This window comes from Arthrobacter sp. efr-133-TYG-118 (assembly GCF_030209755.1).
In the GTDB taxonomy this organism is placed as follows: Bacteria; Actinomycetota; Actinomycetes; order Actinomycetales; family Micrococcaceae; genus Arthrobacter.
Window position 1 is genome coordinate 57672 of record NZ_JARVRH010000013.1, and the last position, 114659, is coordinate 172330.

General features: G+C 63.3%; 107 protein-coding genes and 1 pseudogene (1 of these 108 only partly in view). 60 read left to right on the plus strand and 48 right to left on the minus strand.

The window, feature by feature from the left end:
- Positions 1–33 precede the first annotated feature (33 nt).
- Genes ctaC through QRN59_RS12865 form a run of 3 tightly spaced genes read left to right on the plus strand, consistent with a single transcriptional unit; the run spans position 34 to position 3033 of the window.
- The gene (gene ctaC, locus QRN59_RS12855) at positions 34–906 is read left to right on the plus strand and encodes an aa3-type cytochrome oxidase subunit II (protein WP_284982894.1); all 873 of its coding nucleotides are present in this window, start codon (positions 34–36) and stop codon (positions 904–906) included.
- Between the two features lie 10 nt (positions 907–916).
- Positions 917–2635, plus strand: a complete 1719-nt coding sequence (gene ctaD / locus QRN59_RS12860) for an aa3-type cytochrome oxidase subunit I (protein WP_059390002.1) — start codon at positions 917–919, stop codon at positions 2633–2635.
- A complete protein-coding gene (locus tag QRN59_RS12865; protein WP_284982895.1) occupies positions 2632–3033 on the plus strand; it encodes a cytochrome c oxidase subunit 4 in 402 nt (133 codons plus the stop codon). The genes ctaD and QRN59_RS12865 overlap by 4 nt, the downstream gene beginning before the upstream one ends.
- A gap of 110 nt (positions 3034–3143) precedes the next feature.
- Here QRN59_RS12865 and QRN59_RS12870 read toward each other — a convergent pair whose 3' ends face one another.
- Complete coding sequence (locus QRN59_RS12870) at positions 3144–3437, minus strand: HPr family phosphocarrier protein (protein ID WP_284982896.1); 294 nt, start codon at positions 3435–3437, stop codon at positions 3144–3146.
- Positions 3438–3602: 165 nt separating this feature from the next.
- On the opposite strand from QRN59_RS12870, the gene QRN59_RS12875 reads away from it, so the two are divergent.
- On the plus strand, positions 3603–4394 hold the full coding sequence (locus QRN59_RS12875; protein WP_284982897.1) for a GntR family transcriptional regulator: 792 nt from the start codon (positions 3603–3605) through the stop codon (positions 4392–4394).
- 94 nt (positions 4395–4488) lie between these two features.
- Here the strand turns inward: QRN59_RS12875 and qcrB are convergent, their stop codons facing one another.
- The 4 genes from qcrB to ctaE all read right to left on the minus strand — a co-directional run bounded on the left by qcrB (position 4489) and on the right by ctaE (position 8825).
- Positions 4489–6162: a cytochrome bc1 complex cytochrome b subunit gene (gene qcrB / locus QRN59_RS12880; RefSeq protein ID WP_284982898.1), complete on the minus strand. Its 1674-nt coding sequence runs from the start codon at positions 6160–6162 to the stop codon at positions 4489–4491.
- Entirely contained in the window at positions 6140–7210 is a 1071-nt protein-coding gene (gene qcrA / locus QRN59_RS12885) for a cytochrome bc1 complex Rieske iron-sulfur subunit (protein ID WP_284752219.1), read from the minus strand. Before qcrA ends, qcrB begins: the two co-directional genes overlap by 23 nt.
- A gap of 99 nt (positions 7211–7309) precedes the next feature.
- The gene (gene qcrC / locus QRN59_RS12890) at positions 7310–8098 is read right to left on the minus strand and encodes a cytochrome bc1 complex diheme cytochrome c subunit (protein ID WP_284982899.1); all 789 of its coding nucleotides are present in this window, start codon (positions 8096–8098) and stop codon (positions 7310–7312) included.
- A gap of 88 nt (positions 8099–8186) precedes the next feature.
- A complete protein-coding gene (gene ctaE / locus QRN59_RS12895) occupies positions 8187–8825 on the minus strand; it encodes an aa3-type cytochrome oxidase subunit III (protein WP_084784675.1) in 639 nt (212 codons plus the stop codon).
- Between the two features lie 148 nt (positions 8826–8973).
- Here ctaE and trpD point away from each other — a divergent pair, with 148 nt between their 5' ends.
- Positions 8974–10032: an anthranilate phosphoribosyltransferase gene (gene trpD / locus QRN59_RS12900; RefSeq protein WP_284982900.1), complete on the plus strand. Its 1059-nt coding sequence runs from the start codon at positions 8974–8976 to the stop codon at positions 10030–10032.
- A gap of 23 nt (positions 10033–10055) precedes the next feature.
- Here trpD and QRN59_RS12905 read toward each other — a convergent pair whose 3' ends face one another.
- Complete coding sequence (locus tag QRN59_RS12905) at positions 10056–10337, minus strand: Lrp/AsnC family transcriptional regulator (protein WP_078108932.1); 282 nt, start codon at positions 10335–10337, stop codon at positions 10056–10058.
- A 61-nt stretch (positions 10338–10398) separates the two neighbouring features.
- On the minus strand, positions 10399–10797 hold the full coding sequence (locus tag QRN59_RS12910) for a DUF3054 domain-containing protein (RefSeq protein ID WP_284982901.1): 399 nt from the start codon (positions 10795–10797) through the stop codon (positions 10399–10401).
- 137 nt (positions 10798–10934) lie between these two features.
- Here QRN59_RS12910 and QRN59_RS12915 point away from each other — a divergent pair, with 137 nt between their 5' ends.
- A complete protein-coding gene (locus tag QRN59_RS12915; RefSeq protein WP_284982902.1) occupies positions 10935–11309 on the plus strand; it encodes a VOC family protein in 375 nt (124 codons plus the stop codon).
- A 119-nt stretch (positions 11310–11428) separates the two neighbouring features.
- Positions 11429–11848, plus strand: a complete 420-nt coding sequence (locus QRN59_RS12920; protein WP_284982903.1) for a VOC family protein — start codon at positions 11429–11431, stop codon at positions 11846–11848.
- Positions 11849–11909: 61 nt separating this feature from the next.
- On the opposite strand, the gene QRN59_RS12925 is transcribed toward QRN59_RS12920, so the two are convergent.
- Positions 11910–13436 (minus strand): LCP family protein, encoded by a 1527-nt coding sequence (locus tag QRN59_RS12925; protein ID WP_284982904.1) that lies wholly within the window; start codon positions 13434–13436, stop codon positions 11910–11912.
- 119 nt (positions 13437–13555) lie between these two features.
- Here QRN59_RS12925 and QRN59_RS12930 point away from each other — a divergent pair, with 119 nt between their 5' ends.
- From QRN59_RS12930 to QRN59_RS12940, 3 genes are all read left to right on the plus strand, one after another.
- Positions 13556–14188, plus strand: coding sequence for a LysE family translocator (locus QRN59_RS12930; RefSeq protein ID WP_284982905.1), 633 nt, complete (start codon positions 13556–13558; stop codon positions 14186–14188).
- An 80-nt stretch (positions 14189–14268) separates the two neighbouring features.
- Positions 14269–16344: an Ig-like domain-containing protein gene (locus tag QRN59_RS12935; protein ID WP_284982906.1), complete on the plus strand. Its 2076-nt coding sequence runs from the start codon at positions 14269–14271 to the stop codon at positions 16342–16344.
- Positions 16345–16373: 29 nt separating this feature from the next.
- Complete coding sequence (locus QRN59_RS12940) at positions 16374–19187, plus strand: helix-turn-helix transcriptional regulator (protein ID WP_284982907.1); 2814 nt, start codon at positions 16374–16376, stop codon at positions 19185–19187.
- An 84-nt stretch (positions 19188–19271) separates the two neighbouring features.
- Here QRN59_RS12940 and QRN59_RS12945 read toward each other — a convergent pair whose 3' ends face one another.
- The 6 genes from QRN59_RS12945 to QRN59_RS12970 form a co-directional block, all read right to left on the minus strand.
- Entirely contained in the window at positions 19272–19955 is a 684-nt protein-coding gene (locus QRN59_RS12945; RefSeq protein ID WP_284982908.1) for an alpha/beta fold hydrolase, read from the minus strand.
- A gap of 78 nt (positions 19956–20033) precedes the next feature.
- Positions 20034–22766: a helix-turn-helix transcriptional regulator gene (locus tag QRN59_RS12950; protein ID WP_284982909.1), complete on the minus strand. Its 2733-nt coding sequence runs from the start codon at positions 22764–22766 to the stop codon at positions 20034–20036.
- 126 nt (positions 22767–22892) lie between these two features.
- A complete protein-coding gene (locus QRN59_RS12955) occupies positions 22893–24371 on the minus strand; it encodes an MFS transporter (protein ID WP_284982910.1) in 1479 nt (492 codons plus the stop codon).
- A complete protein-coding gene (locus tag QRN59_RS12960) occupies positions 24368–24934 on the minus strand; it encodes a cysteine hydrolase family protein (RefSeq protein ID WP_284982911.1) in 567 nt (188 codons plus the stop codon). Before QRN59_RS12960 ends, QRN59_RS12955 begins: the two co-directional genes overlap by 4 nt.
- Before the next feature lie 5 nt (positions 24935–24939).
- A complete protein-coding gene (locus tag QRN59_RS12965) occupies positions 24940–25389 on the minus strand; it encodes a MarR family winged helix-turn-helix transcriptional regulator (RefSeq protein ID WP_284982912.1) in 450 nt (149 codons plus the stop codon).
- 85 nt (positions 25390–25474) lie between these two features.
- Positions 25475–26341, minus strand: a complete 867-nt coding sequence (locus tag QRN59_RS12970; protein ID WP_284982913.1) for a PhzF family phenazine biosynthesis protein — start codon at positions 26339–26341, stop codon at positions 25475–25477.
- A gap of 164 nt (positions 26342–26505) precedes the next feature.
- On the opposite strand from QRN59_RS12970, the gene QRN59_RS12975 reads away from it, so the two are divergent.
- From QRN59_RS12975 to QRN59_RS12990, 4 genes are all read left to right on the plus strand, one after another.
- Positions 26506–27138 carry a dihydrofolate reductase family protein gene (locus QRN59_RS12975; RefSeq protein WP_284982914.1) on the plus strand — a complete coding sequence of 211 codons (633 nt, stop codon included), beginning with the start codon at positions 26506–26508 and terminating at the stop codon, positions 27136–27138.
- A 275-nt stretch (positions 27139–27413) separates the two neighbouring features.
- Positions 27414–28538, plus strand: a complete 1125-nt coding sequence (locus tag QRN59_RS12980) for a tyrosine-type recombinase/integrase (RefSeq protein WP_284982915.1) — start codon at positions 27414–27416, stop codon at positions 28536–28538.
- Positions 28531–28884: a helix-turn-helix domain-containing protein gene (locus QRN59_RS12985; protein ID WP_284982916.1), complete on the plus strand. Its 354-nt coding sequence runs from the start codon at positions 28531–28533 to the stop codon at positions 28882–28884. The genes QRN59_RS12980 and QRN59_RS12985 overlap by 8 nt, the downstream gene beginning before the upstream one ends.
- Entirely contained in the window at positions 28877–29716 is an 840-nt protein-coding gene (locus QRN59_RS12990; protein ID WP_284982917.1) for a hypothetical protein, read from the plus strand. The genes QRN59_RS12985 and QRN59_RS12990 overlap by 8 nt, the downstream gene beginning before the upstream one ends.
- A 317-nt stretch (positions 29717–30033) precedes the next feature.
- Here QRN59_RS12990 and QRN59_RS12995 read toward each other — a convergent pair whose 3' ends face one another.
- Positions 30034–31128, minus strand: a complete 1095-nt coding sequence (locus tag QRN59_RS12995; protein WP_241707169.1) for an IS110 family RNA-guided transposase — start codon at positions 31126–31128, stop codon at positions 30034–30036.
- Positions 31129–31350: 222 nt separating this feature from the next.
- Here QRN59_RS12995 and QRN59_RS13000 point away from each other — a divergent pair, with 222 nt between their 5' ends.
- Positions 31351–32097, plus strand: a complete 747-nt coding sequence (locus QRN59_RS13000; RefSeq protein ID WP_284982918.1) for a site-specific integrase — start codon at positions 31351–31353, stop codon at positions 32095–32097.
- Between the two features lie 912 nt (positions 32098–33009).
- Here QRN59_RS13000 and QRN59_RS13005 read toward each other — a convergent pair.
- Positions 33010–33318, minus strand: a complete 309-nt coding sequence (locus tag QRN59_RS13005) for a hypothetical protein (protein WP_284982919.1) — start codon at positions 33316–33318, stop codon at positions 33010–33012.
- An 886-nt stretch (positions 33319–34204) separates the two neighbouring features.
- On the opposite strand from QRN59_RS13005, the gene QRN59_RS13010 reads away from it, so the two are divergent.
- Both QRN59_RS13010 and QRN59_RS13015 read left to right on the plus strand, forming a co-directional pair.
- Positions 34205–36523: a hypothetical protein gene (locus QRN59_RS13010; protein ID WP_284982920.1), complete on the plus strand. Its 2319-nt coding sequence runs from the start codon at positions 34205–34207 to the stop codon at positions 36521–36523.
- 98 nt (positions 36524–36621) lie between these two features.
- Positions 36622–37281, plus strand: a complete 660-nt coding sequence (locus QRN59_RS13015; RefSeq protein WP_284982921.1) for a class F sortase — start codon at positions 36622–36624, stop codon at positions 37279–37281.
- A 33-nt stretch (positions 37282–37314) separates the two neighbouring features.
- Here QRN59_RS13015 and QRN59_RS13020 read toward each other — a convergent pair whose 3' ends face one another.
- Positions 37315–38037, minus strand: a complete 723-nt coding sequence (locus QRN59_RS13020; protein ID WP_284982922.1) for a hypothetical protein — start codon at positions 38035–38037, stop codon at positions 37315–37317.
- A 137-nt stretch (positions 38038–38174) separates the two neighbouring features.
- Entirely contained in the window at positions 38175–38906 is a 732-nt protein-coding gene (locus tag QRN59_RS13025; RefSeq protein ID WP_284982923.1) for a hypothetical protein, read from the minus strand.
- A gap of 243 nt (positions 38907–39149) precedes the next feature.
- Between QRN59_RS13025 and QRN59_RS13030 the strand changes: the two genes are divergently transcribed.
- The 4 genes from QRN59_RS13030 to QRN59_RS13045 all read left to right on the plus strand — a co-directional run bounded on the left by QRN59_RS13030 (position 39150) and on the right by QRN59_RS13045 (position 42939).
- Complete coding sequence (locus tag QRN59_RS13030; RefSeq protein ID WP_284982924.1) at positions 39150–40286, plus strand: type III polyketide synthase; 1137 nt, start codon at positions 39150–39152, stop codon at positions 40284–40286.
- 13 nt (positions 40287–40299) lie between these two features.
- Positions 40300–41028 (plus strand): class I SAM-dependent methyltransferase, encoded by a 729-nt coding sequence (locus QRN59_RS13035; RefSeq protein ID WP_284982925.1) that lies wholly within the window; start codon positions 40300–40302, stop codon positions 41026–41028.
- Complete coding sequence (locus tag QRN59_RS13040) at positions 41021–42163, plus strand: FAD-dependent oxidoreductase (protein WP_284982926.1); 1143 nt, start codon at positions 41021–41023, stop codon at positions 42161–42163. The genes QRN59_RS13035 and QRN59_RS13040 overlap by 8 nt, the downstream gene beginning before the upstream one ends.
- A gap of 98 nt (positions 42164–42261) precedes the next feature.
- Entirely contained in the window at positions 42262–42939 is a 678-nt protein-coding gene (locus QRN59_RS13045; protein WP_284982927.1) for a peptide deformylase, read from the plus strand.
- Here QRN59_RS13045 and QRN59_RS13050 read toward each other — a convergent pair.
- Positions 42929–44956 carry a S9 family peptidase gene (locus QRN59_RS13050; RefSeq protein ID WP_284982928.1) on the minus strand — a complete coding sequence of 676 codons (2028 nt, stop codon included), beginning with the start codon at positions 44954–44956 and terminating at the stop codon, positions 42929–42931. The two genes, QRN59_RS13045 and QRN59_RS13050, sit on opposite strands and share 11 nt — an antisense overlap.
- Before the next feature lie 68 nt (positions 44957–45024).
- Here QRN59_RS13050 and QRN59_RS13055 point away from each other — a divergent pair, with 68 nt between their 5' ends.
- From QRN59_RS13055 to QRN59_RS13070, 4 genes are all read left to right on the plus strand, one after another.
- Positions 45025–45879, plus strand: a complete 855-nt coding sequence (locus tag QRN59_RS13055) for a methyltransferase domain-containing protein (protein WP_284982929.1) — start codon at positions 45025–45027, stop codon at positions 45877–45879.
- A 109-nt stretch (positions 45880–45988) separates the two neighbouring features.
- Complete coding sequence (locus QRN59_RS13060; protein WP_284982930.1) at positions 45989–46450, plus strand: NfeD family protein; 462 nt, start codon at positions 45989–45991, stop codon at positions 46448–46450.
- A 104-nt stretch (positions 46451–46554) separates the two neighbouring features.
- Positions 46555–47574, plus strand: coding sequence for an SPFH domain-containing protein (locus tag QRN59_RS13065; protein ID WP_284982931.1), 1020 nt, complete (start codon positions 46555–46557; stop codon positions 47572–47574).
- 243 nt (positions 47575–47817) lie between these two features.
- Positions 47818–48165: an RNA polymerase-binding protein RbpA gene (locus QRN59_RS13070; protein WP_059389983.1), complete on the plus strand. Its 348-nt coding sequence runs from the start codon at positions 47818–47820 to the stop codon at positions 48163–48165.
- An 83-nt stretch (positions 48166–48248) separates the two neighbouring features.
- Here the strand turns inward: QRN59_RS13070 and QRN59_RS13075 are convergent, their stop codons facing one another.
- The 4 genes and pseudogenes from QRN59_RS13075 to QRN59_RS13085 all read right to left on the minus strand — a co-directional run bounded on the left by QRN59_RS13075 (position 48249) and on the right by QRN59_RS13085 (position 50626).
- Positions 48249–48398 (minus strand): IS3 family transposase, encoded by a 150-nt coding sequence (locus tag QRN59_RS13075; RefSeq protein WP_502871051.1) that lies wholly within the window; start codon positions 48396–48398, stop codon positions 48249–48251.
- Positions 48364–48549, minus strand: a pseudogene (locus QRN59_RS24555) (helix-turn-helix domain-containing protein); the annotation flags it as partial. The pseudogene QRN59_RS24555 and the gene QRN59_RS13075, both read right to left, overlap by 35 nt.
- Before the next feature lie 269 nt (positions 48550–48818).
- Positions 48819–49313 (minus strand): cytidine/deoxycytidylate deaminase family protein, encoded by a 495-nt coding sequence (locus QRN59_RS13080; protein WP_284982932.1) that lies wholly within the window; start codon positions 49311–49313, stop codon positions 48819–48821.
- An 8-nt stretch (positions 49314–49321) separates the two neighbouring features.
- The gene (locus QRN59_RS13085) at positions 49322–50626 is read right to left on the minus strand and encodes an MFS transporter (RefSeq protein ID WP_284982933.1); all 1305 of its coding nucleotides are present in this window, start codon (positions 50624–50626) and stop codon (positions 49322–49324) included.
- Between the two features lie 551 nt (positions 50627–51177).
- Here QRN59_RS13085 and QRN59_RS13090 point away from each other — a divergent pair.
- The 8 genes from QRN59_RS13090 (at position 51178) to fdxA (ending at position 59082) form a co-directional block, all read left to right on the plus strand.
- Positions 51178–51786, plus strand: a complete 609-nt coding sequence (locus QRN59_RS13090; protein WP_284982934.1) for a helix-turn-helix domain-containing protein — start codon at positions 51178–51180, stop codon at positions 51784–51786.
- A gap of 227 nt (positions 51787–52013) precedes the next feature.
- On the plus strand, positions 52014–53396 hold the full coding sequence (locus QRN59_RS13095; RefSeq protein WP_284982935.1) for an FAD-dependent oxidoreductase: 1383 nt from the start codon (positions 52014–52016) through the stop codon (positions 53394–53396).
- Complete coding sequence (locus tag QRN59_RS13100) at positions 53393–54652, plus strand: CaiB/BaiF CoA transferase family protein (RefSeq protein WP_284982936.1); 1260 nt, start codon at positions 53393–53395, stop codon at positions 54650–54652. Before QRN59_RS13095 ends, QRN59_RS13100 begins: the two co-directional genes overlap by 4 nt.
- Positions 54653–54660: 8 nt before the next feature.
- Positions 54661–55461, plus strand: coding sequence for an enoyl-CoA hydratase-related protein (locus tag QRN59_RS13105; RefSeq protein WP_502871052.1), 801 nt, complete (start codon positions 54661–54663; stop codon positions 55459–55461).
- A gap of 57 nt (positions 55462–55518) precedes the next feature.
- Positions 55519–56451: a dihydrodipicolinate synthase family protein gene (locus tag QRN59_RS13110; protein ID WP_284982938.1), complete on the plus strand. Its 933-nt coding sequence runs from the start codon at positions 55519–55521 to the stop codon at positions 56449–56451.
- The gene (locus QRN59_RS13115; protein ID WP_284982939.1) at positions 56451–57236 is read left to right on the plus strand and encodes an SDR family oxidoreductase; all 786 of its coding nucleotides are present in this window, start codon (positions 56451–56453) and stop codon (positions 57234–57236) included. The genes QRN59_RS13110 and QRN59_RS13115 overlap by 1 nt, the downstream gene beginning before the upstream one ends.
- 58 nt (positions 57237–57294) lie before the next feature.
- Positions 57295–58770 (plus strand): aldehyde dehydrogenase family protein, encoded by a 1476-nt coding sequence (locus tag QRN59_RS13120; protein ID WP_284982940.1) that lies wholly within the window; start codon positions 57295–57297, stop codon positions 58768–58770.
- A 6-nt stretch (positions 58771–58776) separates the two neighbouring features.
- On the plus strand, positions 58777–59082 hold the full coding sequence (gene fdxA / locus QRN59_RS13125; RefSeq protein ID WP_284982941.1) for a ferredoxin: 306 nt from the start codon (positions 58777–58779) through the stop codon (positions 59080–59082).
- A 14-nt stretch (positions 59083–59096) separates the two neighbouring features.
- Here fdxA and QRN59_RS13130 read toward each other — a convergent pair whose 3' ends face one another.
- The 5 genes from QRN59_RS13130 to QRN59_RS13150 form a co-directional block, all read right to left on the minus strand.
- Positions 59097–59408: a hypothetical protein gene (locus tag QRN59_RS13130; protein ID WP_284982942.1), complete on the minus strand. Its 312-nt coding sequence runs from the start codon at positions 59406–59408 to the stop codon at positions 59097–59099.
- 31 nt (positions 59409–59439) lie between these two features.
- Positions 59440–60447, minus strand: a complete 1008-nt coding sequence (locus tag QRN59_RS13135; protein ID WP_284982943.1) for an isopenicillin N synthase family dioxygenase — start codon at positions 60445–60447, stop codon at positions 59440–59442.
- A 54-nt stretch (positions 60448–60501) separates the two neighbouring features.
- Positions 60502–60849: a VOC family protein gene (locus tag QRN59_RS13140; protein WP_284982944.1), complete on the minus strand. Its 348-nt coding sequence runs from the start codon at positions 60847–60849 to the stop codon at positions 60502–60504.
- A 79-nt stretch (positions 60850–60928) separates the two neighbouring features.
- Positions 60929–61225 (minus strand): hypothetical protein, encoded by a 297-nt coding sequence (locus tag QRN59_RS13145; RefSeq protein WP_284982945.1) that lies wholly within the window; start codon positions 61223–61225, stop codon positions 60929–60931.
- Positions 61226–61327: 102 nt separating this feature from the next.
- Positions 61328–61720: a nuclear transport factor 2 family protein gene (locus QRN59_RS13150; protein ID WP_284982946.1), complete on the minus strand. Its 393-nt coding sequence runs from the start codon at positions 61718–61720 to the stop codon at positions 61328–61330.
- Positions 61721–61893: 173 nt separating this feature from the next.
- On the opposite strand from QRN59_RS13150, the gene QRN59_RS13155 reads away from it, so the two are divergent.
- The gene (locus QRN59_RS13155; RefSeq protein WP_284982947.1) at positions 61894–62745 is read left to right on the plus strand and encodes an alpha/beta hydrolase; all 852 of its coding nucleotides are present in this window, start codon (positions 61894–61896) and stop codon (positions 62743–62745) included.
- Here the strand turns inward: QRN59_RS13155 and QRN59_RS13160 are convergent.
- Positions 62742–63203, minus strand: coding sequence for a group II truncated hemoglobin (locus QRN59_RS13160; protein WP_284982948.1), 462 nt, complete (start codon positions 63201–63203; stop codon positions 62742–62744). The two genes, QRN59_RS13155 and QRN59_RS13160, sit on opposite strands and share 4 nt — an antisense overlap.
- A 143-nt stretch (positions 63204–63346) precedes the next feature.
- Between QRN59_RS13160 and QRN59_RS13165 the strand changes: the two genes are divergently transcribed.
- Together QRN59_RS13165 and QRN59_RS13170 are read left to right on the plus strand one after the other, a co-directional pair.
- Entirely contained in the window at positions 63347–64030 is a 684-nt protein-coding gene (locus tag QRN59_RS13165) for a hypothetical protein (RefSeq protein WP_284982949.1), read from the plus strand.
- Positions 64031–64486: 456 nt separating this feature from the next.
- A complete protein-coding gene (locus QRN59_RS13170) occupies positions 64487–64939 on the plus strand; it encodes an Hsp20/alpha crystallin family protein (protein ID WP_284982950.1) in 453 nt (150 codons plus the stop codon).
- Between the two features lie 32 nt (positions 64940–64971).
- On the opposite strand, the gene QRN59_RS13175 is transcribed toward QRN59_RS13170, so the two are convergent.
- Positions 64972–66456: an MFS transporter gene (locus tag QRN59_RS13175; protein WP_284982951.1), complete on the minus strand. Its 1485-nt coding sequence runs from the start codon at positions 66454–66456 to the stop codon at positions 64972–64974.
- Between the two features lie 103 nt (positions 66457–66559).
- Between QRN59_RS13175 and QRN59_RS13180 the strand changes: the two genes are divergently transcribed.
- Positions 66560–66787 carry a hypothetical protein gene (locus QRN59_RS13180; protein WP_284982952.1) on the plus strand — a complete coding sequence of 76 codons (228 nt, stop codon included), beginning with the start codon at positions 66560–66562 and terminating at the stop codon, positions 66785–66787.
- Positions 66788–66796: 9 nt separating this feature from the next.
- On the opposite strand, the gene QRN59_RS13185 is transcribed toward QRN59_RS13180, so the two are convergent.
- From QRN59_RS13185 to rhaI, 4 genes are all read right to left on the minus strand, one after another.
- Positions 66797–67210, minus strand: a complete 414-nt coding sequence (locus QRN59_RS13185) for a hypothetical protein (protein WP_284982953.1) — start codon at positions 67208–67210, stop codon at positions 66797–66799.
- Positions 67211–67308: 98 nt separating this feature from the next.
- Positions 67309–68763, minus strand: coding sequence for a rhamnulokinase (locus tag QRN59_RS13190; protein ID WP_284982954.1), 1455 nt, complete (start codon positions 68761–68763; stop codon positions 67309–67311).
- Entirely contained in the window at positions 68760–70805 is a 2046-nt protein-coding gene (locus QRN59_RS13195) for a bifunctional aldolase/short-chain dehydrogenase (RefSeq protein WP_284982955.1), read from the minus strand. The genes QRN59_RS13190 and QRN59_RS13195 overlap by 4 nt, the downstream gene beginning before the upstream one ends.
- A 23-nt stretch (positions 70806–70828) precedes the next feature.
- Positions 70829–71995 carry an L-rhamnose isomerase gene (rhaI, locus tag QRN59_RS13200; protein ID WP_284982956.1) on the minus strand — a complete coding sequence of 389 codons (1167 nt, stop codon included), beginning with the start codon at positions 71993–71995 and terminating at the stop codon, positions 70829–70831.
- 196 nt (positions 71996–72191) lie between these two features.
- On the opposite strand from rhaI, the gene QRN59_RS13205 reads away from it, so the two are divergent.
- A complete protein-coding gene (locus QRN59_RS13205; protein ID WP_284982957.1) occupies positions 72192–73208 on the plus strand; it encodes a LacI family DNA-binding transcriptional regulator in 1017 nt (338 codons plus the stop codon).
- Here the strand turns inward: QRN59_RS13205 and QRN59_RS13210 are convergent.
- Positions 73205–73840, minus strand: coding sequence for a TetR/AcrR family transcriptional regulator (locus QRN59_RS13210; protein ID WP_284982958.1), 636 nt, complete (start codon positions 73838–73840; stop codon positions 73205–73207). The genes QRN59_RS13205 and QRN59_RS13210 overlap by 4 nt on opposite strands.
- Before the next feature lie 134 nt (positions 73841–73974).
- Between QRN59_RS13210 and QRN59_RS13215 the strand changes: the two genes are divergently transcribed.
- From QRN59_RS13215 to QRN59_RS13230, 4 genes are read left to right on the plus strand one after another with little or no spacing between them, the layout of a single operon-like run.
- The gene (locus QRN59_RS13215; protein ID WP_502871053.1) at positions 73975–75891 is read left to right on the plus strand and encodes a primary-amine oxidase; all 1917 of its coding nucleotides are present in this window, start codon (positions 73975–73977) and stop codon (positions 75889–75891) included.
- The gene (locus tag QRN59_RS13220) at positions 75888–77402 is read left to right on the plus strand and encodes an APC family permease (protein WP_284982960.1); all 1515 of its coding nucleotides are present in this window, start codon (positions 75888–75890) and stop codon (positions 77400–77402) included. Before QRN59_RS13215 ends, QRN59_RS13220 begins: the two co-directional genes overlap by 4 nt.
- 26 nt (positions 77403–77428) lie before the next feature.
- Complete coding sequence (locus QRN59_RS13225) at positions 77429–77956, plus strand: hypothetical protein (RefSeq protein WP_284982961.1); 528 nt, start codon at positions 77429–77431, stop codon at positions 77954–77956.
- A gap of 53 nt (positions 77957–78009) precedes the next feature.
- The gene (locus tag QRN59_RS13230) at positions 78010–79419 is read left to right on the plus strand and encodes an aldehyde dehydrogenase family protein (RefSeq protein ID WP_284982962.1); all 1410 of its coding nucleotides are present in this window, start codon (positions 78010–78012) and stop codon (positions 79417–79419) included.
- Positions 79420–79495: 76 nt separating this feature from the next.
- On the opposite strand, the gene QRN59_RS13235 is transcribed toward QRN59_RS13230, so the two are convergent.
- Complete coding sequence (locus QRN59_RS13235; RefSeq protein WP_284982963.1) at positions 79496–80677, minus strand: low temperature requirement protein A; 1182 nt, start codon at positions 80675–80677, stop codon at positions 79496–79498.
- Positions 80678–80877: 200 nt separating this feature from the next.
- Here QRN59_RS13235 and QRN59_RS13240 point away from each other — a divergent pair, with 200 nt between their 5' ends.
- Positions 80878–81102 (plus strand): hypothetical protein, encoded by a 225-nt coding sequence (locus tag QRN59_RS13240; protein ID WP_284982964.1) that lies wholly within the window; start codon positions 80878–80880, stop codon positions 81100–81102.
- A gap of 31 nt (positions 81103–81133) precedes the next feature.
- On the opposite strand, the gene QRN59_RS13245 is transcribed toward QRN59_RS13240, so the two are convergent.
- The gene (locus QRN59_RS13245) at positions 81134–81511 is read right to left on the minus strand and encodes a low affinity iron permease family protein (protein WP_284982965.1); all 378 of its coding nucleotides are present in this window, start codon (positions 81509–81511) and stop codon (positions 81134–81136) included.
- A 97-nt stretch (positions 81512–81608) separates the two neighbouring features.
- On the opposite strand from QRN59_RS13245, the gene QRN59_RS13250 reads away from it, so the two are divergent.
- The 6 genes from QRN59_RS13250 (at position 81609) to QRN59_RS13275 (ending at position 88033) form a co-directional block, all read left to right on the plus strand.
- The gene (locus QRN59_RS13250; RefSeq protein WP_284982966.1) at positions 81609–82640 is read left to right on the plus strand and encodes a LacI family DNA-binding transcriptional regulator; all 1032 of its coding nucleotides are present in this window, start codon (positions 81609–81611) and stop codon (positions 82638–82640) included.
- 202 nt (positions 82641–82842) lie between these two features.
- The gene (locus QRN59_RS13255) at positions 82843–84195 is read left to right on the plus strand and encodes an ABC transporter substrate-binding protein (protein ID WP_284982967.1); all 1353 of its coding nucleotides are present in this window, start codon (positions 82843–82845) and stop codon (positions 84193–84195) included.
- A 78-nt stretch (positions 84196–84273) separates the two neighbouring features.
- The gene (locus QRN59_RS13260; protein WP_284982968.1) at positions 84274–85260 is read left to right on the plus strand and encodes a carbohydrate ABC transporter permease; all 987 of its coding nucleotides are present in this window, start codon (positions 84274–84276) and stop codon (positions 85258–85260) included.
- Positions 85257–86156, plus strand: a complete 900-nt coding sequence (locus QRN59_RS13265; RefSeq protein WP_284982969.1) for a carbohydrate ABC transporter permease — start codon at positions 85257–85259, stop codon at positions 86154–86156. Before QRN59_RS13260 ends, QRN59_RS13265 begins: the two co-directional genes overlap by 4 nt.
- 48 nt (positions 86157–86204) lie before the next feature.
- Entirely contained in the window at positions 86205–87716 is a 1512-nt protein-coding gene (gene arfA, locus QRN59_RS13270; protein ID WP_284982970.1) for an arabinosylfuranosidase ArfA, read from the plus strand.
- Between the two features lie 122 nt (positions 87717–87838).
- Positions 87839–88033, plus strand: a complete 195-nt coding sequence (locus QRN59_RS13275; RefSeq protein WP_284982971.1) for a hypothetical protein — start codon at positions 87839–87841, stop codon at positions 88031–88033.
- A gap of 536 nt (positions 88034–88569) precedes the next feature.
- Here QRN59_RS13275 and QRN59_RS13280 read toward each other — a convergent pair.
- The 5 genes from QRN59_RS13280 to QRN59_RS13300 all read right to left on the minus strand — a co-directional run bounded on the left by QRN59_RS13280 (position 88570) and on the right by QRN59_RS13300 (position 94608).
- Complete coding sequence (locus QRN59_RS13280) at positions 88570–89469, minus strand: aldose 1-epimerase family protein (RefSeq protein ID WP_284982972.1); 900 nt, start codon at positions 89467–89469, stop codon at positions 88570–88572.
- Positions 89466–91004, minus strand: coding sequence for an L-arabinose isomerase (araA, locus tag QRN59_RS13285; RefSeq protein WP_284982973.1), 1539 nt, complete (start codon positions 91002–91004; stop codon positions 89466–89468). The genes QRN59_RS13280 and araA overlap by 4 nt, the downstream gene beginning before the upstream one ends.
- A 31-nt stretch (positions 91005–91035) precedes the next feature.
- Positions 91036–91743, minus strand: coding sequence for an L-ribulose-5-phosphate 4-epimerase (locus tag QRN59_RS13290; RefSeq protein WP_284982974.1), 708 nt, complete (start codon positions 91741–91743; stop codon positions 91036–91038).
- The gene (gene araB / locus QRN59_RS13295) at positions 91740–93464 is read right to left on the minus strand and encodes a ribulokinase (RefSeq protein WP_284982975.1); all 1725 of its coding nucleotides are present in this window, start codon (positions 93462–93464) and stop codon (positions 91740–91742) included. Before araB ends, QRN59_RS13290 begins: the two co-directional genes overlap by 4 nt.
- A 133-nt stretch (positions 93465–93597) precedes the next feature.
- A complete protein-coding gene (locus tag QRN59_RS13300) occupies positions 93598–94608 on the minus strand; it encodes a LacI family DNA-binding transcriptional regulator (RefSeq protein ID WP_284982976.1) in 1011 nt (336 codons plus the stop codon).
- 140 nt (positions 94609–94748) lie between these two features.
- On the opposite strand from QRN59_RS13300, the gene QRN59_RS13305 reads away from it, so the two are divergent.
- The 3 genes from QRN59_RS13305 (at position 94749) to QRN59_RS13315 (ending at position 97426) form a co-directional block, all read left to right on the plus strand.
- Positions 94749–95804, plus strand: coding sequence for a zinc-dependent alcohol dehydrogenase family protein (locus QRN59_RS13305; protein WP_284982977.1), 1056 nt, complete (start codon positions 94749–94751; stop codon positions 95802–95804).
- Between the two features lie 113 nt (positions 95805–95917).
- Positions 95918–96412 carry a trehalase-like domain-containing protein gene (locus QRN59_RS13310; RefSeq protein ID WP_284982978.1) on the plus strand — a complete coding sequence of 165 codons (495 nt, stop codon included), beginning with the start codon at positions 95918–95920 and terminating at the stop codon, positions 96410–96412.
- A 15-nt stretch (positions 96413–96427) separates the two neighbouring features.
- Complete coding sequence (locus QRN59_RS13315) at positions 96428–97426, plus strand: zinc-dependent alcohol dehydrogenase family protein (protein WP_284982979.1); 999 nt, start codon at positions 96428–96430, stop codon at positions 97424–97426.
- A gap of 125 nt (positions 97427–97551) precedes the next feature.
- On the opposite strand, the gene QRN59_RS13320 is transcribed toward QRN59_RS13315, so the two are convergent.
- On the minus strand, positions 97552–97914 hold the full coding sequence (locus tag QRN59_RS13320) for an SPW repeat protein (protein WP_284982980.1): 363 nt from the start codon (positions 97912–97914) through the stop codon (positions 97552–97554).
- A gap of 413 nt (positions 97915–98327) precedes the next feature.
- On the opposite strand from QRN59_RS13320, the gene QRN59_RS13325 reads away from it, so the two are divergent.
- The 4 genes from QRN59_RS13325 to QRN59_RS13340 all read left to right on the plus strand — a co-directional run bounded on the left by QRN59_RS13325 (position 98328) and on the right by QRN59_RS13340 (position 103158).
- Positions 98328–99548 (plus strand): sugar ABC transporter substrate-binding protein, encoded by a 1221-nt coding sequence (locus QRN59_RS13325; RefSeq protein WP_284982981.1) that lies wholly within the window; start codon positions 98328–98330, stop codon positions 99546–99548.
- An 8-nt stretch (positions 99549–99556) separates the two neighbouring features.
- Positions 99557–101671 carry an ABC transporter permease subunit gene (locus tag QRN59_RS13330; RefSeq protein ID WP_284982982.1) on the plus strand — a complete coding sequence of 705 codons (2115 nt, stop codon included), beginning with the start codon at positions 99557–99559 and terminating at the stop codon, positions 101669–101671.
- Between the two features lie 158 nt (positions 101672–101829).
- On the plus strand, positions 101830–102282 hold the full coding sequence (locus QRN59_RS13335; protein ID WP_284982983.1) for an SRPBCC family protein: 453 nt from the start codon (positions 101830–101832) through the stop codon (positions 102280–102282).
- On the plus strand, positions 102283–103158 hold the full coding sequence (locus QRN59_RS13340) for an SDR family oxidoreductase (protein WP_284982984.1): 876 nt from the start codon (positions 102283–102285) through the stop codon (positions 103156–103158).
- A gap of 55 nt (positions 103159–103213) precedes the next feature.
- Here the strand turns inward: QRN59_RS13340 and QRN59_RS13345 are convergent, their stop codons facing one another.
- On the minus strand, positions 103214–105709 hold the full coding sequence (locus QRN59_RS13345) for an ATP-dependent Clp protease ATP-binding subunit (RefSeq protein WP_284982985.1): 2496 nt from the start codon (positions 105707–105709) through the stop codon (positions 103214–103216).
- 170 nt (positions 105710–105879) lie between these two features.
- On the opposite strand from QRN59_RS13345, the gene QRN59_RS13350 reads away from it, so the two are divergent.
- From QRN59_RS13350 to QRN59_RS13360, 3 genes are all read left to right on the plus strand, one after another.
- A complete protein-coding gene (locus QRN59_RS13350) occupies positions 105880–106344 on the plus strand; it encodes a GatB/YqeY domain-containing protein (protein ID WP_284982986.1) in 465 nt (154 codons plus the stop codon).
- A 28-nt stretch (positions 106345–106372) separates the two neighbouring features.
- On the plus strand, positions 106373–107236 hold the full coding sequence (locus tag QRN59_RS13355) for an HNH endonuclease (protein ID WP_284982987.1): 864 nt from the start codon (positions 106373–106375) through the stop codon (positions 107234–107236).
- A 197-nt stretch (positions 107237–107433) separates the two neighbouring features.
- Positions 107434–107805, plus strand: coding sequence for a YegP family protein (locus tag QRN59_RS13360; protein WP_284982988.1), 372 nt, complete (start codon positions 107434–107436; stop codon positions 107803–107805).
- Between the two features lie 56 nt (positions 107806–107861).
- Here the strand turns inward: QRN59_RS13360 and QRN59_RS13365 are convergent, their stop codons facing one another.
- Positions 107862–110018: a bifunctional polysaccharide deacetylase/glycosyltransferase family 2 protein gene (locus tag QRN59_RS13365; protein WP_284982989.1), complete on the minus strand. Its 2157-nt coding sequence runs from the start codon at positions 110016–110018 to the stop codon at positions 107862–107864.
- Positions 110019–110677: 659 nt separating this feature from the next.
- On the opposite strand from QRN59_RS13365, the gene QRN59_RS13370 reads away from it, so the two are divergent.
- Complete coding sequence (locus tag QRN59_RS13370; RefSeq protein WP_284982990.1) at positions 110678–112270, plus strand: AMP-binding protein; 1593 nt, start codon at positions 110678–110680, stop codon at positions 112268–112270.
- Between the two features lie 47 nt (positions 112271–112317).
- Here QRN59_RS13370 and QRN59_RS13375 read toward each other — a convergent pair whose 3' ends face one another.
- The 3 genes in view from QRN59_RS13375 to QRN59_RS13385 are tightly spaced (each overlapping or abutting the next) and all read right to left on the minus strand, a layout consistent with a single transcriptional unit that may run on beyond the window.
- The gene (locus tag QRN59_RS13375; protein WP_284982991.1) at positions 112318–114216 is read right to left on the minus strand and encodes a bifunctional polysaccharide deacetylase/glycosyltransferase family 2 protein; all 1899 of its coding nucleotides are present in this window, start codon (positions 114214–114216) and stop codon (positions 112318–112320) included.
- Positions 114102–114473: a hypothetical protein gene (locus QRN59_RS13380; protein WP_284982995.1), complete on the minus strand. Its 372-nt coding sequence runs from the start codon at positions 114471–114473 to the stop codon at positions 114102–114104. Before QRN59_RS13380 ends, QRN59_RS13375 begins: the two co-directional genes overlap by 115 nt.
- A protein-coding gene (locus QRN59_RS13385) for a hypothetical protein (protein WP_284982992.1) crosses the window boundary here: on the minus strand, positions 114470–114659 show its 3' end. It continues 350 nt past the right edge of the window; 190 of the gene's 540 nt are visible here — the last part of the coding sequence; the start codon falls outside the window, past its right edge; it ends in the stop codon at positions 114470–114472. Before QRN59_RS13385 ends, QRN59_RS13380 begins: the two co-directional genes overlap by 4 nt.

Here is a 114659-nt window from a genome sequence, read left to right on the forward strand (position 1 = left end):
GCCGGGCTGCAGCAACAAGAGGAAGGGCCGTCTGTGAGTTCGCAGAACCGAACCGGCAGCCGACGCATAAAGATCACCTCGATCACTGGCTTGGCACTAGCCGGCGCGTTGGTTTTGACCGGATGTTCACCAGAGGTAGAAAAAGGCTGGTTGCCCACGGAACGTGGCACCACCAGCAACACCGATCGGATCATGGACCTCTGGGTCAACTCATGGATCGCCGCCCTCGCCGTCGGCATTATTACTTGGGGCCTGCTGGTCTGGTGCATCATCGCCTACCGCCGCCGCAAGGGCACCACGGGTTTCCCGAAGCAGCTTAGCTATAACCTCCCTCTGGAGGTCTTTTATTTGACCATTCCGCTGTTCATGGTGCTGGTGTTCTTCTACTTCACCGATCAGGACCAGCGTGCAATCGATGACCGCTCCCAGCCGGCCGATGTCACGATTGACGTCCGCGGCAAGCAGTGGGCATGGGACTTCAACTATGTGAAGGGCTCGGTCATCACCGAAGACCTTCACGAAGCCGGCGTCCAGGCGCACCTCACGGGCAACAACGTGGACAAGGACAAGCTCCCCACCTTGTACCTGCCGGTCAACAAGTCGGTTGACCTGGAATTGAACTCCCGCGACGTCATTCACTCTTTCTGGGTACCCGCCTTCCTTCAGAAGCGCGACATGATTCCCGGCAAGACCAACTACATCAGGTTGACCCCCACCAAGGAGGGAACCTATGACGGCAAGTGCGCCGAACTTTGCGGTGAATACCACTCAGAGATGCTGTTCCGCGTGAAGGTCGTTTCGGAGGCTGAGTTCCAGGCTCACATGGACCAGCTTCGCCAGAGCGGCAACACCGGTCTTCTCGATTCGAAGTACGACCGCAACCCGAACCTGAACGCAAAGAATTAAGGGAAGCGACGTGGCTACTTATACTCAATCCGCCGGAGTCCTTGACGCTCCGGTAGTACCGAAGTCCAAGGGACGCATCGTCGTCAACTGGATCACCTCCACTGACCACAAGACCATCGGGTACATGTACCTGATCGCGTCCTTCGTGTTCTTCTGCCTGGGCGGTGTCATGGCGCTGCTGATCCGCGCCGAGCTCTTCGAGCCCGGCATGCAGATCCTGCAGACCAAGGAACAGTACAACCAGCTCTTTACGATGCACGGCACCGTGATGCTGCTGATGTTCGCAACGCCGCTCTTCGCAGGCTTCGCGAACGTCATCATGCCGCTTCAGATCGGTGCACCCGACGTCGCCTTCCCGCGACTGAACGCGCTGGCGTTCTGGTTCTTCCTCTTCGGCTCCACCATCGCGGTGTCCGGCTTCATCACCCCGCAGGGTGCTGCCTCCTTCGGCTGGTTCGCCTATGCGCCCTTGTCGGACACGACGTTCACCCCGGGCGTGGGCGGAGACCTTTGGGTCTTCGGCCTGGCATTGTCCGGTTTCGGAACCATCCTGGGTGCCGTGAACTTCATTACCACCATCATCTGCATGCGCGCTCCCGGCATGACGATGTGGCGCATGCCGATCTTCACCTGGAACACCCTCGTGACGGCGATCCTGGTTCTCATGGCCTTCCCGCCGCTCGCCGCCGCGCTCTTCGCGCTTGGTGCTGACCGCCGCTTCGGAGCCCACATCTTCGACCCTGAGAACGGCGGAGCTGTCTTGTGGCAGCACCTGTTCTGGTTCTTCGGCCACCCCGAGGTTTACATCATTGCGCTGCCGTTCTTTGGCATCGTGTCTGAGATCTTCCCGGTATTCAGCCGCAAACCGATCTTCGGCTACAAGGGCCTGGTCTACGCGACAATCGCCATTGCCGCACTGTCGGTTACCGTCTGGGCGCACCACATGTACGTCACCGGATCGGTGCTGTTGCCGTTCTTCTCCTTCATGACGATGCTGATCGCGGTACCCACCGGCGTGAAGTTCTTCAACTGGATCGGCACGCTGTGGCAGGGCTCGATTACCTTCGAGACGCCCATGCTCTGGAGCATCGGCTTCCTGGTCACCTTCCTCTTCGGCGGCCTGACCGGCATCATCCTGGCCTCCCCGCCGCTTGACTTCCACGTTTCAGACTCCTACTTCGTCGTGGCTCACTTCCACTACGTGGTCTTCGGAACTGTCGTGTTCGCCATGTTCGCAGGCTTCTACTTCTGGTGGCCCAAGTGGACCGGCAAGATGCTCAACGAACGCCTCGGCAAGATCCACTTCTGGCTCCTGTTCCTGGGCTTCCACGGCACCTTCCTGATCCAGCACTGGCTCGGCGTCGAGGGCATGCCCCGCCGCTACGCTGACTACATGCCGCAGGACGGCTTCACCTGGATGAACCAGTTCTCCACCATTTCATCCTTCGTGCTCGGCGCTTCGCTCCTGCCGTTCTTCTGGAACGTCTACATCACCTGGCGCAGCAACAAGAAGGTAGAAGTGGACGATCCCTGGGGCTTCGGTGCTTCGCTCGAATGGGCCACATCCTGCCCGCCGCCGCGACACAACTTCACCTCGCTGCCCCGCATTCGTTCCGAACGTCCTGCCCTGGACCTCCACCACCCGGAACTCGCCCAGCACCACACTGCACAGAGCCCCGAGCCGGCAGCAAAGGTGCTCGGCAACGCTGATCAGAAGGACGCCAAGTGAAAATCGAATCATGGATTTTTGGAGCCGGGGCCTTTTTCTTCGTCCCCGTCGCAGTGGCCTACGGTTTCCTGACCCACTGGTCTGAGTGGGTTGGAACCCTCGGCATTCTCCTGGTCGGTGGCCTGGCCGGCATGATCGGCGGCTACCTCGGCTTCACCGGCAAGCGAGTCGGCATGCGCCCGGAAGACCGTCCGGATGCCGAGATCCACGAAGGCGCCGGCGAGCAAGGACACTTCAGCCCCTGGAGCTGGTGGCCGCTGGTCCTCGGTTTGGCCTGTGCCGGTGGCTTCCTTGGCCTCGCCGTGGGCTTCTGGATCACGTTTGTCGCCGCTGGCCTGGCCCTCGTAGCCTTGGTCGGTTGGGTCTTCGAATACAGCCGCGGAGACCACGCGCACTAGAAGTACTTGGACAAGGACGGCGGGCCCCACCAATTGGTGGGGCCCGCCGTCGTCGTATCCGGGTTGCATTTCGGTGAGACACCAGGTGTGTCAACAGGGCGCTTGCCCGTTCACTGGCCTTCTACGGCCTCCAGGACGGCCGAAAGCGCGGCCAAGGCATCGTCGACCTCATCAAGCGTGCGGCCGGCTTGCAGCGCTTCTCCGGAGACCGACAGCACCACCTCGCACCCGTGGCCGAAATCCTCGGTCATCACCTCGAGCAAAGACCGGGCATCCACCGCTTGCTGGCCAGGCTTGCGGATCGTCACAGGAAGGCCAGTGGCCGTCACGGCCCGCACGAAGACGGCAGCAGCCCGTGCATGGAGGCCGATCTCTGCGGCGACGATGGCTTTGTGCTCGGACAAACCGGCTCCTTTGACTCGGACGGCCAGATGCCGACTGCGATTTTGATCCCCTACAAGCGTAGCGCCGCCACACGACGGCACCGTTCGCAGTGCTTAGCTGGTCTAGACCTGCCGGTGGATTGGCCTACGCTTATTTCATGAAAGATTTCGTGGCCGGAGACCGTCGTGCCCGCTGAGGCAGCACGTATCGCGGGGGAGATCGACCGCAAGAGCGGCACTCCTATCTACGTTCAATTGCGCGAGATCCTGCGCAGCTATATCTCCGAGTCCTGCAAGCCCGGTGCGGCGTTGCCTTCGGAGCGGGATCTCTCCGAACGATTCGGGCTTGCCAGGATGACGGTACGGCAGGCCATAGATGCCCTCGTCGGCGAGGAAGTCATTGAACGCGTGGTTGGATTGGGAACTTTCGTCCGCAAACCGAAGCTGGACCTTCAGGTGAAGCTCACGTCGTACAGCGAAGAAATGCAACGTCGCGGCATGGTTCCGGCAGCCAAGGTCCTGAGCTTTGAACAAATCGCGGCCAGCGCCTTCCTGGCGAGGGAACTCCAGCTGGAGGAAGGGACGCCGCTGGTCCGCTTCAGGCGGCTCCTCCTCGCTGACAACGAGCCCATGAGCGTGGACGAAAACTTCATCCCTGCGCATCGCGTGCCAGGCCTCTTGGACGATGCGCCTCCCACTTCCCTGTACAACGTGCTGAGTGAGAAGTACGGACTGGTCATGGAGTGGGGTGAGGACATGATCGAAGCAACGGCGGCTTCGCCATCAACAGCGCGGCTATTGAACGTAGATGTCGGTACTCCCTTGCTCAAGATTCAGCGCCACGCTTTCGTTGCCCGCGCCATGGTGGACTATTCCGTGTCGTACTACCGTGCCGACCGGTACAAGTTGTGGGTCCCGTTGCAGCGTCCAGGCGTCCGGTCCACCCGAAGCCAATCCACGGGGTACCGCACCCACTAGTTCAAAGCCGGCGAAACGACCGCTTGAAAGCCCGAAGAAACGAGAGAAGGCCTCGTCCATATGGACGGGGCCTTCTCTGTGCTACCTGCGGGACCTAGTGGCTAAGGCTCTTGTGCTCTTCGCCGGACTCGATGGCCTCATGGTGGCCGTGTCCGTGCGCAGCTTCAAGCTCGGCCGGAGTTGCCGGAGCAACTCGGTCTTCGAAGAACCACTTGGACAACGCCGCGCGGCGCTTCTCCTTGGGGGTGACGACGCCATGCTCGTTCGGCTCGGCCGGCAACGGTGAAGGCGACTCGAAGCCCACAAGCTTGTAGTGCTTGTAGTCGTCCAGTGGCGCGTGTACCTCGATGAACTCGCCATGCGGCAGGCGCACGATGCGACCCGTTTCACGGCCGTGCAGGGCGATCTCGCGGTCCTTGCGCTGCAGCGCAAGGGCTACGCGCTTCGTCACCATGAATGCAAGGATCGGGCCGATGAAGAACAGCGTACGCAGCCAGTACGTGACGTCGTTCAGGGCAACGTGGAAGTGCGTTGCGATGAGGTCCGAACCGGCAGCCGCCCACATGACGCAGTACCAGGTAAAGCCGGCGACACCAATGGCAGTACGGGTAGGAGCGTTGCGGGGACGGTCCAGGACGTGGTGCTCACGGTTGTCCTTGGTGATCCAGCGTTCGATCCACGGGTACATGAACAGCACCGTGAAAATGATGCCTGCGGGAACCAATGCGGGCAGCAGCACATTCAACGTCAGCACATGGCCGAAGATGATGTATTCGAAGTGGAAGTCGTTGACAACGCCAGGCATGAGTCGCAGGGCACCATCGACGAAGCCGATGTACCAGTCAGGCTGGGTACCTGCCGACACAGGGGAGGGGTCGTACGGCCCGTAGTTCCAAATCGGGTTGATAGTGAACATCGCAGCCATGAGGGCGACGACACCGAACACGATGAAGAAGAAGCCGCCGGCCTTTGCAGCGTAAACCGGTCCCAGGGGGTAACCGACGACGTTGCCGTCGTTGCGACCCGGGCCGGGGTACTGCGTGTGCTTGTGCACAACCACCATGAAGAGGTGGATGACGATCATCAGCAGAATCATGGCCGGGACGAGCAGGATGTGCAGCACGTACAGACGGCCGATGATGGCTGTTCCCGGGAACTCGCCTCCGAAGAGGAAGAACGAGATGTACGTTCCGATCACGGGGATGGACTTGATGACACCGTCGATGATTCGCAGGCCGTTACCGGAGAGCAGGTCATCGGGGAGCGAATATCCCGTGAAGCCTTCGGCCATGGCCAGGATGAGCAGGACGCCGCCCACTACCCAGTTCATTTCACGCGGCTTGCGGAAAGCACCCGTGAAGAAAACGCGCAGCATGTGCACACCAAGCGATGCCACGAACAGCAAGGCCGCCCAGTGGTGTACCTGGCGGAAGAACAAGCCGCCGCGAATGTCGAAGGAAATGTTCAGCGACGAGTTGTACGCGACGGACATTTCGACATTGGTCAGCGGCGTGTACGAACCCGCATAGTGGGTCTCAGCCATGGACGGGTCAAAGAAGAACGTCAGGAAGGTACCCGACATGAGGAGAATGACGAAGGAATACAGCGCCACCTCACCGAACATGAAGGACCAGTGGTCGGGGAAGACCTTCCGGCCGAATTCACGCAGGATTCCGGATCCGCCGACGCGCTCGTCAACGAAGTCCGTGATCCGGCCAACCTTGGTTTCGGGTACGAAGGGGACTTCAGCTGTTGATGAGGCGCTCATGCTCGTCACGCTCCCAGTAACTCGGTCCTACAGGTTCTTTGAAATCGCTCGTCGCTACGAGGTAGCCCTCAGCATCTACCGCGATGGGCAGTTGGGGGAGCGGACGGCTGGCGGGGCCGAAGATAACCTTGCATTCCTTGGTGAGGTCGAAGGTTGACTGGTGGCACGGGCACAGCAGGTGGTGCGTTTGCTGCTCATAAAGAGCAACGGGGCAACCGACGTGGGTGCAGATCTTGGAATAGGCAACGATTCCGTTGTAGCTCCAGGTTTCGCGGCCCTTGGAAATCGTCAAGTCATCCGGGTTGAGGCGCATGAGCAAAACGACGGCCTTGGCCTTCGCGTTGAGCTTGCCCTCCTGGAGTTCGTTGAGGCCTTCCGGGATCACGTGGAATGCAGAACCGATGGTCACGTCCGATGCCTTGATCGGAGTTCCGTCGGGGTCTCGGGTGAGGCGCTTGAGCTTGCCGTCCTGGGGAGCCCACATCGTGTGTGCAAGCGTGTTGTCCGGGCGGGGACCCAGGTCACCGAAGACTGCCAAGGCCGGGAGGGGCGCCAGTGCCACAGCACCCAAAAGGGTGTTGCGGATCAGCGGGCGGCGCTTGATGCCGGTTTCCTCGACGATGTCCTCGACGATTCGAACGGCTGCCTGGCGGTCTTCCTCGGTGCGGATGGCGTGGCGCTCTTCCGACACCTCGTGATCCGGCATAAGGGCCTTGGCCCAGTGCACGATGCCGGTGCCGATGCCGAGCATCGCAAATGCGGTGCCAAGGCCAAGCAACAGGTTTTGGGTGCGGATCGTTGCGATCGTGGAGTCTTGCCCAAGATCGATGGCAAAGTACGACACCAGGAAGATCACCGTGCCGATGACGGAAATGCCAAACAGTATGGCCACCTGTCGCTCGGCTCGCTTAGCGGCTCTCGGGTCCGTGTCAGCCAGGCGCAAACGGTGCGGAGGAAGCCCAGGATCCTGGAACTTCTCCACAACATTCTGACCAGCCGTAGCTACGGTGCCCGAGTGGTTCGGACTGCCGTCACTATGGTTGCCCATAATTCGCCTCATCCTTCTCTCGTTGTCCCGGCCGTAACCGGGTTAATGTTCAATTCAAAACTGCTGTGGGGACAGCAGAAGTTTTCGTAGTGCGCTGGCCTAGGACGTACGCGACGTCAGCCAGATGGTGAAGGCGATGATGACGCCGAGGCCTGCAACCCAGACGAAGAGACCTTCGGAAACCGGACCCAGCGCTCCGAGGTCGGCGCCACCCGGCGAACCGTTGGCTTCGATCGTCTTCAGGAAGGTGATGATGTCGCGCTTGCCCTCAGGAGAGATATTGGCGTCGTTGAAGACGGGCATGTTCTGCGGACCCGTTGCCATGGCCTCGTAGATGTGCTGGCCCGAGACACCGGCCAGTGGTGGTGCGAACTTTCCTCGCGTCAAGGCACCTCCAGCAGCTGCGGCATTGTGGCACATCGCGCAGTTCGTACGGAAGAGCTCGCCGCCCTTGGCGGCATCTCCCTTTTCGTCAAGCAGCGATGCGTCGGGAATGGACGGACCAGCACCGAGGGAAGCGACGTAAGCCGCGAGCTGCTGGGTTTGCTGGTCGTTGAACTGCCGGGGCTTTGCTTGGGCCTGGGGTCCGTTCATCTGCATGGGCATACGGCCGGTGCCAACCTGGAAGTCAACTGCAGCAGCACCCACACCGACCAGCGAGGGGCCGTCCTTGGTTCCGCTGGCGCCCATGCCGTGGCAGGTGGCGCAGTTGGCTGCGAAGAGCTTGCCGCCTTCCTGGGCGTCGCTTGCGCTGAAGGTAGTGGTGTCTGCCTTCGCCTGGTTGACCGTTGTGGCAACGGCGTAGAGCCCACCAGTGACGAGGAGTCCCATCAGCAGCAGCGCAATGGCTGCCAGTGGATGACGTCGCTTCTGCGAGAGTGCCTTCACGTGGTGGTTCCTTTATTCGATCCTGCGTCGGCTCCGCGAGCCGCTTCTATAAAATTCATCCTCTTGTCGAACAAGAGTCGGTGCCGGGCTACTTCAGTACGTAGATGACCAGGAAGAGGCCAATCCACACAACATCGACGAAGTGCCAGTAGTACGAGGTGACGATTGCCGAGGTCGCTTCAAAGTGCCCGAACTTCTTGGCTGCGTATGCACGGCCAATGATGAACAGGAAGGCGATGAGTCCGCCAATGACGTGGAGACCGTGGAAGCCGGTTGTGATGTAGAACGAGGAACCGTAGGCATTGGCCGAGAGCGTAACGTGCTCGGACACAAGCATTGCGTATTCGGTGGTCTGCCCGGCAACGAAGAAGGAGCCCATGATGAACGTCAGGATGAACCATTCGTTCATGCCCCAGCGGGTGAACTGCAGCACACCACCTCGACGGCGCGGCTCAAGTCGCTCGGCGGCGAACACGCCCATCTGGCAAGTGAAGGAACTCGACACAAGGACGATCGTGTTTACAAGCGCAAACGGGAAGTTGAGCTTGCCGGTTTCTTCCGCCCACAAGGCGCCCGACGTGGAGCGCAGCGTGAAGTACATGGCGAAGAGACCGGCGAAGAACATCAACTCACTGGAAAGCCACACAACGGTTCCAACGGAAACCAAATTGGGGCGATTCAGCGTCGGGTGCGCCGGGGTACTGGGGGCATGGGTCGCAGATGTCACAAGGACATTATGTCTGTAAAAGTCCGGACTTCCCAATGCGAACCGCCATTTGGGGAGACTTTTTCTACAAACACGCGAATTCGCGCGGAAAAGTTCCCGGCGTCCTTAGCATTGGTCACGGAGCAGGGTGGATCGCTAGCATCAAGTGGTGACTTCACAGGCATCTGCAGAGCAGGCAAGCAACTCGTGGCCCGGACTCATCTCCGCATTGATCAACGGGCATGACCTCTCGATCGGGAACACGGCATGGGCCATGAACACGATCATGTCCGGGGAAGCCGCCCCTTCCCAGATTGCCGGCTTCCTGGTTGCCCTGCGCGCCAAAGGGGAAACCGTGGATGAAGTCACCGGACTGGTCGAGGCGATGCTCTCGAACGCCAAAGCTGTGAGCATTCCGGGCGAAAAGCTTGACATCGTGGGCACAGGCGGCGATCGCCTCAACACAGTCAACATCTCGACGATGGCTGCCCTTGTGGCAGCCGGAGCGGGAGCGCGGGTCGTAAAGCACGGGAACCGGGCGGCATCGTCGTCGTCGGGTTCCGCCGACGTTCTGGAAGCCTTGGGCGTGAGGCTCGACTTGCCGATCGACCGCGTGGCCCGCAACGCCGAAGAGGCAGGGATCACGTTCTGTTTCGCCCAGGTATTCCACCCGTCGTTCCGGCATACCGGTGTTGTGCGGGCGGAACTTGGCATTCCCACGGCCTTCAATTTCCTGGGACCGATGACCAACCCGGCCCACGTCCAGGCATCAGCCGTGGGTGTTGCCAACGCCACCATGGCGCCGCTGATCGCCGGGGTCCTGGCGCGCCGGGGGAGCCGGGGATTGGTGTTCCGCGGGGAAGACGGCCTCGATGAACTCACCACCACAGGCCCATCCACGGTGTGGGAAATCAGGAACGGGCAAGTCACTGAGCAGCGATTCTCGCCGGCCGATCTTGGAATCGCTGCGGCGACCGTCGCCGATCTTCGAGGCGGCAACGCCGAGGCGAATGCCGCCGTCGTGCGCGAAGTACTTGACGGGAAGCCGGGCCCGGTCCGGGACGCCGTGGTGCTCAACGCCGCCGCGGGCCTGGTGGCCTTCGACACTGCCGCCGACGGGCCGTTCCTGGAGCGAATGAAGTCGGCCTGGCTGCGGGCTGCGGAATCCATTGATTCCGGAGCGGCTTCCAGGGTCCTCGACACGTGGGTCGGACTCAGCCAAAGCTAGGCAAGGCACCAGGATGCTGGCTGTTACTGCTCGAAGCCCAGCGAAAACGCGGCGTCCAGATCATGCTGTGAGTAGGCGCGAAAGGCGATGTGCGTGGTGGTGTGAACCACTGCGGGAACCTTGGAGAGCTTGTCGGCGATGACGTCCGCCAATTCCTCATGCTTCGCCACGCGCGCCACGGCAATAAGGTCCCATTCCCCTGTGACGGAGTAGACCTCGCTGATCCCTTGGATGGCGGAGATCTCCTCGGCCGTCTCCGGGATGCGTGAAGCGTCGGTCTTGATCAGGACAAAAGCGGTGATCACTGGGGGCAGCCTTTCCGAAGTGCAGCAGTGGACGTAGCAAGCCTAGTCCATCGGCGGGTGCTTAGGACTGGCCGCTCCGCCGACGGACCCGCGCCACAAGGGCGATCACTGCACGGTAGCCAAGCAGCAGGATCGCCAAGCTGATCAAGGCGACAATGATGAACGCGAGCACCACGGTCTGTCCGGTAGCCGCACGCAAAAGCATGCCCACGGCCACAGTTCCAATCCATACGACGACGCCGCACGGCCAAATCTGGAAGGGTGCCCGCCAGGCCCTCACGGCGAGCCACCCAATCGCGGCACCGGCAAGGAACGGCCAAGCCGTGGCAAAGACCCCGGTCAGCACATCCGCGCGCTGGTGTGCGTCGCGGCCAATGGCCGCGAAGACAAGAATGAGAACGGCGTCGGCCAGTCCGGCGACGAGGGCAGTGCGGACCAAGGTTGGCTTCGAAGCAGGCATGGAAACGACACTATCCCGCACTGATGCCGAACTCGAACCGAAGGTCCCCGCACATGCCACCAGACTCTTGAACCAGCGCTGAGTACCGCGGAGGATATGGCTACGACACTTGAAGCGACTATCCCCGGAGGTGCGACATGAGGCTGATCCAGGTCGCCCAGCGGGCGGCGGACCTCGACCGGGCGTCGGCGTTCTACTCCCGGCTGCTGGGCAGTGAGCCGAGCGGAAGATTCGATCCGCCCGGCCTGCTCTTCTTCGATCTCGACGGCGTCCGGCTTCTCCTGGATCGAAGCGCTCCGTCGTCACTGATCTATCTTGACGTAGCCGATCTCCGGCTCTCTGTTGAAGAACTCCGCGCCGGCGGGGCAAACATCGTCCAGGAACCACAATTGTTCTACAGCCACGTCGACGGGAGCCTCGGGCCGGCCGGAACCGACGAATGGATGGCCTTCATCAAGGACAGCGAGGGCAACACAGTGGGCCTCGTTGGCCGCGAGGCGAGCCGGGCCTGAAAACCGGGACTGCCGCCGTCGGGCACGAAAAATTTGGCTGTAGATGGTCCCGGCAAGCGCTGTTAACATGACGAAAAGGTAGCTGATCGTGCTGCCCCCAAACACTGAGGAGCCATGTAATGACCACGAACCTCAACCCCTACATCAGCTTTCGGGACAACGCCAAGGAGGCCATGGCTTTCTACCAATCGGTCTTCGGCGGCGAGCTGACCCAAAGCACCTTCGCGGAGTTCCACGCGAGCGAAGACCCCGCCGAGAGCGACAAGATCATGCACTCGGCACTCAAAACAGACAACGGATTGCTGCTCATGGCCGCAGACACCCCCAACAGCATGGATTACAGTCCTGGAAACAACATCTCGGTGTCCCTCAGTGGCGACGACGAAGCGGAACTTCGCGGCTATTGGGACGGACTGGCCGACGGCGGGACGGTCACGGTGCCGATGGAGAAGGCGCCGTGGGGGGACATCTTCGGGATGCTGACTGACAAGTTCGGCATTGCTTGGCTGGTCAACGTTTCGGGAGAGCAGCCTCAGTAACGCGAAAACAGAAGCGCCCTCCGCCCCGCAATGCGGGACGGAGGGCGCTCTGTCTTCTGGGCTATCCGACCGGGTTGGTCGTCTGGCAGGTCTGGTCCTGGGCGGTCTGGGCGACGACATCGTTGGGCTTGGGGGCCGGAAGTGTCGGCTTGTCGCCTGTGGCGAAGTCTTGACCGGCATAGAGCTGGACTCCCTGGACACTGGCCACCTGCTGCACGCTCGTCGCCGGCAACCCGAACATCGCAGCGACATCCGCGGCAACATCGGCAAAACCGGCGCCGTAATAGACCATGGTCTGTGGCCTGGCATCGGCTTGGATCCTGGCCAGCTTCGTGAATCCACCGGCGGAAAGAATCGATCCGATCTCCTGGCTTCTACCGGTCACACCCGTTCCATTGGCGACGGTAACCGGTTGAAGCGCCTTGTTGTATCCGGCCTTCGGAGCTTCGTTCGATGGAGCAGGGGACGCCGCGGCGCTTGGTGCGGGCTGGCTGAGGTCCGGGCTCTTCGTCAAGGCTGCAAAGAAGTTGCTCGCCGCCGGTTGGTCGAGGTCGAGCCTGTTGGGATCGGACGCAGCCGGGACGTTGGGCACGGTGATGAAGTTGACCTTCGCCGGGTCAATGTTCTTGAGCCTGCCCGCGATCGTCAACAGGGCCGGAACCGAGGCGAGACCGTTGTCGACGGTGAGGTTCTTCGTGACTGTATCCGCGATGCCGAGCATCTTCTGGGGGTTTCCGAGTGTTCCGTCAGCCTTCAGCTTCCGCACGAGGGAACCGAGGAACGATTGCTGCGCCTTGATCCGTCCGAGGTCTCCGCCATCGGAAAATGCATGGCGGGTGCGCAGGAAGGCCAGGGCCTGGTCGCCTTCCACCTGTGACGTGCCCTTAGGCAAATGCAATCCGGAGTCGGGGTCGTTGACGGCAGTGCTCACGCAGACGTCAACGCCGCCGACGGCCTTGGATAGTTCGGTCACTGCGTTGAAGTCGGCCATCATGAAGTGGTCAACCTCCAAACCCGTGAGCTTGTTGACCGTGTCAACAGCACAACCGATGCCTGCCTCGGCCATCGCACTGTTGATCATCGCATTTTGGCGTTCAGGGTATTGCTTGCCGGTTTTGTTGTCAGTACAAGCCGGAACGTCGACCAACAAGTCCCGGGGGAAACTGATGACGTTGACATGGTTGTTGTCCGCGGAAATATCCAGCAACATCATCACGTCGGACTGCCCGTAGCCCGAGGATTGGTCCGTAGTACCGAACTGCCCGTTCTTCCCGCTCCTGGTATCAGTACCCAGAACAAGGATTTGAAGCCGGTCCTTGCTGTCGTCCACCGGTCCTTCCGTCCTGATGCCACCGGCGCCGAGCGCGGATGACGAGATGTTGGACTGAAGGCGCCATACCCAGTACCCTCCAAACGCGATCACTGCGATCAGCAACACGGCCACTGCGGCGCTCGTGATTTTGAACCAGCGGGGCGAACGGCGAAAGCTGAACCGCCGGCTGCGGGCAGCCAGCTTTCCCTGGCCCGGATAGGCGACAGGGGGTGACTGACCCGGCTCCGGGCTGGGTACATCGTGGCGAGTGACCAAAAGGGAACTACCTCTCCAGGGGAAATACGGACGGCCCCCATTGTAGCCGGGGGCTCTGGGAAGGTTCCGTGAGGCCCGCGGCACCCAGTGCAGGTATCGCGCAATGATTCAATGGGAACATGACTCTGAGTTCACTTGCGGCATTCGTCGGGTTGTGCGTGATTTTGGCGCTCACTCCAGGCCCTGACTCGTTCCTCGTCCTGAGGTACAGCCTGTCAAACGTCAAGGCTGGCCTCTCAGCGGGTCTCGGTTCCTCGCTCGGCAGTATCTTTTGGGCAGGGCTTGTCGGCATTGGATTGGCGGCCCTTTTGGAGCAGTCGGCCGAGGCCTACCGGGTAGTGAAGATTATAGGTGGCCTGTATTTGATTTACCTGGGGGTCAGCGCCTTTATCCACAGCCGGCACGGGCAGCCAACCCGCCAGGAAGAGGATCTCCGCGGGACGGGCCCCAAACTGCGCTCGAGCTTCTTCGCGGGACTTGTTTCGTGCATGCTCAATCCCAAAGTCGGCCTGTTTTTCCTCGCTGTAGTGCCCCAGTTCCTTCCTCCCGGTGAAGCATCCCTTGGGCTGACGATGACGCTCGGAGCCATCGACTTCGCAATTTCGATGCTCTACCTCGGAGTCCTTTCCGTAGTGGCAACCAAGGCCGTCCTCTGGCTGAAGAGGCCATCTGTGACGAAAGCGCTCGAACGGACCTCTGCCGCGATCCTTACGGCGCTTGGCCTGGGGACGGCGGTTTCAGCAAACAGCTGAGCGGGAATCACCTATTCGTTGTGAATAGTATTTGACCCGGCGGAAGGGGCTGGCAGCGTCGCGTACCTATTGTTCCCAGCATGAGGCCTCTTCCAGTACGCAAGCCGTTGGCTGTGCAATTGTCCATGTTCCTGCTTGCGAGCGCCGTTGGAGCTCTGGGACTCAGCGTTCCTCCTGCAAGTGCTGCGTCACCAGCTGTGTCCGTCGCTCCGGATCCAACTCCCACCAAACTGGACTTCGCCAACGTCAATGGAGACACGTGGATCGTGCCAGCCGGTGTGCGGTCCATCGATGTCCGGGCCTGGGGCTCCGCCGGCGGCGGTGGCGGACCAATCAATATTCCTGGTACCGCTTTTGTTGTGAGCAATGATGGTCCCGGCGGAGCAGGGGCCGACATTCGCGCCAGGCTGCAGGTAACGCCCGGCCAGGCACTGAAGATTTACGCTTCAACACCTGGCGGGGGAACAGGGTCGCGACACAACCCAGGCGGCGGGGGAGTGGGTTTCGTTCGCGGAGGTTCAGGTGGTACCGGATCCCTCGCCGGATCTGCTGGTGGCGGTGGCGGCGGCGCGAGTGCCGTAGTCGACGGGCAAGGGACGCCGCTTGTTGTCGCCGCCGGTGGGGGCGGAGGCGCAGGCCACGGAGCTGCTTTCCTGTACCGCAACGGCGGTGCGGGCGGCGCCGCCAACCAGAATGGCCAGTCGGCTGACGGGTGGTGTGCGGGCGGCGCACCTGGCGCTGACACTGGAGTTATCGGGCCTGTCGGCGCGGCGGGAACCGGCGGTGGCGGAGCCGGAAGTTCGTCCAGCGGCGGCGGTGGAGGCGGTGGCGGCGGCGGTTGGCTAAGTGGTTCAGGTGCTCTTGGCAGCCGCGTAGGTGGCGCCGGGGGCGGTGGTGGCGCTGGCGGCAGCAGCTACGTTGACCCCACCGCAAGCAACGTGATCAGGGGCTACAACGCGGGTAGCGGCTGGGTCAGCGTCTGGTACACCCCCGACTACGCAACGACGACTAGCGTCATCTCGACAACGAATCCTTCCATCTTCGGCACTCCCGGCGGCTACGTCGCAACAGTCGTCAACTCCGACCTCCGTGGAGTGGTTCCAAGGGGCGAGGTTGCAGTTATGGACAATGGCGGCACGGAGCTGGCAACCGCTCCTGTTGACGCCGCTGGAACTGCCGACATCAGTGCAATCGACCTACCCGTGGGTTCCAACGATCTCTCCTTCCATTGCCGGCCACGCAACACCGATTCCTACAAATTCCAGTCCTCTGCGGCATCCTTGACCCAACTCGTACTGCCTCTCGCAACGCGGATCGTCAATGCGACGGTTTCCGCCGACCTCCTGAGCAAGCCCGCTACGATAACGGGCACGGTTTCGGCTGACATGGCCGCGGCGGTCGCGAAGGTCGCGACTGCTTCGAGAGCTCCTTCTCCTGCTGTGCCCACGGGGCGAGTGACATTAAGTTCGAACGGCGATGTTCTTGGAACGGCCCCGTTGGATTCGCGAGGTGACTTCACCACCGCGATCCCCTGGGCTGAGGGTAATCGCACAGTTCAACTCAGCTACGACGGTGACACCAACTTCAAGCCCGCTGAACCGGTAACGGTTCAAGTGAACGCCGCGCGGGCCCAACCGACGGTCCTTCTTGTTCCATCGTCGACTTCCGTCTCGGAAGGCCGGACTGTGGACTTACGGGTAAATGTCACGGCGAGCAGCGCGCTTCCGGTGCAGCCTGGCGGAACCGTCATTCTGACGGTTGACAACCAGGTCCACCTGCCCGCGGTGACCCTGGTCTCCGGCTCGGCCGCTGTCACCCTTCCGGCATTGTCCACGGGGAACCACGAAATAACGGTGGAATACTCAGGCGACGCCTATTTCCTGCCCGCCTCAGGAACGCCGGCTTCGGTCACAGTGACGGCTCCGGTCGTGCCAACGGTCCCGGCATCACCTGGCGCGCCGGGCATGGCGTCGTCCACCGTGGTCTTGCCCGCGGCATCGACAGTGTCGGTTGGCAACCTGGCGTACACCGGGTCCAACGGTCCGGTCTTCACAGGATTGGGTCTCGGGGCCGTTGCGGCGCTCGTTCTGGGTCTGTTCCTCCGACTTTGGAGCCGACCTCGACACATTGGCAGAACCCGCGGCCCACAGGGATGAAAAGGCTGATCTGCAAATAATATGGCGGCATGACGTCACGTACGGTCGTACATCCCGCTCTATCAAGCGATGACACTCCCGCCGCTGTACTGAAACGCACACGCCAGTACCGTGGCGGGATTGTTGTGCTCACTGGGATTCAGGGGATAGGAAAAACGACGTGGTGCTTGCAGTTCATGGATGCGCTAAGGCGGGCAAACGTGGTGGCGTGCAGTGCGGACACTTTTGAAAGTAGCCTTCCACTCTCCTTTGTTGACAAGCTTCTTGTGGCCTTGGGCCATCGCGAGGCCGAACCCCTCTCGGATCCAGTCATTGCCGCCCGCCAACTATTGTCTGCGCTAGCTTCCCGGCCGAAGAACATTAGTTGCATTGTCGTAGACAATGCCCAATGGATAGATGAACGCTCCGCCAAGGCCCTGCGGTTCGTGCTGCAGAGACTCGCCGACGACAGGATCACAGTTGTCTTGGCAGGTGTTTCAGGGCCCGGTACCGCAGCCATCGATCGGATGGTGGCTGATGACCTGTCCTGGGGCTTTATCAAACGGGTCAACATGGAACCGCTGAGTCCGGAACAGGTCCAGGATTACGTGGCGCGGGTCTGGGATCGAACGATGTCGGCGCGTACGGCTGAACGGCTTCGATGGAGCACCGGAGGTACTCCCTTGTTGATCAACGCCGCAATGGAGCACGCCGCCGGGCCCGAATATTCCGCCCAGGACCCCTGGCCAGATGCCCTGCCGTATATCGCCCCCGGAAACAATCCCTTTGCCGCCATGCTCGACGCATTGGAGCTTGGACCTGTCCGATCCGTCGTCGAGTTCGTGTGTGTTAGTCGCGACCCGATTGAACAAGAGCGCTTGCAGCGGATTGGCTTCGCTTTGAATGAACCAACGGATGTCGCGGCAGCATTGGCGAGCGGGCTGGTCCGGGGCACACGGGTCGGGCAGACCGTTCAATTGCGCCCGTTTCATGATCTGCTCGCTGTCGGGGTGCGGGACAACCTCAAGAGCCACCGCTTGTCTTCCATCCACCGCGCGATTGCAGGCGAACTCGATGATCCGAGACTTGCTCTGCAACATCGATTGCTGGTACAGGAACCCGGGACAGTCGCACTCTATACCGATGTGACCTCCGGCGTCGATCACGCTTTGGCCGATGGCCAGCCGGAACTCGCGTTGCAATACCTACGCTCGGCGATGGACAGGTTCCACGGAAGCCGCCGGGACGACTGCATCATCGAAGCCTGCGTCGTTGCGTCCGTCCACCATCGCATTGCCGAAGTGATGGACCTTCTGCCTCAGGTGCAATCCATGCGTCCCGGCGTAGTGCGGGACTTCGCGCTGTTGCAGTTGCTTCAAATGAGGCCGGATCTGGACCGTGTCGGCCAATTTGCCGAAGAGCTGATCGCGAAGGAACTGAACCACCCTGACGAGGCCCTGCTGCGGGCCCACATTTCGTTGGCGATAGTCGTCTCACGCATGGTCTCCGAGGATAAGTCCTCCACCGCCGTCGCCGTCGCCCAAGCGCACCGATACCTGGAGCAGCTGAGCCAGTCCAAGGGGGCAGTCCACGACCCTAGGCTTCGGCACCTGCCCTCAGGAACGGACTTGGGCCTGCAATTCGATGGATTCAACCTCATCGGTGCAAGCGGCACCCAGGATCCAAACCTGATCTCGAAGGCTTTCGCGTCGCTCAGTGCACGGATCGCTGATGCGAACGACAGTCCTGCCTTGGCCGACGCATTGACCTGCAGAGCCGGTTTCCTCAGCGTGACTGGTGGCATCGAACAGGCCACGGTCGACCTGGAGAGGGCCATGGAAGTCTCGGCTTCGACCGGGGCGGGCCTGGCAATCGGGCACACCAGGGTTGTGCTCGCATACTGCTATTTCCTGCTGGGAAGGGTGCAGGAAATGCTCACGGTGGTCCGCACGGCGCAATTGCTTTCTCTGGATGTCAGCGATGTCTCGTCCCGCCCCCTCGTTTTCGCGATGTCCGCGGTCCTCGAGGCAGTACAGGGCCGTTCGGAATCATACGAAGCTGCGTTGCGCCGCGCGGAAGAAGTCCGAATCAGCGAATATGACACTTTTGGAGTCGAACTCAGCGGCCTTGCAAAGCTCGAACGGGCCCGTTCCTTGGCCGAATGGCAACAACAGCTGGACGCATCAGAGGCGATCACATTAGCCACGCCATCGACACGAAGTTACAGGATTGACGCTTTGGCTGGACTGGGTCGTGCGGAGGAAGCGGACAGGTTGTTGCAGGCCTGCAAGGATATGAATGGTCGCGGATGGTGGCCGGTGTATGGTTCGCTGGACTGGTTGGAGGGCAGGGTCAGCGAAGCGTATGGACTATCCAGCCGGGCGGCCAAGTTCTACCGGCTCGCGGCGAAGGAACCGCGCTTCCCTTTGTCGCAGGGCATTGCCCACCTCGACCTTGGCCGACTGCTCATCTCGATGGGAAACACGAAAGCCGGTGCAGCCGCCCTGAGGGGTGCCGTAAGGATCTTCCTTGCACTCGGCGCCGCGCCGTACCTCAGCCGTGCGATGAAGTTGCTCGACGGGGTGAGCGACAGGCCTGGCAATCCGTACCTACAGGCATTCGAGTCCCTTACTGGACGGGAACGGGAAATCGCCTTCTATGCCGAACGAGGCATGACCAACAAGCAAATCGCCGCCCAGCTATTTGTTTCGCCCGCCACGGTGAACTTCCATATCCGGAATGTCCTGGCCAAGCTCGACCTCCGCTCTCGGCGGGAACTCGGCCAGCTATTCAGTGCCGGCCTTGAAGGCTCCACTCCGAGCCAAGCCCGCACGCCCTTGCGTCATCCGTTAACGGAACCCTAACGCGGTGGCGGGAACGGTCGCACCGCCACACGGCGCACAAGAGGCCGGTGGCGGTGCGTGGCTCGGTTCGTTGCCTGGTTTAGCTCAACCTACGGAGGCAGCAGCCTTCCTGATCACGTCGGCGACCACCTTCGGCCGCGACACATAGACGGCATGGCTTCCTGGCGTCTCGCTGACCGTTGCGCCTATCCGCTCTGCCATACTGGCCTGCGCCACCGGTGGGATCATTTTGTCCTCGGTGACATGCAGATACCAACTGGGCTTCACCCGCCAGGCGGCTGAGGAAACGACTCCGCCTAGTGCTTCCAAGCCCCATGGGACCTGGGCGTCGGCCATAAATGCCGCTTCCTCGGGGGTGACGTCGCCAGCGAAGGACTCATGGAACTTATCGCGGTCGAGGAAGAGGTATCCGTCGACGGGAGGCAGGATGGGTGGCTGCGGGCCGTCGGCTGGGAACGTCCCAAGCAAGGAGTTCACTGACTCGCCTTGGTCCGGGGCGAACGCGGTGATGTAGACAAGCGCGGAGACCTTTTGGTGATTGCCTGCTTCGGTGACGACGGCCCCTCCGTACGAATGACCCACGAGAACCACAGGCCCATTCGCTTTGTCAATCACTTGCAGGGTGGTTGAGGTGTCGTCGGCGAGGGACTTTGTCGGGTTCTGCACGACGCGCACCTCGAAGCCATCTGCCGTCAGCTCGTCGTACACCCCCCGCCAGCCTGTTCCGTCGACGAATCCACCGTGAACGAGGACGATTGTTGGTTTCATGCTTTGCTCCTAACAGTGTTGGACAGGAGCAACGCTAGGCTTCCATTCGCCCGTGGTAATCCGTCAATTGACGTACATTCAAGGACGTAGATTGTTCGGGCCGGCCGAGAGGGCGTCACGCAAGCCGGCCCGCGTCGAGATCCCCAGCTTCGAGAAAGTGCGCGAAAGATGAGTGGAGACAGTCCGCGGTGACAGGAAGAGGGACTCGGCGATCTGTTTGTTCGAGAGGCCCGTCGCCGCGAGGTCAGCAACCGCGGATTCTTGCGGGGTCAGTGCGCCGGAGCGCGCCTCGGGTGCGCCAAGTGCGCGAAGTTCCCGATCCGAGCGCAGGGCCCACGCATTGGCACCCAGCTGAAGAAACATCTTCCCCGCTTCGCCGAGTTGGATCTTGGCGGCGGAGCGTTCCCGCCGGCGTCGAAGTTCCTCTCCGAACAGAAGCCGGATCCGCGCGTGATCGAACCGCCAGTGCTCAACGTCCGGGGTGGCAAGGGCAGACTCGAACTTTTCCTTCCAGTCCGGGCCCTCGTCCAACAACCCGTGGGCGGCCAAGACAAGGGCACCCAACCGCGAGGAGTGGCTGGCGACTTCAGTACTTTCCAACGCCCGTAGGTGCATTTGTGCCTGGGGCCTGCGTCCCGATCGCGTGCCGGCTTCAATGAGATCGAAAGCCGACCAGATGGCGTGTGGGATGTACGCCGGGAGAATGCCTGGCGGGCTGATCGTCGCCGCATGGGTGAAGGCCTCTTCGAATCGGCCGGCTGGCAATGCCGTGAGGCACCGGATGTGCGACGAATAATTCGCAAGGGCGACAAGCCGCCGGGGCGCAGCCCAAATAAGGAGATCTTCGGCAGTGCTATGAGCGAGGGCTTCGTCTCCATGGGCCGCCTGGACGAGTGCCAACAGGAACCTGGCCGGTGCGGTGGTCAGTGCGTAACCGTGTTCTATCGAGAGGTCCATGCCTTCTTGGACCACCACCTCCAGCTCGTCCCAGCTGCCACTGAAGTAGTCGTCATTGGCGAGCAGAAAGAGCGCTTGAATGGCGGGAGTGATGGCTTCCCCTCTGCGCCCGTCTTCGACGACTTGCCAGAGTGCCTCGCGCATGGCTCCGAGAGAATCGATGTAGGCTCCAGCGGTGGCGAAGCGAACTATGTGCAGCGGATCGGTAACGAATCGAAGTCGATCAATCGCGCGATGAAAGCGCTCGATCGCTGCCCCCTCAGCGTGAGCCGCATCGACGAAGAGGTCGATCTGAAACTGGAGCACTTCCGGCAGGCCTTCGGGTGACGCCTGAGCCAAGAGAGTTTTCCAGAAGTCCCCATTACCCGCGAAAAAACCGACGAGGACGAGTGTGTAGAGAGCTTCGGCATAATCACGGGCGTCCGCATCCGGCTCGGACGTTCCTGGTGCCAGGGCGGCAAGCAGGAGTCTGCGTGCGGTTGCAACGTCCCCCTCGCTGTTGAGCAGGTTGTACGTCACAGCGATGACGGTCGCCAGCTGTGGTGAACGGGATTGGTTGCGAAATGATTCGGCGAGCAGAGCCGGACTTTCTCCGATTGTCCCGGCAATCGATGATCCAAGGTATGCCGCACGTGCCACTCGGCGCTCACGGCCACTGATGGAAGGAGTCAGTTCCGCAGCCTTGAGCATTGCAGCGGTTGCCCGGCTGCCGTCGCCAATCTCGATGAACCGCTGGGATACGTTTTCGAGAAGCGCCGCGACTTCCTCATCGGGGCCCGTTGCCGCCTGCCCGAGGTGCCAGGCCCGCCGCACAGGATCATCGGCGAAGGCATCGGCGAGGGTTGAGTGCACGCGCCGGCGCTCTTCGTCCGTCGAGCGCTCGAACACGGCCGAGCGAATCAGAGGGTGACGAAGTTCCCAACGCCCGGAACGGGAGTTGAAACGCACTATGCCGGCGCGCTCCGCGGGCGAGAAATCATTGTGGCCGGCGCTCGTTGGAATGCATTTTTCGATGGTCATCCTGTTCTCGGCGCCGGCAAGAACCACGAAGAGCAACATTTCACGCGTGTGCGGAGGCAGCGCCGACAGGCGGTCTTCGTAAAGCGATTTCAGCCGGTTCGTGAGCGGAAGCATGCTGGGCATCTGCTGTGCGCTGGGGTATTTGAGCGCTGCGGGGAGCTCAAGCAGTCCGAGCGGATTGCCGAGCGCCTCACCTTGGATCCGCCGTCGAACGCTCGCGGGCAGAGCCGGAAACCGATCGACGAGCAGAGCGTCCGCGGCGTCGTCGCTTAACGGAGGTACAAGAAGAGACGGAAAGCCGCTGCGGACGAAGACCGTGTCCTCATCCAGTCGTGCTGCCGCAAGGATCTTGGCCGATACCCCGCGAAGACGGCGGCCAAGGTAGGTCAGCGTCATGGCGGAAAGCAGGTCCATCCATGGCGAGTCATCCACCATCAGGAGCACGGAGTCCGATTTTGCGGCGGTCAGTTCCAAGAGGGAAAGCGCGGCGGCTCCCGCAACGAGGAGGCCGGGCATCGCGCCTGTCCGAAGTCCGCAGATGATGCCGATTGCCGCCTGGTGATCCGGCGCGAGCTGGGGGAGCGAGTCGATCAACGGGAGCAACAGCTGGTTGACCGTGCTGTACGGAAGTTCGGCTTCAAACTCAAGGGCCCGCGCGCGGAGCACCCGAGTGCCGTTCATTGCTGCCCGATCGCCGATGAATTCTAGCAGGGCCGATTTTCCGACTCCGGGTTCTCCGGTGACCACGAGGAGGGAGTCACGTCCGGACTCGTTCAGGAAAGCATCGATCCGCTCGACCTGGACATCCCGACCATGCAACGTTGCTTCAATCAACTTGAGTCTCCGACGCGCGGCCTTCACCCATGAGGAAAGGTTAGGAGACGAGCTGAAGCGTGACAAGGATTTGCTCGTCACGGCCATGTCGCGACGGGCAGCCCGGGTGACGACCCGCCGTCGGGCTCAATGCCCTGCGGCGACGGCTGGAACGCTGCGGTCTAACGCCGTCAGGACCACCATCGATGCACCAATCGCAAGCAGAATCCAGGCCAGCGTGTGGAAACCCGCGTCGGTGGCAGACGGCCCAAAGGCGATGCCGATGAGGCTTGAGGACCCGATCGCGCCCAAGTACATCGACGTCCGCAGCAACCCCGAGGCAACCGCAATCTCCGCGGCAGTCGTTTGAAGGTACAGCGCCGCCTGATTGGCGAAGCTGCTGAAACCGTTGGTCAGCCCCAGCAGCAGGGTCATCCCGATGAGCAGAACGACGCCGGAGCCGTGGTTCACCAGTAACATCACCCCTGCGGAGAGCGTCAAGGCGACGCCGGCAAGGACCAGCGGCCAACGTACCCACGCCCGAGCGGAGACGACCCGCGCCACGACGATGCTCAGAAGGCTCAGCGGAATCAGAACGAGCCCTACCATTGCCGGGTTCAGTCCCATGCTTTGTTCCATCCACTGGCTGGCCCCGTACATCGAGGCATAGGTCGCCAGTGCGGCCAGGATCGAACGCAGGTAGGTTCGCTGCAGTGGCCCGTTCCTGCCGAGCATCCGGACGTCGATCAGCGGACTGCGCGCATGCCGTTCCCGCCGCAGGAGCACCCCCGCCAGCACCACGGCGAGGACTGCAAGCCACCAGGCCGGCGTCGTGAGCGCCGAAAGGAACACCAGCAGCGAGATGACCGCACCGGCAAAGAGGGCGATCCCCGGCAGGTCCAGCATTGTGAGCAGGCTGCCCAGGCCCTGTTTGCGAACCGGCGCGTCTTTCGCCACTCCGAGCAAAGTGAAGGTGAAGGCCAGCAGGGCCAGCGGAATGTTGACTGCGAACAGGGCCCGCCAGCCGAACGCGCCGGCCAGCACTCCGCCAAGGGGCAAGCCGACGACGGCGGTCACCTGGGCTGCGATCGAAAAGTTGCCCAGGACGCGGCCCGGCACGCCGATGCCGGACTCGTCGGCTCGCCGGAGGACTAGTGCCATCGCCGTCGGGTAGCACGCTGAGGTCCCGACGCCTATGAGTGCCCGCGAAACAAGAAGCACGCCCAGGTTCGGGGCCAGTACTCCGACAACTCCAGCCAGCAGAAGGACGGCGACCCCGGCGAGGAATACGCGTCTGGGCCCGAAAAGGACAGAGAGTTTGCCCATGGTCGGCTGGGCCACTGCGCTGCATAGGTACAGGACGGATATGAGCCCGGCAGCGGCGCCCGGACTCGAGCGAAAGTCAGCCCCGATGCCCACCAGCGCAGTGGCGATCATCGAGCTGTTGATGGGGTTCAGGGTGGAGCCAAGCAGCAGGGGTGCCGTGAACCTCCAGCCCAGCGGGTTCGACGGCCGATTCCCATCGTCGGAAGCCGGGGCGCCGGCCGCGTTCCGTGGGGGAGCGAGTGATGAATTGCCCGAGTCCGCCGACAGGCTCGATGGCCGGGCGGGATCGGGCGCGGTCACGATCGCGTGGCTTTGAGAACGTCCAGGATTTCTTGCGTCGTTCCGGTCTCGCCCAGCCGGGGAAAGATCGTCGTGACGGAGTTTTCGTGGGCGTTCATTGTCAGATCGGTCATCGCGTCGAGAGCGAGGGTGACGTTAAGACCGGCTTCGTGGGCGCTCCGCGCAGTGGATTCCACGCCAATGCTGGTGGCTACACCGGTCAGCACCACCTGGGTCACGCCAAGGCCTTCCAAGAGTGCGTCAAGACCGGTGTTGGTGAAGGCACCCCACGTCTTCTTCGTGACAAAGTGATCGCCTGGTTGCTGGTTCAGTTCAGGCAGGAGTTCGGCGAAATCGGCGGGGAACTCCCTTGCCCCGCTGCTGCCTTGATCTGTCCGGCCGGGCGCGCCGCCTGTGACGTTGACCAGCACCACAGGCAGTCCCTGGCTGCGGAAGGCATCCGCGAGCGCAGCGGAATTCCGGACGATCGGTTCGAGGGGATGAGCTTTCGGGGAGGCAACTATTCCCCGCTGAAGGTCAACAATGATCAGGGCGGTCTGTGGGTCCAGGGTGGTGATGGTCATGTATATCACGGCTCCAAAAGGCGTTTGAGTAGGTGAATGGCGCCGGGCAACCTTTCCCGCTCGTCCGGCGTGAGTTTGGACTGGATGGTGCGGTAAAGCCAATCAGCCTTGGCCGCTCGGCTGGCGCTGATGCTCTCCCGGGCTTCGGTTGTGAGGGACAGGATCCTCTGACGGCCATCGGCAGGATCAGGGCCGCTCTCGACGAGTCCTGCGCCGGAAAGGGCGGAAATGATGGCTCCCATGGACTGGGGACGCATTCCCTCGGCGCGGGCCAGCGCGGACAGCGTGGCCCGGCCGTCACGCTCCAAGTGGATCAGCACGGCCTTTTGCGCATTCGTCAGGTTGTCCACTTGGGACTGCTCGCGCAGCCGCCGGGTCAACTGGCCAATGAGGACACGAAGCTCGGCGGCAGCTTCGAGCATGCCCGCCGCGTCGGCATCCGGGTGGGGGTTCACAACGACGACGCTACCAGATAGTAAGGCAAACTGAAAAGGTTGCCTTACTATCTTCCCTTGGGGCCAGGGTCCGGGCGTTTGCGGGTTAGGAGAGTTCAGCGATCTCCACGGCTTCACCGCTCACGACAATTCCGCCCTGCGGAGGAATGTCGACAGTGAGCACACTCGCGCGGCCGATGTGGCTGCCTTGATGAACAATCACCCGGATTGGCGGCTCCACGAGCGAAAGCAACCGGAGATATCCGCCGAAAGCCGCGGCGGCCGAACCGGTCGCCGGATCTTCAGTAATGGTTCCCACAGGGAAAAGGTTGCGCGAGTCGAACTCGCCGCTGCCGATCTCACAGAGTGTCGTGACGGTGCCGGCCCAGCCCTGGGCATCCATCAGCGCGCGCATGGCATCCGGTTCGAAAGCGTAGGAGTCAAAGGTGCTCCGTTCGGCGAAGACGAGAATGGGGTGCCAGTTTCCGGCAAAAGCAACCATCGGAGGGTAGCCCGGGTGCAGTTCGCTTTGGCCCACGCTGAGCAATCCGAGCAGGGAGTCCAGAACACCGTCAGGGAACTCGGCGACCCGGGGTTCCACGCTCGTGAAGCTTGCCGTGACCGCAGCGCCCCGGGCGGCCGTCTCAATCACAACGGGCCCTACCTCCGTATCGAATACAAAGGTTCCCGCACCATCACGCCCTGACAGCGCGACAGCCAAAGCGATAGTGGCATGGCCGCAAAACGGCACTTCGGCGATGGGGGAGAAGTACCGCACACGGTTTCGGCGGGCGTCACCGTTAACGATGGTCTCGGTGATGAAGACTGTTTCCGCGTATCCGATCTGAGCCGCGATGGCCTGCATCCGTGCGTCCTCGAGGCCGGTTGCGTCCAGGACTACTCCTGCCGGATTTCCTCCGTCGGGGGTGGCGGTAAAGGCGGCATAACGCAGTACATCCGGGGTCTGTTCCATCCGGATATCGTCGCACGGAAGGCGCCGTCATCATCGAACAGCATTTGCCCTGTTTAGCGTTCGGCGGCGGTACCCGGCCGAGAGCGTCAAGGCTTGGGAGAATGAGGGCAAGTAGCGTGGATCCAGAAGGGGTCCGCGCCCGTTGTTCGACGGGGTGAAACGACATGAGGTTGATAACCACGACCAACGTCTCAGTGGACGGCGTGATGCAGGGGTTGGGCGGAGCGGACGAAGATCGCAGAGGCGGCTTTGAGCGCGGGGGATGGGCGATACCACTTCTGGACACCGAAACCGGAGACTATCTCAGCGACGCCTATGGCGGTGCGTCCGCGTTCCTCTTCGGCCGGCGGACCTACGAGATTTTCGCCCCCTATTGGGGAGCGATGATCGATCCGGGCAGGAACCCGATCGCGGCCGCGTTGAACAGCCGGCCCAAGTACGTGGCGTCGACCAGCCTCGCCGACCCGCAATGGGCGGGCACGACCGTCCTGCCCGGCGACCTCGCCACGGCCATCGGCGAGCTGAAGGCACATCACGACGGCGACTTGCTGGTCCCGGGCAGCGGTGTCCTCGTCCGATGGCTGCTCGCCAACAACCTGGTCGACCAGCTCGATCTGCTCACCTATCCCGTGGTCGTCGGCCAGGGCACGCGGTTGTTCCCCGAATCCGGTCCCGACCTAGCGCTCGAGCTGGTCGACTCACGGACGACGTCCCGGGGCATCACCATCCAGACTTATCGGCCGGCTGGGCGTCCGGAGTACGCAACGTCCACGGTTGACCCGGAGGATGTGTTCTGAGGCAGTTGCTGTTAGGGGACACGTCGTCGTGATCATTCATTAGATGCAAGAATCACGACTTTACTTTACATAATGTAGATTATCGGCGTTAAAACCACGGGAGTAGAAGTAGCTGCGAGAACTCCCGTCCATCAACGATTCCGACGTTTCCGCAGGTCAAACCGGATTCGCCGGTCATGAACATGCTCGCGTCTTGGGTGTGAACTTGCGCCCGGATCCCTTGCGGCTGTAGATTTCCTGCATCTAATGCATGTTTCCATGGTTTAGGGGTCGTTGTGAATGGTGCCGTTCCGGGTTTCGTCCCGCGGATGCTGGTGGATCCGGATATTGGGCTGTTCAGGGCTGATGAACGGGTTTTCACTGCCATGCTGGATGGCTGGCGGGCGCAGATGCTGGCACGCGGGCTCACGACGCAGACCATCAAGCAGCGCTGCCAGCTGCTGGAGCGTTTTCAGCGGTTTACGGGTGAATTTCCGTGGCAGTGGCGCCCGGCCGACATCGATGATTTCCTGGCCGATCTGCGTTCTGGCGAGAAGCCGATCAGTCTGAAGACGTTGCGTTCGTACAGCAATGCCGTGGCGATGTTCTGCTCTTATCTGACGCATCCTGGCTATGGGTGGGGCGAGTTCTGTGAACGGACTTTTGGCGATATTCCGAGCCAGATCTGCTTCGAGTGGAACATGCCACGGCACACGACCGATGATGCCGTCCCGGCGAAGAAGCGCTCGTTCACCAAGGCGGAACTGCAGCGGCTTTTCGACTACCTCGATGACCTGGTCGACAAGGAATATGCCGCCGGCAGCAAGCGCTGGCTGCCTCTGTTCCGGGACTCGGTGGCGTCCAAGGTCTGTTATGCCTACGGGCTTCGCCGACGCGAAATGACCATGCTGGATCTGGAGGACTTCGGCCCGAACCCGCACGTCAGCGACTACGGACGGTTCGGAGCACTCCAGGTTCGATTCGCCAAAGGCACGGCAGGCTCAGGACCCAGACGTCGCACCGTGTTGACCGTTCCGGAGTTCGACTGGGTCGTGGACCAACTCAAGACCTGGACAGCCGGCGGCATGCGGCAACAGTTCCCGACTGCTGAACGGTCCTCGGCTCTTTGGCCAAGCGAGCGTGGCGCCCGAATGTCCCTGGGCTCGTTCGGTGATGCGTTCGCAGCGGCACGGGATGCCGTCGGTCTGCCCCAGGAGCTGGGCCTGCATTGCCTCAGGCATTCTTACGTGACCCACCTGATCGAAGCCGGTTATGACGCGGCCTTCGTGCAGACGCAGGTTGGCCACTCCTACGCCTCGACCACCGGGCTCTACACCTCGGTATCGTCGGACTTCAAGCAGAAAACCGTGCAGCAGATGATTGCACGCCGCATCGCGAACTTGGAGGACACAGATGCCTGAACAGCGCCGGATCGGCTACCGCTGGAACCTGCGAGCCCTGATGGCAAAGCAGAACCTCTGGAAGACCACTGAACTGATGCCGCTCCTGAAATCCCGCGGCATCAACCTCTCCGAAAGCCAGGTCTACAGGCTGGTCACCTCCACGCCGGAGCGCATTCCGGCAAGGACATTCGCCGCGCTCTGCGACATCCTCGACTGCACACCAAACGACCTTTTCGAACCTTTCGTGGAAATGCGCGCCGCAGCGACAGCGAACGCCCCGAAACGCAGCGAAGACCTCGGCATCCAACCAGGAAACCCGATCGCTAAGCGCATTCGCCTCGTCCCGCCCGAGGACGGTGAGTAGGCCACGCAAAGCAGAGGACCCGACCCGCTGGCCGGTCCCCTGCGCCCGCTGCGGCCAGCACCACCAGACAGTCGCGCGTTGGCCCGACGGCGGAGTCTGCGGCTACTGCTACCAGCAAGCAAAACGCACCCGTGGCACCTGCGCCTGCGGCCACGAAGGCGTCCTGCCCGGAATTATCGATGACCAACCTGCCTGCCGCCAATGCTCAGGCATCCGACTCAACATCGACTGCGAGAGCTGCGGAGCCGAAGACGAACTCCACAGCGGCGGCCGCTGCTGGACCTGCGTCCTCGGCAGCGTCGTCGACGACCTGCTCACCGATCCGATCACGGGATCCATCGCCAACGAGCTCGTCCCGCTGGCAGCCGCACTGAAGTCAATGAAGCGGGCAAACAGCGGCATGACCTGGATCCGCCAAAGGCACGTCACTGCATTCCTTCGGAACCTGGCAGTCGCACCCAAATTCAGCCACGAAACCTTCGACGAACTACCCGACTCACGCACCCGCGAATACGTCCGTGGCCTGCTCACGGAACACGGTGTGCTCCCCCGACGCGACGAACTTCGAACGCGCTACGAGAACTGGGCCGCCGAAGCCATCGAACGGACAACCGAACCCCAAAACCGTGAGCTCATCCGCCGCTACGTTCGCTGGCACCATCAACGCCGGATGAACCACATGGACGAGGTCACCCGCGGCACCTTCCTCCGCGCCAAGCAGCAAGTGACCGTCGCAATTGACCTCCTCAACTGGCTCACGGACCACGGAATCAGCCTTCCGGACCTAACGCAGGCACATCTGATATGTAGTTCTCATTTGTCAAGAGCGTGAGGAAGCGGTCCGCGGGCTGGGTTGCCTGGGACCGCTTCCTTTTTTGTGCCTCCGGGAGGAGCCGTTGGGTGTGGTCAGCGTGTCGTTGGCGACTGCGCGGTCAGACTGATATGCGCGGGTTGGGTACCGCAGGACGATGTGTTCGGCTGGAGGTTACCGCTGGTCTAGCAATGACGGGCGTGGCCTCGTTTCGGGTTGCCCATAGGTGTATCGCGGGTTTACTCCACGCGCTGCAAGGAACCACTGTCCAACTGGTCGTTCCCGGGGGGTATTTGGTGTTTGCTGCCTTGGATGAGGCTGGCAAGTGCTTGTCGAAATCAGGGGCTGGCCGGATGTGTGCCGGTGGCCAGGGACCAGCACCAGCCGGAGAGTTCGCGGGCGATGGCGACGTTGGCGATGACCGGGCGTTTGCGGCGTTCGAGGTAGCTGAGCCAGCGTTCGTGCAAGCGCCGGTTCCCGGCATGCCCCCGGGTTCGTGCTTCGGAGGTGGCTTCTTCCCAGCGTGAACGCATGAGCCGGGAGGGGTTGTTATATGGCCTGCGGTGGTGCCAGGCCGCTTCAACGAGCAGCCGGCGGGCGTGGCTGTTGCCTGTTTTCGTGATGGAACCCTGCGATCGGGATTGTCCGGAAGAATGCTCCGTCGGGACCAGGCCAAGGTAAGCGCCGATTGTGGAGCCGGTGAACCGGTCCCAGTCGCCGATCTCCACGGCCAGTCCAAATGCGGTCAGCGTGGAGATGCCGCGCAGGCATTGGAGGGCGCGGACAACCGGAGTGTATTCGCTTCCATATGCCATCGCTGTGATCGCTTGGTCGAGGCGGTCACGGCGGTCTGAGATCTCATGCATCGCCTCAAGGGAGGACTCGTAGGTCAGCTGCCGGGCCGGTGCGTCGAAGCGCTGGCGGGCCAGCCAGAGTTCATGGGTGCCAGTCCAGGCTTGCCCGCCGGAATAGACGATGCCTTGGCGCAACAGCAGTTTGGAAATCCGGTGCCGGGAACGCATCAGATCGCCGCGAACGTCTTCGCGGGAGCGGACCAGATCCCGTGCTGCTTCTTGGTCCGCTGATGGAATTCTTACCCCGGTGACCTCGCCCAGCTTCAGCAGCCGGGCCAGATGCAGTGCATCCTTCGCGTCGGTTTTTACCCGGTCCCCGGACGGGCGCTGGAGCTTCGATGGTGCCGCGACCACTGTCTCGATTCCGGAGGCCAGCAGGAACCGGGCCAGGCCGAAGCCGGTCGGTCCTGCCTCGTAAACGACTCTGACCGGTGATGGCAGGGAGAGAATCCAGGCGAGAATTTCACCATGATCCGGAGTCATCCGGTGCAGAAGGACTTCGCCGGTCTGCGCGTCTAACGCGCATGAGACAACGGTGCGGGCATGGACATCCAAGCCGACGCTTGTACGCTCGAACATAGCTGGAACCTCCAAATTTCAAATGTGGCTCTACCTGTTCGCCAAGTGTGGCAGGCAACCCACGTCTTGCTTTGAAAAGGAGGTTCCAGCCCCCGGACCACATTTCCCGGACCCTTCTAATAGAGGGCCATCAGCGCCGGAACAAGATCCGGAGCGTCCAACAACCCGTCATCGGGGACAGGGGACCAAAAAGCTGGACGCTCCGGAAACGGTCCGGCGACAATGGGCCTTCAGAAGGGTCCAGAGGCTCCACGGGGGTTTCGCCTAAGCCGGCCACCTCTTGCTACATATCGTCTAGACGTATGGCAGGCCGGAGGACCCACAACCCGCCGCATCGCCGAGGGCTTCCTGAAATGGGCCATCAAGACCAAAGCCGCTCCGGCAGGGCTGGCCATCGTCCCGCACCGCCGCGGCACCAGCCCCAAGCTCGCCAAATCAGGACAGGACGAAGCGCTCCACCGCGTGGTTAACACCGACGGACTCGAGCCACGAGACCGCGCCGCCGCGATCCTCATCCTCGTCTTCGGACAACAAGCCGAAAACATCGCGCGGCTAACCTGGGACGACGTCACCGTCACCGACGACTTAGTCACCGTCCAGCTCGGCAGCATCCAGATCGCGTTGCCAGACCCTTTAGCGCAACCTTGGCGGGAGCTCGCTGCAAACCCGGGCCACGAGCTGACCGCCGCGCACCCCAACACCAAATGGGTGTTCCGCGGAGCGTCGCCTGGACGCCACATTCATCCTGGGCACCTCACGACCCGCCTCAGCAAACTCTTCAGCACCCGCGCTGCACGTCTGGGAACACTTCACGAACTCACCAAACTCGCACCCGTCGCCATCATCGCCGAAACCCTTGGCTACTCCCCCACGACCATTGAACGCCACGCTACTGGCTCTGCTGCTGCCTACGCCCAATACATCACCACAAGGGTGCATGCCAGGCGAGTTAGCGTGCCGCAGTCGTAGGAGTCGGGAGAAGGCGACCGGCCGGCGGAGCGTCTACGAGGGCGAAAGCTCACGAAACTTCTGGAGGGCCGGTCCCAAGGAGCGGCCGAGAAATTCAGTCCAGACCGCCGCGTCGTGTTCGTCGTAGTATGCGAACCAAACATCGCTTGAGTCGATTGTTGCGGAAGTTGGCGCAAACGATCGAAGGTAGTGCTCTCGTACCTCGGGTGGAAGTTGGAATAGGAACTGCTCGTCGGGAGCCGGCAACGCGACGGCGACTTGGCTGATGATGTTGAGCGCCTCTCGCCGGCCAACTTCATCGAGGAGCTGCCAAACCCGAGCACGCTTGAAGCCGGTTGCGCGTTCGGGGGTCTTTGATCGCTCGAGCTCGACTATGAATCGGTTGCCTGCACGGGGATCCCAACCGCTTTGGCCACACTGGGCGGCAATGATGAGGTGATCATCGCCCCACGGCCGAGTCCAGGCATTGCTGCCCAGTCGCTTGAACCCCTCTTCCTTCAGCCAAGGTCCTAAACCCGTCCGAAGAACCTCGACTAAGTCCCGGGATCTGAAGGTGTCTGCACGGGGCGCCCGACGGGCAACGTGGTCCCGACGCGTTCTTATGAATCTCACGATGTAACGATAAGGCGGCCGGCACCTTCCGAAGGACTGACGCTCGGCAGACACGCGCCACCGGAACTATCGCCCTCCGATTGGACTACTCCCGGCCCATGAATAACCGTGCATGCCAGTTAAGTAGAACGAGTTCAAACAGACGAGCCAAATGCTGACCCGTGGGCCTCTCGACGTCGTACATCAGAGCTCACGCGGGACGGTTCAGCGCTTTCAGCGAACGAATATCCGTGGACCTGGTCGGCGCATCACGTGGATGAGTTCCTGGCCGACCGTCGCAGCTCCGACCAGGGTCTGGCGCTAAACCCATCGGCCCTCCGCTAAATCAGACCAAAAGTCGACACGATACGTCGGTAACGTCATGTCGGGCTCCCGGAAAAACTCGGCCGCGAAGTAGGCAGCAAGATGAATCCCGTCAGGCTTGCCCAACCAATCAACCCATCCAGGGCCCATCGGAGTACCCAGACTCAGCAGCCCCGCATGGTCAGCACTGAACCTGATACCAAATTGCTGCTCAACGTCGGCGATCTCGGCATTAGTTAAACCAGGACCCAACGGAATACGCGCCTCGTAAAGTGTCTCAATGGCTGTTTCGACGATAGAACCCACGCCTGAATCATGACATCTACTACTCGTCCCACTTCAACACGCCTCGCTGCCAGTCAATGCACGGGAGTTGCACTGGGTGCGATAACTCCCGTTCACCGAAGACTCGGACGTTTCCCAAAGGCACACCGCCGGGGCGGGCCGATTTCAGGCCAAACTCACAGGATACACAACGACTCACAGGAGCGCCGCTGGACAACCCTTTCCGCCCTTCGGCCGGTGCCACTCCCCCGAAAATACTCGCGCGAAGTGGTCTGCTGGACGAATTGAGTTCGGACTGCGGCTGGGTTCCGGGGCCGCGGGCCTGTTGACCGTTTTCAGGGGAGCACGCGGCATCGCACCCCTTCCTTCCCGATCCAACTCGTCGGCTACTTCCTGTGGCGCGAAGCCGAAAACAATGGCGGAACACTCACCGAGATCGAAGTTGCTCAAGCAAGAAGCTGACAACTCCGCAACCCTGCCCGGATAACGACCTGGCGCTGCGGCCAGAACGGCGCCGCAGCGCAGGCCACCGCTGGGACCACAAGCGCAAGAATCGACCGCGGCGCTGGGATTCTTCCCAGTCTCGGGTTTCAAAGTGCACTCGATGCAGATGAAGTCCCTCCTGGTCCGTCTTTGAAGCGATCCCTTTAAGGACCGTCCGGACAGGGCCTGGTACAGAAAGAATCCCAGGCAAAGTTTGTCAGCGAATCCGCGTTGGCCTCCGTCGGCCCGTTTCAACTGTCAAGTTTTTGACAGTTGAAGGCTCTGAAAATGCCTCCTTTCAAAACCGGACCGTTGAAAACCCAGCCCTTCTCTCGGATTGCGATTTGTCCGGCTCTCTACAAACAGGACCACCCCAAACGTGGTCGTCGCGCGTATGGACGCGCTTGAAGAGAGGGGAACATAAGTGAGTCAAAGAGGATTCAAACGGGACCTCGGCAACCCGCCGGGAGTGACAACGGGCTGGCGGGCGTTCGCCAAGACCGGTGTCCTGGCAGTGGCCGGTGCTTTGGCCCTGTCCGCCGTCGGAACCGGTGGCATCTTGGCCGCGCCTGCAGCGCAGGCCGCAACTGACCTGCCCGGCATGCACCAATCGGGCATCACAGTCCAGGCTCCGCCGCCTCGGGCGTTTGGAGATTGGTCGATGTGGCTGGGATCGCTCAACCTGAACGGTGCCGCCGGGGGTCCCACGGCATTCTGCTTCGATGTCGGGATTCCAGCGGGCCCGGCCGGATCCGGCGCGGTGGGTTCCCTGGGCAACCCACAGCTTAACTACGCGATCCAGAAGTACCAGGGTGACCCTGCTAACCATGCCGCTTTGGCGTACCTGACGCACGAGCTCGCGGATCCGAGGTTCAACGTGCCGTGGAACGGCATTGGGGCTCCCTACCCTAACCTTCGGGATTCATCTGATCCGCAAATACCCGGTGTCCGCGCCCAGGCCGCGGCGATGCTCGCCGACGCCCAAGCCAACTCCGGTCCGTATTCCACGCAACCTAAACTCTCGATGGACGCGAACGGTCGCGGCGGCACAATCACCTCGACGGAGCTGGTTTCCGCAGCCGGGAACAAGCTGAGCGGCTTCTCGGCCCGCGCCATCCTGAACGGCCCCGCCGTGTGGGCAGGAACGAACTCCCAGGCAGTCAACCTCCATACCGGAGATCAGCTCGGCTTCGCGGCTACCGGAAACGGAACAGTGTCCGTAACGCTGACGATCGACGCCCCCGGGGTGTCGGCCACAACCTATTCGGTGCCCGGGTTCCAGAACCTTCTCGTTGCCAGCGGCGCTCAACCCGTCACGGGATCGTCAGCCGACGCCAGGGTGATCTTCGATTTTCAACCTGAAGCAACGTCGACAGCCGGCCGGTTTGTGGAGGGCGGCAAGCCCCTGGTGGACGTCCTGCACGTGGCGTCCACGGGAAAGGCCAATGACTGGGCGTTCGTGAACGGCGGCAACGTTCCGGCCCGCTTCAACATCGACTGGTATTACAGTCCGGTCAAACTCGCCCCGACGGCCAAGATTCCGGCAGCTGTCGTGAAGGTTGCTTCCGGAACGGGCACCGCAACGGGACCGAGCGACGTCACGGTGACCGCGGACAAGACGGCGGACAAGGCTGGCTACTATTACCCCGTGGCCCGCTTCTCCAAGGCGGCCCAGCCCGCCGAGCTGCAGCAATACTTCCGTGCCGACTGGACGGCAGGGTTCAACGATCCGAATGAGGAGACGATCCAGAAGTACGAACCCGAGGTGGTGACCAAGGCATCGGTCATTGAAAACGGCAAGGTCTACGACGTCATCACCGTCACCGGCAACGAGCCTGGCAAGGAACTCTCCGTGACAACGGATCTGGTTCTAACCTCCGCAGCCCCGATTGCCGGCGGCACCGACACCGCGCCGGCTGATGCCGAGGTCATCAGTACCGTCACCACGAAGGTCACCGGCAACGGCGAGTTCAAGACCCCGTCCGCCGAGGTCCCGTGGGAGAAGATCGTCGCCGAGAAGTGGGCGAAAGGACTGAAAGCCAACCTGTACTTCTCCGAAAAGATCGACGGCACTGAGTCCACCAAGCCGTGGGACGGCAAAGAACTGCTGCCCAACGAAACCGTTCCATTCGAGAAGCCTTCGATAGTCACCAAGGCCTCCGAGAGCGGCGTCGTGCCTCTCGTCGCTCACGACATCGGAATTGTCTCCGGCACCATCCCTTCCGGAACCGGCATCAAGGTCACCACGAAAGTGAGCCAGTACAAGTTTGACGACTCAACCGACGGTTCCGCCCAGGCCGTCTGCGCCAGCCCGTCTTGGACCTCCACGGAACAGGACATCACCACAGCAGGTGAAATCACCTACCCGAGCCACACCATCGCCCACAAAGGCACCTACGGGTACGTCGAGGAACTTAAGCTGACCCTCGACAAGGGCCGGGGCAAGGAACCATTTACCGCGCAGTTGCACAAGGGCAACTGCGGCGAAAAGAACGAAAGCGTCATCGCCTTCCCCGAAGCAGTCACCGTTACCCCGGGCAAGCCGGCCCTGATGGTCAACACCGGATTCGCGCCCGCAACCGGCACAGTAGAAGAAGCCGGGCCGAGCATGCCCCTGCTCATCACAGGCGCCATCACCTTCGCATCGGCTCTCCTCGCCGGGGCAGGGCTGTTCTACCGCAAACGCTTCGCCAACCGAAGACTAGACGCGGCCAAAGTCCACGCGGACGAACACGCCGACTAGAAGCCCCTACCGGGCACCACTAAATAGATGCGGGGCACCCGGATCTCGCCGTCCCGGCAGATCGGTAGGGTGCCCCGCCCTACACCAAGGAAAGTCCAATGATTGAAACCCGCAACTATCCCGACGCCCGGTGGAACCGCGTTGCGCTGACTGTTGTGGTCATTTGTACCGTGGCCGGAGCAACCGCGGGCGTCTTGGCCTTCACATCACCGCCCGCTCCGCCAACGGCTCAGCTGGCACCTGTCCTGGCTCCGTTTACTGCCGCAGGACCGGACACCTACACAGGGCCAACCGAGGTACCCAACCTTCCGCCTGACACGCTCTCCATCCCCGGCGTGGACCTCAAAGTAAGTCTCGTGGACGAAGGCCGTGACGATTCCGGCTACCTGGTGATCCCGGAATCCTCCAAAGCCGCCCGCTACACAGGGTCCGCGGCTGTCTGCGCCGCAAAGGGATCGACCCTGCTCGCCGGGCACGTGAACTTCCCGGATGGGTCGCTGGCGCCTATGGTTTCCCTCGTCCAGGTGGCCAAGGGCATGCCCCTCTATGTATCCGACAAGTCCGGCGTTACCTGCCGGTACAAGATCACCAGCCTGGAATCGCTGGCCAAGACGTCCCTGCCCCCAGGTTCCTTTGCCACTGAGGGACCACCGTTACTGCGGGTCGTCACCTGTGATCTTGCCAGCCCCTTCGTGCGGATTGCCGGGCATGCCCAGTTCGCCAACAACACGATCGCCACCGCAATCCCCTGGCCGTGACTCACCTCATAGGTCCAGCGCGAGTTGGCTGCGTCATGCAGGGATGTCCTCCCGGGAATGCGCTATGAGTGACGAGTAGGTTCTGGTTCGGGTCTTCTTGGGCCTCGCCTTGCTCCAGACCAGCGATGCCAACGCGTCCTGGACCCCGGGAAGGGCAAGAGCGTTGGCAGGCGAAATTCCGTGGAGGCGGCCCCAAAGGTATCCGCGTTCGCTGCACACGAAGTCCACAAGTGCCCTTTTGTGTCCCTTGGGCACGCAGCTCAGCGCCCTGTTCGTTTCCAGCCGGGACATCGCGGCCCCCGGCTCTGACCGGCATCCGGCCTCCTCCATGTGCCGGGCTGCTCGATGCTCGATCACCTTCAGGCCCTCCTCTGCGACGTCGCCATGCCAGCCAGCCCTGATCAACAACGCCTTCAGTTCCTCCCAGAGAGGCGATGAACCGGCGGGCAATGGCGACATGGCCAGCGGGATCTGAGGCCACTCGCACTCATGGCCATACACCGATACCAGCGGCGCCCCCTCCCCCAGGCCGTGGTTCTCCTTCACCTCCGCCCAAACGCCGTCCCGCACATCACGCTCCGAGAGCCAGTGGCGTTGGGTGATAGTCGAGGTTCGGAGCCCGTTGCGGACCACCGTAAGCAGCCACGCGCACGCCGGGACATCCGTGGGGATCCCGCTGTCGCAAAGAACTTCCGTGGCGTAGAACAGTGGATCTTCGGGGTCGATCGAGGGGAACTCGTGCTGAAACCGGGACAATAGCGCCGGAAGAAATGACCCGAACAACTCCCGGGTCGCTGAACCGTTTTGGCCTTCTCTCCGCCATCTTGCTACCAGGTCCAGCAAAAAGGCGTCGCGTTCGGCTGAAGTCGAAAACTGCCCGTACGTTTCTGGACTCACGCTGCGACACCCCACTGCCTCGCAACATCGCTCATCAGTTCCGCGGCCGCGTGGAACTGGGCCGCCAGCCGGCGCCGTCGTGCAGGATCTGCCTCGGGCAGTCGCCGTACGACAAGCTCAGAGGCTCCCAGATTCCGGATGGAATCCATCAGCTCCCGAAGCTGGAGTTCCGCCAGAACGGCCGCGTCGGACGGACCGTGATCCACGCCCAAGGCGCCGACGTCCGCGAGGAACCCCTCCACATCGAAAATTCCCCCGTTGGAATCAGAGTCGGAATCAGGGTGAGCCAGTTCGCCTGCGATCACATTCATTGGTACGGCGGGTGCACTCCGGCGTATTTTGCCGTCCAATGACAATCTCACGGGCGGCAGCATTCCACCCTCTGCAACGCCCTTTGCGAGCAGGGTTTTCACCGTCTCGTGGGATACGCCCAGGACCGGGGCGATGGCACGCAGCGACAAATTTCCGGCCGCCAACTCCATCGCGACACTCACCCGGGCATTGCCTCTCAGGCTCGGGAGGACCAGCCGCTCAGCCTCCACCAACTCAGCCCACGTACTCAGGCCAAAGGCCTTCCACGCCCTCGCCGCATACAGCTCCAAGGCGAGCTTCACGACTTGGCCGAGCAACCGGTCAACCACACCCACTTGGCGGTCAAGCTCAGCCAAACGCAGGCGCAAACGGTTCACCTTGACACGCGCACCCCCGACATCCAGCTCCCGCTGCATACCTGTGTACCTCCCCAAAAGTACTAAGGACCACCCTGTTTGCCGTCCAGCCGATCGGTGAAACGGTCAAATGAGCTGTTATTAGAACTAGTGGTTCGTCGCTTCAATTTGTGTCGCAGAAGCTTTTGGGCCCTGAATGCCGTTGAGTCCGCGGCTCCCCGGAAAACAGCGGAGCCTCTTCAAAACGTCGACATTTCCACGCTCTGCCATTGTCAACAGCATCTTCGTCGCCAACAATGAAGCATGCCGGTCTACGTGAGGTCTCTGGAAACTGCCGTACCGCCCACAGTGCTTGTGCAACCACAGGCGCGCGACGTTTTTGCATCCCAACCGGGCCTGACACGGCTTGGATCCCGGCTGGTGCGAACCTGCTTTGATTCAGCAGCCATCGATACCCGCTTCACTGCCGTCGCCGAATTGTCCCTTGATAATCACTCCGAGAATCCGTCGTTCTTTGACCCTGCCACTGGCCGTGTGCTTAGCCCCAGCACAAAGGTCCGCAACGAAATCTTCGCGGTCGAAGCCACCAAATTGTTCATTGAGGCCGCCAAAGCCGCGGTCGGGAAATGTCCAGACATTGATTTACTTGACATAACTCATGTCATCACTGTCTCCTGCACCGGATTCTTCAATCCCGGCCCCGACTACAAAGTAGTCCGGGCCCTCGGACTCAGCCCGGCCGTGCAGCGCTATCACCTTGGCTTCATGGGTTGCTACGCTGCGTTCCCCGCCCTCCGCGCAGCCCGGCAGTTCTGCCAGGCTGATCCCGATGCCGTCGTCCTCGTTATCTGCGTGGAGCTTTGTTCACTCCACGTCCGGACCTCAAATGATCCGGACACCATCATGGGATCGGCGATCTTTGCGGACGGTGCGGCGGCCGCCGTCGTGACTTCCCGTGAACCTGAGGGGCCGGACCCGGTGATCAGGCTGGATCACTTCGAGACGGTCCTGACGCCGGTCGGCGAAGAAGCCATGGCCTGGAATATCGGCGACGAAGGCTTCGAGATGGTTCTCGGCACGTACGTGCCGCACATCATCGAGGAACACATCACCGGCGCGCTCGAGCCGCTGCTTGCCCGGGAGCCCTCCTTGGCGGGGCTCCCCTACCGGGACATTACGCATTGGGCCATCCATCCCGGCGGCCGCAGCATCCTCGACAAAGTCGAGTCGAAACTTGACCTCACCGAAGAACAGATGGTTCCCGCACGCGAAGTCCTTCGCGACTACGGCAACATGAGCAGCGCCACCGTACTCTTCGTCTTGAAACACATTTTGGGACAAACTCCGGCAGAGCGGGAGGAGCGCATCTGCTCCATGGCATTCGGGCCGGGCCTCACGGTGGAGACAGGACTGTTCACCCGGGTCTCCCCGGCCTTGTGATGCCGAGTCTGTGATGCCTGCCCTCCCCCGCCCAGGCGGCTTTCTCGACGCGCGGGATGAAGCCGCGGTGGAAGACATGGACCGTCCCGATTGCGAGCTTGACCGGCTCAACAGGAGCTACGCGCGGTTTCCGATCGTCAACGCCGTGGTGTCCGGCTGGCGGGATACCTACAAATCACGGATCAAGCCATTGCTCACGACGGCGGCCCCCACCACGGTCCTTGACATCGGCTGCGGTGGTGGAGACGTCGCCCGCAGCCTCGCGCGCCGGGCCGCCGCAGACGGTTACCGCCTGGAAGTCACCGGAATCGACCCGGACGAGCGCGCCTTCCATTTCGCGAACTCTGCCCCTCCCGTGGAAGGCGTCAGCTACAGAAAAGCCCTCAGCTCAGAGCTCGTGTCAGAAGGGCGCAAGTTCGACGTCGTTATTTCCAACCATGTCCTGCACCACTTAACCACCCCGGAACTCGCCTCGTTCCTTCGCGATTCCGAACAGCTTTGCGACCGGATCGCCCTGCACAACGACCTCACCCGCAGCCGCGTCGCATACGCACTTTTCTGGGCCGGATCCTGGCCTCTCGGCATTCGATCGTATATCCACGGTGACGGCCTCACATCGATCAAGCGGAGCTACACGGCAGCGGAACTCCGTGCCGCCACTCCCCCGGCATGGACGGTTGAACCGAGCGGCTTGTGGCACAACCTGCTGGTCTACCGGCGCCGCGAGGTCCCAGATGTTTGACGTCGTTGTGGTCGGAGCCGGGCCTGTCGGGCTGTTCATGGCGGCCCTGCTGCTGCAAAACGGGCACCGCGTTGCAGTACTGGAAAGGCGCGCGACGCCGGGCCGCCAGACCCGCGCCATAGGGATCCATCCGCCTGCCCTGGCAGCTTTGGACGCAGTCGGTGCCGCCCATCTCCTGGTCTCTTCAGGGGTCCGGATCACCCACGGTGCCGCGTACAGCGGCGGCAGGAAAGTAGCGGACATGGACTTCGCCCGCCCCTCGGCTGAGTACCCTTTCATCCTTTCCGTCCCGCAATATCTCACCACCCATGCCCTTGAGTCGAGGGTGACCGACCTTGATCCCAGCGCCCTCCACCGCGGGGTGCAGGTCGAGGAAGTCGTCGACGACGGCGGGCACCTGCGTCTGCGGGGACTGCAAGAGGGGGCTCCAGTGGAGTTTCTGGGCCGGTTCGTGGTGGCGGCCGACGGTGTCCATTCGGCAGTGCGCGAAGGACTGGGACTGGAGCCACGCTTGCGCACCTATCCCGACTACTACGTGATGGGCGATTTCCGGGATGAATCGATGTACGGCAACAACGCTGTCCTTTTCCTTGAGCCGGGCGGAATCGTGGAGTCCTTTCCCTTACCGGGCGGCATCCGCCGGTGGGTGGTCCGGCTTGGCGCCCCGTGTCAGGAACCCACTCCCCACGCGCTCGCCGCCCTCATCAAGAAGCGGACCGGCAGCGCGGTGGACTCCGCAAGCAATACGATGATCAGCACCTTCGGCGTCACCTCGCGGCTGGTCTCCCGGATGGTCCACGGAAGGGTCGCCCTGCTTGGAGACGCCGCGCACGAGATCAGCCCGATCGGTGGTCAAGGGATGAACTTGGGCTGGTTGGACGCCGTTGCCTTGGCGCCGATCGTCAGCGATGCATTGCGAACATCCGCTGGAGGCCCTGCCAGCAAGGAACTCGCGGGCTTCGAGCGGGACCGTCAGCGTGCGGCGAAGAAAGCCATCTGGCAGGCCAGTCTGAACATGGCGCTGGGACGACCCCTGCCCCCGAAGGTCCTCAGCGCACGGAATGCGCTGATAGGCCGAGCCATTACCTTGCCGATGTTCTCGGAGCTTGTTGCCCGGAGATTTACTATGCACTAGGAGCGTCTGGGCAACGACGGCGGCTGGCTGGCGTCGCCGTCGTTGTGTCACCAAGAGTTGGGCGGACGGTTGGGGTGCCATCGCACTAAGCTCAATCCATGGACTTTGAGACCCGCCCCCTGCCTGCCGGCCCGGACACGACGTTTACTGCCTCCGAAATCCGCAGAGCAGTTCAGGACATACTCGGTCTCGACGGCCTCCCGCCCATCGTGCAGGTCGGCCATCCCGTGCTGCGCCAGCGCGCCGCGCTCTACGACGGCCAGCTCGAGGACACCGAATTGGCGCAGCTGATCGAACGGATGCGGGATGTCATGCATGCCGCTCCCGGCGTGGGCCTGGCAGCACCGCAGCTCGGCATCCCCTTGCAGCTGGCTGTGCTCGAAGATCATTTCGATGTTGATCCTGTTGCCTCGGAGATCCGCCAAAGGACGCCGCTGGGCTTCTTCGCCATACTGAATCCCAGCTACGAACCCGAGGGGACTTCAACGGCGTCGTTCTACGAAGGTTGCCTGTCGATGCGCGGATACCAGGCCGTGGTCACACGGCACCGCGACGTTCGCCTGCACTACCAGCGTCCTGACGGCAGCGCAGCCTCGGGCGGATTCTCCGGATGGCAGGCCCGGATAGTCCAGCACGAGACCGACCACCTGCATGGCGGACTCTATTTGGACCGCGCCGAGCTGCGGTCACTGGCAAACGATGGAGAGTACTCCGCCCATTGGGCGTACCCCGGAATCGACGAGGCACGCCGGGGGCTCGGTTTCCTCAACCCGTAGTTGAACTGGTCTCGCGCGACGGGTTTGCTGCTGACGGCAGGTGCCTTGCCCACCACGCGAGGATCTGCTCGAAACGCTGTCGCCTGTGGTGTGGCGTCCCCGACCGCGATAGTTCGTGGTCTTCACCCGGGAAGAGGAGCAACGCCGCCTCCACACCCTGCGCCTTGAGCGCGGCAAAGTAGCGCTGGCCCTGTTCAACCGGGCATCGGAGATCGTTTTCGCTGTGGATCACCAGGGTAGGCGTCCGGACTGCGGTCACTACGGCCATGGGACTTTGGGCCGCCATCTGCTCGGGCGATCCGCCCGTGTATTGGCCGCCGAAGAACCATCCGATATCCGAGGAACCGGCAAAGCTGACCGGGTCTAGGAATCCGCGCTCCACAATGGCTGCTTTGAAGCGGTGTTCATGGCCGATAACCCAGGCAGTCAGATATCCGCCGTAGGACCCGCCCATGATGCCGATCGATTCCCGGTCCATTGCCGGGAAGGCTTCCAGGGTCCCCTCCAGGAAGGTGAGTACATCCGCCATGTCCACGGTGCCCATCCTTTCCTTGATGGCACCGCCGTGTGCCTGGCCGTATCCGGCCGAACCCCGCGGGTTGCACATCAGCACGGCGTATCCCGCCTCGGCGTACACCTGGGCCTCGTCGAAGAAGGCGCCCGTGTACTGGGCGAAAGGGCCGCCGTGGATCGTGAGGAGCACGGGATGGGGGCCGGGCCCCTCCGGCAATACGGCCCAGCCGTGGACCGGGTAGCCATCCGCGCCGGTCGCAGTGAACTCGTGCGGCTCCAGGATGGTTGCTTCGTCCCGGAGCGTCTTGGTGAAATCAGTGAGCACTCGGAGTTCACCCTTCTCCAGAACGCCGAGTTCGCCATTGCTGGAAGCGTCACCGTAAGTGACAGACACCAGGTCCCCCACCGCGGAAGCGCCGCTCACTACCCGGGGCCCCTTTACCAGGACCTCGCTCTCGCCATCGGCCGTCCATTGGATCAGCTGGACGCTCCCACGGCTCGTGTTGAGCGCGAGCACCCCATCTATGCCAAAAGTTTCGAGGCGGCCCCCAATGTCCTGGTTTTCAACGTCGCTCAGCATCGTTGCCTTGCCGCCCCCGACCGGCATTGCGTAAAGCGCCGTGTTCCTCGCGACGAAGTCCAGGCCGTCCTCGCCGAGGTCCTGTGCCGTAAAGAAGAGCCACTCACCGTTCGCGGATTCGCAGACTTCCTGGACGGACTGCGGCGCAGCGTCCGGACGCAGTGCCGTGGCCTCGCCGCCCGCGGCAGGAACACTATGGATACCCGAGGCGATATCGGCGTCGTGCCCTTCGTGGAGAGCGGCGACAAAGTAGACGCTCTCGCTGTTGCGGCTGAAGGACGGCGAGGTGTGGTCGGCTTCGCCGAACGTCAACTGCACGGCCGGCGGCGCCAGGGCCGCCGCATCGGCCCCGCGGGCTTTGGCGGCCCTCCCCACAGGAACCACGGGAGGTTCCGCTCCAGGCTCGGGGACGTCGACGACGAACAGTTGGGCGGGCTTGTCCGCGGTGTAGCCCAGTCCATTGAGCCTGTATTGGTTGTCGGTGATCAATCGGGGGTCTTCGCTGCCTGCCCCGACCCCGTCGACTGTTCCGTAACGGCCTTCTTCAGGAACCCGTGAGGAGAACACAATCCTGCGCGAATCGGGCGCCCAGGCAAACTCTGAGACTCCCAATTTCTGTTCCGTCATCGCTTGCGGTTCCCCGCCGCCGGCCTCCACCACGTGCAGTTGCGGCTTGCCGTCCGGGGTCGCCCGGAGGAATGCCAACACGCTGCCGTCTGGCGAGAATGCGGGTGCGGTGTCCCGGAAGCCACGGGTGATCCGACGGGGCGGTATCGCGGGGTCGAAAGGAACACTCCAGAGCTGTCCGACGTACGCATCGGCGTCGAAATCGGGCCGCGTCACGGACACGACGGCGCGGGTGCCATCGGGATGGGCGGCCGGGGCGGAGACGGAATTCAGGAGCGGGAGTTGTTCGGCTTTCACGCTGGTGAGCCTAGCGGCCGTCACGGTATGACGATATGTGCCACTCCGTCCGCCGTAGGATTGTCCATATGCTTTCCGACGCCGTCTCCGCCTTGCGCTGCCCGGTCTGCCAGGGTCCTTTCGGCCTGAGAGGGGCGGCGCCGCTTTCGTTGAGTTGCGTCGCCGGCCACAGTTTCGACGCCGCCAAACAGGGCTACTTCAACCTGCTCACCGGCAAGGGCACGGTCTTCGAGGCCGACACGGCCGAGATGGTCGCAGCCCGCAACGATTTCCTGGGCGCGGGCCATTACGGTCCCCTCGCTGAGGCCATCGCGGAGCTGGCCGCACCGGTCCTGCCGGCGCTGGGATCCCTCGTCCTGGATTCGGGGACCGGGACCGGCCACTACCTCCGCACAGTGCTGGACCGCACTCCCGCAGCAGCCATTGGCATCGATATCTCAAAGTTCGCCCTCCGCCGGGCAGCACGGTTGAATCCCGACGCCATCAATCTCGTGTGGGATATCTGGCGTCCCCTGCCGCTCGTCGACCATGCCGTGGATGCCATCATCGTGGTCTTTGCGCCGCGGAATCCCCCGGAATTTGCCCGCGTGCTGCGTCCGGGCGGCCGGGTGATCGTGGTGACTCCGCGCAACGGACACCTTGGGGAGATTGCGGAACGGGCTGGAATGTTGGGCATTGAGCCCGGCAAAGACGAGCGTCTCGCCGAGTCCATGCAGGAGTTCTTCACTCTTGCGGACAGTATTCAACTCGACGTGGATCTCAAGCTCGACGGGCGGGACATCGCCGACGTCGCCTTCATGGGACCGGCAGGCCACCACCTTGAGCGCTCCGCTCTCCTGGCGTCGACGGCCGCGGAAACGTCCGTCCATGCCACCGCGAAGTTCACCCTCAGCGTTTTCACAGCGGCGGAGCAAGGCTCCTAACGGGAACCTTCGCGCCGGGCTAGGATGGAAAAACAGCGACTGTGATCTTGCTGGCGCTGCAGTCCGGATCAGGCCGGCTGCCGCCCCAAGTCCGGAAACAGGGGGAACGATGTTTGAATGGCTTGGCAGCAACTGGTGGGCCCTCTGGCTCACCGTGTTTCTCGCATTTGCCGTGGTGGAGATGCTCACGCTTAGCTTCTTCTTCATCATGCTGGGGGCCGGTGCGCTGGCTGCCCTCGTCGCTGACTTCGCCGGAGCCGATCTCTGGTTGCAGATCGTCGTCTTTTGCATCGTGTCCCTGCTGATGATCGCTTTCGTCCGTCCTATCGCACTCAAGCATCTCCACAAGGGGCCTGCCGAGCAACGTACCAACGTGGACCGCCTGATCGGCCAATCAGCGCTCGTCATGGAGCCGGTCAGTGCGACGGCGGGACTGGTCAAGATCGGTGGCGACGTGTGGAGCGCCCGCAGCGCGGCTGGGATCATCGACGCCGGCCAGACCGTGCAGGTCACCAGGATTGACGGCGCGACGGCGGTAGTCGCCTCGACAGCGGAGAACAGCCCGCACTGAGCGGCGTCCCGCCACGGCTCAAGCCGCTGGGTTCGACGACGAGCGATCGGCACATTGCCGCACACAACCGCATCAAATACGTAACTGGGGAATGAAGGAGATGTATGGACAGCTTGGGAGGAACTGCAGCCGCGATCGTGCTGCTAGTTCTCGTCATATTCGTGATTATCGTTTTGGTCCGCTCGATCAGGATCATCCCGCAAGCGCGCGCCGGCGTCGTAGAGCGGCTCGGTAAGTACCAGCGCACGCTCAACCCCGGGCTCACCATCCTGATCCCCTTCGTCGACCGCCTGCTGCCGCTGTTGGATCTCCGCGAACAAGTGGTTTCCTTCCCGCCGCAGCCGGTGATCACCGAGGACAACCTGGTTGTCTCGATCGACACCGTGGTCTACTTCCAGGTCACGGATCCCCGGGCCGCGACCTACGAGATCGCCAACTACATCCAGGCTGTTGAACAGCTGACCACCACGACGCTCCGCAACGTCGTCGGCGGCTTGAACCTTGAAGAAGCGCTCACCTCCCGCGACCAGATCAACGGGCAGCTCCGCGGGGTCCTGGACGAAGCCACCGGACGCTGGGGAATCCGCGTTTCGCGAGTAGAACTCAAGGCAATCGACCCGCCGCACTCCATCCAGGACTCAATGGAGAAGCAGATGCGGGCCGAGCGTGACCGGCGTGCTGCGATTCTGACCGCCGAAGGCACCAAGCAATCGCAGATCCTCACGGCCGAAGGGCAACGGCAAGCAGCAATCCTGGCCGCAGAGGGTGACGCCAAGGCGGCCATCCTCCGCGCCGATGGCGAAGCCCAGGCCATTCAGAAGGTCTTCGACGCCATCCACAAAGGCAACCCGGACCAAAAGCTGCTGGCCTACCAGTACCTTCAGACCCTGCCGAAGATTGCGGAGGGATCATCCAACAAGCTGTGGATCATCCCCAGCGAGATCGGTGAGGCCCTCAAGGGCATCGGCGGTGCGTTGGGTGGTGCCAACGGTGGACCAGGCGTCGCAGACCTGTTCAGCGATTCCGCAAAGCCCCCAGCCGAAGTTCCCGCACCGGCGGGCAGCACAGCGATAGGTTCCGGACACGCCCCATCGACGCCGCCTCGACAAGAACCGCCGGCGTAACGGCGGACAGTTTGCACGGGGACCGGCCAAAGTCTCTGGCCGGTCTCCTTCGCTTTGTCCTGTCCGCCTCGATCCGCGTATAATGGTGTATTTGTCCGGCCGGTTCAATCCGAACGGAACATTAACGCTTGGTCAGGCGTTTCATCTAGTGATGCAACGTGTGCAGACAGTAGTCCGGGCGACGCCATTGTGGCGTCCGGCTAGCGCGGAGCTTGGTTCCGCGAACAGACAGAGGGAGTAATCATGAGCGATCGCAGCCTGCGGGGCATGCGTCTTGGCGCCCAGAGCATGGAAACCGAATCCGGTGTGGAGCCGGCGCCTCGTCAGAGGGTTGAATACCGCTGCGCGGACGGAGAGCAGGTCTTCGTTACCTTCTCCTCCGAAGCCGAGATTCCTCCTGTCTGGGTTTCCAAGACCGGCAAGGAAGCGCTCCTGGTTGATGGCGAACGCCCCGTTGACACCAATGAGAAGGCTGTCCGCACGCACTGGGATATGCTGCTGGAACGCCGCAGCCTTCCCGAGCTCGAGCAGATCCTCGAAGACCGCCTGAACATCCTGCGCGAGCGTCGCGGAGAACGCCGCTCGGCATAACCGCACAGTTGACGACAAAGGCCGGGTCCGCCCTCTTCCCAGAGTGAACTGGTCCCCGAAAGTTGGACTGGCCAATTAAGATCCTAAGCCGCGAGGGCCTGGGTCCGGTATTGCACCGGGCTCAGGCCCTCGAGCTTTGTCGAGATCCGTTCGGTGTTGCACCAGCGGAGGCGCCTCGAAAGGCGACCTCGGGCGGCCCTTGGGCTTCGGGCGCAGTCCGTCCTCGCCTTCATTCCGGTACAGGCTGGCCCACTTCTTGATCAGAAGCGGGGACGACAGCTGGAACTCCTGCGCCAAGGCCACCTGGGTCTCTCCAGCCAGAAACCGCTGGACAACAGCGAGTTTGAACTCAAACGAAAACTGCCCGTTCGTTGGCTTGGCCACTAGCGTTGTACCTCCACGAACCCTCCACCGGTCATGTAATCGGCCGGCGGCCCTCTTTGCTCACCCCGAGCTTTATGGCAACGGACTTGGCGCCCCAACCGGTCTCGAACAACGCTACCGCGGCCGCGCGCTGCTCCCCGGACAACGAACTGCTCCCCGGACAACGAACTGCTCTTTAACATGAAACTGCTCCCCGTAAGTCAGAACTGAATTCTCAGTCCAACTTTCGGGGAGCAGCTCAAAGAGTCCCGGCCATTTCCGTCGCGCGCTTAGTACGTCTTCATGGCTTCTGGCGGCTGGGTGGACCATTCGGTCTCGGTGGCCCGCATCCAGGGATAAGGCAGGAGTTCCCCTAGGCCGACCGTTCCGATCTCTCCCCCGGCATCAACCAGGACGGTAGCCTCGGCCCCATAGTTCCGAAGCAGTTCCCGGCAAACTCCACAGGGATTGGTGACCTGGGGCTCGCCGCGTTCGTCCATGCTGACTGCCACGGATGACTGGATGGAGTCTTCTTGCGCAATGCGGGCATTGGCGAGGGCGCTGGATTCGGCACACACGTTGATTCGTTTGGAGCCGATGTGAAGGCCCAGGTAGATCGCTCCCGACGCGCCCCGCATGGCAGCGGCCACACGATGGTTCTCGCCGTGATGGGCCCAGAGGAGCAGTTGACGCGCCGCCGTGTAGAGCTCTACATCGGACTGGCTGAGGTCAAACGAGATCACAAGCACCTCCGGAACCGCAACGGCCTGGGCGGAAGAATCCATACACGTTTCTAGCTTCCAATGAAGATTCCGTTCTTCCGCCGTGCCAGCACGTAGAACACAATGCTCAACACGGACAGGACGGCCACGTAAACCGGGAAGATCCACGATGCATTCATGGACTGGAGCCAGACCAGGAGGTAGGAAGCCGTGCCACCGAAGATGGCGACACCAATTCCGTAACCGAGGGAGGTTCCGGCGCCGCGGCAGGATTTGGGCATGAGGGAACTCGTGACCACGTTGTACAGGGTCATGTTCAGCACCAGGACGACCGAGCCGCCCAGGAGGACGGCGGCGAATCCGCCGATGCCCGGACGGACGTACATCAGCATCAGGAAGACCGACGGAATGGACAGGGCGCGGGTGATCAGGAACCACTTGGAAATCGACTTGCCATCGGCGAATTTGCCGACCACGAGGCTGCCAACAACCAGCACCACGCCAAGAATGGTGGTGAGGGCGAAGACCGCAGTTGCGTCTTCTTTGAAGCCGCTGCGGGCCGCGGTGGGCAGTCCCGTATTCCAGGCGTAGTTGTAGGCTTGCGCCGCTCCAACGACGAAGGTAATCGCCAGAACGCTCAGCCAATGCTTGCGCACCCCGCCCCAAACAGCCTTCGAGGAGTTCTCGGCAAGCTCCTCGGGCCGCATGGTTTCCGGAAGGGTCCGGCGTAGGTAGACCACGATGAAACCGAAGATTGCCCCCACGATGAAGGGAACACGCCAACCCCAGTCGGCCATGACAGCACCGCTCAGCATCAGGCTGCACAGGTAGCTGACAAGTGAGGCGAGGAGAATTCCCGAGTTGACGAAGAAGGAGATGATGCCTGCGACGAACCCTTCGCGTCCCACGGGAACCAGTTCGACGGCGTGTGCGGTGGAAAGCGGAGCTTCAACACCGGTCGAGATGCCCTGCACGATGCGGCAGATCAGGAGGATGACGCCGGCGGCGCCGCCGATCTGCTGGTATGTCGGGCACAGGGCGATGATCAGTGTGGTGATTGCCATCATCATGATGGACCAGAGCATCACTTTTCGACGGCCGATCCTGTCGGCGAAAGTACCGAGCAGGACGCCGCCCAGCGGACGGAACGCGAAGCCGACTGCGAAGACCGCCAGGGCGTTAAGGGTTGCGGCGGTGGGGTCCTGTGAGGGGAAGAACTTTGGCCCGATGAAGGCCGACAGGAGTCCGAAGACCATCCAGTCGTACCACTCAAGGGTGTTCCCGAGTCCGAGGCCCAGCAGCCCGCGGCGGATTTCCGGAGAGAGCCGGGTTTTCCGGGCGCTCTCCGGGCCATTCTTGACGACAGTGTCAGTCATGATTCTTTCCTTCCTCCGCACCTTCGCGGTGCGTGAGGGTACGGATCACCGTTGACATCCAGGGGGTATGGACGGTGATCGAAACTATCATTTTGGCTTGGTTCGGCGTGGCCGAACCAGCTCACCTCATGGGAATCGAGTTAGCCCAGATAGCTACGCGTGCCTCTTCGTAGCGCTTTGAAGCAAACGGGGACATCCAGTCCGGTAATAGGGAGCGTGGATGGCTTGCTTGGATGCCGCAGGATCAGCATGGGAACACGAGGGTGGACGTGGGGCTGGGCTGGGCCTTCCGCCAGAAGGCTGAAGCGCCCACGTCTCTGATCGTGTTGCAAACTTCCCCACGTGATGCGACTCACTTAACTATATTGAAGATATTCACCAGGTCAATGCTTTTCGATAAATAGCCCTCACCACGCCGCCAGTGCTGAAGAGTCCGCCGCCGCGAGGACGCCACCGCGCCCGGCGAACAAGAAAAATTTCACCAAACCATTGATTCGCTAAAATTTTTCACTATAGTTATGTGAGTCAGCTCACCGAGAGAAAGCTGGATCATGACCAACGAGATCATCACGGCATCCTCACCGGCCGGCACGAGCGCGCTTCTGGCAACTGTCGGCAACAAGGTCCGCACGATGCGCAAGGACAAGGGGATGACCCTGTCCAAACTCTCGGAAATCACCGGTCTCAGCCCGGCGATCGTCAGCCAGATCGAACGTGGGCTGGCCAATCCGTCATTCACCACCTTGGCACAGCTGGCTCACGGCCTGGACATTCCCGTCGGGAAATTCTTCATCGGCCAGGAAGAGACCAGATCGCCGGTTGTCCGCAAGGCCGAACGGCGAAACCTCAAAGGCGTTACCAAGAAGTCCGTGGGAGAGGCAGTCTACGAGCTCCTCACCCCGGACCTCAACGGCGCCTTGGAGGCCCAATGGATCGTGAGCCCGCCAGGCCACGACACCAGCGCCACTCCTTTCCGCCACAGCGGCGAGGAATTCGGCATCATCCTGTCGGGAAAGAAAGACATCTTCCTGGACGGTGAGTGCTACACCCTTGAGGCGGGCGATTCGATCACCTTCTCCTCGGATACGCCTCACTGGTACAAAAACAGCTACGAAGAGGTATGCGTAGCAATCTGGGTCAACGCCCCTCACGTGTGGTGACCAGCCGGCGTTAGCCGCCGCTCGATCCCATACACGCACGGACCCTTGGACGTCCGTCCGCAAACATCTCCTCTTCCGTGTCCAGGTCCCACGGGACCTCTACTCGTCATGCCCTCCGCCAGGCCTGCTTCGCTGCGTGCACCGCCGCGAGCTCCTCCTGAGCACCTCGTCTATACCCCGGCAACCGTTCCAACGGCATGCCTGCCGGGAAGTAAGGATCCTCCACCATGAACTCCTTTGCCACCACATCGTCACTGGAACTCAGTACGACGACGGCGGATCTCACCGCGCCCGTCATCTCCCGCTCGGATGTCCTCGTGGTCGGCGGTGGGCCCGCCGGCGTGGCCGCCGCGGTCACCGCAGCACGTTCCGGCGCATCCGTCACGCTCCTGGAGCGCTACTCCTCGCTCGGTGGCCTCGCCTCCGGAGGCATGGTCCTGGTGCTCGACGACATGATCAACGGCCAGGAAATCACGGTCACCGGCATCGTTTCGGAGTACGTCGAACGCCTGCAGAAGCTCGGCCTGGCCATCGTGCCCCCTGCCGATGACCGCAAGACCTCCGAGGAACTCTGGAACAAGTGGGGCCGCTACGGCACCTTCGACTTCCACTCCCACACCAACCCCAAGCCGATCTGCTACGCCGCAGCCTTCGACCCCGACGGCTGGAAGCGGGTCTCCAACGACCTCGTCCGCGAAGCCGGAGTCAACCTCCGCCTGCACTCGTGGTTCTCCCGCCCGATCGTGGACAACGGCGTCATCAAGGGCGTCATCTGCGAGACCAAGTCCGGCCCGCAGGCATTCATGGCAGACATCGTCATCGACACGACCGGAGACATCGACGTCGCCTCCCGTGCCGGCGCCAGCCACATCAAGGACAGCTACCTCACCACGCTCGTCTTCCGCCTCGGCAACGTCGACACCGCCGCCGCAGAAGCTTTCGAACAGGCCAACCCGAAGGAGGCCCGTGCCATCAACCGCACCATCAAGCGGCTCCTCGGCGGTGCCTGGGAACTGTGGTGGCTCAAGACTCCCATCGATGGCGTCGTCTGGTGCAACGCTCCCCACATGACCGGGTACGACGGCGTGGACCCGGCAGACATGACCGCCGCCGAGTTTGCTGCGCGGGACCGGATCACCGAGGCCGTCGAGTACGTCCGCGCCCACCTGCCGGGCTTTGAGAACTGCTACATGCTCGACGTCGCCTCCCAGATGGGCGTCCGCCAGACCCGCCTGCTCGAGGGCGAATACGTGATGACGAAGGACGACGTCACCTCCCGCCGCCACTTCGCGGACACCGTGGCCCGCGGCCGCGACTACTACTACCCGTACCGCTCGCTGCTTCCCAAGGAAGTGGACCAGCTGCTCGTCGCCGGCCGCCACTACTCGGCCACCCCGGAAGCGCAGAAGATGTCCCGCGAGATCCCGCCCTGCATGGCCATGGGCCAGGCAGTCGGCGTCGCCGCCGCGCTGGCGGTCCAGAACGGCACTATCGTCCGCGAGGTTTCCGCGCTGGACATCCAGCAGGGCATGCGCCGGCACGGTGCAGACCCGGGCGACGTCCCGTCGTCGAACGCTACCGTCGACAGCGAAGCTGTGGTGGGGGCATGAGTACCGACACCCTCCTCGATGAGTTTGAGGAAACCACGACGGCGGCGCCCGCCTCCGCTGCCGAGCGCAACGGCATCCCGCTCCCCCTCGACGGAATCAAGATCGTGGACTTCACCCAGGTGTTCATGGGACCGTCCTGCACCCAGCTCCTGGGCGACTACGGCGCGGACATCATCAAGGTGGAACGACCGGGCGCGGGCGACATCTCGCGCAACTCGTTCCCGGACAAGGACGGCCAGGACAATCCCATCTTCCTGTCCATCAACCGGAACAAGCGCAGCGTGTCCGTGGATACCCGCACCGACGAGGGCAAGGCCGTCCTCCGCCGGATCATGGCCGACGCCGACGTCGTCGTCAGCAATTTCCGTTCCGGCGTGATGGAGCGGATGGGCTTCGGCTACGAGGAACTCAAAGCCGGTAACCCGGGCATCATCTGGGCCTCCGGCACGGGCTTCGGCCCGGTGGGACCCTACTCCCACAAGGGAGGCCAGGATGCGATCGCACAGGCCTACTCAGGCGTGATGTGGCGGCGCGAGTCGGACGACGTGAAGCCGGCCATCTACCCCACCACGTTGTGCGACTACATCACGGGTATGCACCTCATGCAGGGCATCCTGCTGGCGTTGCGCACGCGGGAGACGTCCGGCGTCGGGCAAAAAGTGGAGGTGACCATGTACGATTCCATGCTGCACTTGCAGATGCAGGAGGCATGCATGCAGCTCAACCGCGGCTACGAAGTCAACTGGGGCGCCATGCCGCTGAGCGGCGTCTTTGAAACCACCGACGGCGCCGTCTGCATGGTGGGCGGTTTCACCCCCGACCCGTTGGCTCGGATTTCCGAAGCGCTGGGCCTGGACGAAGACCTCACGCAGCGGCCGGAGTTCGCCAACTTGGAGCAGCAGTTCAAGCACAAGCCGGCCCTGCAGGCGATCTTCCGGGAACATATCGCCACGAACACCACCGAGTACTGGACCAACCAGCTGGAGAGCCAAGGCCTGCTCAACGCACCCGTCCACACCCTGGAACAGGCCTTGGCGGATGCGCAGACGGAGGCCAACGGGATGATCGTGGAAGCCGAGCACCCGGGCGTGGGCACCGTGAAGATGCTCAATGCGCCTATTCGCCTGTCTGCTACCCCGCCTTCCATCCGGCGTGTGGCGCCGCGGCTCGGCGAGCACAACGTGGAGGTCCTGCTGGAGAACGGTTTCGACGCCGAAACCATCGAGCGCTTGCAGAAGTTGGGGGTACTCCGGTGACTGTGTCGATGGAAGAGAAGAAGATCGTTGACCAGGTCACGCTGACCATCGAGAACCACGTGGCCACGGTAGTGATCGACCGCCAGCACGTGCTCAACGCGGTGGACGGGACTGCCCAGGCCCGGCTCAATGACATCTGGAACCGGATCGAAGCCGATCTTGACGTGCGCGCCGTCGTCATCACCGGCGCCGGGACGCGGGCGTTCTGCGTCGGTGCGGACATGTCCGCCTCCGCCGTGGACAAGACCGGCCTGCAGTACTGGGCGGAGCTTGACCCCAACGGTTTCGGCGGACTGAGCCTGCGCACGAGCCTGGACATTCCGGTCATTGCCCGGGTGAACGGCTATGCGCTTGGCGGCGGCATGGAAATTGTGCTCGGTGCCGACATCGTCGTCGCCGCTGACACGGCCCGCTTCGGCCTCACCGAACCGCGCGTCGGACGCTTGGCGCTCGACGGCGGCATCCACCAGCTGGTGCGCCGCGTCCCCTATACCCAAGCGATGGGCATGCTCCTCACCGGTCGCAAGGCCGAGGCTGCCGAGATGCAGTCGATGGGCCTCGTCAACGAAGTGGTTCCCGCAGATGAGCTCGACGCCGCGGTGCAGCGCTGGGTGGACCAGATCCTCGCCTGCGCGCCCAGCTCCGTCCGGGCCGTCAAGCAAATGGTCAGCAGGACGAGCCACCTGAGCGCCGCGGAAGCCCGCGGCCTCAGGCTGCCGGCCCTCATGGCCGCGCTCGACAGCGAAGACTCCGCCGAAGGAGTTCGCGCTTTCCAGGAAAAGCGCCCGCCTGTGTGGCCGGGCCGCTGAATGGAGCACGAACAGATGCAAGACACCGAACTTCAGCACGAACGGAAGGACAATCCAATGCGGGAAGCACTATCACCCGGTGTGTGGGGCGTCGTCGCCACGCCATTCCAGGGCAGCACGCTCGATCTGGACACCGACAGCCTGGCCCGGTTGGTGGAGCACTATGAATCCATCGGCGCCACAGGGCTGACTGTCCTGGGTGTCTTCGGCGAGGCCGCCGCCCTGACCGCAGCGGAGCGCAGCCTGGCGCTGGAAGTGGTGGTCGAAGAAACCCGATTGCCGCTCGTGGTCGGTGTGACCTCGCTCTTCACGGGTACGGCAGTCGAAGAAGTCCGGGCCGCCCAGGCCGTGGCGGGAGACCGGATCGCAGCCGTCATGGTGCAGGTCAATTCAGCACGGCCGGAAGTCGTCACCGCGCACCTGACCGCCATCCACCAATCCACCGGCGCGAAGGTCGTCCTGCAGGACTACCCGGTGGCCAGCGGTGTCAGCATCAGCACGGAAGCACTGATCTACGTGGTCCAGGCCTGCAAGTTCGTTGTTGCGGTCAAAGCCGAGGCCCCGCCCACCAGCGTGGCCATCGCCCAACTGGCGGCCGCCGTCGACGTCTCCGTGTTCGGCGGGCTGGGCGGCCAGGGGCTGCTGGACGAGCTGGTGGCCGGCGCAGCCGGAGCCATGACCGGGTTCTCCTACCCGGAAGCCCTCGTGGCCAGCGTCCGTGCCTGGCAGTCGGGCGGCTACGACGCCGCCCGGGACGCATTGCTCCCGTATCTGCCGCTCATCAACTTCGAGCAGCAGGCCCGGATCGCCTTGGCGGTCCGGAAGGAGTGCTTCCGCGAGCGGGGCCTCATCAAGGATTCCGGTGTCCGCCCGCCCGCGGCTCCTTTCCCGGAGGTCCTCCGGAACGGAATGCTGACGCATCTGGCTGAAGCGGCCCGCGCTTTGGATCTCTCTCTTACCCTGACCGCCCACACAGCAGGAAGGCTCTGATGGACTTCGGAATCAGTGGCAAGACCGCCTTCGTCGCCGCCTCCACGGGAGGGCTGGGACTGGCCGTCGCCCGCGGCCTCGCGGCCGAAGGCGTCCAGGTTGCCATCACCGGCCGCCGCGGCGAGCTGGCCGAGAAGATCGCGGCGGAGCTGCAAGCCGACGGGCACAGCGCCGTGGCGGTCGAAGCGGACCTCAGTACCGCGGACGGAGTGACCGCCGCCGTCGAACGCGCCGTGGAACTACTCGGTCCCATCGACATCCTCGTCCTCAACGGCCCCGGCCCCAAGCCCGGGGCGGCCGCGAGCCTTGGCGCCGACGACATCGCGGCGGCGTTCGAGCTGCTCGTGAAACCGCACCACGCTCTTGTCTCCAAGATCCTCCCGGGGATGCGGGAGCGGCGCTGGGGACGGATCCTGGCCATCGGATCCAGCGGAATTGTGGCGCCCCTGCCCAACCTCGCCGTCTCCAACACGGGCCGCGCAGCATTGGCCGGCTACCTCAAGACCCTTGCGGCGGAAGTAGCCCTCGACGCCGTCACGGTCAACATGCTCCTGCCCGGACGCATCGCCACCGACCGCGTCGCCGAACTGGACCGGGCGGCCGCCAAACGCCGCGGCACCACACCGGAGGAAATCCAACTCGAATCGCGCAAGACCATCCCTGCCCGACGCTACGGCGAACCGGAGGAATTCGGCGCCGCCGGCGCCTTCCTCTGCAGTGCCCCCGCTTCCTACATCACCGGCGTCGCGCTTCGCTGTGACGGAGGCCTGATCCGGAGCCTCTAGGCCCGATCCCGCCCGAACAGCCTTCTCCCATCCCAACCGCATGAGCCAAAGGATTACCATGACTTCCACCGCCACCGAATCCGCAACTTCCACCCGTCAGGACGTTGCCGCAGCGCAGCACCTGATCAACGGCGAATGGACCGGAGAGCCTGAAATCCAGCGAATGAACCCGGCCCGCCCGGATGAACTCGCTGCCCTGTCCCCGCGAGGTACCGCCGACGACGTGGACGCGGCCATCACAGCCGCTGCCGCCGCCCAGCCGGCTTGGTCTGCCCTGCCCGCCCCGGCCCGCGGAGCCATCCTCATGACGGCCGGCAACCTTCTCGCTGAACGTCTAAGCACGATCGCCGAGGACCTCGTCCGCGAGGAAGGCAAAACCCTCGCCGAAGCCAAGGGAGAGGTCAAGCGCGCCTCGGACGTGCTGCGCTTCTTCGGCTCCCTCGGTTGGGCCGCCACCGGCGAAGTACTTCCCAGCGGCCTCCCGGACACCACCATCACCACCCGGCGCGAGCCGCTCGGCGTCGTCGGGCTCATCACCCCCTGGAACTTCCCCATCGCCATCCCGGCCTGGAAGGCCGCCCCCGCACTCATCAGCGGCAACGCCGTGGTCATCAAGCCGGCCGAACTCACCCCGCTCTCGGCGACGCACCTTGCCCGCGCCCTCAAAGACGCCGGACTTCCGGCCGGAGTCTTCAACGTGGTCCACGGCAAAGGCCGCGTGGTCGGAGACGCTCTGGCACGCGATCCCCGCATCGCCGGGCTGTCCTTCACCGGCTCCACCAAAGTGGGGCTCGGACTCCAGGAAATCCTGAATGCGCGCCGCGCCCGCGTCCAGCTCGAAATGGGCGGCAAGAACGGCGTCCTGGTCCTCGACGACGCCGATCCGCAGAAAGCCGCCGCGGTCGTCGCGGCCGGCGCGTTCGGACTCACGGGCCAGGCGTGCACCGCAACGTCGCGCGTCTACGTCACGCCGGGCGTCCGGGACGCCTTCCTCGAAGCCCTCGTTGCCGAGGCCGCCAGCTACACCGCCGGTGACGGGCTCGACGGCGCCAAGATGGGCGCTGTGGTGAGCAGCCAGCAGTTCGAGCAGGACCAAGCTGCGGTGCGCACCGCCGTCGAACGCGGTGCCGCCCTCCTCCACGGAGAGTACGACGGCGACCCGACCGGCGCGCTGCTCTTCCCTGCCGCTGTGCTCACCGATCTTCCCTTCGACGACGCCGCTGTCACGGAGGAAATCTTCGGTCCGGTGGTCGCGGTCCTGGAGGTCCCCGATTACGAGGCAGGACTCGCCGCGATCAACGACTCCCGCTACGGCCTCACGGCAGGCATCTGCACCGATTCCTTGGCCCTGGCCACGGACTTCGCCGCGCGGGCGCAGGCCGGCGTGATCAAGGTCAACCGTCCCACGGCGGGCCTGGACTTGAACGTGCCGTTCGGTGGCGTGAAGGACTCCTCCACGAACACGTTCCGCGAGCAGGGCAAGTCGGCGCTGGACTTCTTCACCTGGGGCAAGACCGTTTACACCGGTGTGTAACGCGCCATGACCTACGTGATCGCGCAACCCTGCGTCGACGTCAAGGACAAAGCCTGCATTGACGAATGCCCGGTCGATTGCATCTACGAGGGCGAACGCTCGCTCTACATCCACCCGTCTGAATGCGTGGACTGCGGAGCCTGCGATCCGGTGTGCCCGGTCGAGGCGATCTACTACTCGGACGACGTTCCGGATGAGTGGTCAGATTATGTCCGGGCCAACGTGGAGTTCTTCGAGGAGCTCGGATCCCCGCAAGGGGCATCGGCGCTCGGGAACCTCGGGCGGGACCATCCCGTGGTTGCAGCGGCATAAGTTCCGGGCTGATGTTAAGCGGCCAGCCTGGCCCGGATCGCCTGTCGAAGCGACTCCAGGCTGGGCAGGCCCGAGAGGCCACCGGCCGTGCGGTAGACGCGACACGTCATGGCTGGTTCTGCCATCGAGGGGAAGAGGTCACTTCCGTTCACCATGAATGTCGGGGATCCGTGGAATCCGGAGGCTTCGGCCTCTTCGTCGGTCAGGATCTGCCTGACCGCAATCAAGGCAGGGTCGTTCCCCTCCAGTTCCGCGGCCCGGGAGAACAGTTCCCGGGCCGCGGAACTGTGCGGACAGTCCTGGATGGTGAGCAATTCGAAGTCCATTGCCCCATTATCCGGCCCCGCACCGTATAGGTCACAGCAGGTCGGCGTGATGCTCTGCGACGACGTTCGGGTGGGCCCGAAGCCGGTAACGGAGGGCGTTGTCCCCGTAGGTTTCCAGAATCGGGCTGTTCGTGGGGTCAACCGACAGGCCACGGGCTTTTGCCTGGAATTCCGGGCTCACGGCAAGCTGGGGCATGGTCGCATCAAGTGCGGGATTGTAGAAGAAGGGAAGGGAAATCCGGTCTGTGCCTCGAAGCGGTGAGATGACCCGGTGCAGGGTCGCCTTGAGGTAGCCGTTGGTGGCCAGCTCCAGCATTTCGCCGATATTGACCACGAATGTCCCCGGCACTTGGGGCGCGTCGATCCACTTCCCTTGGTACTCGACCTGGAGACCGCCCTTCCCGGGCTCAACCAGGAGAAGAGTGAGTACCCCCCCGTCTCGGTGGGAACCCACGCCCTGCTTCGGTTCCGGGTTCGACTCCCCCGGATATCTCACAATCTTGAGGACAGGGAAAGCCCGTGCGGCGAATGCGGCATCAAAGGTGTCCTCGGGCGCTCCGAGGGAAACTGCCAGGGCCCGCAACAACGCCAGTGAGATGGTGCTCAGCCGGTCGGTCCATTCTGAGACGATTTCCCGCATTTCCGGCAGCGCAGCCGGCCAAAGGTTGGGCCCCTCCAGGCGCCAATATTCCGGGACACCCAGGCCCGGCTCGACAGCGTCACGCTCGACGCCGATGTCGATCTGCTCGCGCCAGTCGATCCCGCCGTCCGTGAGCTCGCCGCCAACGCGGGTGTAGCCGCGGAACTGGGGGCTGTGGACATTCTCGATCGCGAGCTTTTCTTCTTCGGGCAGCTCGAAAAAACGGCGCGACACGTCGAGAATGGCGTCCGTCAGCTCCTGCGGGATGCCGTGGCCGGCCAGGTAGAGGAAGCCAACCTCATGCATGGCGTCGCGCAGTTCGTCACGGAACCGGGAGGCCTCGTCCGGGGTGGCATCCAGACGGGAGAAATCGATCACGGGCAATGTATCGAGTGTCAATGCACTTCGTCCTTTTCATCGAATGTCGCAAGCGTGCGGATTGTCCCGTCGCGTTCAGCCCGGATGCTTGGGACGCCACACACCGAAACGGTTGCCGTGCGGGTCCAGGAGGTGTGCGAACTCGATCGCGCCGTTATCGACGAACGGGATGGCCACACTCGCACCGAGCGACTCGGCCCTGGCGATCGCAGCCTTCACATCGTCGACTTGCACGTAGAAAATCGCCCACGACGTTCCCTCAAGCGAGGAAGTGTCCCACAGGCCACCCTTGTCGCCGTTCACCATCTGGTAGCTGGCAGGCGAGGACTCACCGAAGGTCCAGTCGAAGAGTGAGCCGTAGAATGCCCGCGCGCTCTCGGGATCGGGCGAACCGACTTCGAAGTAGTTCACTATGGACGCCATGGCTGTTTCCTTTCCACTTCCTCCGCAGATAGACGGCGGGAGGCCGCCCGCGAGACCTGGGGGCGGCCTTTTCGAATAGTTAGGGCATGACCTTGTAGAGACCGACGACCGTCTCTTCCGGGGGCGACTCGAATCCGCCCTCAATGCCCACCTGCATGCGGGGCACGAGGATGCCGTCGCGGAATTTCTCCCAACTTTCTTTCGACTCGTGGACGGCCATGATCGTCCAACCGCCGGTTGACGGGCCTGCGGCGTGGAAAGTCTGACCGTCGGGCAAGAGCCCCTCTCCTGGGTGGACGGCGGCAATAGACGCCTCGTATTGTTCCTTCGTGCCTCCTGGGAAGAAGTGCACGACTCCGTAGGGCGCGGCTTCCATATCTGCTCCTTGCTGGTGTGGACGGGTGTGGACATGCCAAGCAATAGACCCCGCTACGCGGGATGTCAATGAGTTTTCACACGCGGGATCCAAATCCTAGATTCAGGTCCAGAATTCGTCTGCCTTGGCCGTGTCCTCGAAGAATTCCCGACCCTCTACAACCTTTCCGTCGCGGAGCACGAAGGAGATGGCTGTTGCAATGTCCAGGGTCTTTCCATCGCTTTCGGCGCGGCTCTGCTGGAGCGCAATTGTGTGGTTTTCTCCACCGACGATGTCCTGAACCGCCGCCTGGAAGGTACCTTGGGAACGCGCTCCCAGCTCGCCGAAATACGCCAGAATCGCGTCGCGTCCTTGCTTCGTCCCGGACAGCACGCCATTTCCAGCTGCGTACCAGACTGCGTCCTCCGCGAACAGCTCGCTGAGTGTCGCCAGATCACCTGTGTTAAAGGCCTCGTACCCCCGCCGGACCAATTCGGCGTTTTCTGTAGCTCCCATGTCGGATACCTCTCCGTCATCCTCGTCGGTCAATGGGACGGCTTAAGGCTATTCCTGGGCAGGGTGCCTGTCGATGGAATGCTCGAAGTTCGCGGACCGCACCAAGGGCCCCTGCCGGCAATTCAGTGCCAAGCTTGACCATAAGGACGCCACACCCACAGGGAGGGCAAGCCGTGATTGAGACCGCTGAGGCCGTTCTTCACGATGGCACAACCATCGCTATAACCATCCACGGAAACGGACGCGCCCTGATGATCCCGGCCCGCTTCGCCCCCTATCCGCGCGAGGAAGCCGAAACGATGCGCCGCTGGGGCGCTGATCCGGATCTGGGACCCAACATGGTCAACGGACTCGCGCGATACCACCGTGTCGTCGTCGCCGATTACGAAAGCCACCGGATGGCACACCCCGCACCGGACACCCTTACTCCAGGGAATGTCACGGCTGATCTCCTTGCTATCGCCGACGCCGCTGATGCCGGCACCTTCGCCTACTACGGCTACTCTTGGCTGGCACTCTGCGGCTTGCAACTCGCAATCCGCACTGACCGGCTTTGGGCACTGGTGATGGGCGGATTCCCACCCCTCGATGGACCATACGCGAGCATGTTGGCGGTGACCCGGGCAGCACATTCGATGTCCACACAATCCGCCGACCTGGTTCCTTCCCCTACTCCTGACGTTGAGCCCGGAGACTGGGATTCTGTACCCGTTCAAACGAACGAAGCTCAGACCCGCCAATTCGTGACCCTCTACGAAGCCCTTCAGGATTTCGACGATTCCTCCGCCGAAGTTCCGCCGGGCTTGCCTCGCCTCGCCTTCGCAGGGGCGGACGACCGGATCGATTACGGCCCGGCATGGGGCAACGTTCAGGTAAAGATCGGGGAGCACCTGACGACGCACAAGCAAGCTCTCTTGAGCGCCGGGTGGGATGTCCGAGTGCTTCCGGGCCTCGATCACATCGGAGCGATGCATAGCTCGGTCGCCTTGCCTATCCTGTCGGACTGGCTCCGGAAGGTTGGCTAGGCCTGCTGCTCATTTACGAGCCCGTCCCAGGACCACTTCGGGAAGCGAAGTCCCTCCGGGACGTCGTCTGAGGAGCGGCGGTATGTGGACATAGCTGTGGTGGTCGCCCAGGCGAAGTAGTCGTGCAGCACTTTCCGGAGAAGGCTGCCTTCGGCGAGTCCTACATCCTCAAGTGCCAGATCGAAGCACGCGATCGCCCGGCGGTCCATCTCCTCATGCGGCCCGTTCCCGCTGTGCATGCGCACCACTGATGTCTCGTCACCATAAGAGCCCGTATATGCCTGGGGGCCGCCCAGCGCCTCCGCCCAATAAGCTGCCAGACGCTGCGTGTGCTCAGGATGGAATCCATGGCTGAACGCGTGACCGACCACGTCGTCCGCGATGACCCTGGCATGCCAGGCATCCGCCAGAGCGATGAAAAAGTCGGCGCCGCCCGCAGCCTCGTATACCGTCTGCATGCTGCAACGATGGCACGCTCCACCACCAAATGCCATGGGCGCGGGCGACTCTCCGCCGCCGGAACTTTCATCCCGGCGCAACCTCCTGCCCCTGCCAGCCGCGGCCTCTTGAGACACATCTGGGCCGGTGGGACGATGAAGCGGTGAATCCCTTCTTCGAATTTGTCGGCCACTACTGGTGGCTGGTCTTTCCGCTGAGCGGATTGGCCGGCGGTTGGGCACGGTCCTGGTCCAGGGCCAGCGAAAGGCGGCACCGCCGTCGGGTGGAGCTCTATCAGCTCCAGAACCGCGCGGCGCAAGCGGAGCAGGCCAGCCAAACCGAGGTCTTGCGGCTGCAAGAGGCGCACGACGCGGTGAACCGGCGATGGCTCGAATACGAACTCGACGTCGGAAAACTCATCGATTTCCCGGTCATGTCGGATGTTCGCGAGCCGCTCACCGTGGCGTTTCTTAGGGCCAAACGGGAGGCTGACAGCTTGCGTCCGGCAGCTCCGGGAGAAATCACGACGGCGGCCCGGCTGGCCGAGTATCGCACGGCCGTCCGCAGCTTCGAGCTGGCGTTCGATGTGGCAGAGCGGGAAGCCAGACGCATCAAGGACAGCAATTTCACCGAGCCCGAGCGTCAGCGGCTGGCGACCGCGAGGAAGCTGCTCAGGATCGCTTCGGATAGTGCAGCGACGCCGGCAGAGCGGCAGACGGCGTACAAGCGCGCCCGGCGCGAATTGGACGGTCTGATCGTCCTGCCCGAAGCGACGATCGCTGCCCTGGAGGAGAAGATTGCCGGAATACTCGACGCGCCAAAGGCTCGGGACTTCCATCAAAGCTGACAGGTGCAGTTGTCCCGCCCTTAATGGTGGCGGCACCGCCCAGGGCAAACCGCCACCAACGTCTTGGAGTCCTTCTCAGTGTTTGAAGCGATGAATGATCACGTATTTGTGATGTTTCCTGTGACGAGTCTTGGAACGACGTGGGGTCAGTCCCAGAGGGGGTAACCCAAGAGCTTTCCGCCTGGCCGACAAACGAATATTTGCGTAAACCAGGAAAACGAAGAAGCCCAAGGGTGGGATGAGCACCACGAGAATCCACGCTAAATTGCCCACGGCGCGCCTCCTATGCTCAGTTTCCGACCGAGCATAGCTGACGTCAAGATTGGCGCTATTCGGTGGTGTTCGCCACCTCAGCAGAGACCGAGGGGCTATCCACGGGGCCATGCTAGGCGTAGCTTTCTTCTCATTCCGGCAAGTCTGTTTTGGCTGGCAGCCGGCATTTATCAGGAGGACATCATGGACAACTTTCTCCGACGCGGCGGACTCGAAGTCCCGGAGCCCGTCCGACGCTTCCTTCAAGGCGAATCCGATCCTTCGCTCCGCATCGAGCAATACCAGGAGGGGGACACGCTCGTCGTCAGAGTGGATCTGCCGGGAATCGATCCGGAAACCGACGTCGACATCAGCGTCGCCGACGACAACCTGCATATTCAGGCACGGCGCGAGGAGGATGCCGAACGCATGGACAAGAAGGGCTACCGCAGCGAGCTCCGCTACGGCGAACGGTCCCGCAGCATCCCGCTGCCCCGCGGCGTGAGCCAGGACGGCATCATCGCCACGTACGAGGACGGCGTCCTCGAAATCCGTATCCGGGTCCCCGAACAGCCAGAGCCGCAGACCACGAAAATCCGCGTTGTCCGTAAGGGTGGCCGCGAAGCCAACCAGTCTCCCGAGGAGCCGGGGAACTAACTCGGCCAACTAGCCTGGCCGACGACGCAAGCCTAAGGGCTCCCATGCTGCCCGTTTGGTCGCCGCACTTTTTGGAGCCGCGGGGCTGGCCGCTTGTCCTGGGGAGCGGTAGCCTCGAGGGCGGTGGCGGGCATTGCGAGGACGGCGACGACGGTGAGCGCGGCGCTCACAAGCACGGCGAGAAATACCGCCGCAGAGGCGAATACAACTGCCTGCGAACTCTTCCCGCCACCGGGGCTGTCGGCGTAGATCGCGTTGGCCACGGCTCCGAATACCGCTACGCCAAGCGAGCTGCCAATGGATCGCGCGAAGAGGTTGGTGCCCGTCACAACGCCGCGTTCGTGCCATTCGACGCTGGACTGGGCTGCGATCAGGCTCGGGGTCGCAAGTAACCCCAGTCCGAGTCCGGCGACAAAGCAGCTGCCTGCGACGAGCACGAGATTCGGGGTGTATGCCGTAATGGCGAGGGCCGCCGAACCGATGAGGGTGATGGTGATCCCGATCAACGCTGTTGCCCTGAAGCCGATCCGGAGGTAGAAACGGCCCGACTGCGAGGCGCTGATCGGCCAGCCGATTGTCAGGGCTGCCAGGGATAGGCCCGCAATGAGTGGTGACACCGAAAGCGCGCCTTGAAGGAAGGTGGGAACGTACGAGGTGAGGCCAAGCACGATTGCTCCAGCCCCGAAGGAGATCAGTGCGGTCGTGGCGAGAAGGCGCCTCGAAACGACCCACGGCGGAAGGACGGGTTCAGCCGCTCGTCTCTCTACCACGACGAAGGCAACGAGCAAGACTGAACCAACGGCGAACACTGCGATGCTGATCGGAGAGTCCCAGGCCCATGCCTGGCCACCTTCCAGGGCGCCGAGGATGGTCAAGGTTAACGTGACCGTGAGAAGAGCGGCTCCAAGATAATCGACGCGGTGCTTTACCCGTTCGATGTTCTCCTGGAACCTCTGAACCAGCATCCACGCAGCCACGATGCAGAGCGGAACGTTGACCAGGAAGATTCCCCGCCAGACCCCAAGCGAGGAGAACACCCCGCCCAGAGTTGGACCGACAACCGACGACGTCGCCCACACGCTCGCGAGGTAGCCTTGCACCTTCGCGCGCTCGGCCAGGGTGTAGATATCGCCGGCGATGGTAATGGCTACAGGCAGGACCGCGCCGGCACCCAAGCCCTGCACCACGCGGAAGGCAATGAGCGCAGGCATGCTCCACGCCAACCCGCAAAGGATCGATCCGAGCAGGAAGAGTCCAATGCCAGTGAGAATTATCGGCTTCCGACCTGCCATGTCGGAGAGTTTCGCGTAGACCGGAACCGAGACGGCCTGCGCGAGCAGGTAGGCGGAGAAGAGCCACGGAAACGAGGCGAACCCACCGATTTCGTGCACGATCGAAGGCACCGCGGTGGCCACGATGGTGGCATCGATCGCGACGAGACCGCTTGAGAGCATCAGGGCTATGAGTATCGGGCCCCGTTTGGAACGAAAGCCTACGCCGTCGCTTTGAGTTGCCATGTCGGCCCTGTCTTTCCCCTACGCCCGGGCGTATCCTAAATACGTTTCCGGCACCGGCCTCGGCCGGCATTTTTCTCTGCACCCACTCAGTTAGGCGTCATCCATGGAGATGAACATCAGGGACCACTGGGACATGCTCAGCCCCGAAACGCAGCATTGGCTAACCGACAACCCCGGATGCGTGGTCTTGCCGCGAACCATCACGGAAATAATCCATCAGGAAACCGGCATCACTCCGGATTCCGACCGGCACAGCCAAGTCAGCCTCTCTCCCGAGGATCTGAGCTTCATCCTGGCCAAGGCCGAAGGGGGCCCGGTCCGGCCGAAGTGATCGACCCGGTCATTCGTCGCCGTCTTCATCCGCCGGCGCGGGTCGATTGGCTGACTTACGCAGTGGCCCCACGGCCCCGTCCCTCCCGTAGTCCCCCTCGGCGTACTGGCCGATTTCCGACTCAGCTGTCCGCCCCGGAACCGCTCCGGCTTCGCCGAGGTCTGCCTTTGCGTAGCGCCCGGATTCCTTGGCCTCCTCACCCAAGGGTTCGGGCAAGCCTCCTTGACTGCCGGCCGTCCCGTAGTCGCCTTCGCTGTATTGGCCTTCTACGTCATCGGAGTGACGCCCGGGCTCCGTTCCGGTCTTGCCGTAGTCCCCCTCGACGTACCGGCCGCGCAGTTCCGGTTTCTCGGGAGCCCCGCTCTTCTCCTCTTCAGTGGGTTCTTCTTCAGTGGGTTCTTCGACGCCGCTGCTTTCGGTCATGATCTTGCCTTTCCCGCAACCAACCTTGCGTCTCATTGGCGCCTTCTAAGTTTATCGACGGGCATTGCGGGGCAACAGGCGTTGTTAGCCTCCGGAGGCTACTTCGGCTCGTAGCTTTCAAGGCCGACGCTGGCCCTCACGAGTGCCCGGAGTTCGGACAGGCCTCCCGTCAGGGCTCCTGCGGCCCGGGCCTGGACCAGTACGTTTCCGAGCGCCGTGGCTTCCACGGGGCCGGCAATAATCGTCTTCCCGCTGGCGTCCGCGGTGAGCTGGCACAGCAGCCTGTTCTGGGAGCCGCCGCCCACGATGTGGACCACCGACGCCTGCTTGCCGGACAGTTCCTCGGCGCGTGCCAGAGTCCTCGCGTAAGCGGCCGCGAGGCTGTCCAGGATGCAGCGCACGACGGCGGCCGGCCGGTCCGGCAGGACGGCACCGCCGGCGCGAACCGCAGAGCGAATACGGTCCGGCATGTTGTCCGGCGCGATGAACGCCGGATCGTCGGCGTTGATCTGGGGGCCTCCGGCAGGAAGTGCCGCGGCGGACTCCAGGAGCGCGGCTAGTTCCTGCCGGTGCCCTTCGGCGGCCCAGGTACGTTGGCATTCGCTGAGCAACCACAGGCCGCCGACGTTGCGCAGGTACCTGATGGTGCCGTCGACGCCCCGCTCGTTGGTGAAGTTGGCCAAGCGGCTTGCTTCATCGAGGACCGGGCTGTCCAATTCCACACCCACGAGGGACCAGGTGCCGGAGGAAATGTAGGCGAAGTCTTCGCGCGCCGCCGGCACCGCGGCCACGGCCGAGGCGGTGTCGTGCGATCCCACGGCAATCACAGCGGTCTCCGCAGGCAACCCCGTCCGGGCCGCGATCTCCGGCAGGAGCGTGCCTACGGTCCCGCCCGGCTGGATGATGGCCGGGAACAGGTTTTTGGGTAAGCCGAGTGCCTTGAAGAAGTCGCCGGCCCACTCCCCCGCGACGGCGTCAAAAAGCCCGGTGGTGGACGCATTCGTGGCCTCGGTACGGCGTTGCCCGCTCAGCTTGAACGCAATCAAGTCCGGGATGAGCAACGCCTGGACGCCGCGCAGTTCACGTTCGGTGGCGAGCTGGTAGAGCGTATTGAACTGAAGGAACTGCAGTCCGCTGGTGGCGTAAAGCCGTGCCGGGTCCAGCACCTTATTGACGTCCGCGACGGCAGTGCGGCCGCGCTCGTCGCGGTAGCTGAACGGCTGCGCGATCAGCTTGCCGGCTTCATCCACGAGTCCGTAGTCGACGGCCCACGTGTCGATCCCGATGCTGGCGATCCGCTCCCCGCTTGCGGCGGCCGTTTCGGCGGCCGCCGCAAGTCCCGTGAGCACCTCGTCGAACAGTGCGTCGAAGTCCCAGTGGAGTCCGCCGTCGAGCTCTACGACGCCGTTGGGGAAGCGGTGCACTGTTTCGAGCGAGACTGATTTTCCGGACGCAGGCCGCCCGCCGGTGACCCGGCCGAGCATGACGCGGCCCGAGGACGCTCCGATATCGACCGCGGCGAAAACGCCGCCGGCATTGGCCTGTCCGTTCATCGCAGGAAGGCCGCCGCGACGCCCGCGTCGACCGGGATGTGCAGGCCCGTGGTGTGCGAGAGTTCGTTGCTGGTCAGCACGGCGGCGGCGTTGGCGACGTGTTCGGGCAGGACTTCGCGCTTGAGCAGGGTGCGCTGGGCGTAGTACTTGCCCAGTTCCTGCTCGTCCACGCCGTAGACGGCGGCGCGCTTGGCGCCCCAGCCGCCGGCGAAGATCCCGGAGCCGCGGACCACGCCGTCGGGGTTGATGCCGTTGACGCGGATGCCGTGCTCGCCCAGTTCGGCGGCCAGCAGACGGACCTGGTGGGCCTGGTCTGCCTTGGTGGCGGAGTAGGCGATGTTGTTCGGACCCGCGAATACCGAGTTCTTCGAGGAAATGTAGACGATGTCCCCGCCCATGCCCTGATCGATCATGACCTTGGCCGCGGCTTTGGAGACCAGGAATGAGCCCTTGGCCATGACGTTGTGCTGCAGGTCCCAGTCCTTCTCCGTGGTTTCCAGGAGCGGCTTGGAGATGGACAGTCCCGCGTTGTTCACCACCAGGTCCAGTCCGCCGAAAGCCAGGACGGCTTCCTGGATGGCGGCGGCGATCTGGGCTTCGTCGGTGACGTCTGCTTGAACTCCGATGGCGACGTCGTCACCGCCGAGCTCGGCCGCGACTGCCCGCGCGTTGTCCAGGTTGAGGTCGGCGATGACCACGCAGGCGCCCTCCGCCGCGAGGCGGGTCGCGATCGCCTTGCCGATGCCCGACGCCGCGCCCGTCACCAAAGCGATGCGCGTTGCATGGGACTTTGGCTTGGGCATCCGGGCGAGCTTGGCCTCTTCAAGGGCCCAGTACTCGATCCGGAACTTCTCGGATTCCTCGATCGGCGCGTAGGAGGAAATAGCCTCGGCGCCGCGCATCACGTTGATCGCGTTCAGGTAGAACTCTCCGGCGACGCGGGCGGTCTGCTTGTCCTTGCCGTAGGAGAACATTCCGACGCCGGGGACCAGGACGATGGCCGGGTCCGCGCCGCGCAGGGCAGGGCTGTCTTCCTGGGAATGGCGGTCGTAGTAGGCCTGGTAATCCTCGCGGTACGCGGCGTGCAGTTCCTTCAACCGGGCCTTGGACTCTTCGATCCCGGCGTCGGCCGGCAGGTCCAGGACGAGGGGCTTGACCTTGGTACGCAGGAAGTGGTCCGGGCAGGAGGTACCCAGCGCGCCCAGGCGCGGGTGCCCGGCGCCTTCGAGGAATTCCAGGACACGCGGATCGTCGCTGAAGTGGCCCACCTGCGGCTTGTCGGCCGAGGCGAGGCCGCGGATCACCGGGGCCAACGCGGCGGCTTTGGCTTTCCGTTCGGCTTCCGGGAGCGCGGCGTAGCCGGGGAGTTTGGCGCCGAAAGGCGCGGCCTTGCCATTCTGGGCAATGTAGCCTTCGGCCTGCTCGATGATCCAGAGGGAGTTGGCCTCGGCTTCCCCGCTCGTAGCGCCCCACGCGGTGATGCCGTGTCCGCCCAGGATGGTGCCGATGGCCTGCGGGTTGGCTTCCTTGATCGCCGCGATGTCCAGTCCCAGCTGGAAACCGGGGCGGCGCCAGGGCACCCACACGACCTTGTTACCGAAGATCTTGGACGTCAGCGCTTCGCCGTCCACCGCCGTCGCGATCGCGATGCCCGAGTCCGGGTGCAGGTGGTCCACGTGCGCGGCGTCGACGAGTCCGTGCATGGCAGTGTCGATCGACGGCGCGGCGCCGCCTTTGCCGTGCAGGCAGTAATCGAAGGCGGCCACCATGTCGTCTTCGCGCTCGACGCCGGGGTAAACGGCCTTGAGTGCCTGCAGCCGGTCCAGCCGCAGGACCGCCAGGTTTTCGGCCTTCAGGGTGCCCAGGTCACCGCCGGAACCCTTGACCCACAACAGCTCGACCTCCTCCCCGGTCACCGGGTCCTGTGCCGTGCCCTTCGCCGAGGTGTTGCCGCCGGCGAAGTTGGTGTTCCGCTTGTCCGCGCCGAGGCGGTTGGAACGGGTGATCAGATCTTCAACAGTCTTGTTGGTTGTGTTCTGCATGTCAGTGTTCTGCATATTCATGCCTAAGCGCCCCATCCGGCTTGCTGGCCGCCCACGCGGTCCTCGTTGATCTTCTTCTGGTAGCCACTGGCCTTGAACGCTGTCATCGGGTCCGCGGGCAGGCCACGCGATTCACGCCATTCGGCCAGCACCGGCCGGACGTCCGTGTAGAAGGCATCGTTGAAAATGCCGTTCGCGGCCAGGACATCCCCGTCGCGCTGCGCTTCGGCCAGTGCATCCGTGTCGATGAGCAGGGCGCGGGCCGTCATTTCCTGGACGTTGAGCACGGAGCGGATCTGGCCCGGGATCTTCTCCTCCAGGTTGTGGCACTGGTCAAGCATCAGGGCAACGCCTGACTCTTTCCCGAAGCCGCCGCCGCGGATGACCTCGTGCATGATGCGGAACAGCTGGAAGGGATCCGCGGCACCGACGATCAGGTCATCGTCGGCGTAGAAGCGCGAATTGAAGTCAAAGGAACCGAGCTTGCCGAGCCGCAACAGCTGCATGACGATGAACTCGATATTGGTCCCCGGAGCATGGTGGCCGGTGTCCAGGCACACAAAGGCCTTCTCCCCCAGCGCCAGCGTCTGGGCGTAGGAGGTGCCCCAGTCCGGAACGTCGGTGTGGTAAAAAGCCGGCTCGAAGAACTTGTACTCCAGGACCAGGCGCTGGGTTTCGGCGAGTCCCGCATAGATTTCCTGCAGGGATTCAGCCAAGCGGTCCTGGCGGCCGCGCATGTCGTCCTGGCCGGGATAGTTGGTGCCGTCGGCCAACCAGACCTTCAGATCCCGGGAGCCGGTGGCGTGCATGATGTCGATGCACTCCAGGTGGTGGTCGACCGCCCGGCGCCGCACAGCCGCGTCCGAGGACGTCAGGGACCCGTACTTGTACTCATCGTCCTGGAACGTGTTCGAGTTGATCGTCCCCAGCCCGACGCCAAGGCTCTCTGCGTACTCGCGCAGGGCGGAGTAATCATCCACCTTGTCCCAAGGGATGTGCAGTGCCACTGTCGGTGCGAGGCCCGTGAATTCGTGGACTTTCGCGGCATCGGCCAGCTTCTCCTGGATGGTCCGCGGGGTGCCCGGCGTACCGAACACCTTGAACCGCGTGCCCGAGTTGCCGTAGGCCCACGAGGGAACCTCGATGGCCAGTTCCCCGAGGCGGCCCAGGGCCGTTTCCGTGGTGTTCATTGTTGTTCCTTCTGTTGCCTGTGTGTCGTCTTCGAACAGCACTGCCCATTTGTCTTGAATCGATTCATTCAAGAACCTACTCAAACGGTAGGGCCTGCCTCCGTGGCGTGTCAACAGGCAAACCCGGAGATCGCCAGTCGAACCACGTAATATTGATGAAACGGTTTGATTCGATTCATCGATCGGGAGGTTCAGCGTGCCAAGCGGCCCGGGAGCAAAGCTGACGGACGTCGCTGCCCTTGCGCGAGTTTCGGTCGGCACAGTGTCGAATGTCCTCAACCGGCCCGACCAAGTGTCGTTCGACAAACGGACCCGCGTTCTTGCCGCCATCGAGGAGCTGGGATTCGTGCGCAACGAATCAGCCCGCTCGCTGCGGTCCGGATCCACCAGGAGCCTCGGCATGCTGGTCTTGGACGTGCGCAACCCCTTCTTTACAGATGTCGCTTTGGGGGCTGAAAACGTCGCCGAAGAACACAAGCACTCCTTGATCCTGGCCAACAGCGCCGAAAACGCCGGGCGTGAGCAGGCATATCTGGACCTGTTCGAGCAGCAACGCGTCCAAGGCGTCCTGATCACTCCGTTCGGACAAGTTCTTCAACGGCTCGGAAGAATGCGCGAACGGGGCATCCCTTCAGTACTCGTCGACAGGCTCGCAAGCACGGATCAGTTCTGCTCGGTCTCAGTGGACGACGTTGCCGGCGGCGCAACGGCCGTGGAACATCTCGTCAGCGTCGGTTCTGTACGCCCGGCATTCGTCGGCGGCCCCTTCACGCTGCAGCAGGTCGAGGACCGCTACCGGGGCGCCGCTGACGCGGCCGCGCGAGCGGGAGTCCCACTTCAACTATTCGAAACGCCCGATCTGAAATTCGAACGCGGCCGGCAGATTGGAGATCTCATGGGGAATCTCCAGCCCGACAAGCGCCCGGACGCCGTATTTGCCGCCAACGATCAATTGGCCCTAGGGCTCTTGCAATCCTTCGCCGCAAATGGGCTCCGTGTGCCAGAGGACATCGCCATCGTCGGGTTCGACGACATCGATTTCGCCTCCCAGTCGAGCATCCCGCTCAGCTCCATCAGTCAACCGAGGCAGCTGATCGGTGAGCGGGCCGCCCAGCTGCTTTTCGACGAAATCGACGCGGAGACTGGCCACGAGCACAGCCAAGTGGTGTTCACGCCGGAACTCGTGGCGAGGCAGAGCACCCTGCGCCGCTAAGCGGAACCTTTCAGGCCCGCCGTTGGCACGAGAGCGCCCTTTGCGGATGAAATGAGGGATATATAGGTCTCCAGTTGGGACCGTAACTGATCCGCCGAATGGTGTTCCGGCGTCAGTGTGGCCGTGATCTGGGCACCGAGCGCGAACGTCATGATCCCGCCGACGAGGTCGTCGTCGTTCAGTCCTTCCTTCAGCTCACCGAGTTCCCTGGCTTCGCGGAGCTTGTCGAACAGGGCCTCACGCCATTGCTCCATCGAAGAATCATGCAAGGCGGCCTTCGCCGGGTCCGTCAGGGCGCGCTGCCAGAAGGCGATCGCGATTCGCGCCTCGTTGAGCCTCTCGGCATCGAGCGGCAAAATTTCATGGCAATAGCTGCGCAATGCAGACAGGCCCCGCAGGCCTGCAGTGGAGCTGCCCATACGGGTGTTCGTCTGGTTGAAGACATGGCCGAAAGCAAACGTCAAGAGATCGTCCTTCGTCGGGAAGTACGGCTTGAGCGCCCCGTTAGCAAACCCTGCTTCCGTTGCTATCTCGCGCATGGTGGCTCCCTCGATCCCCCTGCTGGCGATGATCCGCCACGTGGCTTCGACAAGTTCCACCCGGCGCTTGTCGTGGTCTACGATCTTCGGCACGCTTTCCCCAAATCTTTTTTTCTACAACCGTTGTGACTCAGATTACACGATGCTATTCTCTACACACATAGAAAATAAATCGCCACTCACAAAGGCCTTCCATGAGCACAACTTCCTCTCCAGAAATCGCCGAAATGGCTGCGTTTGCCGGACCGTCACCGTTTGCCTTGACCAGTGCCGAAGACATCACGGCGGTCAGGGGCATTTTGGCCGGCGCTGGACTCTTCGACGAATCCATCCGGATCGCCTACCTTGGCTTGATTGACCCCCCTCGCGATTCAGGAGCCGTGGACCGTAGGTTCAGGGCGTTCCTGCACAACGTTTCATCCGGTGCAGCACAGGACGTCGTGGTCTCTGTGACACACCAGGAAGTCGTCTCCAAAGTCGAACTCGACACCTCGGTGACGGGTGAGCTTCCGGTCATCGAAGAGGAATTCGAGGTGGTTGAAGAGATCCTCGCCCAGGATGAGCGATGGCTCAAGGCGTTGGCTGACCGGAATCTCGATGTCAGCAAGGTCAGGGTCGCTCCCCTGTCAGCCGGGGTCTTCGAGTACCCGGAGGAGAAAGGCCGCCGGATTCTGCGTGGCTTGGCTTTCGTCCAGCAGTTCCCCGGGGACAGCGCCTGGGCCCACCCCGTGGATGGGCTGGTTGCCTACGTCGACGTCGTCAGCAAGAAGGTCGACCAGGTCTTGGACTTCGGGCCAGTTCCGGTGCCGGAAGAACACGGCAATTTTACGGACCCTGAGCTGACCGGAGCGATGCGCACCACCCAGAAACCGATCCACATCACCCAGCCGGAAGGTCCGAGCTTCACGGTCCAGGACGGCAACCACGTCGAGTGGGAGAAATGGAGCCTGGACATCGGCTTCGATGTCCGGGAAGGCGTCGTTCTCCACAATGTAGCGTTCGACGACGTCGATCGCCGCCGCAGTATCCTCAAGCGTGCTTCGATCGCCGAAATGGTGGTGCCTTACGGCGACCCCTCCCCTGTGCGCTCCTGGCAGAACTACTTCGATACCGGTGAATACCTCGTGGGCCAGTACGCCAACTCGCTCGAGCTCGGCTGCGATTGCCTCGGCGAAATCACCTACCTCAGCCCGGTAGTGAGCGACTCGTTCGGCCGGCCACGGGAAATCCGCAACGGAATCTGCATGCACGAAGAGGATTGGAGCATCCTCGCCAAGCACAGCGACCTCTGGAGCGGCGTGAACTATACGCGCCGGAACCGCAGGCTCGTCATCAGTTTCTTCACGACCATAGGCAACTACGACTACGGCTTCTACTGGTACCTCTACCTCGATGGCACCATCGAGTTCGAGGCCAAGGCCACTGGCGTCGTCTTCACAAGCGCCCACCCCGGAAAAGGCTACCCGTACGCCTCGGAGCTCGCCCCGGGCCTTGGTGCTCCCTTCCACCAGCACCTTTTCAGTGCCCGCCTGGACTTCGCCATCGACGGCCTGAGCAACAGGGTCGAGGAAGAGGACGCCGTCCGCGTACCCATGGGAGAAGGGAACGAGCGCGGCAACGCCTTCGCGCGTCGTCGGACTGTCCTCAAGAACGAATCGGAGGCTGTCCGCGAGTCCGACATGGCGGCCGGACGGGCCTGGATCATCTCCAATCCCGAATCACTCAACCGCCTGGGCGACCCCGTGGGGTACAAACTCCATGGACAAGGGCATCCCATGCTCCTGGCTGACCCCCAATCATCCATCGCCCAGCGTGCAGCATTCGCTACGAAGGATCTGTGGGTGACCCGCTATGACGAAAATGAGCGCTACCCCAGCGGCGACTTCGTCAACCAGCACTCCGGAGGAGCCGGATTGCCGTCCTACATTGCCCGCAACAGGGACATCGACGGACAAGACATCGTCGTGTGGCACACCTTCGGGCTGACCCACTTCCCCCGCCCCGAGGACTGGCCGATCATGCCCGTCGACACGGTGGGTTTCAAACTGCGCCCCGAAGGCTTCTTCGATCGGAGCCCCGTCCTCGACGTGCCCGCGTCGAAGCCCGCTGAAGGCGGCCACTGCCATATGGAGGCCCAGAAATGAGTTTAACAACCGGGAAAGAGACCACTGAGGTGGGCCACCCGCATCACAATCGACGCCGTCTCGGCGTCCCGGCGGTGACTTTCATGATCATCGCCGCGTCGGCTCCGCTCACCGTCCTCGCCGGCGGAGTGACGACGACGTTTGCCGTCACAGGAGTCACCGGCGTTCCGCTGTCCTTCCTGCTGCTCGGCGGAACCTTGGCCGTGTTCGCCGTCGGCTACGCGGCAATGAGCCGCTACGTCGTCAACGCCGGCGCTTTCTATTCGTACGTGGCGCAAGGCATTTCCCGGCCCGTCGGCGTCGGGGTTTCCATGGTGGCGCTGATGGCCTACAACCTGATGCAAGTCGGCATCTACGGGCTCTTCGGCTTCACCGTCTCGAGCTTGATCAACGAACGCTTCGGCGCCACCGTCCCTTGGTGGATTCCGGTGCTGGTCTGCATCGCCGTCGTCGCATTCCTCGGCGTGAACAGAGTGGACCTGTCAGCGAAGGTCCTCGGGGTGCTCGTCGGCCTGGAGTTCCTCGTGGTGATCGTGTACGACGTGGTCTCCTTCGTCGTTGCGCCCGAGGGAGTCAGCGGAGCGCCGCTGAGCCCGCAGAGCCTCTTTGTGCCGGGCATAGGTGCGGTCCTCTCCTTCGGCATCGCGGCGTTCATGGGATTCGAGTCGGCTGCGATCTACGGCGAGGAAAGCAAGGACCCCAAGCACACCGTGGCCCGGGCAACCTACACCGCGGTCGCCATCATCGCCGTGTTCTACGCCGTTTCGTCCTGGGCCATGGCCGTAGGGACAGGACCCTCCGCGGTGGTCGACGCTTCCGCAAAACAAGGACCGGACCTCATGTTCGGCTTCCTCAGTGACCACGCCGGCGTCCTTCTCGCCGACCTGGCCCGCCTGCTCTTCGTCACCAGCCTCTTTGCAGCCCTCGTCAGCTTCCACAATGCCGCGGCGCGCTACTTCTTCTCCCTTGGCCGGGAGCAAGTACTTCCCCGAAAACTGGGTGCAGTCCGGCGGCACAGCGGCGCCCCCTACGCCGGGTCGATCGCCCAGACAGTGATCGCAGTCGTGGTCACTGTGGGGTTCGCTATCGCGGGGACCGGATCATCGCTCGGTGACCTCTACCCTGTTCTGACCATGTTTACGTGGCTGACGAATGACGGCGCGATGGGACTTGTCCTCCTGATGACCATTGTTTCGCTGGCCGTCATTGGCTTCTTCCGCAAGAAAAAGCATGGCGCTGGAATCTGGACCCGTGTGATCGCCCCTGCCTTGGGTTTCGTGCTCTTGGCGGTGATCTTCGTTCTGATCGTGGTCAACTTCAACGTATTGCTGGGTCAAAACGAGACGAATGCACTGACGTTCATCCTCCCGGCCACGATCATCGTGCCCGGATTGGCGGGGATCGCCTGGGCGTTCCGCCTCCGCCGGAGCAACCCCGCCGTGTATCGGCGGATCGGACACGGCGAAGAGGGGCCGGCTGCCGTCCACCTCGGGGACGAAGAAGACTTGTAGCGCCGGACTGATGATCGGTGAACAACATGCACACAATCCTTTCGATGATCATGCTGGCCTGCTGCGCCCTGGGGATCTGGAGCCCGATGCGCGAAGGCCTGGTCAGGAACCTCAGCCAGTGGGGACCGATGGCCCTCATGTTGGTGGCGATGGCGGATACGACCGTCGGTCCGGGCATTGTTCCGGGCGTGGTGTGGGGCCTGCTGCTGCTTCTCACCTCGCCTCTTCCGCTGATGCTTCTGCCCAAGGATCGCCGCGGCGGCATGGAAATACACCGTTCCTTGTCCATGGTGTCCATGTTCGCCCTTCTCGTCACCACCCTTCCCTCCCCCTCATCCAGTTCGGTACACCCAACACATGGGCATTCAGGACTTGGTGGAGCGAACCCGGTCCTGGCAGTCGCCCTCGCGGCATCGGTCATCGCCTACTCGATCTTCCTGGCGGTCCGAACGCTTCGACGAAACGGCCGCGGACACCGCCGTCACGCATCGGCATCGCTTGAGGCCATCTCTTCAGCGGGTGCCTTGGGCGCAATGGTCCTGATGGCCGTCTGACCCCTAGAACGTTGTCCTTCGAAACCCATACCAACTCAGAGTGGAGTAAACCCTTGGAAAGCTACGACGCCCTCCTGGCCTCAATCACCCCTACCACCGGCGAAACCCGGACCATCCTCGACCCCGCCACCGGCACCCCCGTCGGCGAGGCTCCCGTTCACACCGTCGAGGACCTCGAGGCCGCCATCGCCGCCGCCGCAGCCGCCCAGCCCGCGTGGGCTGCGCTGGGCCACGACGCCCGGTCCGCCGCGCTCCTCAAGGCGGCCGACGCCGTCGAACGCTCCGCCGAAGAACTCGCCCGCCTGCTCTCCCGCGAGCAAGGCAAGCCGCTCAACGGGCCCAACGCCCGCTTCGAAGTCGGCGCCTGCGCCGCCTGGCTCCGCGCCACCGCAGCCACCCCGCTCGACCCCGAAACCGTGGTGGACGACGGCGAAACCCGCGCCGAACTGCACTACCGGCCCATCGGCGTCGTCGGCGCCATCGGACCCTGGAACTGGCCCATGATGATCTCCATCTGGCAGATCGCCCCCGCCCTGCGCATGGGCAACGCCGTCGTCGTCAAACCCTCCGAATACACGCCCCTGTCCGTGCTCGCCCTGGCGTCCGTCATCAACGAAGAACTCCCCGAAGGCCTGCTGACCGTGGTCTCCGGCGGCCGCGACGTCGGCGCCCGCCTCGCCGAACACCCGGCCGTCGGGAAGGTCATGTTCACTGGTTCCACCGCCACCGGCAAGGCGATCATCCGCTCCAGCGCGGACACGGTGAAGCGCCTCACGCTCGAGCTGGGCGGCAACGACGCCGGCATCGTCCTGCCCGACGCCGACCCCAAGGCGATCGCCGAGGGCCTCTTCTGGGGCGCCTTCATCAACACCGGCCAGACCTGCGCCGCGCTCAAGCGCCTCTACGTCCACGACTCGCTGTATGACGCCGTCTGCGAAGAGCTCGCCGCCGTTGCCGCCGCCATGCCCATGGGCAACGGACTCGACGAGAACAACGTGCTCGGCCCGCTGCAGAACCGCACGCAGTACGACATCGTCGCCCGCCTCGTGGATGCCGCCCGCGACTCCGGCGCCCGAATCCTGCTCGGCGGCAACCCCGACGACGGCCAGCCCGGCTACTTCTACCCCACCACCCTTGTGGCCGACATCGACAACGACAACCCGCTCGTCGCCGAGGAACAGTTCGGGCCGGCTCTGCCCATCATCCGCTACAGCACCGTTGACGAGGCCGTCGCCAAGGCGAACGCGCTCGACGTCGGACTCGGCGCCTCGGTCTGGTCCTCCGACCCGGAAGCCGCCCGCGGCGTCGCTGCGCGTCTTGAGGCCGGAACGGTCTGGATCAACAAGCACGGCGCCGTCGACCCCCGGATCCCGTTCGGCGGCGCCAAGCAATCCGGCTACGGCCTCGAATTCGGCGCCGAAGGCCTCAAAGCCCTCGGCGTGCCTCAAATCATCAACGGCTAGGCGGTGACGGCGGCGCGGGTCGCCCCAACCAACTCGCAGTTGTTGTCGTTTAGGACCCGCAGAACGACAACAACTGTCAGCCAGTTGGGGCGTGGCGCCGTCGCCTCTGAATCTCGACGTAAGCCGTGACAAGGAGCAGGACAATCACGGCAAGGGCCAAAACGACGGCGCCGGAAACCACAGCGCTCACCGGTATGAGCAAGATGGCGATCGCTACTGTGGGAACAGCCCATGGCAGCACTGAGCGTTGAGGCTGGCCGTAGCGAAGCGACACGATTGCATTGCACGCATAGAAGAGGGCCAGACCTCCGCCGAGCGAAATCCCTGAGCCGAACGGCAAGTGCTCATAGGGTGCCGGAATGGCGGTCGCGATCGCCCCGGCGATCGCGGTCACCCCCAGCACCAGGAGAAACGGCATGAACAAGGTGGTCTGAAGTATCCCGGCGAAATCGGATCGTGCCTGCAGGCGCTCGAGCCCCGCGGTGATGGTCCCGGTGCCGTATTGGAAGAATGCCCAGCCGAGCAGGGCAACAACGAGGAATCCGAGCGCGCCGACCAGTCCGGCGCCCGGCCCCCAATCGTCAGACACCTCGGTGACGATCGTGAATATGGACTCGCCGAGGACAATGATGACGAACAAACCAAGCCGCTCGGAAGCGTGCTCGTTGTTGATTCCACCGACACCCCGGTCCGGCCAAAGGCGGGCGCCAACGGCCACCATGCCAACTTCGACGACGATCGCGGCAGCCCACAGAATGACAGCGATGTGGAGCGGCAAGAAGGCCGAGATGAGCCACAGGACGGCCGTGCCGCCGTTGTAGATCCAGATGCGCCACGGAGTTTCGGCCGAATTTTCGCGGTGTTGGTACAGCCACAAGATCAGCAGGACCACGCGAATGGCAGCATTGGCCAGCGAAAAAGCCCAGGCCCGTTCTCCAAAGGCACCGGGCGCCGCGGCGGCCATGGCGCTCGCCGCTGCCATGGCGGCGAGCATCGCGACACCCAGCGCCCGCGACGACAAACCAGGCAGGAGGTTGACGACGGAAACAATGTTCACCCAGGCCCACCACGCCGGAAAGAAAAGCAGGACGAACGTGCCGAATTCGGCCCATCCAGGATCGCCGTGAATCCCGCGCGCAAGCTGCCCTACGAAGGCCACAAAAACGAGGTCGAAGAACAGTTCCATCCAGTGCACGCGGCGCGGGTCACGGGCCACTTCGTGTTTCAGTGCACCGGAAGCCGACGATTTATCCATCATTGACCCATGCTATTGGCTGCCTAACTTGCCTTTGAAAGTGCCGTACCACCGCCGGCATCGCCTCGGCCGCCTTCGTCGCGGAATAGCATCCGGACCCCGGGGCACCCCACACGGCCTGAGATAGTAGCATTTGTAATGCATGAATACCCTTAACGAGGAGCGTCCTACGGACAGGGAAGAGTTGGGGGCAAGTAAAGGCAATGGATTCGGAACCGGCAAAGCCAGAGGTAAACCCGCGATTCAGCAACACCCGGAAACAGAATACCGAACTTGCTATCCAGCAACTCCGGGACGGTGGGTTCACCACCATTCAGATAGATGAATTCGTCGAGACGTTGCACCGCATGGAGGCAGACGAGTCGGTACTAGCGCCCCTGACAAATGCCCTATTCGCCATGAACGTCTCAGTCCAGTGGCTGATGTAGGAACGTCCCCCGGCCCAAGACTCCGATCAGATCAACCGGACTCGGCCTGCTCCTCGATACGTCGACGCTGCTCCTCGAGCTCCTTCTCGCCTTCGTCTTCAGCCTCATAAAGCTTGGAGTTGGTGATCTGGAGTTCACGCATCACAGCGTCAAGCTTCACGTGGAGGGCGGCACTGTCTCTGTTTTGGGTGTTCTGGATGATGAAGACCATCAGGAACGTCACGATGGTGGTGCCGGTATTGATAACCAATTGCCACGTATCCGAAAATCCTAAAAGTGGTCCCGTAAACGCCCAAGCGATGAGAATGACTACTGCCGCGCTGAACACCCAGGCGTGGCCGAGAACTTTGGCCACCCTGGTGGTGAACCGGGTGAAGAAATCCTGACGGGGACCGCTGTCTTGGCTCATGCAGACATCATCCACCTATTTCATTCCGACCCAAACGCTTTCCAACGTTGTAATCTTCAGCTTAGGACGGACGCTGACGTGCGCGGAAGAAGGAAAAGTGGCAATTACGATGCGGGATGTGGCCCAAGCGGCCGATGTGTCAATCAAGACGGTGTCGAACGTCATCAATGACCATCCAAACATCAAAGCCGAGACCCGCGAGCGGGTCTTGCTAGCCATCGAGAAACTTGGCTACCAGCCCAATCTCTCGGCGCGTGGATTGCGGTCGGGCCGTACGGACGTCATCAGCCTCATCATCCCGGATTTGAAGAACGCATACTTTGCGGAACTTGCCGACGCCGTCATGACGGCCGCAGCAAAGCGGGGGAAGGTCGTGATCATCGAGCAAAGCGGAGGATCGCGGGCACGCGAGCTTGAGATCCTGCATGGCCCCCGGATGCGAATGGTCGATGGTGTCTTGTACAGCGTGCTCGGCCTGGGCCAGGAGGACGCGGGCCTCATTGACATCCCGACTCCCATGGTCCTCCTGGGCGAGCGGATCTTTCACGGCCCCACGGACCACGTGACCATGCAAAACATTGAGGCTTCGCAAGCAGCTACGGAACACCTCCTGCAACGCGGACGAACGAGGCTACTCGCCTTTGGTGCCCACCGAAATGAAGTCATCGGTTCAGCGGGGCTTCGCTTGGAAGGTTACCGCCGCGCCTTGCAGAAGGCAGGGCTGGACTACCGGGACGAACTGGCAATCGACGTCCAGTCCTGGCACCGCTCCGACGGCGCCCAAGCCATGCGGCAGGTCCTGGAGTCCGGGCTGGACTTCGACGGTGTCGTGGCTTTCAACGACTCCATCGCCCTGGGCGCCATGCGTGTCATGCAGGACGCCGGACTGAAGATCCCTGAGGATGTGGCCATCATCGGCTTTGACGACATCGACGAGACCCGGTATTCGCTACCGACCCTGTCGACCATAGATCCGGGCCGGCGGGAGATCGCCGAGACCGCCGTCGCGATGCTCCTGGAACGCATTGACGGCGCACCCGAAGCGACACCCGCCCGCGAGTTTGAAGCAGGATTCAAGGTCATCAGCCGGGAGTCCACGGCGATCCGGCCCGCCGAAGACTCCGCCTAATTTTTTCTTGACATGTAAGTCCGGTCACATCATGATGGATTTACAACGATTACTTACATCGATGTAAAAGCTTGGGAATCTCCTCTTATCCCCATCTGCCGAGTCCGTCCGGGTCCCACCAGCATGCATTGGCTGGAGGACGGCCTACCCTCACTGCCCTACCTCCGACGACGACGTCCATGCACGACCGAAGGGAAACTACGTGAACAAGAAAGCAATCGCATCAGCAGTGTCAGCCGCTGCCCTGGCCGCCACTATGGCAGGGTGCAGTGGCGGCGGGGATGCCGCCAGTGCGGGCTCCAACACCACCAATTGCACCAACAAGATTGTCCATGCCGACGCTCCGAAGGTCTCCGTGTGGGCGTGGTACCCCAACATGGCCACGGTCGTCGACAACTTCAACAACTCCCACACCGATGTCCAGGTCTGCTGGACCGTTGCCGGCCAGGGTGGCCCGGAGTATGCGAAGTTCCAAACAGCCATCCAGGCCGGCAAGGGAGCCCCTGACGTGATCATGCTCGAGGCCGACCAGCTGACGGGTTTTGAATTGCAGAACGCACTTGTCGACCTGAGCAAGTACGGCGCCGGAGACGTCAAGAAGAACTTCAGCGCCGGTTCCTGGAAGGACGTTTCGCAAGGCGATTCCGTCTACGCGATTCCGGTCGACGGCGGTCCGATGGCCATGATCTACCGCAAGGACGTGCTGGACAAGTACGGTATCAAGCCGCCGACGACGTGGGCGGAGTACGAAACGGCCGCGCAGAAGGTCAAGGACGCCGGCGGCCCTGCATTCGGAGATCTTGGCAGCAATGTCCCCGCCGCCCTGACCGCGCTTATGGCCCAGAAGGGCGCGGTTCCCTTCACTTATGATCTGGCGGACCAGAAGAACATCTCCATCCACCTCGACAGCCAGCCGGCCAAGGACGTGTTGAACTACTGGGCAGGGCTCGTGAAAAAGGGCCTGGTAGCCACCCAGGACCAGTTCACCACCGACTACATTTCAGGAATGATCGGCGGCAAGTACGCCACGTACATCTCCGCAGCATGGGCTCCCGGCTACCTCACCGGATCCGGAGTGGGTAAGGGCAACGAGAAAGGAACATTCGCTGCCGCGCCGCTCCCCCAATGGGATCCAAGCAACCCTGTCTCCGTGAACTGGGGAGGATCCACTTTTGCCGTCACCTCACAGGCCGGTGACCAGAAGCTCGCTGCCGAAGTCGCCAAGGGCCTCTACGCCGACGACACCTCGCTGACGGATGGCTGGAAGACCCAGACAATCTTCCCGCTCAACCAGAATGTGCTGAAGTCGGAAGCGTTCACCAACAACGCCGTCGATTTCTTCGGCGGCCAGACTGCAAACAAGGACATCTACATCCCGGCCGAAAATGCCTACAAGGGATTCAGTTACAGCCCGTTCAGTGTCTACTACTACGCGCAACTGCAGACCGAGACCGTCAAGATCAACGCCGGCAAAGTCAGCGGGGACGAAGCAGCCACCGAGCTGCAGGGCATCATGGTGAACTACGCGAAGAGCCAAGGGTTCACGGTCAACTGACAGCTCCTCCCGTTCCGCCGGCCACCCTGGCGGGCGGAACGGGACGGAATCGATCAATAGAAAGTCGCAGGACAGCTCATGGCAGTTCACGGGTCAACGGTGACGTCGTTGCCACACACTTCCACGCCGGACAAGTTGAATCCCACGCCCCCGCCCGAACACAGAACCCGCTCCCGCAGCGACAAGATGAATGCACGCCGGGCCAGGACCGGATGGCTCTTCATCGCACCGTTCGGCTTAGTCTTCGTTGCGTTCCTTCTGGCTCCGCTTGCTTATGCCCTCTACCTCAGCCTGTTCACCAAGGGCCTGGCGACAGGTACGCGGTTCAGCGGTTTGGAAAACTATCTCCACGCTTTCTCGGATCCACAGTTCCTCAAGGGCGTCTGGTTCGTGGTCCGCTTCTCCTTGGTCCTCATCCCGGTCCAAATGGCCGTCTCCCTGGCGGCCGCGCTCGTGCTCGACCACCTCACCACCCGGCTCGCCAGGTTCTCCCGGCTCATGATCTTCCTGCCGTACGCCGTGCCCGCCGTCATCGGAGCCCTGATGTGGGGGTTTCTCTACAGTCCGATATTCGGCCCCCTTCAGCAGCTGTTCTCCCTGTTCCACGCATCGGCGCCCTTCCTGCTCAGTCAGGACAACGTCTTCTATGGCCTGCTGAACGTTGTGACATGGCAGTGGGCCGGCTATTACATGATCATCATTTACGCGGCATTGCAGGGAATTGATCCGACGCTCTATGAGGCCGCCAAGATTGATGGCGCCTCCGAAAGGCAAGTTGCTTTTCGCATCAAGATACCCCTGGTTTCTTCGGCCCTGGTGCTCATTCTTATCTTTGCGCTGATCGGGACGCTGCAGTTTTTCTCCGAGCCGCAAATCCTCGGGCCGGTAGCCAATGGCAGCATCACCCCGGATTTCACCCCGAACATCTATGCGTTCAACCTGGCCTTCGGATACGCCCAGTTCAACTACGCCTCGGCCATATCCTTCTCCCTCGGCATCGTCGTCTTCATCGCGGTGTATATCTTCATGTTCGCCACCCGCAAGAAAGGGAGCAACCTCTCATGAGCGCAGTAACAACAAATCTCCCGGCCGCGACCCGGCTGTCGAGGCCGCGTCGCCGCAACGTGGTGGCTCATGTCTTTCTGGGCGTACTGGTCCTGTATTTCCTGGCTCCCATCTGGTGGCTGTTCGTTGCCAGCACGAAAGACGCCCAAGGACTTTTCGCCGGCTCTTCAGGGGCTATGTGGTTCGACAAGAATTTCAACCTCATCGCGAACATTCAGGACCTTTTCGCCTACAACGGCGGGGAGTACGTGCAGTGGCTGGGCAATTCGCTGCTCTACGCTGTCAGCGGAGGTTTGGGAGCGACGGCAATCTCGGTCCTGGCAGGTTACGGCTTCGCGAAGTACAAGTTCCGGGGCCGGAACCTTACGTTCGCATTACTGCTCGGTGCCGTGATGGTCCCCATGACCGCGCTGGTCATCCCGACATTCATCCTGATGTCGAACCTCAAGCTCACCGATACCGTGTGGGCAGTCATCCTGCCGTCGCTGCTTAGCCCCTTCGGCGTCTACCTGATGCGGGTATACACCGCAGAAGCAGTGCCTGATGAGTTGCTCGACGCGGCCAGAGTGGACGGAGCGGGTGAACTACGCACCTTTTTCCAAGTCTCCTTGCCCTTGCTTCGGCCAGCGCTAGTGACAGTCCTGCTGCTTTCCGTCGTTGGGACCTGGAACAACTACTTCCTCCCCTTGGCCATGTTGTCCACGGAGAGGCTCTATCCGCTCACCGTGGGCATCGGACTCTGGGAGCAGCTGGCTTCGTCCAACAACGGAGGCGGCCACTCGCTTTGGAGCCTGATTGTCGTCGGTTCGTTCATTTCCATCATTCCCCTCGTAGTGGCATTCCTTACGCTGCAAAAGTACTGGCAGGGCGGCCTGTCTCTCGGCAGCCTCAAATAGGCATTCAAAGCACCCCTGTTTCCCGCTCCCTCTCTCTGAAAGCAGACAATGGTTTCCGCACGCCTTACGATCGACCCACAATTCGCAGTGGGCACTGTCAATCCCCGTCTCTTCGGTTCTTTTGTTGAACACCTTGGACGCTGTGTCTACGACGGCATCTACGAACCCGGTCACCCCAGCGCCGACGCCGACGGTTTCCGCACTGATGTGATCGAACTCGTCAAAGAACTCGGGGTCTCAACCATCCGCTACCCAGGCGGCAACTTCGTCTCCGGGTTCCGCTGGGAGGACAGCGTTGGACCCAAGGAACAGCGCCCCCGCCGCCTCGACCTCGCTTGGCACTCCACCGAAACCAACGAGATCGGCATGCACGAGTTCAGCACATGGCTGGAGAAGGTAGGCAGTGAACTCATGCTGGCCGTCAACCTCGGCACCCGAGGCACACTGGAAGCCTTGGACCTGTTGGAGTACTCCAACATCCGCTCCGGGACAGAGCTGTCAGACCGCCGAGCCTCTCACGGCCGAGTGGAGCCGTTCGGCATTAAAATGTGGTGCCTCGGCAATGAAATGGACGGCCCGTGGCAGTTGGGCCATCGCTCCGCTGACGACTACGGCAAAATCGCATCGCAGACCGCCAAGGCAATGCGTCAACTGGATCCTTCCGTTGAACTCGTGGTCTGTGGCTCATCCAGCGCCCACATGCCCACCTTCGGAGAATGGGAGCGCGTAGTGCTTACCCACTCCTACGAGGACGTCGACTACATCTCGTGCCACGCCTACTACGAGGAAAAGAACGGTGACCTGGACTCGTTCCTTGCTTCCGCTACCGACATGGACCATTTCATTGAATCCGTGGTTGCGACGGCTGACCACGTCAAGGCTGTCAACGGAAGCACGAAAAGCATCAACATTTCCTTCGACGAATGGAATGTGTGGTATCTCGAACGGTTCCATGGGGTCGACAAAATCGAAGGACTGGACAACTGGCCCAAGGCGCCACGGCTGCTTGAGGACACGTACTCCGTGGCAGACGCCGTCGTCTTCGGCAACCTGCTGATATCACTGCTCAAGCACGCCGATCGTGTCACCTCCGCCTCCCTGGCGCAGTTGGTCAACGTGATCGCTCCCATCATGACCGAACCCGGGGGCCCGGCGTGGAAGCAGACCACCTTTTTCCCGTTCGCGTTGACATCCAAACTGGCCAAGGGAGCCGCCCTGGATGTGAGGCTGGAAGCGGACACGTACAGCACGGACGCCTATGGCACCGTCCCGCTCATCGACGCCGTCGCGACCTACGACGCGGACTCAGCAACAACCGCCGTCTTCCTGGTCAACCGATCGCAGAGCGAAGAGGCAACGGTCGCCATCGACCTGACGGCGCTCGACGGCATCATCGTTGTTGATGCCCAGACGCTTTCAGACGCGGACGTCTACGCGAAGAACACGCTCCAGGACCAGGACCGCGTGGGCTTGCAGCCGAACAAGAGCGCCGTGGTGCGTAACGGCGTCGTCGAAATCACCCTGCCTCCCGTCTCCTGGACGGCACTGAACCTCGGCTGACCTTGTTGGATTGGTCAAAACCCAAGCGACATCCCGGTCCGAAGACCGGGATGTCGCGCCGCTTTGGAGCCCTGCGGAGTGAACCTCTTTTGGAGACCGCCGCCCGGTGGGACGATTTTGATATGAGCGAAACCGACGACCAAAAGCTCGCGTCCCCGGCTACCGGCCCTTACCTTCACAGGGAAAAAGGCATTCCCTCGGAGGAATACGAACACCCGACTACTCACCAGATGCGCATCATCGGTCAGCGGCGGACCGAGGCGGAAGCCAAGCTAGAGCGGCAACAGCGCGAGGCTCGGAGCAAATTCCACGAATAAAGAGACCGCTTAGGCAGCCGGCGCCGAGTCGCGGTCTTCGCCTGGTGCCCGCCTGGTGATTGGCACCTTCGGACGTTCAGCGGGCCAAGACTTGAGGCGAGGCCAGCCACCCGCTCGTACGTCCAACGCAACGAGCGGAAGCGCGCTGTGGACAATATAGTCGCGCGCGGCCGGGCCCACCATCATCAGATCCTGGCACAGGTCTCCGCGGTGTCCGGGAGCGATGCCGGCCGCCCGAAGGCTGGCCCTAAACGTCCTGGCCCTCACGGGTTCCGAAGCTGTAAGTCCACACCAGCTGATGTACAGACCGTACAGTTCTTCGAAGCTGAGGCCGTCCTCCCCGGAATTCCGGGAGACGCACTCATTGAGGAAATTATCCAGCGGTACTTTCGTCATCGTTGCCCCCTGCGCCTTGGCAGCTTAACTGCTGCGTTTCCATAGCTACAGCTAACAATGTGATCCAAAACAAGGAACCTACCTGAATACACAGAAATTTAAGGGCGTCGGTTGCCCTTGTCAACGGTCGGGTCAGGAGGTCATGTAGTGAAGATGCTCCACTGTGCCTGGTGGACTGAGCCTGGTTCCAGGCGGACCAGGTCCTGGCCGCTGTTGAAGGCGTCGGGCGGGCAGGTCATGGGTTCCACGGCGAGTCCGAGCCGGTTGGGCAGGGGTGCGGGCTTGTCCGCGGTGTGGATTTGCAGCCAGGGGCAGTTCCGGTCCCACGACATGCCCACGCCCGTTCCGGAGGGGTCCCGGACCACCATCCGGGCGGTCCCGCCGTCGTACTTGATGTCCGTGAAGGCGTGGTCGATTTCCGTCGCACCGATGGTGCGCGGTGTGCGGAAGTCGAATTCGTGGCCCGCCACGGGGCGGGTTCCGAGGGGCAGCAGCCGGTCCGTGGTGACGTCCAGGAAGGTTTGGGCGGGGAGTTCGAGGGTCCACTCGTCCAGTGGGGCGAGTCCTGCCAGCAGGTAGGGGTGCGGGCAGACCCCGTAGGGCGCGTTCCCCTCCCCGGTGTTGGTTGCTGTCACGGTGGTGTGGAGCCCGGCGGCGTCCAGCCGGTAGTCCAGCCGCAGGGAGAGCCGGAACGGGTAGCCCGGGCTGTCGCCAAGGTCGCAGCCCAGGCTGAGGGTATCGGTGCTGCGGGCGTGGAGTGTCCAGAGCTGGTCGAACACGAGTCCGTGCAGTGCGGTCCGCCTTGCGGGTTCGTTGAGGGGAAGGTGCCGGACGGCGCCGTCGTGGCGGTAGCTTCCGTCGGCGATCCGGTTGGGCCAGGGGGCGGCGATGATGCCCCGGTAGTCCGGGATGGGTGCGGCGGCGTCGAAGGGGACCACTAGGTCCCGGCCCTGGAAGGTGAGCTGCCGGAGGGCACCGCCCCGTTGGACGATTGAGGCGGTGTAGTCCCCGGCGGCCAGCCGGAATTCCTGGCCGTTCACAGTCCGCCGGCGAGTTTGTAGTAGGCGGCGTTCCAGGCCAGTTCCTTCTTGAACGCCTTGAGGGTGGTCCCGTCGTCGATGGTGAGCAGTTCGGTCCTGGCGATCTCGGCGAAGTCTTCGAACACGTCCATGCCCACCTGGGTGGAGAGGACGGTGTGGTGCGCGGCCCCTGCGGTGAGCCAGGCGGCGGCGGAGGTCGCGAAGTCCGGCTTGGGCGACCAGAGCGCCCGGGCGACGGGGAGGTTGGGCAGCGGTTCGGGGAGGTCGACGACGTCGACGGCGTTGGCCACGAGGCGGAAGCGGTCGCGCATGTCCGAGAGTGCGACGACGACTCCGGGGCCGGCGTCGGTGTCGAAGACCATGCGGACGGGGTCTTCCTTGCCGCCGATGCCCAGCGGGTGGATCTCCACGCGAGGCTTCGTGGCGGTCAGGGAGGGGCAGACTTCGAGCATGTGCGCGCCGAGGATTTTTTCCTGCCCCGGGGTCAGGTGGTAGGTGTAGTCCTCCATGAGCGAGGCGCCGCCGGGGAGCCCGGCGCCCATGACCTTCGCGGCCCGGACCAGGATCGCGGTCTTCCAGTCGCCCTCGGCGCCGAAACCGTAGCCGTCGGCCATGAGCCGCTGCACGGCCATCCCGGGAAGCTGGCGCAGCGCGCCCAGGTCCTCGAACGACGTCGTGAACGCGGCCGAGCCGTTCGCCTCCAGGAAGCTGCGCAGACCGAGTTCGATGCGGGCGCTGTAGCGCAGCGACTCATGCCGGGCGCCGCCGGCGCGCAGTTCGGGTGCGACCTCGTAGAGGCGCTCGTACTCGGCGACGAGGGAGTCGACGTCGGACTCCGGCGCGCCGTGCACGGCGTCGCCGAGTTCGTTCACGGACCAGGTGTTGACCGAGACGCCGAAGCGCAGCTCGGCTTCGGTCTTGTCCCCTTCGGTGACGGCGACGTTGCGCATGTTATCTCCGAAGCGGGTCAGTTTCAGGGTGCGTACGGCGGCCCAGCCCGCCGCGGCGCGCTGCCAGGCACCCACCTGACGCGTGACCTCCGGATTGGTCACATGCCCGACGACGGTCTTGCGCGGCACGCCGAGCCGCGACTGGATGTACCCGAATTCGCGGTCGCCGTGGGCTGCCTGGTTCAGGTTCATGAAGTCGAAGTCGATGTCCGCCCAGGGCAGGGCGACGTTCGCCTGGGTGTGCAGGTGCAGGAGGGGTTTGCGGAGCAGGTCCAGTCCCTGGATCCACATCTTGGCCGGAGAGAAGGTGTGCATCCAGGCGGTCACGCCGATCACGGCGTCGTCCGCGTTCGCCTCCAGCGCGGTGCGCCGGATCGCGTCCGCATCCGTCAGCACCGGCTTCCAGACCAGCTTGACCGGCACAGCGGAGGACGCGTTCAGGGCGGCCGCGATCTCCTGGGACTGGGCGGCGACCTGCTTGAGGACGTCCTCGCCGTAGAGGTGCTGGCTGCCGGTCAGGAACCAGACTTCGTAGTGGTCCAGTGCGGTGTTGTGGGCGATGGAGGTGTTGTGGGCGACGGGCATGGGGTTCTCCGAAAGTTGTGGGTGCCGCCGGTTAGCGGCCGTAGACGTTCTGGTAACGGTCGTAGAGGGACTCGATCCGGGCGGCGTCGATGGGCAGGGGTTCGCCGAGTTGCCGGGAGATGTGGACCGTGCGGGCCACCTCCTCGCACATCACGGCGGCCTTCACCGCGGAGCGGGCATCCTTGCCGATGGTGAACGGGCCGTGGTTCTGCATCAGGACCGCCGGCGAATGGGAGGCCCGGAGCGTGTCCACGATCCCTCGGCCGATCGAATCGTCCCCGATCAGCGCAAACGGGCCCACCGGAATCGTGCCGCCGAATTCGTCCCCCATCATGGTCAGCACGCACGGGATCGGCTCCCCCCGCGCGGCCCACGCCGTCGCGTAGGTGGAGTGCGTGTGGACCACGCCGCCGACGTCGGGCATGTTCCGGTAAACGTACGCGTGCGCGGCAGTGTCCGACGACGGCGACAGTTCCGGGTTGGTCCATTCGACCGTTCCGCCCGCCCCGGTGTTGGTACCCCTGACCGGGGTGCCATACAGGTCCGTGACCACCATGAGCTCCGGAGCCAGCGCATCGTAGGAAACCCCCGACGGTTTGATCACCATCAGGTCGTACCCCGGGACGCGGGCTGAGACATTTCCTGCCGTCCACACGACGAGCTCGTAGCGTGTCAGTTCCGCGTGCAGCGCGCAGACTTCGGCCCGGATCCGGGCAATCGTCTCCAGCAGGGCGCTCATGCGGATGCACCAACGGCAAGGAGCGTTTTGCTGGCGTTCCGTTGGATTTTCTTGAGCCGGTGCATGACCTCGTTCGCTCCCCTGCCGAAGTAATCGTGCAGGGTCCGGTACTCGCGGAACAGTTCCTCGTAGGCGGCGACGTTTTCCGGAACCGGCGTGTAGACGGCTCCGGGTTCGGATCCCATGGCGGCCGCTGCCTCCCGGATGTCCGGGTATTCCCCCGCGGCGACGGCGGCGTGGATGGCAGAACCCAGCGCCGGGCCCTGGGCGGAGCCGATCGTGGAGAGCTGCAGGCCGGTGATGTCGGCGTAGATCTGCATCAGCAGCTTGTTCTTCAACAGTCCCCCGGCGACGATGAATTCCTGCACCGGGACCCCGGAGTCACGGAAAGCATCCACGATGGTGCGGGTGCCGAAGGCCGTGGCCTCCAGGAGCGCCCGGTAGATGTCCTCGGGTTTCGTAGCGAGGGTCTGGCCGACGATCACGCCGGAGAGTTCGTGGTCCACCAGCACGGAGCGGTTCCCCGAGTGCCAGTCCAGGGCGATGAGCCCGTGTTCGCCGATCTGCTGGGTGGAGGCGAGTTCGGTGAGGTATTCGTGGATGCCCAGGCCGGCCGCCTCGGCAGCCGCGTGGTATTCGGGCGGGACGCCGTACCGGGTGAACCAGCCGAAAATATCGCCGACCCCGGACTGGCCGGCCTCGTAACCCCAGAGCCCGTCCACGATCCCGCCGTCGACCACACCGCACATGCCCGGCACCTCGGCCAGGACCTCGGCGTTCATGACGTGGCACGTGGAGGTGCCCATGATCGCAACGAGCTGTCCCGGCTCCACGGCCCGCGCCGCAGGCGCGGTGACGTGCGCGTCCACATTCCCGACCGCGACGGCGATGCCCTCCCGCAGGCCGGTCAAGGCCGCGGCTTCGGCGCTCAGGTAACCGGCGGCGTCGCCCAGACGGCCAATCGAGTGGGCCAGTTTGGTGCTGACGAAGTCCTTGAAGTCCGGGTTCAAGGCGGCGAGGAACTCCTCGGACGGGTAGGCGCCGTCCTGGTAGATGCCCTTGTACCCCGCGGTGCACGCATTCCGCACATAGTTCCCGCACAGCTGCCAGACGATCCAGTCCGCAGCCTCCACCCAGTGGTCCATCGCGGCGTACGCGTCCGGGTCCTCCTCCAGCAGCTGCAGGCCCTTGGCGAACTCCCATTCCGAGGAAATCAGCCCGCCGTAGCGTGGCAGCCACGCCTCGCCCCGGGCTGCGGCCAGGGCGTTGATGCGGTCCGCCTGGCCCTGGGCCGCGTGGTGCCGCCACAGTTTGACGTACGCGTGCGGCCGGTCGGCGAAACCGGCAAGTTCATTGAGCGGGGTGCCGTCTGCCGTGACCGGCACCATGGTGCAGGCCGTGAAGTCGGTGGCGATCCCGACGACGGCGGCCGGATCGATCCCGGCGTCGCGCACCGCGGCGGGAACCGCGTGACGCAGCACCTCCCGGTAGTCCTCCGGCACCTGCAGCGCCCATTCCCCCGGAAGCCGGACAACCGTTCCATCAGGGACATCCGCCAGACCGGCCGGCAGGGCCTCCGTGATGACTGCGTGCGGATAGTCGAACACCCCGCTTCCCAGCTCCTTGCCGTCCCTGACCCGCACCACCACGGCCCGGCCCGAAAGCGTGCCGTAGTCCACGCCGATGACATAGTGTTCGTTGCCGTCCGCTGCGACGCCCATGAAAAATCCTCCAATAACCAGCCCGCAACCTTGCGGACTGAGTCAATTGTGAGCGCTAACAACATGGCGCGTCAAGGTGGGTGCGTCAAGGGCCGCGACAAGTACCGGCCCGCCCACATGAATCGAGAGCCGATCAGGCGGGTGCGGAGGTGCTTCGGCGGATCACCAGCTCGGGCTCCACCACGGTGGTGCCGACGTTGTTCCCGTCCTCGATGCCGCCCAGCATGAGGTCCATGCAGCGCCGCCCGAGTTCCTCGAAATCCTGGCGCACCGTGGTCAGCGGCGGCGTGAAATAGCCCGATTCGGGCTGGTCATCGAAACCCACCACCGACACGTCCCCGGGCACGCGGACGCCGGCCTCGTTGAAGGCGCGCAACAGACCCAAGGCCATCTGGTCATTGCCCACAAAAAGCGCAGTGGCAGTCCTCTCGCCGGCGAGCTTCCTGCCGATGTCATAGCCGCTGCCGGCACTCCAGTCCCCCACCACCAGCAAATCATCCTCAAGACCCGCAACCCGCAGTGCCGCGCTCCACCCCTCGGCCCGGGCCACACCGTCGATCCAGTCCTGCGGGCCCGCCAGGTGCCCGATCCGCCGATGTCCCTGCTCCACCAGGTGCCTCACGGCCAGTTCCGCGCCGCGCTTCTGGTCCACCATCGCACCCCCCACCGTGGCGTTGCCCAGCGATCCCACGGCCACCACGGGAACCCCGGGGTTCACTTCGGCCAGCGCCAGCAGGGTTTCCGAATGCGGCACGATCACCACGATCCCGTCCACGGACTGATCCAGGAAATGCCGGACCGCATCAAGAATCGCCTCCCGGCTGACCGTCCTCAAAGCTGCGATGCTGACGAAATAGCCGGCATCCCTGGCCGCCTGTTCAACGCCCAGCAAAGTGTTCGCCGGGCCGTACTGCGCCAGCTCGCTCGCCAGGACCCCGATGGTCTGGGAACGGCGGGTCACCAGGCTCCGGGCAGCAGTATTGCGCCGGTACCCCAGCTCGGCGATGGCCGCCTCGACGCGCTCCCGCGTGCCCTTGCTCACGTTCGGATGGTCGTTGATCACCCGGGACACCGTCTGGTGCGAGACACCCGCCCGCTCCGCCACATCCTCAAGCCGTGGCAACCGCCCGCTGGTATTCGTCATGGGGCTATTCTGCTCGACGCGGAGGTCAAGCGGCGAACGAGGCCGCACCCCACCCGGCTGAGCTACCGGTCAGTACAAGACCACAGGCGCCGCGGGGATAGACTCGATTCAAGCCCAACAACCACCATTCGAGGAGCCCCATGCGCGCCACCATCATCCACGGCCCCGGCGACATCCGTGTTGAAGACCGTAACTACCCCACGGTCCAGCTGCCCACAGACGTCATTGTCAAAGTCACCGCCTCCTGCGTCTGCGGATCGGACCTGTGGCCGTACCGTGGCGTGAAGCCGACTCACCAGCCTTCGGCCATCGGGCATGAATTCATCGGCACGGTGGAAAGCATCGGAGACGACGTCACCGCCCTGGCGGTCGGCGATTTCGTCATCGCTCCCTTCCTGGTCAGCTGCGGTGCCTGCCCGCAATGCTTGAACGGCGTCACGGTTGCCTGCGATCATTTGGCAGGTTGGGGCGGCAAAGATGACAGCGGGCACGCAATCGACGGCGGCCAGGGCCAGGCCATTCGGGTACCACTCGCCGAGTCCACCCTCGTCAAGGTTCCCGGCGTCACGGAACCTGACGACGCCCTCCGCGCGAGCTTGCTGACGCTCTCAGACGTGATGGCGACCGGCCACCACGCCGCCCTCGCGGCCAAGGTCGGCCCTGGCAGGACCGTCGTCGTCGTCGGCGACGGCGCAGTAGGTCTGTGCGGCGTACTCGCAGCGAAGCGGCTCGGAGCCGAACGAATCATCGCGATGTCCCGGCATGCCGATCGCCAGGCGATTGCCCTTGAGTTCGGGGCCACGGACATCGTCGCCGAGCGTGGCGACGACGGCGTAGCCAAGGTCCGCGAGTTGCTTGGCGGCGTTTTGGCCGACTCCGTGCTGGAGTGCGTCGGGACCAAGGAATCCATGGATCAGGCACTCCACAGCGTCCGCCCGGGCGGCGCCCTCGGCTTTGTTGGTGTCCCGACGGGCGGAGCCGAAGCCCCGCTGCGCTACTTGTTCGACACGAACATTTCGATTGCCGGCGGAATGGCTCCGGCTCGCACGTACATCCCGGAACTGCTCGCGGACGTGCTTGACGGAAAGATCAACCCAGGCCGGGTCTTCGACACCGTAATGGCGCTCGAGGAAGCGCCCGAGGCCTACCGCGCCATGGACGAACGGCGCTCCATCAAGGTCCTGCTCACCCCCTAAGGGCATGCGCTGAAACCGCAGATTCCTGCGGGATGCGTGGACTGTGGCGCGGGCGGGGGAACGGCGAGAGAATCCATATAGGAAGGCTGGCCTGAACCCAAGGAGTGAACAAAATGATCACTGGTGCCGATGCGCGCCCGGTGGTTAAGCACGATGGGTATTTGCCCATCGAGGATCATGGACTTGTCGGCGACGGGTCCACGTGCGCTCTGGTGGGGCGCGACGGGGCAATTACCTGGCTGTGCCTGCCGGAATTCGACGGCCGTGGCCTATCCGCCGAATTGACGCTTCGCGCGGGAGAAACGCTGACCATGGTCCTGCACTGGTCGGGACGGTTCAGGCTCCATCAGCACCCGGAGAGCAAGAAGCTCATTGACCAGACCGTGTATGCCTGGCGCCGGCGGGCATCAAGCCTGGATTGCGAAGGCTCCCAAGCGGAGTTGATGAAGCGGTCGGCCCTGACGCTGAAAATGTGGGATCACTCAGAAACGGGGGCCATCCTCGCGGCCGCTACCTCGTCGCTGCCAGAATGGCCAGGGACGTCGCGGAACTGGGACCCCGAGCGGCGGGCCGCGAACGCCGCCCCCACCGCTCAGAACCAGCTCTAGCAGCGAGGCAACCCGATGCGTGCATGGTGGGTCCGGGAACCAGGCCCGATTCAGTCACAGCCACTTGTTTGGGGCGAGCGGCCCGATCCGCAACCGGGGCCGCGGGAGCTCCTCGTCAGTGTCCGAACGTGTGGTGTCTGCCGCACGGATCTGCATTTGGCCGAAGGCGATCTCGCCCCTCGGAAGCCGAACGTAGTACCCGGCCACGAAGCGGTGGGAATAGTCAGCGAAACCGGCGAAGGGTGTGTGAGGTTCCGGCGCGGTGACAGGGTCGGAGTTGCCTGGCTAGGGGGAACCTGCGGGAGCTGCGCGTATTGCCGCCGTGGCGACGAGAACCTCTGCCTCTCCCCTGCATTCACCGGATGGGACAGGGACGGCGGATATGCCGAACAACTCACGGTGTCCGAGGCTTTCGCTTATGCAATCCCGCAGCAATTTTCGGACGAGCAGGCGGCGCCTCTATTGTGTTCAGGCATCATCGGGTACCGGGCGCTCAAACGGGCCGAGCTTCCGCCAGGTGGCCGGCTGGGCATCTATGGTTTCGGAGGATCTGCCCATCTCACGGCGCAGATGGCGCGCCACCAAGGGGCAAAGGTCTACGTGATGACCCGTTCGGAGCCGGCCCGTGAACTGGCCCGTGAACTGGGCGCGGTGTTCGTGGGCGACGCCTACGATTCTCCGCCGGACCCGCTCGACTCGGCGATACTTTTTGCTCCCGTGGGCGACCTTGTTCCTGTGGCACTCAAGGCGCTGGACCGGGGCGGGACCCTCGCCATTGCAGGCATCCACCTCAGCGACATACCGCCCTTGAACTACGCCGCCGATCTCTTCCATGAGCGGCAGCTCCGGAGTGTTACCGCCAATACCCGTGCAGACGGCGAAGAGTTCTGGTCCCTGGCCGCGGAAATTCCGCTGGCTCCCACCACGACGGCGTATCCGTTAGTGGAAGCCGATCGGGCGTTACGAGACTTGGCTGGCGACCGCATCACCGGCGTTGCTGTCCTGAAAGTCTGAACTGTCTGTCTGCGCAGGCGGCCGACGGGGTACCGCAGCAACAGACGGCGATCGGCGGGTCCGATGACGGCCCGCCGGTCGCTATTTCCGCTGTTCAGCGTTTGAACACGTCAGCGTTCAGCACTTCAGTGCGAAGGGCTGACCATGTGATGCCGGTGTTCCTCGGTGCTGGGCTTGATCGCCATCGCGGTGACGACGAGCGCCACCAGGCCGGTGATCCAGGATGTCCAGGCCGCCCCGGCTTGCATGGAGTAGGAGCCTAGCCACGGAGAAAGGAACAGCAAGGCACCGAAGGCTGCCTGCACCCACTCCATGACCGGCGTTCCGGGCATCGCCAGATTGATGACACCGCTAACGATCAGCAAAGCGCCGAAAACGACCATCAGGGCAGCCGACGAGCCCGCCGCCATGCTCCAGATGACCGACAGGGCAGCATAGAGACCGGCGACAACCGTGACCCAATCCTGCCATCGCGTCCATTTCTTCATTGAACCCACCTCTGTGATGTGGACTGCATCCCGGGGTATCGACATGTACTCCGGTACTGATGTAACAAAATCCGCACACAGCTACTTCCCGACGAACGCGTGTGGCGTTGGTCCGCCGTCGTCGAATCGTGTCGCGCACGAAGCCTTGCTAAGAGCGGACTTCCGGTCTAGAACGTAGTCATAGAGCAACATCGACGAACATGCCCGGCGTCGCCGGCCTGTCCGTCCAGAAAGGACCCCGTGATATCGAGTCGCTGGTCGTAAAGTCGCCAGTCAGCTCGGTGCTGACTTAACGACGTCCGTTGGTGAGAACCGCCGTGGCCTCCGGCGTGGACCTGACTCCGGCGCCAACGCCCAGGTTCCGGCCCGACCCCGCCAGGTCGCCTGCAGTCGAAACCAACAGAAGGAAAGAAATGTTAAACATGAAGGTCCCGGCACGAGGCGCCGGAACCGCCTTCATTGCAACCCTCGCTATCACGGCACTCGCCGCATGCTCGAGCACGGGCACATCGTCCTCGCCGAGCGCCACGAGTTCCGGAGGAACGGTTCCGCAGATCTCTGCGGATGCGTTCACGGCCGACTTCTCGGCTATGAAACAGCTCACCTCGCTCGCTTCACAGGGCAAGGGCATGGTGGGCGTGCTGCTGCCGGACACCACCACCTCCGCGCGGTACGTCACCTTCGATGCCCCGTATTTGAAGAAGGCATTCGAAGCCGCGGGACTCGATTCCTCAAAGTTCAAGATCGACAATGCGCAGGGCAGCGCAAGCACGATGCAGACGCAGGCCGAGGCTGACATCACGGCAGGCGCATCCGTGCTGCTCGTCGACGCGCTCGACTCTGGTTCGGGCGCGGCCATCGAGGCGGCCGCCACCGCGCGCGGCGTTAAGGTGATCGACTATGACCGGCTCGTCAAAGGCGGGGCAAAGGATCGCACCTACGTCAGCTTCGACAACGTTAAGGTTGGTCAGCTGATCGGCCAGGGCGAGATCACGTGCATCGCAGACTGGAAGGTCACCAAACCAAACATCCTTGTCATGGATGGCGATCCGACCGACAACAACGCCAAGCTTTTCGCCGAGGGTTATAACGGGGTACTCAAGCCGCACTTCGACAATGGCGACTACGTCAACGTAGGAGAGCCAGCGGGCACCTGGACACCGTCGGTGGCACAGACGACGTTCGCCCAGCAGTACACCGCCCACCCGAACATCAACGCGGTGGTCACGCCTAACGACGACAACGCCAACGCTGTGATCGCCTACCTGCAGAGCAAGCAGATTCCCGCCAAGACCTTCCCGACGACCGGGCAGGACGCGTCCTTGTCCGGCCTGCAGAACATCCTGAAGGGGTACCAGTGCGGAACGGTGTACAAACCGATCTACTTTGAAGCCCAGGCTGCCGCCGCAGCAGCACTCTACCTGCGGGCAGGGGTGACCGTTCCGTCAACCCTCGTCAACGGCAAGACCACAGACGACACCGCGAAGTCCGACGTCGGATCGGTCCTGCTGACCCCGCTGTGGGTGACCACGAAGAACATGGCGGACACGGTGGTCAAGGACGGTGCTGTGACGAGTTCTTCGCTGTGCATCTCGCAGGTGAAGGACGCGTGCACAGCGGCAGGTATCCAGTAGTTCGAACAATGAGTGAGTTGCTAGGCCCGGACCCCGCCGACGCCGGGCCCCTGCTTCGGCTGGAGGGCATCGATAAGAATTTCGGGCCGGTGCAGGCACTGGTCGACATCAACCTTGAGGTGCCGACGGGCAAAGTGACTGCGCTTGCCGGCGACAACGGCGCGGGCAAGTCGGTATTGATCAAATGCGTCGCCGGCATTCACACCCCCGACGACGGGCAGCTGTTTTGGGAAAACAAGCCAGTACGGTTGAACTCACCGCACGAAGCCGCTGCGCTCGGCATCGAGACCGTGTACCAGGACCTGGCCTTGTGCGACAATCTCGACATCGTGCAGAACCTGTTCCTGGGCCGCGAACGCCTGCGCCGTTTTCTCCTCGATGAAGAGAGCATGGAGATCACGGCCCGGGAGACGCTCGCCAGCCTGGCCGTGACCACCGTGCGTTCCATCCGGCAACCCGTCGCATCGCTGTCCGGCGGGCAACGCCAGTCCGTGTCGATCGCGAAGTCGGTGCTATGGAACTCCAAGCTCGTCATTATGGACGAACCGACGGCAGCCCTCGGCGTCGCACAGACCGAGGTTGTCCTTCACCTGATTCGCCAGCTCGCAGATCGTGGCGTCGCAGTTATCGTCATCTCGCACAACATGAATGACGTGTTCGAGGTTGCAGACCGCATCGCCGTGCTCAGGCTCGGGCAGCTTGTGGCCGTCCGGCCCGTCACGGAGATGGACCGGCAGATCGTCGTCGACCTGATGACCACGGGGTTCTCCGATCGGGCAAGGCCGGAACTCGCGCCGTCGCCGCCGTCGAACCGCCCGCCTTCCGTCAAAGGGCCGCTCCCCTCCACAGCAGCTGCCCTCCAGGACGAGCCGACCACGGCAGCCGCTGAGCGGAAGGCCGCACTGGCGTTGAACCCCGACATCACCGCGACGTCGCTGCCCGAATACTTCCGTGCGGCGCTGGCGCGGGTCCGGGGCGGCGAGAGCGGAGTGCTGCCGGTTCTCGCGGGCCTGTTGCTGATCTCTGTGCTGTTCCAATCGCTGAACCCGAACTTCCTGACGCCCGGCAACATGGTCAACCTGCTCATCCAAGGTTCGGTCTTCATGCTGCTGGCGATGGGCCAGGTCTTCGTGCTCCTGCTCGGCGAAATCGATTTGTCCATCGGGTACGTCGGCGGGGTGGGCGGCGTCATCATGGCTGAACTCGTCCAGGAGACGACCGGCTGGCCGTGGTGGGCGGCGATCGCCGTCGGCCTGCTTAGCTGCGCCGGGATCGGGCTGCTTCATGGCACGATCATCACCCGCCTCGGCCTGCCGTCGTTCGTCGTGACCCTTGGTGGCCAGCTCGGCTGGCTTGGCGTGATGCTCATCATCCTCGGGAGCGGCGGCGTCGTGCCCATCAACGACAACGTCATCAACAACATCGCGAGCGGCAACCTCAGCCCGGTCACCAGCTGGATCCTGATGCTCGTCGTCGTCGGAGCGTTCAGCACGTGGACCTGGCTGCGGGACGCCCGCCGGCGCAACACCGGACTCGTCGCGCCGCCCGCCAGCGTGAGCGCCCTGAAGATCGCGGCGGTGCTCGCCGCGGGTGTCGCCATCGTTTGGCTCTGCAATACGGACCGCGGGACCCTGGTCGAAATCAGCGGCGTGCCGTGGGTGCTTCTCGTCGTGCTCGGAGTACTCGCCGCTTGGACGTTGCTGCTCGGGCGTACCCGGTTCGGCCGCTACGTCTACGCTATTGGCGGCAATGCCGAGGCCGCACGGCGGGGAGGCGTGAACCTTGCGCGCATTCGCACCCTCGCCTTCATGCTCGCTTCCTTCACCGCGGGAATCGGCGGAATTGTGTACGCGTCACGGCTCCGTTCCGTCTCGACGTCGTACGACGGCGGCACGCTGGTGCTTTATGCCGTGGCGGCCGCGGTAATCGGCGGGACAAGCCTGTTCGGCGGCCGCGGGAAGGTGCTGCACGGGGTCCTGGGCGGTCTGGTGATCGCCACGATCGATAACGGCATGGGCCTGCAGGGCTACAGCGCTCCGGCCAAGTACGTCGTCACGGCGCTGGTTCTCGTCGCGGCGGTAACGATCGACGCCGTCGCACGCCGCGGTCGGTCTAGGACGTAAGCGGCTTGTTGAATGGCCTCGCACGGAGGCAGCTACCTGGCCGGTCTGGACTTGGATAATCAGCAGGCTTAACGTTCAAGAGTGGCTGGCTTCCCGGAGGGACGGTCCCAGGAACAGTCCCTGCGGCCAGCCCACGCAAGTCCGAGCGAGGAGGAGAGATGCGAAAGGTTGAAGAAACGATTGACGTGGCCGTCCCCGTCCGTACGGCTTACAACCAGTGGACGCAGTTTGAGTCGTTTCCCCGATTCATGTCCGGGGTGGAATCCGTAACCCAGTTGAGCGACACGACCAACCATTGGGTCACCAAGGTAGGGGGTGTGGAACTGGCATTCGATACGGAAATAGTCGACCAGGAACCCGACGACCGGATTGCTTGGCGCAGTATTGACGGCAAGTCGCACGCTGGCATCATCAGGTTTTCGCCGCTAGACGCCAACCACACGCACGTGAAGGTCCATTTCGAATGGGCGCCGGAAACCGTCATGGAGAAGGCCGGAGCCGCACTCCAAATTGACGAGATGCAGGTGAAGGCTGACCTGAAGAAATTCAAGGAGTTCATAGAGTCGCGCGGAAACGAAACCGGAGGGTGGCGCGGCGAGGTGGAGGAGTAAATGACGGATTCAGGACCAGTGCTTGTAGTCGGTGGCACCGGGATGCTGGGCAGCCAGGTGGTGTCCAGGCTGCTAGCGGCGGGAAAGCAAGTCCGCGCCTTGGTGCGCCCCGGTTCGGATGCGAGCCGCCTCGAAGAGTTAGGGGCCACGATCGCCCGTGGCGACATGATGGACCCTGGGTCGCTTGTGGGCGCCATGGACGGTGCGGATGCTGTGATCACCTCGGCCGCGGGATACACCCGCCACCGGGAGGGCGACAGCCCCGTCATCGACACGGTGGGCAACACCAACCTCGTCGATGCGGCCAGCCGCGCCGGTATTCGCAGGTTCGTCCTCACCAGTATCCTCACTTGCGATCAAACACCGGATGTTCCGCACTTCTGGCACAAGAAACTCACCGAGGATCGCCTGGAAGAACTCGGGGTCCCATTCGTGGCGCTGCGTCCGGGCGCCTTCCTTGAGCAGATCACTCGATTCGGCGACCCTTTCAGCGAGGGGCGGCTCACATCGTTCGGGTCTCCGACCGTTCCCCTGACGTACGTGCTTGCCAGTGACCTGGCTGGGTACCTTGCGGCAGCGGTCGACGCCAGCGGAGTAGAGGGGCAGCGTATCGACATCGGTTGGGACCGGCCGGTAAGCATGCAGGACATCGCCGATATCTCCGCCCAGATGCTCGGCCGACAGATCCAGCTCGTCCTCAGCCCGATCAGCCCGGTCAACCCGCTGGCGAAGGACCTCGGGGCGATGATCGACTGGTTCGGCACCGGCCGCTACGTCGCCAATACGTCACGACAACGCGCGGTCTTCGGCCCGCCGCCAACCGCGGAGGACGCGGTCGCGCGCCTGCTCACCAGCCTCGGGCACAAGCTTGACTAAGCCGGGCCCGACGGCGACCGGATGGGGCCGCCTGCTAACCCGGGTTTAACCCGCGTCAGCTCACGGCGGGCAGCGCGTCGGGGATGCGCGGCTTGGCGTTGCCTGCGAAGGTGAACTTGGCGTCGTCGCCTTCGCCGTCCACATCGACCACCACGATGTCACCCGGGTGCAGTTCGCCGAAGAGGATCTTCTCGGAGAGCTGGTCCTCGATCTCGCGCTGGATGGTGCGGCGCAACGGCCGGGCGCCCATGGCCGGGTTGTAGCCGCGGGTGGCCAACAGGACCTTGGCTGCGTCCGTAAGCTCGATGCCCATGTCCTTATCCGCCAGATGCTGTTCCAAGCGGCGGATCATCAGGTCCACTATCTCGATGATCTCGTCCTGCGTCAGTTGCGGGAAGACAATAACGTCGTCAACGCGGTTGAGGAACTCGGGACGGAATTGCTGCTTGAGCTCTTCGGTGACCCGTGCCCGCATCCGGTTGTAACCGGTGGTGGTGTCCGTGCCGGACTGGAAGCCCGTTGCGACGCTCTTGGAGATGTCGCGGGTACCCAGGTTGGTAGTCATGATGATCACCGTGTTCTTGAAGTCCACCACCCGGCCATGGCTATCCGTCAAGCGGCCGTCTTCCATGATCTGCAGGAGAGAGTTGAAGAGATCGGCGTGGGCCTTCTCCACTTCGTCGAAGAGCACCACGGAGAACGGACGACGGCGGACCTTCTCGGTCAACTGACCACCCTCGTCGTAGCCGACGTAGCCCGGGGGGGCACCGAAGAGACGCGACACCGTGTGCTTCTCGGAGTACTCGGACATGTCCAGCGTGATGAGGGCATCCTCATCGGCAAAGAGGAATTCCGCCAGGGCCTTGGCGAGCTCGGTTTTGCCGACACCCGTGGGACCGGCGAAGATGAACGAACCACCCGGACGCTTGGGGTCCTTCAGGCCTGCGCGTGTGCGGCGGATTGCACGCGACACTGAATTGATCGCCTCATTCTGCCCGATAACGCGCTTGTGCAGTTCCTCCTCCATCTTGAGCAGGCGGCTGGATTCTTCCTCGGTGAGTTTGAAGACCGGGATGCCGGTGGAATTCGCGAGAACTTCGGCAATCAGCTCCTCGTCTACCTCGGAGTTGCCGTCCGTGCCGCCGGATTTCCATTTGAGCTCCCTTTCCCTGCGCTCGGCGACAAGTTTCTGCTCCTTCATGCGCAGCGACGCGGCGCCCTCGAAGTCCTGGGCGTCGATGGCGGATTCCTTCTCCATCTTCACTTCGGCGATGCGTGCATCCATCGCTTTCAGCTCCGGCGGACGGGTCATGCGGCGGATGCGAAGCCGTGCACCTGCTTCGTCGATCAGGTCGATCGCCTTGTCCGGCAGGAAGCGGTCCGAAACGTAACGTTCGGCCAGCGTTGCAGCAGAGGCAAGGGCGCCGTCGGTGATGGTCACCCTGTGGTGCGCCTCGTAACGGTCACGCAGGCCCTTGAGGATCTCAACGGTGTGGGCCACCGAGGGTTCCTGGACTTGGATCGGCTGGAAACGGCGCTCCAACGCGGCGTCCTTCTCAATGTGCTTGCGGTACTCATCCAGGGTGGTGGCCCCAATGGTCTGGAGTTCACCACGCGCCAGCAACGGCTTCAGGATGGACGCCGCATCGATGGCACCCTCTGCAGCGCCGGCACCCACGAGCGTGTGGATCTCGTCGATGAAGAGGATGATATCGCCGCGGGTCCGGATTTCCTTCAGGACCTTCTTCAGGCGCTCTTCAAAATCGCCACGGTAACGGGAACCGGCCACCACGGAGCCCAAATCGAGCGTGTAGAGCTGCTTGTCCTTCAGGCTCTCCGGCACGTTGCCCCGGACAATCGCCTGGGCGAGGCCCTCGACGACGGCGGTCTTGCCGACGCCCGGCTCGCCGATCAGCACGGGGTTGTTCTTGGTCCGGCGGGAGAGGACCTGCATGACGCGTTCCATCTCCAGCTCGCGGCCGATCACAGGATCAAGCTTGTTTTCCCGCGCAGCCTGGGTAAGGTTGCGGCCGAACTGGTCCAGCACCACCGAACCGGCCGGAGCAACCTCGGCCTGGCTCGGTCCGGCGACCATTCCACTGGGATCCTTGCCCTCATACCCGGAGAGCAAATGGATGACCTGCTGGCGGACCCGGCCGAGGTCAGCGCCAAGCTTGACCAGGACCTGCGCGGCAACGCCTTCACCCTCGCGGATGAGGCCGAGCAGGATGTGCTCGGTACCGATGTAGTTGTGGCCGAGCTGCAGGGCTTCCCGGAGGGCGAGCTCAAGGACCTTCTTGGCGCGCGGGGTGAAAGGGATGTGGCCGGACGGGGCTTGCCGGCCCTGGCCGATGATCTCCTGCACCTGTTCTCGGACGCCGTCGAGCGAAATGCCCATTGACTCCAGCGCCTTGGCGGCCACCCCCTCACCCTCCTGGATCAGACCCAAGAGAATGTGTTCGGTACCGATGTAGTTATGGTTGAGCATGCGTGCCTCTTCTTGGGCAAGCACAACAACGCGACGGGCACGGTCCGTAAATCTCTCAAACATTTCGCCACACTCCTGGCAGCCGCCTACCTTGATGCTACGTCGCCACGGGCCTTATTGGGGGGTCACCGGAGGCAGAATTTTAGATACCGGGCCGGCCGGCTGCAAGGCTCTTCTTCACAGACGGTCCAGACCGTGAAGAATGAAACAACCACCAAGTAGAGGGAATTACCATGAGCACCCTGAAGCAACGCCTGCATGCCGACGTCGTAGTCCACATGAAGGACCGCAACAAGACCGCGCTCACGACGGTCCGCAACGTCCTTGGCGAAATAGAGACGCGTGAGAAGTCCGGCAAGACACCCATCGAGCTGGACGACACCCAAGTGACGGCCCTGCTGCAGAAGGAAGCCGCCAAGCGCAGGGACACGGCCCGCATTTACACGGAAGCCGGCGAGGCCGAGCGCGCTGCGGCGGAAATCGCCGAAGCAGAAGTCATCGAGGCGTACCTGCCCGAAATGCTGACCCCCGCCGAAGTCGAGGACATCGTCGACGAGGCAATCGCCGCGTTGAAGGCCACCGGCCAGGAACTCACGATCAGGCAGATGGGCGCTGTGATGAAGCCCGTCACAGCAAAGGTCGCTGGCCGCTTCGACGGCAAGGCCGTCAGCGAAATCGTCCGGACCCGGCTCGCATAGATTCACCGGCACGCAGGGAGGAGCAGCCATGGCAGCCATCATCCTGGGATGGAATCCACGGCTTTGGAACGACTGGAACTACGAGGCTGTGATCGCGCAGGTCGCCGAAACTGGTCAATTCCTGGAGCGGTGGAACGTCGGCCAACACCGGAAGATCCAGCCCGGCAACCAAGCATGGCTTCTCCTGCAAAGCGCAGGCCCTCACGGGCGCGGGCTGATCGGCCATGGCGTCGTCATGTCCGAAGCGTATGAAGCGCCTCAACGCACCGAGCCGAAGAGTATTGCGCGGTACGTGAGCGTGGCCTTCGATGCCTTGCTCCCCCTCGGTAGCCAGATCCCGTCGAGTGTCCTCTCGAGCGAAGTGCCGGACGTGGCCTGGAATACCCTCCGCGGTTCGGGACGGTTCATTCCGCCAGACTCAGAATCCGGCCTTCAGCGCGTGTGGCGGGAGCATGGACCAGGAGCCTCCGAGCCGTGCCAGACCGTTCCAGGAACCTACCCGGAAGGAGCCGTCAGCCGGATTGAAACGAACCGCTACGAGCGCGACCCTGAAGCCCGCCGGATTTGCCTGGCTTTCCACGGGACGTCTTGTGCTGTGTGCACTTTCTCCTTCGAAGTAAGCTACGGGGACATCGGCAAAGACTTCATCCACGTCCACCACATGGTTCCCGTTTCACAGCTTCGCAGCGACTACAAGCTGGATCCCATAACGGACCTCGTGCCGTTGTGTGCCAACTGCCACGCTATGGCACACCGGGGCGTGGGCACCCCTCGCACCGTGGCGGAATTGCGGCGTGCACTCGCCACCTCCGGACACTTGCCCGGCCAAATCGTCGATGACAGAGCACTGGCAGCCCAGGACGCCGCACACCGGATCCTTGAGCAGCGCTGACCAAAGGGCCGTCCTGATGCACTAGCCAGCCAAGGTTCTTCCCCGTATTTTAGTTAACTACACCGTGTGGCGAGCACCACACACTGTGAGTCAGATGATCCAATTGCCGGCTGAAACCGCCGGGGCGCAACGCCGCGCCCCGGACCCGGCGAGACCTACCGGGCGTCACGCGCCGCCCGCTGTTCAGGAGGATACGCATGACCGGGATGTTTGAACTGTTCATCGACGAGGACACGAGCTTCAGATTCAGGCTCAAAGCGCCGGACGGAACCGTGGTAGCCGTCTCCAGGTCCTTTCCGGACAAGCCCGCCGCGGTGTGCGGCATCAGTGACGTCCGAGAATATGCAGGAATGGGCCTGATCACCGATCTCTGCCCGGAAGTCCCGCACCGCGGGCCGTCACCCACGCCTCCGGTTCCCGCTGTACGGCAAACCGGGCCTTCCGCGATGCCGCCGCTTCCCGTCCCGCCGCGACACCATAATCCGCTCCCCCAAAGAGATCGAACCGGCCGCCCCTGGCACACGCCCGCCTTGGTTGACGCATCCTGCGCAGGGTTGGTCGAGGCGTAGACCCGCGGAGCACACTTTACTGCGGACACGAGCCTTGGGCCGGGTCACCCTCGGACCTACCCGGCGGGCGGGACGCGCAGGCTGCCGTACCTCTCCATTCGGTGCCACCGCAAATGCACTCCAGCCATGGCAGTCACCACCGACTGGATGACGACGAGATACATGAGCTGCCGATACACGAACTGCTGAAATGGAAGTGTCCAGAGCGGGCGAAGCCGTTCATTATCGAGCCGGAACGCATAGGCAGCCATGAGGAATTGGACGAGAAGGAAGACTAACCAGAGAGCCGCTATCCGGACCGGATCAAGGAATATCAGGCCGTAGACGGCAAAGATATCGACGATGGGCGCGAACAAGGGAAGCAACACTTGGAGGACGAGCAGGTAGCCGAGCCCGCGTCGGCCGAGCTTGCCGGCCTGTCCACCCTGCACCACCGCGCCGCGGTGCTTCCACATTGCCTGGAGGGTGCCGTAGCACCAGCGGTACCGTTGCTTCCAGAGCGCGCCCAGACTAGCTGGTGCCTCGGTCCAGGCCCTCGCATCCTCCTGGTAAACGACGCGCCAGCCGTCGCGGCACAATGACATGGTCAAGTCGGTGTCCTCGGCGAGGGTCTCGTCGCTGACCCCGCCCACCCGGCGGAGCGCATCGCTGCGGAAGGCACCGATGGCCCCGGGGACGGTCGGCATGCACTCCGCGACGTCGAACAGCCGCCGGTCCAGATTGAAGCCGACGACGTACTCGATGTGTTGCCAGGCGCCGAGGATTCCTCCGCGGTTTGCGACCTTGGTGTTCCCCGAAATTGCACCCACGCGTGGGTCGGCGAAGGGCTGAACGAGGGCATGGACCGTGTCCGGTTCGAAGACGGTATCGCCATCGACCATCACCACAAGGTCGTGGCTGGCGGCAGCGATCCCGGCGTTCAAGGCCGACGGCTTGCCGCCATTTTCTTTTCGGATCACGGTGACGCCCGGCAGGCCGAGCGCCTCCACGATGTCCGCGGTCCCGTCGGTCGACCCGTCGTCGACCACAATGATCTCCACCGGATGGGACGAGGCAACGATGGATCGGACCGCCGCTTCGATGCCAGCAGACTCGTTGTACGCGGGGACGATGACGGTGACTGGCTCGGTGATCTCAGGACGCAACGGCACGTCCACCCGGCGTCGGCCACTGCCGGCCGCTCGAAGGCGGCGGCCCGCTCTCCGGTGGCTCGCCGCGAAGCCGACCACGAGGACTGCCCGGATGAGGGTCACGATGCCGGCCGCGACGAGGGCCCACGAGATGGCCGTGACAACAAAATCACTGAGCCGGATCCCCCACACGAATGCGTTTCCGCTGATCTGCTCCGCGGCTGACGCATCCCGCATGCTCGTAATTCCGACGGCGTCCCCCACCGTCGTGACCCGGAAGCCTTGGTCCGAGAACTTCGTGAGGACGGAGTCGAGCGCGGCGACCGTCTGCGCCCGGTCGCCACCGCCGTCGTGCATCAGGAGGACCTGGCCCTGCGTGCCGGATGGGGCAAGGTTTCGCTCGATTGCGGCGGTGCCTGGCCGCTGCCAGTCTTCGCTGTCCTTGGTAGTAAGCACGGTGAGATAGCCCTGGTTCGCGGCGGCCCGAATCGCAGTCCATGTGCCGTCCCGGACTGCGTCGTTTTCCGAGCTGTACGGCGGCCTTAAGAGCGTCGCCGCGTGGCCGGTGATGCCGGTGATCGCCTGCTGGCCTCCCTGCACCTCAAGCTGCTCGCGCCAGGCCGGGACGCTTCCGAGATCCGCATGGGTCAGCGTGTGCACGCCGATTTCGTTGCCGTCGGCGATGATGCGGCGCACGAGATCGGGGTTGTCGATCGCTGCCGAGCCCACCACGAAGAACGTGGCGTGAACGTGGTGCTTCCGCAGGACGTCGAGGATCTGAGGAGTCCAAGCGGGGTCAGGCCCGTCGTCGAACGTCAGGGCGAGAGTGCGATCGGGCGGGGTCACGGTGCGGACCGTGCCGCCGCGGGAATCGATGACGGGGCCGCCCTGGGAGACGGCTTTCGGGACGGAACTGGCAGACCCGTTCGCGGGCAGTGAGTCATCACCGATCCCCGCGAGGTGGTGCATGTACCCCTGCACGACGAGGGCGACACCCAGCGCAACCAGGACGGCCATAAGGATGAACCAGTGTGCCTTGACGCTGACCGGAGCAGTGCGCCTACTCAGGCGACGTGCACTCACGGGTGCGCGGGCGTGGACGGTCGCGTGGCCTGGCCCGGAGCCGACCCACTCTTTCCCGGGCTGGTTGGGGCCGTGCTCGGCGCCGGACCGGCGATGGGTGCAGAAGCGGCCCCACGCTGCGTGGCCGTGCTATTGATCGGTGGTGCCACAGGAATGGGCGACGCCGGAGCCGCAGGCGCCTGGAAAGCGGCCGGCGCCGCAGGCCCAGCCGGTCGGGCATCGGCTGCCGGGGAGCCGGCCGCGTTGGAAGGCGGTGCCGATGGGGCTGTCGGAAGATCGTGGGCCGCCGAGGCGGCCGGGGCAGCTGGCAGAGACAGGAAAGGCGCAGCGATATTGGGGCCCCCCAAGAGCGCGACGAGGACGAGGAGCACATACCCCGCCGCGAGCACGAGGGCCCCGAGGCCGATCAGCTTGACCCCTCGCAGTCGCCGGCCTGACGCGTCGACAAAGACCGGCCCACGCTGCGACGCGGACCTCGGTTGATCGGATGTTTCGTCAAGAGCTACCATCGAGCGTCAATTCTAGTAGACCTGCCACCCAGCCCGAAACCGGCCCCTGCATGGCACCCGGCCGCGGCGGCCCTTGTCCCGCCCGCACGCCGCCGGGTGTAATGGACGCACGACGGCGACTCCCCGCCGTCGTGCGCCGAAGGAGCCGCAATGTTCACCAGCCCGTACGCTGATGTCGAGATCCCCGAAGTCACGATTTATGAATATCTGTTCGGTGGGCTGGGCGTCGAGGACCTTGACCGGATCGCACTCGTGGACGGCACTACCGGCGCCGAAATGACCTACCGGCAACTCGTCGGCCGAATCGACGCCACGGCAGGCTGGCTAGCGGGCCACGAGGCAGGCCCCGGGACCACCGTGGGCCTTTTCTGCCCCAACGTGCCGGCGTTCGCCGTCGTCTTCCACGGGGTCCTGCGTGCGGGCGCTGCTGTCACCACCGTCAATGCGCTGTATACCGCCGATGAAGTCGGCAGCCAGCTCAGCGACGCCGGCGCCTCCTGGCTCTTCACCATCTCGCCCTTCCTTGAGCGGGCGGAGGCCGCGGCGCTGGTTGCCGGGATCCCGGCGGAACGGCTCGTGGTGCTCGACGGCGGCGACCTCGCTGCCGCCGCGGGGCATCCCTCGCTCGCGGACGTGCTCGAAGCCGGTCTTCCCGCGCCGACGCTCAGCGTCGATCCGCACGCCGCCGCGGTCGTGCCGTACTCCTCGGGCACGAGCGGCGCGCCGAAGGGCGTCCTGTTGAGCCAGTACAACCTCGTGGCGAACGTCGCTCAGTCGAGTGCCTTCTTCCGCGTGACTTCCGACGACGTGCTGCTCGCCGTCTTGCCTTTCTTCCACATCTATGGCCTGACCGTGCTGCTCAATCTTGCCCTCGGCGAGCGGGCCCGGCTCGTCACGATGCCGAAGTTCGACCTCGCCGAGTTCCTCCGCATTACGCAGGACCACCGCTGTACCTACCTCTTCATCGCGCCGCCCATCGCCGTCGCGCTGGCAAAGCATCCTCTGGTGGACCAATACGACCTCTCGTCCGTGCGCGCCGTGCTTTCGGGAGCGGCGCCCCTCGACGGCGAATTGGGGCACGCTGTTGCTCACCGGCTCGGGTGCACGATGCTCCAGGGCTATGGCATGACCGAGCTGAGTCCCGTATCCCACGCCATCCCGCGCGACGGCGCCGAGCGCGTCCCTCTCGACTCAGTGGGCTACACCGTGCCGAACACGGAGTGCAAGCTCCTCGACCCCGCTACGGACGAAGAGATCGAAGTCCCGGCCGAAGGGCCGAGCGCTCCCGGACAGCTCCTCGTCCGGGGCCCGCAGGTCATGCTCGGCTACCTGAACCGGCCCGACGCAACCGCCGCGACGATCGATCCGGACGGCTTCCTCCGCACCGGCGACATCGCGACCGTCACGGCCGATGGCGTCGTGACGATCGTCGACCGGCTCAAAGAGCTGATCAAGTACAAGGGCTACCAGATCGCGCCTGCCGAGCTCGAAGCGCTCCTGCTCACCCACCCACATATTGCGGACGCCGCGGTCATCGGCATCCACGCGGACGACGGCGAAGAGGTACCGAAGGCGTTCGTCGTCCGGCAGGCCGGGGCCGAGCTCGGCGACGGCGATGTCATGGAGTTCGTCGCGGGGCGGGTGGCGCCGTTCAAGCGCGTGCGATCGGTGGAGTTCGTCGATGTGATTCCCAAGTCGGCGTCGGGGAAGATCCTCCGACGGGAGCTGCGCGCGCGGGCCTAGCGGTCCGTGTCGGTGGGTCCTAGCGTTGCCCTTGGCTACCCTCGGCGCTACGCGGAAGGCGGGACGCGCAGGCTGCCATACCTCTCCATTCTGTGCCAACGCAGGTGCACGCCCGCCAAGGCGGTGACCACGGACTGGATGACGACGAGATACGTGAGCTGCCGGTAGACGAACTGCTGAAGCGGAAGCGTCCACAGCGGGCCAAACCGTTCATTGTCGAGCCGGAAGGCATAGGCAGCCATGAGGAATTGAACGAGGAGGAAGACAAGCCAGAGCGCCGCAATCCGAATGGGATCAAGGAAGATGAAGCCGTAGATGGCGAAAACGTCCACCACCGGGGCGAACAGCGGCAACAGCACCTGCAGCACGAGCAGGTAGCCGAGGCCACGCCGCCCGAGCTTTCCGGCCGCACCTCTCTGCAGGACCGCGCCGCGGTGCTTCCACATGGCCTGCAGCGTGCCATAGCACCAACGGTACCGCTGCTTCCAAAGCGCCCCGAGGCTCGCGGGAGCCTCGGTCCAGGCCCTCGCGTCGTCCTGGTACACGACCCGCCATCCGTCGCGGCATAGCGACATGGTCAGGTCCGTATCCTCAGCAAGCGTGTCGTCGCTGACTCCGTCGACTCGGAGGAGGGCATCGCGACGGAAGGCGCCAATGGCTCCGGGGACGGTCGGCATGCACTCCGCGACGTCAAACAACCTCCGGTCCAGGTTGAAGCCGACGACGTACTCGATGTGCTGCCAGGCGCCGAGGATCCCTCCGCGGTTGGCAACCTTGGTGTTCCCCGAAATTGCGCCCACCCTCGGGTCGGCGAAGGCCTGGATGAGGGCATGAACGGTTTCCGGCTCGAAGACGGTGTCTCCGTCGACCATCACCACAAGGTGGTGGCTTGCAGCACGGAGTCCGGCATTCAGGGCGGACGGCTTACCGCCATTCTCTTTCCGGATCAAGGTGACGCCAGGCAGGCCAAGCGCTTCCACGATGTCAGCAGTACCGTCGGTCGACCCGTCGTCGACTACGATGATCTCCATCGGATGGGTCGAGGCCGCGATGGATCGAACCGCTGCTTCGATGCCGGCTGATTCGTTGTACGCAGGGACAATGACGCTGACCGGCTCCATAACCTCAGGCCGGACTGGCACGTCCACCCGGCGTCGGCTGTGGCCGGCCGCCCGGGAGCGGCGCGCCGCCCTCCTGTGGCGTGCCGCGAAACCGACCACCAGGACGGCCCGGATGACCGTCACGATTCCGGCCGCAACGAGTGCCCACGAGATAGCGGTGATGACGAAGTCGCTGACCCGGATCCCCCACACGAAGGCGGTTCCGCTGACCCGCTCCCCCGCTGACGCGTTCCGCATGCTCGTGATCCCGACGGCGTCGCCCACCGTCGTGACACGGAAGCCTTGGTTCTCGAACTTCGTGAGGGAAGAGTCAAGCGCGGCGACCGTCTGCGCCCTGTCGCCGCCGCCGTCGTGCATCAGGAGGATCTGACCCTGCGGGCCGGACGGCGCAAGGTTGCGCTCGATCGCGGCGACGCCGGGCCGCTGCCAGTCCTCGCTATCCTTCGTGGTAAGCACGGTGAGATAGCCTTGGGCCGCCGCGGCGCGCATCGCCGTCCAGGTGCCGTCCCTGACTGCGTCGTTCTCAGAGCTGTAAGGCGGCCGCAGTAGCGTCGCGGCGTGGCCCGTAATGCCGCTGATCGTTTGCTGGCCTCCCTGCACCTCGAGTTGCTGGCGCCAGGACGGGGCGCTTCCAAGGTCCGCGTGGGTCAGGGTGTGGATGCCGATCTCGTTGCCATCAGCGACGATGCGGCGCACGAGGTCGGGATTGTCTATGGCAGCCGAACCCACCACGAAAAACGTGGCATGAACATGGTGTTTCCTGAGGACGTCGAGAATTTGAGGTGTCCAGGCGGGGTCCGGACCGTCGTCGAACGTAAGTGCCAACGTGTGGTCGGCGGGCCGACCGTGCGCACGGTCCCGCCCCTGGCGTCCACCACCGGGCCACCGTGGGACACGGCGTCCGGGACCGTGCTGGCGGAGCCGCTCCCGGGCACCGAGTCATCGGCGATCCCGGCGAGGTGATGCATGTAGCCCTGCACGGCGAGGGCGACCCCCAGTGCCAACATGACCGCCACAAGGATGAACCAGTGCGCGCGGACGCCAACTGGAGCAGTGCGCTTGCTCAGGCGGCGCGCGCTCACGGGTGCGTCGGCGTGGACGGCCGCGTAGCCTGGCCTGGAGCCGTCCCGCTCTTGCCCGGGCTCGTCGGCGACGAGCCCGGCGTGGGACCGACAACTGGTACAAACGGCGCAAAGGGCGAAGCATGCTGCAAGGCCGACCCGTTGATCGCGGGTGGCACGGCAGTGGGCGAAGTAGACGTCACAGCA

Excerpts from the sequence above, each read along its gene's own strand:
- QRN59_RS12975 (WP_284982914.1), top strand. The coding sequence starts at position 26,506 with ATGAGGTTGATAACCACGACCAACGTCTCAGTGGACGGCGTGATGCAG.
- QRN59_RS13305 (WP_284982977.1), top strand. The coding sequence starts at position 94,749 with ATGCGCGCCACCATCATCCACGGCCCCGGCGACATCCGTGTTGAAGAC.
- QRN59_RS13180 (WP_284982952.1), top strand. The coding sequence starts at position 66,560 with ATGGAGATGAACATCAGGGACCACTGGGACATGCTCAGCCCCGAAACG.
- qcrB (WP_284982898.1), bottom strand. The coding sequence starts at position 6,162 with ATGAGCGCCTCATCAACAGCTGAAGTCCCCTTCGTACCCGAAACCAAG.
- QRN59_RS13160 (WP_284982948.1), bottom strand. The coding sequence starts at position 63,203 with ATGCAGACGGTATACGAGGCTGCGGGCGGCGCCGACTTTTTCATCGCT.
- QRN59_RS13085 (WP_284982933.1), bottom strand. The coding sequence starts at position 50,626 with ATGACTGACACTGTCGTCAAGAATGGCCCGGAGAGCGCCCGGAAAACC.
- QRN59_RS13030 (WP_284982924.1), top strand. The coding sequence starts at position 39,150 with ATGCCGGTCTACGTGAGGTCTCTGGAAACTGCCGTACCGCCCACAGTG.
- QRN59_RS13315 (WP_284982979.1), top strand. The coding sequence starts at position 96,428 with ATGCGTGCATGGTGGGTCCGGGAACCAGGCCCGATTCAGTCACAGCCA.
- QRN59_RS13185 (WP_284982953.1), bottom strand. The coding sequence starts at position 67,210 with ATGACCGAAAGCAGCGGCGTCGAAGAACCCACTGAAGAAGAACCCACT.
- QRN59_RS13065 (WP_284982931.1), top strand. The coding sequence starts at position 46,555 with ATGGACAGCTTGGGAGGAACTGCAGCCGCGATCGTGCTGCTAGTTCTC.
- QRN59_RS13095 (WP_284982935.1), top strand. The coding sequence starts at position 52,014 with ATGAACTCCTTTGCCACCACATCGTCACTGGAACTCAGTACGACGACG.
- araA (WP_284982973.1), bottom strand. The coding sequence starts at position 91,004 with ATGCCCGTCGCCCACAACACCTCCATCGCCCACAACACCGCACTGGAC.
- QRN59_RS13075 (WP_502871051.1), bottom strand. The coding sequence starts at position 48,398 with ATGAAGGCGAGGACGGACTGCGCCCGAAGCCCAAGGGCCGCCCGAGGT.
- QRN59_RS13215 (WP_502871053.1), top strand. The coding sequence starts at position 73,975 with ATGGCTGCGTTTGCCGGACCGTCACCGTTTGCCTTGACCAGTGCCGAA.
- QRN59_RS13170 (WP_284982950.1), top strand. The coding sequence starts at position 64,487 with ATGGACAACTTTCTCCGACGCGGCGGACTCGAAGTCCCGGAGCCCGTC.
- QRN59_RS13370 (WP_284982990.1), top strand. The coding sequence starts at position 110,678 with ATGTTCACCAGCCCGTACGCTGATGTCGAGATCCCCGAAGTCACGATT.
- QRN59_RS13120 (WP_284982940.1), top strand. The coding sequence starts at position 57,295 with ATGACTTCCACCGCCACCGAATCCGCAACTTCCACCCGTCAGGACGTT.
- QRN59_RS13040 (WP_284982926.1), top strand. The coding sequence starts at position 41,021 with ATGTTTGACGTCGTTGTGGTCGGAGCCGGGCCTGTCGGGCTGTTCATG.
- QRN59_RS13110 (WP_284982938.1), top strand. The coding sequence starts at position 55,519 with ATGCGGGAAGCACTATCACCCGGTGTGTGGGGCGTCGTCGCCACGCCA.
- QRN59_RS13265 (WP_284982969.1), top strand. The coding sequence starts at position 85,257 with ATGAGCGCAGTAACAACAAATCTCCCGGCCGCGACCCGGCTGTCGAGG.
- QRN59_RS13335 (WP_284982983.1), top strand. The coding sequence starts at position 101,830 with ATGCGAAAGGTTGAAGAAACGATTGACGTGGCCGTCCCCGTCCGTACG.
- QRN59_RS13275 (WP_284982971.1), top strand. The coding sequence starts at position 87,839 with ATGAGCGAAACCGACGACCAAAAGCTCGCGTCCCCGGCTACCGGCCCT.
- QRN59_RS13320 (WP_284982980.1), bottom strand. The coding sequence starts at position 97,914 with ATGAAGAAATGGACGCGATGGCAGGATTGGGTCACGGTTGTCGCCGGT.
- QRN59_RS12985 (WP_284982916.1), top strand. The coding sequence starts at position 28,531 with ATGCCTGAACAGCGCCGGATCGGCTACCGCTGGAACCTGCGAGCCCTG.
- QRN59_RS12930 (WP_284982905.1), top strand. The coding sequence starts at position 13,556 with ATGACTCTGAGTTCACTTGCGGCATTCGTCGGGTTGTGCGTGATTTTG.
- QRN59_RS12995 (WP_241707169.1), bottom strand. The coding sequence starts at position 31,128 with ATGTTCGAGCGTACAAGCGTCGGCTTGGATGTCCATGCCCGCACCGTT.
- QRN59_RS13090 (WP_284982934.1), top strand. The coding sequence starts at position 51,178 with ATGACCAACGAGATCATCACGGCATCCTCACCGGCCGGCACGAGCGCG.
- QRN59_RS13245 (WP_284982965.1), bottom strand. The coding sequence starts at position 81,511 with ATGAGCCAAGACAGCGGTCCCCGTCAGGATTTCTTCACCCGGTTCACC.
- QRN59_RS13350 (WP_284982986.1), top strand. The coding sequence starts at position 105,880 with ATGAGCACCCTGAAGCAACGCCTGCATGCCGACGTCGTAGTCCACATG.
- QRN59_RS13000 (WP_284982918.1), top strand. The coding sequence starts at position 31,351 with ATGGGCCTTCAGAAGGGTCCAGAGGCTCCACGGGGGTTTCGCCTAAGC.
- QRN59_RS13340 (WP_284982984.1), top strand. The coding sequence starts at position 102,283 with ATGACGGATTCAGGACCAGTGCTTGTAGTCGGTGGCACCGGGATGCTG.
- QRN59_RS13190 (WP_284982954.1), bottom strand. The coding sequence starts at position 68,763 with ATGAACGGACAGGCCAATGCCGGCGGCGTTTTCGCCGCGGTCGATATC.
- QRN59_RS13260 (WP_284982968.1), top strand. The coding sequence starts at position 84,274 with ATGGCAGTTCACGGGTCAACGGTGACGTCGTTGCCACACACTTCCACG.
- QRN59_RS13195 (WP_284982955.1), bottom strand. The coding sequence starts at position 70,805 with ATGCAGAACACAACCAACAAGACTGTTGAAGATCTGATCACCCGTTCC.
- QRN59_RS13055 (WP_284982929.1), top strand. The coding sequence starts at position 45,025 with ATGCTTTCCGACGCCGTCTCCGCCTTGCGCTGCCCGGTCTGCCAGGGT.
- QRN59_RS13035 (WP_284982925.1), top strand. The coding sequence starts at position 40,300 with ATGCCTGCCCTCCCCCGCCCAGGCGGCTTTCTCGACGCGCGGGATGAA.
- QRN59_RS12960 (WP_284982911.1), bottom strand. The coding sequence starts at position 24,934 with ATGACCATCACCACCCTGGACCCACAGACCGCCCTGATCATTGTTGAC.
- QRN59_RS13300 (WP_284982976.1), bottom strand. The coding sequence starts at position 94,608 with ATGACGAATACCAGCGGGCGGTTGCCACGGCTTGAGGATGTGGCGGAG.
- QRN59_RS13060 (WP_284982930.1), top strand. The coding sequence starts at position 45,989 with ATGTTTGAATGGCTTGGCAGCAACTGGTGGGCCCTCTGGCTCACCGTG.
- QRN59_RS13175 (WP_284982951.1), bottom strand. The coding sequence starts at position 66,456 with ATGGCAACTCAAAGCGACGGCGTAGGCTTTCGTTCCAAACGGGGCCCG.
- QRN59_RS13360 (WP_284982988.1), top strand. The coding sequence starts at position 107,434 with ATGACCGGGATGTTTGAACTGTTCATCGACGAGGACACGAGCTTCAGA.
- QRN59_RS13330 (WP_284982982.1), top strand. The coding sequence starts at position 99,557 with ATGAGTGAGTTGCTAGGCCCGGACCCCGCCGACGCCGGGCCCCTGCTT.
- QRN59_RS12935 (WP_284982906.1), top strand. The coding sequence starts at position 14,269 with ATGAGGCCTCTTCCAGTACGCAAGCCGTTGGCTGTGCAATTGTCCATG.
- QRN59_RS13345 (WP_284982985.1), bottom strand. The coding sequence starts at position 105,709 with ATGTTTGAGAGATTTACGGACCGTGCCCGTCGCGTTGTTGTGCTTGCC.
- QRN59_RS12910 (WP_284982901.1), bottom strand. The coding sequence starts at position 10,797 with ATGCCTGCTTCGAAGCCAACCTTGGTCCGCACTGCCCTCGTCGCCGGA.
- QRN59_RS13225 (WP_284982961.1), top strand. The coding sequence starts at position 77,429 with ATGCACACAATCCTTTCGATGATCATGCTGGCCTGCTGCGCCCTGGGG.
- QRN59_RS13105 (WP_502871052.1), top strand. The coding sequence starts at position 54,661 with ATGGAAGAGAAGAAGATCGTTGACCAGGTCACGCTGACCATCGAGAAC.
- araB (WP_284982975.1), bottom strand. The coding sequence starts at position 93,464 with ATGGGCGTCGCAGCGGACGGCAACGAACACTATGTCATCGGCGTGGAC.
- QRN59_RS13015 (WP_284982921.1), top strand. The coding sequence starts at position 36,622 with ATGATTGAAACCCGCAACTATCCCGACGCCCGGTGGAACCGCGTTGCG.
- QRN59_RS12970 (WP_284982913.1), bottom strand. The coding sequence starts at position 26,341 with ATGGAACAGACCCCGGATGTACTGCGTTATGCCGCCTTTACCGCCACC.
- QRN59_RS12940 (WP_284982907.1), top strand. The coding sequence starts at position 16,374 with ATGACGTCACGTACGGTCGTACATCCCGCTCTATCAAGCGATGACACT.
- QRN59_RS13310 (WP_284982978.1), top strand. The coding sequence starts at position 95,918 with ATGATCACTGGTGCCGATGCGCGCCCGGTGGTTAAGCACGATGGGTAT.
- QRN59_RS13100 (WP_284982936.1), top strand. The coding sequence starts at position 53,393 with ATGAGTACCGACACCCTCCTCGATGAGTTTGAGGAAACCACGACGGCG.
- rhaI (WP_284982956.1), bottom strand. The coding sequence starts at position 71,995 with ATGAACACCACGGAAACGGCCCTGGGCCGCCTCGGGGAACTGGCCATC.
- QRN59_RS13220 (WP_284982960.1), top strand. The coding sequence starts at position 75,888 with ATGAGTTTAACAACCGGGAAAGAGACCACTGAGGTGGGCCACCCGCAT.
- QRN59_RS13080 (WP_284982932.1), bottom strand. The coding sequence starts at position 49,313 with ATGGATTCTTCCGCCCAGGCCGTTGCGGTTCCGGAGGTGCTTGTGATC.
- QRN59_RS13235 (WP_284982963.1), bottom strand. The coding sequence starts at position 80,677 with ATGATGGATAAATCGTCGGCTTCCGGTGCACTGAAACACGAAGTGGCC.
- QRN59_RS13115 (WP_284982939.1), top strand. The coding sequence starts at position 56,451 with ATGGACTTCGGAATCAGTGGCAAGACCGCCTTCGTCGCCGCCTCCACG.
- QRN59_RS12945 (WP_284982908.1), bottom strand. The coding sequence starts at position 19,955 with ATGAAACCAACAATCGTCCTCGTTCACGGTGGATTCGTCGACGGAACA.
- QRN59_RS12920 (WP_284982903.1), top strand. The coding sequence starts at position 11,429 with ATGACCACGAACCTCAACCCCTACATCAGCTTTCGGGACAACGCCAAG.
- fdxA (WP_284982941.1), top strand. The coding sequence starts at position 58,777 with ATGACCTACGTGATCGCGCAACCCTGCGTCGACGTCAAGGACAAAGCC.
- QRN59_RS13150 (WP_284982946.1), bottom strand. The coding sequence starts at position 61,720 with ATGGGAGCTACAGAAAACGCCGAATTGGTCCGGCGGGGGTACGAGGCC.
- arfA (WP_284982970.1), top strand. The coding sequence starts at position 86,205 with ATGGTTTCCGCACGCCTTACGATCGACCCACAATTCGCAGTGGGCACT.
- QRN59_RS13070 (WP_059389983.1), top strand. The coding sequence starts at position 47,818 with ATGAGCGATCGCAGCCTGCGGGGCATGCGTCTTGGCGCCCAGAGCATG.
- QRN59_RS13145 (WP_284982945.1), bottom strand. The coding sequence starts at position 61,225 with ATGGAAGCCGCGCCCTACGGAGTCGTGCACTTCTTCCCAGGAGGCACG.
- QRN59_RS13355 (WP_284982987.1), top strand. The coding sequence starts at position 106,373 with ATGGCAGCCATCATCCTGGGATGGAATCCACGGCTTTGGAACGACTGG.
- QRN59_RS12915 (WP_284982902.1), top strand. The coding sequence starts at position 10,935 with ATGAGGCTGATCCAGGTCGCCCAGCGGGCGGCGGACCTCGACCGGGCG.
- QRN59_RS13290 (WP_284982974.1), bottom strand. The coding sequence starts at position 91,743 with ATGAGCGCCCTGCTGGAGACGATTGCCCGGATCCGGGCCGAAGTCTGC.
- QRN59_RS13140 (WP_284982944.1), bottom strand. The coding sequence starts at position 60,849 with ATGGCGTCCATAGTGAACTACTTCGAAGTCGGTTCGCCCGATCCCGAG.
- QRN59_RS13325 (WP_284982981.1), top strand. The coding sequence starts at position 98,328 with ATGTTAAACATGAAGGTCCCGGCACGAGGCGCCGGAACCGCCTTCATT.
- QRN59_RS13130 (WP_284982942.1), bottom strand. The coding sequence starts at position 59,408 with ATGGACTTCGAATTGCTCACCATCCAGGACTGTCCGCACAGTTCCGCG.
- QRN59_RS13045 (WP_284982927.1), top strand. The coding sequence starts at position 42,262 with ATGGACTTTGAGACCCGCCCCCTGCCTGCCGGCCCGGACACGACGTTT.
- QRN59_RS13025 (WP_284982923.1), bottom strand. The coding sequence starts at position 38,906 with ATGCAGCGGGAGCTGGATGTCGGGGGTGCGCGTGTCAAGGTGAACCGT.
- qcrA (WP_284752219.1), bottom strand. The coding sequence starts at position 7,210 with ATGGGCAACCATAGTGACGGCAGTCCGAACCACTCGGGCACCGTAGCT.
- QRN59_RS13240 (WP_284982964.1), top strand. The coding sequence starts at position 80,878 with ATGGATTCGGAACCGGCAAAGCCAGAGGTAAACCCGCGATTCAGCAAC.